Raw genomic sequence first — 115,343 nt, forward strand, 5'->3', positions numbered from 1 at the left:
AATAGCATCAATGCCCACTTTAATCCGGTCTTGGAGCAACTTAAATAAGATACCTGCAATTAGGACGGCTGCCGTAATCATGTATAAAAGATGATTCTCCAGGATTTCCACGACTAATTCTTTACTAAAGACACCGGAAACAATGGTCGCTGCCAGGCCCATGAGGAAAAGAAAAGGTTCAAGGTTATATTCTACCTGTTTGATAAAAAAGGGCAAGGTAAGGACCAGCAGTAAAATAATTATTAGGCCAATTAACAACTAACCTACCTCCTAACTTTGTCGCATTATTCACTTTGTTATTAATTAAACTTTTGAGTTCCATACATCTCCATAATAACTAAAAATCCTGCTAGCAGTTTCACCTCCCCCTTTACCTCTGGCCAAGGTTAAACAAATATCCCAGCGGCACATGTTACAAGGCTTTAACGTGCGATGGTGGCTACAAGTAACAAGTTTCCACAAAATTATCATTGCATGCAAAATGCATACCAGATTTATGGCAATGCCAATAATCCTATGGGAAATATAGATAAAGTTCTCGAAGTATCTCGATTATGAAGGAGCAAAAAAACAGCGGATGTAGCATTTATGCCCCATCCGCCGCGCCATCAATCTCTATTCATCTCTCACCTTGTTAGTTGCAAACTTGGGGCGCATTTGCCATAGGTTTGTGGCTTCAATCACCAATGCTTCTTTTTTGTGGTCAATTACATATTAGTTTTGTTCTTCTTTATTTTTCTGGCTTGAGGTTATGTTTGGCCAGCAACCGGTAGAGGGTCTTCCGGTCCATTCGCGCCGTACGGGCTGCCTCCGAAATATTGCCACCGTGTTGTTCCAGGAGCCTCAGCAAGTATTGACGTTCAAAATTGGCTATCCACTTTTTCTTGGCGGCAGCAAAGGAACTCCCACCCATGGTTGCCTGTTCATCATCACCAGTACCCCTTACTAACGAACGAAATTGTTCCGGCAAATCCTCAGGCATGATAAAATCGTTTTCCGTAAGAGCTACTGCTCTTTCCAGTACGTTTTGCAATTCTCTGACATTACCCGGCCAGTGGTAGTTCTGCAATAACTGCAAGGTCTGGGAGGAGATACCCTTAACTTGCTTATCATACATAATGTTAAACTTGCCAAGAAAATGAACAGTAAGTAAGGGGATGTCTTCCAAGCGCTCCCGTAAAGGCGGTAGGGTCAGGGAAATAACGTTCAGACGGTAAAAGAGGTCTTCACGGAAAGTCTTTTCTTGCATAGCCTTATTCAGATCAACATTGGTAGCGGCTATTAGCCGGAAATCTACCTGGATGAGGTGAGTCCCACCAATCCGGCGGACTTCACCCTCTTGCAGTACTCGGAGCAGCTTGGCCTGCAAATTAATGTCCAGATTGCCGATCTCATCCAAAAAGAGGGTACCAGTGTGTGCCAGCTCAAAAATGCCTGGTTTTGTGCGGGTAGCCCCTGTAAAGCTACCCTTTTCGTAACCGAAAAGCTCACTTTCCAGCAAGGTTGGCGGTAAAGAGGAACAATCTACAGGAATGAACGGCTTTCCGGCCCGTCGACTGCTAGCATGGATGGCCTTGGCCAGTAGTTCTTTACCTGTACCGCTTTCTCCGCCAATAAGAACGCTGGCATCCGTGCGGGCTGCTTTTATAGCCAGCCGAATGACATGCTGCATAGCGTTGCTCTTACCGATCAGTTGGTTAAAGCTGTGATGTTCTTGTAATTGACGCCGCAACTCCCTGTTTTCTTCCATCAGGTTTCTTTGCTGGAGAGCCCGTTCTATTACCAGGTGTAACTGACTTGCTGTGAAAGGCTTGGGAATATAATCATAAGCCCCGTTTTTGATAGCTTCCACCGCGGACTCGATGGTGGCGTAAGCGGTAAAAAATATGACCATGATATCAGGGTCATAATCCTTGGCAGCCCGGAGAATAGCCATCCCGTCCAATCGCGGCATTTTCAGGTCTGTCAAAATAACGTCAGGTTTCTCATGCCTCAGGACGGCCAGGGCCTGTTCGCCATTGAGGAAAGTAACTACTTCATATCCAAGGGGCATCAATAAACGCCGGCAATTTTCTAGCATGTCTTCCTCATCATCAATAACCATGATCTTCCTTTTTCCTGCCATTTATCTTTATCTCCCTTCAGGAAGCATCTTTTATTTCCCGTTAGTGAGGACTTGATACGGTGGGCTTCGAAGGTTCTTGCCCACTTCTGGTCCCGGCAGCCGGCAGGGTTACTATAAACGTAGCCCCCTGGCCGGGTTGGCTATTAACCTCAATACGGCCACCGTGATTTTCAATGATACCCCGGGTCACGAAGAGTCCCAAGCCTGTACCTTTACCCACCTCTTTAGTAGTAAAGAAAGGGTCAAAAATCCGCTCCAGGTTTTCTGGAGCAATTCCAACTCCTGTGTCGCTAACTTCTATTTCCACCCACCCGGAGACAGAGGAACGTGTTGAAACTTTGATTGTGCCTTCTTGGATAATAGCATCCCTAGCATTTTGGAGAAGATTAATCAGGACCTGTTGCAGTTGATTCGGATTGCCGTATATAAAGGGCAGTTTGCAGTCCAGATGCTTTTGCAGTTGGATGCGACCTTTCTCCAATTGCTTGCCTAGCAAGGAGAGCGCCCCTTCCACTACCTCATTCAGGTCCACGGGCAGGAAGGTTTCCGTTGAACGCCGGGCAAAGGAAAGCAGACTCTGGGTGGTAGTAGTTATACGCCGGGCATGCTTACCAATTACCTGCAGGTCTTTAATCAGGGAAGAAAGTTCAGGTTGTAGCCCGTTTTGTAATTCTGACAGCATACATTCCAGGCGGGCAAGAATTATGCTGGCCGGATTATTGATTTCGTGGGCCAGTCCCGCGGCCAGCTGGCCAATGGCCGCCATTTTTTCTGACTGGATTAATAGTCGCTCGAACCTTTTTAGTTCCTCGTACCTTTCTACCAGGGTCTTATTTAACTGGTTTATCTCCCGGTTGGCCTCTTCCAGTTGTTGTTTTTCCTTTTGTAGCCTGGCAATTAGCCTGCTTCTTTGGATGGCCAGGCCGGTAAGGTTGGCTATGGCCAGGATTACCTCCTGCTCCTCCAGGGTAAAAACTCCAGGTTCTGCACTGGCTATGGATAGAACGGCTATAATTTTCTGGTCAACTTTAACGGGGAGGCAGAGATATTTTTGGATGGCCTTCTCGGTCATCAGGTAAGCACAGTCGTGAGCGCCATCAGAGAGGTTAACTATCACCGGGAAACCATCACGCAGAGCCGGACACTGCCTGGAATTCAGTGCTTCCTGGCAAAGGTTTTTGCGGGGCTGTGATAGGAAACACCATTGAGCTTGGAAGGAAAAAGTTACTCCCTCCAGCAAGAAAAATCGACAACAGTAAGTAGGGAAGAGCTGCTTCATTTCCTTTACCACCACGGTTACTATCTGGTCCACTTCCATAGGCAGGTAACCAAAAAGGTTATTTAGTTTAAGCACAGTGGCAAAAGCCTTATTCACTTTGCCTCGCCCCTATTGTCTTTTGGCTGCCATGAATGCCGTTACATACTCGGGCCGGGCGTCCAGGGGTAATTCGCAACCGGAGCTGAGGATGAGTTGTTGACCGGGCAATTGAGTTAAGGCCTGAACTTCTTCCCGAATCTTTTCTTCTGGTCCTGATACAAAAAGATAAGGTTTAACGTTACCTATGAAGCATATGCCAGGTAATAGTTGCATGGCCTCGAGAGGCGAAACGACGTAGTCAAGCCCCACCAAATTTACAGGTATCTCTTGCAGGTAGGGAAGGATTTTTCCTACCGGACCGGTAATTTGCAGCCAGCGAATACAAGCGCCCGCAGCGGCATATGCTGAGAATATACTGTCCAGGAGGGGGACAAGATAGCTGTGAAAAGCAGCCGCGGGCAAAACGACGGGTGAGCCGGCGGGTTCTATAAGTACCAAACCATGGGCTCCTGCGGCTAAAAGAGCCTGGCCCTGCAGGGTACTTACCCGGGCCGTAAAGGCCAGGATTTCCTGGAATTTCGCCGGAGCGTCAATTATCAGGTATAAGAGCTGTTCCAGACCCAGTAATTGACCGGCTATTGTCATAGGGCCTGTCACTTTACCCACCACTGGTACCTGGTTTTTCACCTGCTGGCGCAACAAGGCACAGGCCTTAAGAATGACCGGTATTCGCCCTGCCTTTGTAGGTTCAGGCAAGTGCAAGGAAGCCAGGTCGTTAAAACCCAGCCGGCCAATAACATAGGGATAATCATCTTCAGGATATTCCAGGGTGGCTCCCAGGGCTTCTGCCTCCACTGAATTATCGGCCCCTACCAGGAGTAAATCATATTGGAAACGCCAATAGCTGGTAAGGAGGCTCTCTACCATAGCCTCAGCTTCTGTCACATAACGGCGGACTGGAACTCTGGCTATTCTTGCTGCCCAGGCTAGCACCTGTGGCGCTGCGGGTATTGTTTCTGGCTTTAGCTCAATAGCTTGCATTATCCTCGTGTAGGAATTCACAGTTTAACCCCCTTCGCGGTACAAAGCCTCAGGGCGGTAAAGACGTCACCGGCTATCAAATCCACGTTGAGATCTTCGGGGCAGCACTGCTGTACAGCTCCTCCCCCAGCAATTACTTTTACATCCTTAAGACCGAGTTTTTGGGCAAGGGGCTTGATTTCCCTTACGGTATGAAACGTAGTGCAAATGAGGGTGGAAACGCCAATCCAGCTTGCCTGTTCCTGCTGGGCTACAGTAACGAAGGTTTGGGGCGGTACGTCTGTTCCCAGGTCTATTACCCGAAAGCCTGCCGCGGTAAAAATTATTTTTACGATGTTTTTGCCCAAGTCGTGGATGTCGCCCTGGATGGTGCCTAAGACTATGGTGTCTTGCTGCACCTGCTTCATATTTAAATACCCGCGGGCTTGTAAAGCATTCATGACGCTCATTACGGCCCGGCCAGCCAGTAAGATTTCCAGCAGGTTAAATTCATCGTTGGTACATTTCATGTCCAGGGAACGCAAGGCATAGGTCAACCCCAGTTCTATCACAATCTCTATCGGGAGACCGTCTTGCAACAGTTGGAAAGCAATCTCTACCGCTTCTGTACTTCGGCCTTCCATAATGACTGTGGCCAATTTTTTAGCATCCACCATGACTCCATCTCCCAAAAAGAAAATTAGCCAAAAATATAGCTTCGCTGTACCTTGGTTTGGTATCAAGCACCTGGAGCCAGGTCATCCAAAACCTTTTCCTGGACCTCTAAATCTGATAACTAAATTTTCTAACGCCTGCTTTCCAGGTTTCTTAGCGCAAGATGGGGATAACCAAGCCTTGCAGGTAGATAAAATATTATCGACATAAGACTGATGCCCGCAGGTCTACCAGTCATGTTTTTAATTCGCCAGACAGGAAGTATGTTCCTGCTCGCCAACTAAATTAGCCGCAAATGAGTTAAGCCGGGTCCATCGTCCCGGCTTAACTCATTTCTGGTATCTATGCCCTTGCTTCTTCCGGAAAACATCAGCGCTTTCTAGTTTCTTGTTTTTTAATAAAGGGACCGTTTCTGCGGGAGAAAATTATAAGAACTCACCATCAAGGTGATAATCAACAGGGCCAGGCCGAAGGGCAGGAGGTCAACGGCAATCTCAAATATGGTAGGCATATAAGGCCAGGAACCGGCAAACACCGGCGCTCCTGCCTTAAATTCACCAACTGCTACGGGGTAATGCCAGCCTTCTACTTCCATTCCCGGGAGGGAAAGGCTTAGGGGAAACTGGTTGAAGGCCGGGAACATCAACATCAGCCGGTGGGCAAAGACGCCGGCAAAAAGCAAAGCGCAGCCCAGGAGCAGGGAACCGGCCGACCGCCCGCCTTTTTCGCTGAAGAAGTAAACCATGACAAAGGCTGGCAGGGCGATTTCCACCAGGTAGACCGGAGCATAGCGATTAAATACCAGGGATAGAATGCCCATGGCTTCGGGGCTGCCCCACCACCAGTGGATAAGAAGATCCATGGCTACGAAAAAGAAATGGACGGCCAGGGCGCCGGCTGTAATCCGGGCCAGGGTATTAAAGACGCCTGCATACTGGTTAAACCCCTCTTTCCCGGCCACCAGGAGGGCAATCACCAGGACCAGGGCCGTCCCGGAAGCCACCGCCACGGCGATGAAATCCGGGGGTAAAATGGCCGTATACCACCAGCTGTGCGAGGCCTGGGTGGCAAAAATCAAGGCCGTGATGGTATGAATTAGAATCGCCACCGGCAGCCCCACCACGGCTACCCGCCGGGACCACCTGGCAGCAATGCTTTCTACTTCCTCCTGGGTAAGCTTCCTTGTCCAGCCGTTAAGAAAACCGCGTCCTCCCTTTTTCCAGTCAGGCAAAAGCTGAAAATAGACGCTTAAAAAGGTTAATATGGTATAGGCGCTAACAACTATTACGTCCCAGATTAAAGGCGACCGGAAATTGGGGTGCAGCAGCAAGTTGTAAATCCTGTCTACCCGCCCCAGGTCCGGCAAGATGATTACCGCCGCGGCCATAATGCTGGCAAAGGCGGAAAGGGAAGCAATGCGGGTAAAGGGCTTCAACTGCTCAAGATTGAAAAGGTAAACCGAAGAAGAAACGATTAGCCCCCCGGCGGCAATCCCCACAAAGAAGGCGAAGGTGGTAATATACAGTCCCCAGCTAAAGGGATTGCGCATACCTGTCACAATCAGGCCGCTTTTAAGCTGGTAGCCCCAGGTAAATAAACTTACCAGCAAAAGAACCAGACCCAGGACAAAAGCCACATTTAGTTTCCTCACAAGGTCTCCCTCCTAGAAAATGTTACTTGCCTGGCTTTGTTTTCGCTCGCGCCAAACCACTTAAGGAGCGACCAGCACTCAACTCGTTTGGAACAGGTGACTATTCGCGAACAAAACCTTTGTGAGTTGAGGGCTGGGTCAGCCGTAAAGCTTAAGGCCAGGTTCCAGGGGCCGCTGCGCCGCCCGGTAGAAGCTTGCTCGCTTCAATCAAAAGCCTGAATGGCACTATCCCGAGTAAAGGTCTTCCCTTACTTCCGTGGTCCTGCGGGCGGCAGGTAAAAGACTTTGGGCTTTGTACCCAGTTCTTCTTTCAGCCTTAGGGCCTGTCGTTGCCGTACCAGGCGGCTTACTTCCGACCTGGGGTCATCGAGATCGCCAAAGAAGCGGGCCCCGGCAGGGCAGGCCTGGACACATACTGGTAATTCCCCTTTATCGGTATACTGCACGCAGAAGGTACATTTTTCCACTATTCCTTTGGGACGATCCGGCGTGTAAACCAGGCGGCCGCTCCGGTCACGATGCTCAAAGGGATAGCCGTAATTATACCCTGGCATATAACCTGCCTTCGCTTTGGCCTTTTGCTGGTCCTCCCAGTTGAACTGGCGCACACCATAGGGACAGGCGGCCATGCAGTAACGGCAGCCGATGCAGCGCTCGTAGTCAACTAATATCCGGCCCCGGTCATCGGTATACGTCGCTCCCACCGGGCAGACCTTTGCACAGGGCGCATTTTCACACATCTGGCAGGATACAGGTAAAAAGTACATCTGCGCTTCCCCGTCTTTAGCGAGGGGGATCTGGTGCTCCTTACTTCCCGGTGTGAATACCCGGTTCCACCAGGTGCCCGGCGGTTGCGAATTATGCTCTTTACAGACCACCGCGCAGGTACGGCAGCCGATACAGCGGTCCAGGTCAATGACCATTCCCAGTTTCACTATACTTCACCTGCCTTTCGTACATCGCAGAGGGCTTCGTTCCAGGCTGTATTGGGGGCCCATATCCCCGCTACAAAGTAGACCTCATGGGTGGGCTTGATAAAGGGATAGGTTAATGAGTTATAAGAATCTCCTTTGAGATAGCGGCTCCACCAGCCCTGCTCAAAGATGATGATTTTCCTCCCCTGACCGGGGTCCAGAACGGCGTAACCTCTAACCTTGCCGCGGTCGTTGTAAGCTTCGACCAGGTCTCCCTCTTTAATCCCTTTTTCAGCCGCGTCCTCAGGGTTTAAGAAAACCTTCGGCTTATTATCCTGCAGCTCGTTCATCCAGATATTATTGGAGTGATTGGAGTGAATACGGTAAAGGGAGTTACGGGTAATGAAAGCAAACTGGTACTTGCCTTTGGCTCCCGGGTTTAAGGCATACTCGCTTTCTACAAAGGGCGGCTTGTGCACAGGCAAAGTTTCGCCGAGTTGCATAAAGGTATCCTCTTCCTTGTAAAATTCAATCCTGCCGCTTTTAACAAATTGTGCCGTAGCTTCAATTGCCGCCGGCCGGCTGACGGGGGGGAAGGGCTTTTTAAACTGTACCTGTTCGTAAAAGGGAATCTGGCGATTTCCCGGTACCTCTGATTTCAGCCGCACCGGCCCTTTTTTCAGCTGCTCCAGGGTAATCCCGGCCACCGGCGGTCCGCCTGTGGCAAGAAGAAGTTCAATAGCTTTTTCCGCTGCCGTATTTTCATCCAGGCCAGGAAAGAAATATTTTTCAAAATCAGGATTAAGGCGTTTGGCAATTTCGCGGGCAATCCACAGCTCCGATTTGGATTCGTAAAGGGGTTTAATGGCCGGTTGCTGCAGCTGCATATAAGGATGCAAGGGTGTAGTCGTCAGTTCGGTTTTTTCATACCAGCTGGCTACAGGGAAAACCACATCGCTATAAAGACAGCTGGTGGTCATCTGGTGGTCCATTCCAACAATAAATTCCAGGTCCCCCTTAATCGCCATTTGCCGCAACCGATCGGCCATATTATGCTGGTCAAAGGGGTTGCCCCACCCAAAGATGAAGGCTTTGACTCCGTTGGCGGGCCATTTCGCCTTCATGCTTTTTGTGGGGCCATTGAGGATATAAAGCCAGGGAAGCCAGCGCGGCGGTTTAGGGAACCACCACTCTTTGACGTTAAACCGGATCTTGTACTGGCCAGCATACGTCGAAATACCTGCGCCCGGCTTGCCAATATTACCGGTCAGCACCGGCAGCAGGGCCAGGGCGCGGCCCTTCAGGTCGCCGTGATACCACTGGTAGTTGCTGGCGCCGTAGATGACATGCAATGGTTTCGTGGTCGCCATCTCCCGGGCCAGGCGGACTACCGTATCCCCGGCAACGCCCGTTTCTTGCTCCACATAGACCGGTGTATAGCCGGTTAAATGTTCTTTTAATAATTGGAACACTGGTTTAACCTTGACCCGCTGGCCATCCTTTAATTCAACTTCCATTTCGCCTTCCAGGATTACATTAAGGGGAAGCTCGAGTTTTTCCGGGTGCACCGCCAGGAACTGCCCGTTGTAAGCGACAAATACATCCCGGTAAGGTGGTATATCTGCCGGTTTGTCCAGACCTTTAACCTCTTCAGCTTTCAGGCGCTTTCTGGTATCCAGGCGAACCAAAAGAGGCATATCAGTAAAGGTTTTAACAAATTCTTCGTCGTACAGCTTTTCCTCAATTATCACCCGGGCCATTCCCAAGGCTAAAGCTGCATCACTGCTGGCTTTAAGCTGGACCCACTCATCCGCTTTAGCAGCAGTTGGGCAGTAGTTGGGATCAAATACTACAAGTTTAGCGCCATTGTTACGTGCTTTGATTAAGAAGTCGGAATCAATCAAACGCGTTACCATAATATTGGAACCGAAAACAGCGATATAGCGGGAATTGGCCCATTCAAGGGGTTCCAGTTCCTCTGACTGGACGCCGAAGGTCTGGGGCCAGAACATTGGCAGGTCGCCATTCTTATCATAAGGATGGTTCAAATTCCATCCCGCCAGGGTAGAGAGGGCGATCCACGCTCCTTTCTGGACGTGGCCGGTCCCGCCTACCTGAAAGCTGAAACAAACAGATTCCGGGCCGTATTTGGTGGCAATCTCCTGTAAGCGGCTGGCCGTGTAATCCAGCGCTTCTTCCCAGGAAACCTCTCTGAATTCTCCTTTACCCCGTTCTCCCGTCCTGATGAGGGGTTTCTTGATCCGGTCAGGGCCATAAATAACGTTAATATAACTCAAACCCCTTAAACAACCCCGGGGACCGTACTCGGGCTCGGGATAGTCATTGGTAGGAAATAAGGCCTTTATTTGCCCGTCTACTACCATAGCCCTTATCCCGCAGGAAGAAGTACAGTTGGGCGAGCAGGTGCTGCGAACGTATTTAACTTCTTTTAATGGGGTTGGACTCCCCCCTGCCACAGCTTGGGAAATAAAATATTTACTTGTCCCCGCCGTACCCGCCATGACGGCCGTTGCCGCCGACGCCTTTAAAAACTGGCGCCGGCTGAGCTTAAATTCTCGCTTCTCATTTTTATCCTTCATAACTTTGCCTGTCACCTCCACGGTACATTCCGGGACCCGCTCCCGGCATCACATAACGGTTATGGATGTCGCACTTTTCTAAAATAATATTCCTGCCGTTAAAGGTATAACTATACCCTTTAAATAATCGCCTCTTGTAGTATTTCCGGTCATTTTATTCCCCTCCCCTGCCTTGTGAAAGTAACATATTTATACATGTCATTTATCCATGTTTCTCTAGCAAGTTTCGTGCCGGCAAAACAAAAAGCCCCGGGGCGTGTTTTCCCGGGACTTTTTACCGTCCTGAGCCAAGGATGTCTCGAAAATATTAGAATCCATGTCTAGATTCATAGAAACTTTTTAGCCGCTACAGTTTTCACTCCGGCCTTCCTGCCCCATGCTTCCTTCCCGCCTCCTGCTTCCTGCCTCCTGCCTCTCAATCCGGCAGGCGCCGGCCTTGGCCAGGGGCTGGCCGGAAAGGGGGTCCGCCGCCCGGCCGGTAAGGCGGTTGGCCGCCTGGCGCCTTTCCCTCTCGCCGGGGTCCAGATCACCAAAGTGGAAGGGGACAAAGACCTCTCCCGGTGCCACCACCTCTGTAAGCCTGGCCGGCACCTCAATCCAGCCCCGGCGGGAGACAACCCGGACCACCTCCCCGTCCGCCACCTGCAGGCGGGCCGCATCGGCAGGATTGATCTCCACATAGGCCCCGGGAACCAGGGCCTGGAGTTCGGGGATACGCTTTGTCCTGGTCCGGGTATGGTAATGTTCAATAATCCGGCCGGTATTGAGCCAGAAGGGAAATTCCCCGTCAGGTATTTCCGGCGGCGGTGCATAAGGAACAGCCAGGAGGCGCGCCCTGCCCTCCGGGTGATTGAACTCGCCGTAACCCTGGGCTTCTTCCGGGCGGGTGGGAAAAACACCGGCGGTATAGAGCCGCGGCGTTCCACCGCTCCCGGCCGGGCAGGGCCACTGGACTCCTGCCAGGCGTTCCAGCAGGGCGTAATCCACCCCTGTCATGTCGTTGGGCCGGCCGCGGGTGAGCTCCCGCAATTCCCGGAAGGCATCCTCCGGGCCCTGCCAGGCAAAGAGCCCCCCTGCTCCCAGGTAGCGGGCCACCTGGGTGACGATGGCCAGGTCGTCCCGGGCCTCCCCCGGCGGGGCCACGGCCCGGCGGACCAGGTTCAGGCGCCGTTCCGAGTTGGTAACGACCCCCGTCTTTTCCCCCCACCCGGCCCCGGGCAGGAAGATATCGGCGAAAGCCGCCGTCTCCATGGGATAAAAGACGTCCTGGACAATTAAGAAGACCTTTTCCAGCTGGCGGCGGCTGAAACCCAGATCCGGCAGAGAAACGGCCGGGTTGGTGCCGATGACCCACAGCACCTTGAGCCTACCGTCTTCCACCAGCTCCAGCATACGGTTGATATCATTGACCCGGCGGGGCAGCCGGTCTTCCGGGATACCCCAGTAGTTGGCCACCTGGCGGCGGTGCTCAGGATTCTCCGGGTTGCGGAAACCGGGCAAAGAACCGCCGCCGCCAATCTCCCGCATGCTCAAGGCCGAGGCCTGGCCGGTCAGGGAAAAGGGTGCCGACCCGGGCCGGCCGATTTTGCCGGTGATAAGGTGCAGGGAGTTGATTAAAGTTACCGCCGCCACCGCCTGGCTGCTCTGGTTGACCCCCTGGCAGAAGACAGTCACGGCGCTCGGGGAAAGCCCGAAAAGGCGGGCGGCGGCCACAATATCCGCCGCCGGCACGCCGGTAAGGCCGGCCACCCGCTCCGGCGGGAAGGCAGCGGCGGCCCGGGCCAGCTCCTCGAAGCCTGCCGTCGCCCGCCGGATGAAGTCCCGGTCCAGCATGTCTTCCTTAATCAGAATATTAATCAAGCCGTACAGCAGGGGGATGTTGCTGCCGCAGCGCAGGCGCAGGTGGAGGTCGGCCATCCGGGCCGGCAGGGTAAGGCGCGGGTCGGCCACCACGATTTTAGCCCCGTTAAGTTTACGGTTGCGTAAAATCCGCTGCCAGAGCTGGGGGTGCATCTCCGCCGGGTTGGCGCCAAAGATAAAGATGAGGCGGCTCACATCCAGGTCTTCGTAGCAACCCGGCGGGGCGTCGACGCCGAAGGAGAGGATGTGGCCGCTTACGGTGGAAGCCATGCACAGCCGGGTATTGGCGTCGATATTGGGCGTGCCCAGTACACCCTTGGCCAGCTTGTGGATGGCATAGTATTCCTCCAGGGTCAGCTGGCCGCCGTGGTAAATGCCGACGGCTTCCGGGCCGCCGGTCGCCAGGGCTTCCCGGAGACACTGCGCCACCTCCGCCAGGGCCCCTTCCCAGGTCACGGGGTGCATCTCCTTACCCCGGCGCCGGAGAGGTACCGTCGCCCGCTCCGGGTGGTGCAGGGTTTTCCACTCATAGAGGCCCTTGAGGCACAGGTGGCCTTTATTTACCGGTGCGGCGGTATCAGGTTTGACGGCCACTGCCCGGCCGTTTTTTACCCCCAGGTAAAGGCCGCAGCCGGTACCGCAATAACCGCAGGTGGTAGCCACCCAGCGGTCCACGGCTGCTTCCCCCCGGCCCTGGAACAGGCTAACTATCCCCTGTTGCAACTCTGCCAGTGCCATCAGCGTTCCCCCAAAAATGAGTTACTGGATATTGTAACGTTTCAACTTCTGGTACAGGCCGGAAGGGTGAATGCCCAGGAGCCTTGCCGCTTCCTGCTTATTACCCCCGGCGGCCGCCAGGGCCCTCTGGATGGCTGCCCTTTCAGCTTCAGCAACGGCCTCCTTCAATTCCAGGCCCACATCTCTACCGCGCACCTGTTGCAGGGCCGCCGGCAGGTGTTCCCGGCGGATGATCTCTTCCCCCGGTTCCAGGAAATTAAAGGCATGCTCCAGGACGTTCTCCAGCTCGCGGACATTACCCGGCCAGCTATAGTGATAAAATAGCTCCTGGACGCCAGGGGCAAGGCCTCTCACAGCCATTCCATAACTACTATTCAGGCGCCGGATAATGGCCGCCGTCAAAACCTCGATATCTTCCGGCCGCTCGCGCAGGGGCGGTATATGCAGGGTCACCACTGCCAGGCGGTAATAAAGGTCGCGGCGAAACCTGCCGGCCGCCTCCAGGGCCAGGAGGTCCTGGTTGGTGGCAGCAATAATCCTCACATCTACCTTGATAGTCTTACGTCCCCCGACCCGCTCAAAGGTACGTTCCTGCAAAGCCCTGAGGAGCTTCGGCTGCATACTCAAAGGCAGGTCACCGATTTCATCCAGGAATATGGTGCCGCCATCGGCCAGCTCAAACTTGCCGGGCTTGCCGCCCCGGGCCGCCCCGGTAAAGGCCCCTTCTTCGTAGCCAAAGAGCTCGGCCTCCAGCAGGTTTTCCGGGATAGCCGCGCAGTTGATTTTAATCAGGGGCTCATTGCGGCGGGAACTAGCCCTGTGGATGGCCTGGGCCAGCAGTTCCTTGCCGGTACCGCTCTCGCCGGTAATTAAAACATTAGCCTCACCCCGGGCCACCCGGGCCGCCAGTTTTTTCAGCTGCACCACGGCCGGGCTCGTCCCCAGTATCCCCTGCCAGGCGTCCTGTTCCCCCTGGAGGGACGCCAGTTCCTGCTGGTAAAAGAGGACCTTGCCCTCCAAAACCTGCAGGCGCCGGGAAATATCCTTGAGGCCTGCAGCGGCCAGGTCTTCAACTGCCATGGCCTTGCTTACGGCACCCAGAAGGTTGCCGGTGGCATCTTTGACAGGCATTTCCGACAATAACAGTTTCTTGCCGGCATACTGGACCTCAAAGCCGACTACCGGCCGCCCGGTAGCCAGGACCTCCGGCAGGCGGCTGAAGGTTAAAACATCTCCTATCTCCAGGCCGGTAAGGACATCAGCCCTCTGGCCCAGGAGTTCGGCATACATCTGGTTGATACTGACGATTACACCCTGGCGGTTAACTATTACCAGGTAGAGGGGGAAATCATCGAGGAGGGCGGCGTAAAGTTCATTAAGGGCCTGAAGGTGGGCTGCGCCCGGCTGTTCTTCCGTAAAAAGAACGAGGACTCCCCCCTGGCCGTCGGGGAAATAATCGACGCGGTAGTTTTTACCCCCGGTGGCAAAACAGGTTCCCTGGAGGGGGCGGCGGTGGGTAAGGACCTCGGCCAGGCGCGTCTCCGGGAAGACCTCCGTCAGCCGCCGGCCCTTTAAATCCCGGCCGGCCAGCCCCAGGATGGCGGCAGCCAGGGAGTTGGCCACCAGGATGTGACCGCCGGCGTCGACATAGATCATGCCCTGCTGCAGCGCATTAAAGGTTGCTCCCCAGAAATCCCTGGCAGTTCCGTCCATTATTCTCCCCTCCCTGTACGGCCAGCCTTGTTCTTTCATTATGTTAACACTTTGCTTTCCCGTCTGCAACCCGGCCAATTTTCCAACAGTGCTGACGTATCAAAAATCGCTATAAACCTTGTCTGCCAAAGATAAAAAAATTTTAGCCTGCCCCCTCAATGCCTTAGCAATGCCATATCTGCAATTCAGACGTCAGCACTGATATTCCTCTAAAAACAGCACACTCTCTCAACGAGCCGTCCAATCATTCCAAAAAGGAATATAAAGCATAGCAGGACTTTATAAAATCATGACGAATCTCGTAGGCATATCAACCCCAAAGGAGTGAGATGATACCTTGAGCTGCAAAACAATTTTAAATGGTGAGGGCAAAAAAAGCTATGTCCGGCAATCTTTAAAAGGTGGTTGGTTAAGGATTTTTGCCGAACCCTGGCCTATCGGAGTAGGCGTCTTTGCTCTAACCATTACCAACTTATATATGTTCATGTATGCCCGGGCCCTGGGCGTCTTTCCCCAAATGGCCATGTGGGGGAGCTGGCTTTATAACCTGGTAGGAATAAAAACTGAAAGCCCATTTATCCCTTATCCTGTAAAACCTATTTATCTCGATATGCATAGCTTGATTGACATTGGTATCATAGCTGGTGCCTTCGGGTCTTCTCTGCTGGCCCGTGAATTTAAAATTCGCAAAGAAGACTGGCAGGGTTATCTCTGGGGCGCTGCCGGGGGTATACTAATGGGTTTTGGTACGGTCTTGATGCCTCCATGTAATGTAGGAGGATTCTGGGTGGCTACCATGGCCTTTTCTTTAAGCGGTCCCCTGTCTGCTGCAGGGCTTCTGCTGGGTGCTTATGTAGGAGGCAAAATTCTCCAATATCAGATGCATAAAGCCCTGCAAAAGCTAGATTTCTCCACCGCACCAAAGGGAGAAACGCAAGCGGTGAAAGTTTTATCCCGTCAACCCCAATGGGGAGTCCTGGTATTTTCCCTTACACTTCTCATCGCTGTCATTTATTACATAGCAGGCATGCCCAAAAATGCAGGTCTCTTTTTATTTGGGATTCTTTTTGGGCTGATTATCCAGCGCTCGCGTCTTTGTTTTGTAGCTGCCTTCCGTGAAATTTTAGTCAGCCGTGACGGTAAGGTTATGAAGTGGCTTTTGCTGGGAATGGCTGTGGGAGCCATGGGTTTCGCCCTTCTCAAAGCTCAGGGCTATCAACCTGAACATATGGTTTTTCCCGCAGGATGGCATAATATCGCTGGTGGCTTCATTTTTGGTATCGGCATGGTCCTGGCCGGAGGATGCGGTTTGGGCATCCTGGCGCGGAGCGGTGAAGGTTACACGCGTTCCTGGGTGGCGATTTTAACCGCCATGTTAACTTCTGGGGCCTGGGTACACATTTATGGCCAGAAGGTTGGACAGGGATGGCTATACGGGAAACCGGTATACCTGCCCCAATTATGGGGCTGGGGAGGGGCTGTAGCCTTTATCTACGGTTTCTTGCTACTGTTCTACTTTTTTATCCTCTGGGTGGAGGCTGGCAAGCATGAAAGAGCTTAAAGCAGTTAAGGTAAACGATAACCATTATCAGGTTGATATGCGCGGCTGGATGTGCCCGTATCCCAAGTACGCCGTTGCAACCCTCCTGGAAAAACTACCACCGGCTAGCTGTTTAGACCTTTTAGTCGACTGTCCTTCCGCAACAAAGGACGTACCTGACCTGGCTAAAAATCAAGGGTATGATGTGCAGAAAGTTGAACTTTTGACGGAAGGGGAATGGCTAATTTGTATAAGCAACTTAAATCATAGTTAAGCAACATATGCATTCCACATGATGGGTGTGGGGAAACATATTTTTCAAACCCAGCGCAGGGCAAAATAAAGGAGGAGAATCATAATGGTATTCCAGGTAGCATGGGCAACAATGGAAGTGAGGATATTTCCCGTCCGTTCATAAAGATAGGCTAGGCCCATACCCCCCAGGGCCAGAGGCAGGAAACGTACCGGGTCCAGGTGCAGGAGGGCAAAGATCAGGCCGCTCCCCAGGAGGCCCTTGCCGAAGCCGTAGCGATTTTTAAGGGCGGGGAAAAGAAAACCCCGGAAATAAAGTTCTTCCGTAACGGGAGCCAGAAAAGCACCGAGAAATAGCGGTATAATCAGGTCACGGGGCTGCCGGGCGTTGATGACCAGTTCGGTGAAGGGCTGGGGGGCCTGGTCGGGTAAAAAGAACTGTAACAGGCTGCCGACAATAACTACCAGTAAAAATAAAACCAGGCCGCCTCCCAGGCCTGAAGCTATGGCCCGCACCAAAGAAGCGGCTTTTAAACCTACAGCTTCCAGGCCCAGGCCGTTTTTCTTGCGCACGAAATAATGCAGTCCAGCCAGGACGGCCGCCCCCTGGGCCAGGCCCACCAGCAGGTAACGGTAGGCCAGGGGGAGCCCGGAAGCAAAGAACCGGACCAGTAACGCCGTACCATAACCTGACGCCAGCATCCCCAGTAATACCAGGAAACACTGCCGTAAATTCCAGGGTATTTTCTCCGTTTTTTTCTCCGTTTCTCCTGTCATCTTTTCCACCTCGTTGAGCCTTTAACTGAAGGGGCCTTATGGCCTAAATATATAACAATCCCTGCTCTTTGAAAAGCACTATGGCGCCCCTTTTCCGGCCAGTAACTGCCGCCTCCGGGCGAGGTATTTTTCCACGGCGCTAACAAAGGCGGCATGGGACCAGGTTAAAGGAGAAACTGACAGGGGTTCGCCGGTAAAGGGGTGCAGTTGCTCCGGGAGCATCCCCGCCGGCGTGGCCCGTTCTGCCGCCCAGGTGAGAATACTGCTGGCCGCGGCCAGGTCATTTAAATTTTGCGCCCGTAAAGTGTACCACTCGGCCAGCCACAGGGTACAGATAAACCAGGGGTTCCCCGGGGCCACCTGGAGGTTATCGCTTTTCCGGAAATAGTAATCCCCGGTATAGCGGGCCAATCCTCCTGTTTCCGTCTTGACCTGCAGTCCTTCCGCCACTGCCGCCATGGTTCGTGCAAGGCGCGGGTCAGCCAGGGGCACCGCTTCCAGCAGGGCCAGGGCCGTGAGACTGGCATCCAGGGTAAAATCAGGCACCAGGCGGCCATTATCTTCCCGGTAAATACCCCGGATGAAACGCCCCAGGTCCGGGGAATAGAAGTGTTCGCTAATACCCTCCCCGACCTCCACCGCCGCCCGCCGGTAACGGTCTTCCCGGCCTACGTCACCGGCCAGGCGCGCCATATCGGCAGCGGCAAGAAGACCGGCGTAGACGGCAGCAGAAGTAAAGGCAAAGATGCCCCGCCGCTCTTCCCAGAGGTCATAGCTCGGCAGGGGCAGGCCCAGGTCTGGATCGCGGTAATCCACCAGGAAATCGGCTGCCGGCCGTACCAGGGCCGGGAAGAGGTCGTGGATGAGACCCCAGTTCCGCCCCAGGCGGAAGGACTGGCCCAGGGCCCAGAGGACCAGGGCTGTTTCATCTTCCTGGATGGGCAAAATGCGCTCACCCCGGTGCACCGGCGGTAACCAGCTGGATCCCAGGCTGCCGTCGGGATTGTATTTTTGATAAAAAAAGCCGTCCTGCTCCAGCACCCGGGAGCAATAATAAAAAAAGCTGGCCGTTAATTCGCTATAGCCGGCCTGGTCCAGGGCACTGGCTACCAGGGCCCCATCCCGGGGCCAGCAGTAGCCGTAGTGATCCCGGGCTTCCGCCAGGATGTCGCTATCGGTAGCCGCCAGGATCGCCCCCCGGTTGTCAATCTGGGTACGTATGACCAGGAGGCTGCGGTGGTAGAGGTCAACTACCGCCGGGGGTAAATCGGTAAAGTCGCGTCCATTTTTATAGACCCAGCCCCGCCAGTAGGCCGCCGTGGCTGCCAGCAGGTTTTTTACCCCCTGGGACAGCACCCAGTTATTTAGCTCTCCGGCAGCCGTAAAGTTCTCGGCAGCCACAATCCAGTAGGTAATCTCTCCCCTCTCTCCCGCGGCCAGCTGCAGGCGAAAGCTAAAGGTACTGTCTACCGAACCGTGATGGATGGGATGGCCTTCCAGCCAGCCGTCCTCGGCATCCCGCCAGGTGCCCTCGGCACCGCGAAAGCGCTTGTTGCCGGTGGCATACTGGAAAAAAATGTTGGCCCCGGCGCGGCCATTGATTAAAAGGTAGAGTCCCCGTTTATAATGAAGCAACACCTTCTGGTCCGGCAGGTAAGTCACTGTATCGCCGAGGGGGGATTCATTTAAAGTAAAATCATGGTAAAAAAACAGCCGCACTTCCCTGGAGCGGCTGGCCAGGTTATGGACTGTAACTCTTGCCAGGTAAATGTCTTCCTGAAAATGGACGGCGTTGTTAATATTTATTTCCAATTCCAAACCCCTGTGCCTGGCCCGGCAATAACCTACCAGGGTATCAGCTTCAAAACCCACCTGCCTTTCCCAGTCCGGGCTTCCCAACCAGCTAAAATGGCCATCCACCCAGCAACCCAGGCGATTTTTTTCCCCGCCGATGTGATTGGGCCAGCCAACATAAGGGTAATATAAGTCACGCATATTAAATTCAGCATCAAAATTAATCAACAAACGCCCGTTCCCCAGGGCCAGTTCTCGCGGCATGGTTCTCGCCCCTTCACTTTCCTCATCTTAACGGCAATAAAGTACAGGTAAGTGGATATACTAAGCGATGAGTTTAACGGTCCTTTAGCATTATTCCACCAGAGAGCGGGGATTATTGCATGCTAGCCTTGATTGCCCTGTTAATCATAGCCATCCTGGCCGGGGCGCTCTTCTGGTACCGGCGCTGGCAGGCCGCCCGCCCGGCCACCAAACCCCTGCCAGCCCCGGCACCGGCAGGCCGGGAGTTACCGGCAAAATATGGTAAAGATGAAGTTGTCCTCATGGTCAAGGACCCCTACTGGCTCTATGCCTACTGGGAGTTAAGCGATGCCAAAAAGGAGGAGCTCAAGCGCCGCTTTGGCCCGGGTGCCTGGGAAAAGTCCCGGCCTTTACTCAGGGTTTACGACCTTACCAGCCAACCCTATGATTTTCTCCAGGCACCCTTTTTTGAAATTGCCATTACGGATATGGCCGACAACTGGTATATCCATACCGGTAAACCATCCAGCACCTTTTGCGTTGACCTGGGACGCTGGTTTCCGGAATATGGTTTTGTTACCATAGCCCGGTCCAATATCGTCACTACCCCGGCCGATAAACCCAGCAGCGTTATTGACCCCTTATGGCCGCCCCTGGAAGCCTGCTGGCAGGCGTTGGAACGTTACGGTAAGGCCAGGGGTTTCAGCTCTCCCCAGCTGGTGAAAACACAAAAATAAGGACGGGGCCCCTCAATAAGGACCCGTCCCTATTACATAGAAGTCTTTTATCCTTTTGATGACCAGGTTCGCTAACCTTCGCTAAATAACTGTACCATGAAAGGAAGAAACTTATGCCCCGTGGTTATGTCGCCCTGGTTTTACACGCTCATTTACCCTACGTCCGGGATACGGAAGACGACTTTTCCCTGGCCGAAAAATGGTTCCACGAAGCCGTCACCGAAACCTATATCCCTTTGATTCATGTCTGCCAGCGTCTCAACCGGGACCGGGTACCCTATAAATTAACCATTTCTTTAAGCCCGCCGCTGACATCAATGATGGCCGATAACCTGGTCCAGGAGCATTACCGCCGTTACCTGGAACGCCTGCGGGAGCTGGCCGCCAGGGAGGTCTGGCGCACCAGGAGCGACCCGCGCTTCCACCTGGTGGCCCGCATGTACCAGGACCTTTTTGAACATATCTACCGTACTTACCTGGCTTATGACGGCAACCTGATCAATGCCTTCCGGGAACTCCAGGACAGCGGCCGGGTGGAAATAATCACCTGCGCCGCCACCCACGGCTACCTGCCGCTCATCGGCCTGCAGCGGGAAGTGGTCCGGGCCCAGGTAGAGGTGGCCGTCAACAACCATCGCCGCCTCTTCGGCCGGCCGCCGGCGGGCCTGTGGCTGCCCGAATGTGCCTATAACCCCGGCGATGATGCCATTTTAAGGGATTACGGCCTTAAATACTTCTTTGTCGACGCCCACGGCCTCCTTTACGCCACGCCGCGGCCCCGCTACAGCATTTTTGCCCCCGTCTACACCCCGGCAGGGGTTGCTGCCTTCGGCCGCGACCTGGAGTCTTCGGAGCAGGTGTGGAGTGCCCAGGAAGGCTACCCCGGGGATTTCGATTACCGGGAGTTTTACCGGGATATTGGTTATGACCTGGATTTTGAGTATATCAAGCCCTACATCCATCCTTCCGGCCTCCGGGTGGATACGGGGATGAAATACTACCGCATCACCGGCAAGTCCAACTATAAGGAGCCCTATGTCCCGGAATGGGCGATTTTTAAAGCCCACATCCATGCCGGCAACTTCTTATTTAACCGGGAACACCAGATTAACTACCTGGCCGGTTACATGGACCGGCCGCCCCTCATTGTCTGCCCCTATGACGCTGAGCTTTTCGGCCACTGGTGGTTCGAAGGTCCCCAGTTCCTGGAATCCCTTTTCCGCCAGGTGGCAAATCTGGCCCACCAGCCCTTCACCTTTATCACCCCGAGCGAGTACCTGGAGCGTTTCCCTGTCAACCAGCCAGCCACGCCCTGCATGTCCAGCTGGGGGAATAACGGTTATAACGAGGTCTGGCTGGAGGGTTCCAACGACTGGATTTACCGCCATCTCCACCACGCCGCTGACGAGATGATCCGCCTGGCCAACCAGTACCAGGACGCCGCAGGCCTGCTGCTGCGCGCCTTAAACCAGGCCGCCCGGGAACTCCTGGTGGCCCAGAGCAGCGACTGGGCCTTCATCATGAAAACCGGCACCATGGTAGATTACGCCGTTGGGCGGACGAAAAAACACCTGCTGAATTTCTGGGATCTTACGCGGGCAATTGATAGTAACGACCTGGACCCGGAGAAGGTGCAGGCTATGGAGGAAGGTAATAATATATTCCCGGATCTAAACTACCGGGTCTTCGCCAGCAGGTAGGGTAGGGGACCCAGATCTTATGCAGGCTGGCTTTTACCCAGGATAGCCGGCCTTATTATATTTGATACACACATGCCGCCGGCGCGGCACCAGCAGAAGGATTAGAATTATTATTATAATAAGGTTAAGGGTATTCTAGCCGCAAGAGCCATCTGCAGGCGCTTTTCCACTTCCGCCCAGTTCACCAGTTGCCACCAGGCCTTAACATAGTCGGCGCGCCGGTTCTGGTAGTCCAGGTAATAGGCGTGTTCCCACACATCCAGCACCAGGATGGGGATGCCACCCCACTGGGTCTTCTGGTGCTTCTCTGCTGTCAGGATTTCCAGACGACTCCAGGCCGGCTGCCAGATTAAAATCGCCCAGCCGGAGCCTTCCACATCAATAGCCGCTTTCATTAACTGCTCCTGGAAGGCCGTCATGCTACCAAAATAACTGTTTATTTTCTCCCGCAGTAAACTCCCTGGCCCGCCTCCCGCCCACGGGCTCATCACCGTCCAATAGATGCTGTGCAGAATATGGCCCGAACCGTGAAACGCCAGCTCCCGCTCCCAGTGCTTCACCAGGGCAAAGTCCCCTTTTTGCCGCGCTTCAACCAGCTTTAACTCCGCTTTGTTGAGCCCCTCGACATAAGCCAGGTGATGGCGGTCATGGTGGATGCGCAGTTGCCTTTCGCTGATTACCGGTTCTAAAGCATTATATGGATAAGGCAGGGGCGGTAACTGGTGACCGCCCGGGGGCACCACCGGCCATAACGGCCAAAAATTTTGCACTTCTACCATGCCAAATCCTCCCGGAAATTGTTTCCTTACATCCTATGCGTTTCCGGTCCGAGGTGGTATTAGGCCTACGCTGAGTAAAATCCTGAAAAAATAGGAACAAAATTGTAGGATAACTATTTGGCAAGGCGGAAATGGGGGCTGGCCCGGCGGGCTGCCTTTAAAGCCTCTTTAAACTCTTCTCTGGTAATCCGCCGGCTCAAAGGGCCATAGCGGTAGGCCTCGTAGGCCGGGTAATACTGGTTCATGACGTTAATGTAAGCATAGGGTGAGATTTCCCGGGCGATAAATTCCATGACCTCCTTCGTTCCGGCCAGGCCCCCCGGCAGGACCAGGTGGCGAATAATTAACCCTCGCCTCGCTATACCTTCTGCATCCACCTGCAGGTCGCCCACCTGGCGCTGCATTTCTTTGATAGCTTCCTTAGCCACCTGGGGATAATCCGGCACATGGGAAAGGCGTTTGCCAACCTCAGGATCAGCATACTTAAAGTCCGGCATGTAGATGTCTATAAGGCCGGCAATCTCCTCCAGGGTCGCCTTCTCTTCATAACCGCCACAGTTATAAACCAGAGGTAGCTTGAGGCCCGTTTCGGCGGCAATGGCCAGGGCGGCGATAATCTGGGGGACATAATGGGAAGGCGTCACCAGGTTGATGTTATGGCAGCCCCGGGCCTGTAAGGAGAGCATAATGCGAGCCAGCTTCTCCAGGGAAACCTTTTCGCCATGGTGCCCACGGCTGATATCGAAGTTCTGGCAAAAGACGCATGCTAAGTTGCAGTGGCTAAAGAAAATGGTCCCCGAGCCACCCCTGCCCACCAGGGGCGGCTCCTCGCCAAAGTGGGGGCCATAGCCGCCGATTTCCACCTCCCAGCCCGCCCGGCAAAAGCCCAGCTCCCCTTTTTGCCGGTTGACATGGCAATGGTGGGGACAAATAGTGCAATCCTTAAGGCGCTCCATAAGCCCGGCAGCCAGGTCCTTTAGCCTGCCGCTCCTGGAGCTATCCAGGTAACCCGGGTAGACAGCCATAAAGGTCCCCCTTAAAGTACTATTTCTTTGCTTAGGGTAACCTGAGTCTTATTTTTTAGCCCTGGCAAGAGGATTCCCAGTGGTAGGTTCTCGTCATAATATGGTAAAATAATTAAGGGACAAATATTTCGGTTTCAAAAGGGAGTTAAAGCCCTATGGTTTATAGGGATCTTAACATAGCCCGTCTCAGCCAAAAAGTTGCTGATATCAAGGATGCTTTGGCTGTGTTGCGCGATTATGCAGCCCGCAACGATGAGGACTTTTTAAACAATGCGGAAGCTATCAGGTCAGCCAAGTATGCTTTTATTATTCTTATCGAAGCGGCCACCAACATAGCCAATCATCTCTGTGCCAGGTTATTAAATCTAGCCCCAACCAGTTATGCCGAAAGTTTCTTATTGCTGGGGGAAAATAAGCTGATTGATGATGCTCTGGCTAAACGGCTGGGGAAAATGACCGGTTTTCGCAACCTTTTAGTGCACGGCTATGGAAAAATTGATAACAAAAAAATGCTCAAAACTATGCGTGAAGATTTGGGTGACCTCGATGCTTTCCTGGCCAGTTTACAAAACATAATTCAAAGGGAGAATAAACCGGATGAACTTAAATAGATATTCCTTTACCCGGGAAGAGAAAGAAGCCATTATCAAAATCATTAAGGCCTATTTAGCTAATATACCGTCCATAAAATTTGCCTATCTCCACGGATCGTTTTTAGGGGATTTACCTTCCCGCGACATTGATATAGCAATTTATTATGATCCTGCTCTTACCCCCAACGATCAACTTGATTTATCTTTAACTATTTCCTCAGAATTGAGTTTCAAGTTAAGGTTACCGGTTGATGCCCATAGTTTAAACGCAACTTCACTTTCTTTCGCTTATGAAGCTACTAAAGGTATGGTTATTATTTCCAATGATGAACAAGCGCGACTTGACTTTTTAGAAAACACCTGGATAAATTATTTTGATTTTGAACCTCTGATGCGGGAGGCCCTTTTTGACCTGCTGCGGTTAGGAAGTTAAAAGGAAAATGCCCGTCGGCTGGCTGCGGTTTCCCTAAAAATCGCTCCAGCAGCCAGCCGCCGGTATACATCCGCCAGACCCGGTTTTCTGCTAACCTTAAAGGCTCTTCTTAAGCATCACTGGCCCTTACCTCTCTAGAATAAGGGGTCGACTGACCTCTTGCCGTCCAAGCTCTAACGTTGCTACCGGCCACCATCCCGGCACTGAGGTTAAAAATTCCAGGCCACCTCCATCCTGCACCAGCACCGTGTCTTCACATTTGGTGCCCTGGACGGTAGGATTCCAGGCCAGCATCTGGTTGGGCTGGATAGTTTCTCCGCCACCTTCGCCGGCCCGGTATTCCCGGGGCGCGTAGCCAATGGCTCCCCCCTGGTGATGGCGCTGCCACTCGTCCGGGAAACCGGCTGCAGCATAAGCCTCCCGACCCTGGTCAAAGATGAACTGGCTGCCGGCACCAACTTTACTAGCCTGCAAGAAGGCTGCTTCTACCTTTAAAGCCACATCATATAACCGGCGCAAGTGTTCCGGTAGCCGGCCAAAATAGACCGACCTGGTCAGGGCCAAATGCAGGCCGTCTTTTTCGCCCACCAGGCCGATGATGGCATATTTATCCAGCCTTTTGTCCGTTGGTACAGGATGGCGGTGCTTAAAGGCACGTTCATCAGTACCTACCAGCAATACAGCCGGCCGTACGCCATACTTGATGAGACGGTAAGATAGCTCGGCCTGGACCTCCCATTCCGTCATTCCCGGGCTTATATTAACGCAGGTGGCGGCCAGCTCCCTGGAACAAATCGCACCTATTTCCCTGGCCCGGGCAATCTCCTCTCCCGTCAGGCTGTAGCGGAGCCGGTTGAGGTCGGCGCCCAGCACCGGCCAGCCGCCCATGGGTATATCGGTGCCAATCTTGCGGCTGCCAACGAGGTCCGCAATGGCCTTTTCCCTGCTCTCATACCATTCATAGGTCCAGGGCTCAAAGCCCAGATCGGGCACCTGCTCCTCCAGGAAACGCTCGATTTCATTTTTGGGGGCTACTATATACTTCCTGTCGCCCAGGATCACCAGGGCAGCGGCTCCCGTTTCCGAACCGGTCACGACGCGGTTATTACCTCCGCCTGTAAACCAGGCGAAATTGATGGCCCGGGAAAGGCAGACGCCATCCAGGCCCATCTTGGTGATTAAATCACTGATACGTTTTTCTTTTTGTGTTACTTCTTTCTGCCTGACGGCACTCATATAATTACACTCCCTCATCCTAATAAACTCAAAATAACGGCAAGTTTAAGGCTTGCCGTTACATGCGTTTCTATTCAAGAATCTCCAGTCCAACCAGTTTGCCCAGCTCTTTTAGTTCTAAACTATAATTGCCATATATTATAACGTAATGATGTTCTAGCCCTTTTTGTAAGAATTTGGCGATTAATTGCCTGACAGGTTGCTGCATTTTTACCAGCAAAGTATTGCCCTGAAAAAGGAGGCCGGCTTCTAATCCCTCTCCTTCAACAACCAAAAGGCGCAATCGCCCGTCAGGACCCGGGCTGAGACGCGTAATGGTGACCTCGCCTTCTTTTAAGGGAAAATTAACTGATAGCGCCATCTTTCGATTAGGATGCACGCCGGCTACCGGCACCACGTTACTCGCTGCTAGTGTGCGTGGGGCCGCCCCGCAGTGCCAGAAGGTTAAAGTGTCTTCCTCTTCATCACCAATAACCAGATCAGCAAAAAAAACCGGCTGGCCTGATAAAAATTGTCCTATGAGTATGGTAGCCGCACCGTTAACATCGGCCTCACAGGCAGCGCTGATACCGTCGTCATTCAACTGGCTTACTGCATAACACGCCGCACCGGCAAACTCTGTCATAAAAGCCGGCCAGCATTCGACAGCAACCGCATCATACCTGTTCTCTTTAATAATTTCCTTCAGGGCCAGGTAGGCTTGTAAAGACTTGTTTATTTCTCCTGCCGACCTCCCTGCCAGTCCGTCCAGGCCCTGTATCTTTTCTTTGGCGTGGTCCGGATTCATGCTGGCAGCAGCAGCAAAAACCTTATTTAAAGGGATATATTCTACTTTTATGCCAAGTTTAGCATAAAGATCGACTTCGTTAAAATTTGAGGCATAGAATCCGGCTGGACGGTTGCCTGCGACGCCAATTTTTTTGCCTTTCAGCCAAGCCATAGATGCAGCGGCACGCAAAAAGGCTACTACTTCTCTTACAGTTGCTGGGGAATCAATATCTCCATATACCGCTTTAAATTGCTTATTACCGGCCACCAGGGCGTTTGCTGCCAGGTTTAAACCGCATAATGAATTTAACCTCAATCTTTCACCGGTGGGTTGTTCTTTAACCGCCCAAATAACCATAGGCAGGTCAGTATTTTCCCTTAAGGTAAGAATTATGGAAGCATCACAAAAAGTACCCTGAAAGACTACTATGGCCTGGAGGTTGTGGCCATGAATTTTGGTGAACGCAATTTCTACTTCCTCGGGAGTTGTAATGGGCTCTTCTACCGCGAAGATATTTATGCCCTGCTGCTCTAAAATTCTTAAGGCAGCGCGATAATGTTTTTGGGCCAGGGTAATATCAAATTGGGGCCTCCCCAGCATAATTACTCCCACGTTTATACCTGTGGCTACCATAAATCTATCCTTCCTCCGGTACAATTAAATATCTTATCCCTCATACGTGACTTTGCTGGCGTCCAAGATCCTGAACTGCAAAATGGTGATTACCGCAATGATTATCATATAAAGCACGGCTGAAGCGGCGGCATAGCCAAATTTAAAGTTATTAAAGGCCTCATGATAAATGAATAATGATAAAATCTCCGTAGCATAGGAAGGCCCGCCATTTGTCATGGCTAAAATCAAGTCAAAGGCCTTGAAGGATTGCAGGGTAGTATAAGCGACGACAATCGTAGCCGAAGGAGCCAACAGAGGCCAGGTGACCTTGGTAAAAGTCTGCCATTTACTGGCTCCTTCGATCCTGGCAACCTCGTATAAGGATTGGGGAATAGAGTTGAGGCCGGCAATAAATATAGTCATTACCTGTCCCGTATGGGCCCATACCTGGACAAAAGCCAGGCTATATATAGCGATATTTTTATCACCCAGCCATGACTTAATGAAGGAACCAAGGCCAATCCTGGTTAAAAATAAATTCAAGGAACCAAGACTCGGATCATAAACAAAAATCCAGATAAAGGCTACAGAAACTGAGGCGATAATAGTTGGCAAGAAAAACAATGCGCGATAAAAAATATTGAGCCTTGTGTTTTTAGCTAGGATAGTAGCAAAAATCAAGGAGAATAGTGTTTGAAAAACAACCACGAAGAGCATATATTTTATGTTGTTGCTAAAAGCCTGCCTAAAGATTTGATCATCTACTATCAGGGTCTTGAAGTTGTTCAGACCAACCCAGGAAAAATTAGGTGCAATCCCGTTCCAGTTGGTGAAGCTTAGACCTAAAACCGATAGCAAAGGGATAACAAAAAATATTACATACAGAGCTAGTCCCGGGACAACAAACAGGAATAAACCCCGATATTTCCTCATAAAACAATATATCCTCCCATAAAAAAATGGGGAAATATAGAGAGAAGAGGGCCATCTCTTCTCTCTATATTTCTATAATATTTCTATATGGCATTGGTTTTTATTGTTTCTTGACAACCATATCTACGGCCTTCTGGGCTTTAGCAGCAGCATCTTCAGGCGACATACCACTTAAAACATCCGCTATTGCATTGGTGACCGCAGTTTCTACTTCTCGCACCGTAATCATATAACGTGGTTGGAATAAAGTCTTTTTTGAGAGCCACTTGGATTGCTCGGTTAACTCGGGAGAATCATATTTGACGTTATTAACAGTTAAAAGCTGCCCGGTAGCGTTGGCATATTGACTGGCAATATCCGGCCGGAAGAGATACTCCAGGAATTTCTTGGCGGCCTCGATATTTTTAGACTTGCTGTTGATGCCTAACATGAAAGTAGCGGTATGAATACCTTCATATTTCATTTGATCGGCCGGTACAGTTATAGGGGCCAGCAGACCCTGGTGTATATTAGGATTTTGTTGTTTGATGGTAGCCATCATATAGGATCCCTGGGCTAACATAGCGCCCTTACCCTGGGCAAACAGGGCTGCAGCCCCGGCTTTTTTGGTTCCTAATACATCCTTCTGGAAATAACCTTTGTCATTGAGTTCTTTGAATTGTTTCAAGGTAGTAACAAACCAGGGATCAGTTAGCTTGGCTTCGCCCTTCTGGACTTTACTTAATGTATCTCCAGACGGCATATTATTCATTAGCATGGGATTAATAAATTGGCCAAAACCAATCTCACTGTCCAGGATAATTGGTGTAATGCCGTTATCTTTTAATTTCTGACATAGAGCCAAAAATCCTTGCCAGTCCTTCGGGGGTTCCAAATTATACTTTTGAAAAATGTCTTTGTTGTAAACAGGAATATTATAAACTAACTGGTAAGGAATTGCATATTGTTTGCCATTAATCTGCCCGGGTTTCAAAAGCTCGGGATTGAAATTACCCAAAAAGCTCGAGCCGCTTAAATCAACATAGGCATTGGCGGAGGATAAAGCAGCAAAATCGCTGCCCGGCATAGTAGCGAAAATATCCGGCCCTTCTCCGCCTTGTAACTCTGCCTGTATCTTGGTCCGGTACTGCTCTGAAGTTTCAACACTCTGGTTCACAACTATATTGGGATTTTCCTTTTGAAATTGCTGGATAATTTTGTTGAAGGCTTCCAGGTCCTCCCCACGCCAGTGGGCGAAACGAATAGTCACCTTCTCTTGCCCGGCCGCCTTTTGCCCTTCACTCGAATTTTTGGCTCCTCCACACCCGGCCAGGATAAGACTGGCAATAATAAACATTGACAGCGCGACGGCAATTCTTTTTTTCATTCTTCAGCCCTCCTAAAGATTAATAATCTCTGTCACTATCTCTAACAAGCTACTGAAAATAATTGTTTCTCAATTATCACCCCCTAAAATTATATATATATATATTTATAATTGTAAACTAAAGTGTTTCAATTGTCAATGAGCCAGGGACTTTTCTATGAGTTGAACCGGATGTAATACCTGGTAGCCCGTGCCGTGTTCAATTTGTAGTTTGCACATCCCGCAGTCGGTTATTACATATCGATAACGGCTTTCTTTAATCGACCTGAACAACTCGCTACCCATATCCAGGGACAGGTTATATTTTTCTTTTTTATAGCCGAAGGTACCGGCCATACCGCAGCACCACTCGTAGTTAATCAAAAGATTATCTGTCCCCTCCATCATCCTGGCAAATGGCAGGCCTATACTTTGGGCTTTAAGATGGCAGGGTACATGATAATAAACACCTCCTTCTATTGGAGACTTGGCTTTGATACCTTCCGCTTCCAATAACTCGCCTACATCCCAAACACCTGCAGCTAATCTCTGGCTGCCTTCGATGGCAAAGATTTCTTTATATTCTTCTTTCAACGCCAGGGCACAACTGGGGCAACTGGTGACGACTTTGTAACCTTTATCCAGATAAGCCAGTAATCTTGCCACGTTTATTTCTGCCAGGCGCCGCGCTTGCTTTAAAAAACCATTGCTCAATAAAGGCGTCCCACAGCACTTTAAGGGTGCTATCTCCACCTGATAATCTGCATGTTGGAGAAGCTTAATAGTCGCCCCGGCTACCCCCGTATCAAAGTAAGACGCATAGCAACCTATAAAATAAACGGCTTTTTTAGCTGATGGTTTATCACCGGCTACAACTTTAATCCGGCGCCGATCATACATGGGCAGGGGACGCTGCCCGGTAATACCCACATTTTCGAACAATCCTCGCAACAGTCCGGCTTGTAAAAAAGTATTCGTTAACGGCGCCAGGGTTTTACCTAAACCGCCGAAGATATAAATATTTGCCAGGAACCAATCTCTAGCTCTATCCTTTAGGGGTAAAACCAAACTTGATTTATGTTTTAAATTAAAGTAAGCCGGTTTTACCCCATGGGGGCAGGCCAGGTTACACTGCTGGCAGTTTGTACAGTATGATAATTCCTGGATAGCTTTATAATCCCCGGCATTTCCCCCGACCAACCACTGGCGTTCCAGTTCCGGGCCCAAATATTTAGGGCCGGGGAAGTTGATTTCTTTTTTTATCACCGGGCACTGCGTATAGCATATGTTGCACTTCAAGCAAAAATCTAGCATTTTCTCTAGTTGTTTCACCCTTACGACCCCCGCGCAGCCAATGCTCCTGCTAAATATCCTGTTACTAAAGCGACCCCATTCCCGCTTTTTTCAGCGAAGGGATCGTACCCGTAAAGGTTGCGCCCGGCAATGAATACATTGCGATATAGTACCCGGTCTTGTTGATCCTTCGGTTGAAGCCTTGGGGTAACCCTTAAACCGGCATAAGCATACGGCTGATTTGCAAAGAAATCTTCGTCGTGAACCCTTATATCGCCGTGGACAGGGAGGTTAAAAACCCGCTCTTCGGCATCTGTGACCCCCACCTTAATTCCGCCACCGAGGACCCCACCGGTGGCTAAAATATAATTTCGTGCCCGGAAATATATCTCTCGACCATTAACGGCAACTGCAGTTACCCCCCGGCACTCCCCCGACGCTGTATCCACCTTTTTAATTTCGCAATTCCAATAGAACTCGACGTGCTTTCGCTGGAGATAGGCCAGGAGACCTTCTGCCAGGCGGAAACCCATAACCGAGGGCGGCAGGGTGGGGATCTCCATCACCGGACAATCCAGGGTTTCCTCAAAGGATGACAGCACCTCCGGCCACCGGTAAACACCCAATACCGACGGGATAACTAAAAGGGTACCCGGCTTGATTACCTTCTTCAGTTGTGCGATGGCCCTCTCCCTGATTTCCTTATTCTCGAGCATCAGGGCTACATCAAAACTGTTAATTTCTTTCGTGGTGATATTTATTCCTAATTCCAGCCATTTTGCTTCTATTTCGGTTGGCAGGTTGAATTGGCGGCATTGCTCCTGCAAATTTTCCGCAACTAAAAAGGGAAAAAAGTCTCCCTGCTCTTGAAAACCGGCTACCAGCACCTTCGGGTAATTTTCTAAATGGGGTTTTGCCGTACGGGGTACCATTGCCGTAGGTGCAATGGCCCCCACTGCCGTGGGTAATAACCTGTTTTGCTCCCAGGAACCGTAATAAGGGTAGCCAATTGCCGCCATCAAGTTGCTAAAATAAGCAAAGGCTTCACGAATAGTCTTTTCGCCGGCGATAGCATAGGGGTGCTCGGGTTCCCCGGTGATTAATTCTTGCAATGCCCGTGTAGTTTTCTTTAAAGGTTCTCGGGCAAGGCGGGGGTAATAACCAAGGAAGTCAATAAAACCCGCAGCAGCATAGAGATTCCCCTTGCCTTCCGCGATAACTGCGACTTTCTTATTGCGATCTGCTGCCGTTACGGCGGCCATTAGACCCGAAAAACCGGCACCAATTACCAGGACATCACACTGCATTGTTTTCACTTTCCAGCTTGGCTAGATTTAAAGTACCCAGGTATATGCCACGGGTAATTTCCATTTCTTGGGCCTGATCGCCCCATAAAACAAAGCGATTACCTTTCCACCTTTCCTGGATATGCTCTTTTAACAGCCTGGCGGCTTTTGCCGCTGTAACGGTCGCATTACCATGATAATAGCCGGCTGCTTTGAAAGTACAGAAGGTTCCCTGGCAAGGTCCCATGCCCAGGCGCGTCAGGCGGCGCACATCATTAAAGGTGAAGTATGCCTTTTCTTTCACGGCCTCAGTTAACATTTCTGCAGTCACCATTTCACATTGGCAGAGGAAGCTATACGATTTCTGCCTTGCTTTAATTGCGTCGGCATCATAGGGTATAACGTCAGTCATACAATTTCGTTCTATGCCGAGCTTTTTACAGGCCATATCTGCGGCCACCTGAGCCATCAAGCGAAAGGTGGTTAGCTTCCCCCCAGCTGCCGAGATCAAGCCATGCACGCCGTCTACCTGTTCATGATCGATAACGGAAAAATCTCTGGTCGCCTGGCGCCCGGTCTCACCGGCATCACCCTGGTAAATCGGGCGCACCCCGGCAAAGGCCCGGATTAAACGCCTCTCCCTTAAACCGGGGAAAATCCTTGCGCCTTCATCCAATAGTTTGCTCACTTCCCGGAGTGTCACCTGATGGTCGTCGGGAGAGGGAACTATTACCGATGTTGTCCCGAAAATAGTTACGTTCCCGTGGGGTACGAATATATCGCCGTCGCCTGGAGGCCGCAGCCTGTTGATCACCCTGCCGCAGAGGCGGTGGCTGAACACCAGCAGGGCGCCTTTATCGTGGATTATATTCAATTTAATCCCAGCCATGGCGGCAATACACCCCGCCCAGGAACCGGCAGCATTAACCACTACCTGGCAGGCGACAAACTCCTCCTGGCCGGTTACCTGGTTCTTAAGATAAACGCCGCGAACAGAGCCGTTTTTTAATTCCAGCCCGGTTACCAGGGTGTAAGTTTTAACCTTCGCCTCAAGCCTTGCAGCGGAACGAGCATTGGCTTCTACCAACTTGAACCCGTCGATGGCTGCATCGGGTACGAGAAAAACCCTCTTTATTTCCGGGTTCAGCAACGGTTCCTTTTTTAGCGCCTCTTTTACAGGTACTTCCTTAATGCTTATACCTGCAGCCTGGCATCGAGCAGTCCATGTCGCTATATAGTCATCGTCATCTTCAGGAGTTGCAACGAAGTAGCCGCCTGTATCCGCAATAAATTCCCCGGCCACCCTTTTTAAAATCGCATTTTCCCGGGCGCACTCGGCGGCAGCATGGGGGTCATTCACAGCATACCTGGCGCCACTATGCAGCAGCCCGTGGAATCTACCGCTTGTACCGCTGGCCAGGCCATCTTTCTCGACCAGCAGGCAGCTCACGCCCCTTAGGGCCAGGTCCCTTAAGATACCCGTTCCGGTAGCGCCGCCGCCGATAATTACTACTTGAAAATCATCCTGCATTTTTACCGACCTCTAGGCCCAATCTTTCGCCCTTGCTACCGCCTTTTCCCAGTTCCTGTATAAAACTGCCGCTTTATCAAGGGACATCCTGGGTGTAAAGGTTCTATCCACTTGCCATTTATTCTTTATCTCCTCCAGGCCCGAATACACACCTGCACCTAGTCCCGCGAGAAAAGCGGCGCCCAGGGCGGTCGTCTCGTTTACCTTCGGCCTGTCTACAGGTATCTGGATTAAATCCGCCTGGAACTGCATTAAAAAGTTGTTTTGGGCCGCACCCCCGTCAATGCGCATCCCCTGCAGTACAATACCGGTATCTGAAACCATAGCATCAAGGACAGCCTTTGTTTGATAGGCTATGGCTTCCAGGGCGGCCCTTACCAGGTGATATTTATTAGCGCCCCTGGTAAGGCCGCATATTGTGCCCCTGGCATACATATCCCAGTAAGGCGCGCCCAGGCCGACAAAGGCAGGTACGAAGAAAACGCCGTTGGTGTCCTCCACCCGCAAGGCATATTCTTCCGATTCTGCGGCGCTGGCAATCAGTCCCAGTTCATCCCTCAACCATTGCACGACCGCCCCGGCTATGAAAACACTGCCTTCCAAAGCGTAATAAACCTCATTTCCTATCCCCCAGGCGATAGTTGATAACAGGCCCCGCTTGGAAACAGGAACCTCCGTGCCGGCATTCATTAAGATGAAGCACCCGGTTCCATAAGTGTTCTTCACCATTCCCGGGGTAAAACAACACTGCCCGAATAATGCCGCCTGCTGGTCACCGGCCATCCCCGTGACAGGCACAGGGACACCAAAAATGGCCCTGTCGGTTGTTCCGAAATAACCGCAGGAAGGTCGTACCTCCGGCAGGATGGTAGCGGGGATACCCAGCTCCCTGAGCAGGTCCTCTTCCCACTTTAATTCATGGATATTGAAAAGCATGGTCCGGGACGCATTGGAGTAATCGGTAGCATGGACCTGGCCGCCGGTTAACCGCCACAATAACCAGGAATCAATTGTTCCGCATAAAACCCTGCCCCTATCGGCCCCTTCTCTAATCCCCGGCACATTATCCAATAGCCATTTAATTTTCGTGGCCGAGAAATAGGCATCGATGACAAGACCCGTTTTTCCTTTAATTTCACCGGCCAGAGGGCTTCGCCGGAGTTCTTCGCATAAGGGAGCCGTGCGGCGGCATTGCCAGACGATAGCATTATATAAAGGCCGCCCGGTCTCTTTATCCCAGATTACTACCGTCTCCCTCTGGTTGGTAATACCAACGACGGCAATATCCCCGGGTTCAAGCCCCGCTGCCAGTATGGCCTGACGGGCAACTTCTAACTGGCTGCTCCATATTTCTTCCGGGTCATGTTCTACCCAGCCAGGACGGGGATATATCTGCCGTATTTCTTTACTAACCTTCTCGACGGGCCTTCCATCAGGGTCGAAAACAATCGCCCGCGAGCTGGTCGTGCCTTGATCCAGGGCCAGTAAAAACTTACGCATCCCGGTCCACCTCATCCGGCTGTTTAGAGTAGCGTGTTTAATCTCTCATATATAAAATCATCCATCTTGACGATCTGCCCGGTTTGAGCTGAATGGTTTGCCGCCAGGGTAACGGCCAGGGTTTTTATGGCGTCGCCGATAAGGCATTTAATCATGCCGGGATCATTGGCTTTAACTGCATCAACAAAAACATGATCGATATCCCCGGCCGGTGTATCAATGATTTCAACCTTATTGGGCGTAAATACTTGCAACGCCTTGGGAGTAAACCTGGTCATGATATCCTTTGCCGCAATATCTAAAACGATATTCTCCATAAAAGTCTGGGTGCCCATTTCTTTATAAAGGGCCAGGGTTCCTGTCACCGAAGCTACGGCCCCGCCTTTAAAGGTAAGGTTTACGGCATAACCGTCCCAGTTGTTAAAATCTTCGTCTTTACGGCAGTTCAGGGTGTAAGAAGCCTTTACGGTATCAACTTCCCCGGCTGCCAGGCGGCATAAATCAATCAGGTGCACAATCTGGTCAACAACCGGTCCCCCGCCAATATCTTTATCGGCGATATGGGGTACGGGAGGGATCGTCCAATACCAGTAAGCATTGAGCATAGCGACGGGTTTCCCGGCCAGCAGTTGGAGCATCTGCCGGACGGTTTCCCGGTAACGGTACATATGGCCGACGGTACAGATAATACCCGACTCCTCCACTTGCTTTTTCATCTCAAAAGCTACTTTAAGGTCCAGGGCAAGGGGCTTTTCCAGGAAGAGATGCTTCTTCCTCCGCGTTACCTCTTTGACCATCTCCGGGTGGGTGATTGTCGGGGTATTAATATAGACTGCATCCAGTTCTTCATTGTCCAGCATTTCTATATAATCACAGTAGGTTTTAGCTCCTACTTCCCGGGCCATTCTTAAAGCCCTGTCTTCGATTACATCACAAACAGCGGTAATGGCTACATCATCCCGGGTCACCAATTTGCTTTTATGCAGATTGCCCATTCTGCCGGCGCCGATCATGCCTATCTTTAACATTGACAAATAACCTCCCATCGCGTGCAGACTACACAAATTGTCTCAGGTGTTCTGCGGCCAGCAAAACGCCACGTATTACTTTGGCATCGGTTCCCGTCCATACCGGGTCTTCATGTTCAATGGTAATGGCCCCTTCATAGCCGATGTCATGCAAGGCGGAAATAAATTTCCCCCAATCTACATCTCCCTGACCTGGGATGCGATGCCGCCACCAGTTGTGGGGATAGGTATACATCCCTTGCCTTCTCTGAACATGGGGCAGCATTTCCGTATCTTTGGCCTGGGCCATAAAGATTTTATCTTTAAACTGCAAAACCGCATCTACATAATCAATACCCTGCCAGATTAAATGGGAGGGATCGATGTTAAGGCCCAGGTGTGATGACGGCAGCCGCTTGAAGATCTCTTCCCAAATTACAGGGGTTACGGCGATGTTGTATACCGGCGGCCAGAACTCAATCATGCCGCAGTTTTCAAAGCATAATTTGACACCGTTCTTTTCCGCCTCTTCGATAATGGGGGGGAATATCCTGCTTATTAGATCCAGGTTATCGCCAATATCCTTTAAAGGGTCCCTGCCGGTAAAGGTAGAAACCACCGGTACCCCCAGCTGTTTGGCCGCTTTTATTAATGTAAAGATATATTTTTTCGCCCGCTCCCTCTCTTCTTCGAGCGGCGATAAAAACGGCAAGGCACCATACATGATGTCGACGATTTGAATGTTATACTTTTCCGCCAACCCGCGTATTTCCTTCGTTTCTCCGGCAGCAACCCTCTCCCAGTCAATGAATTTGTAACGCGGGCCGCCATGGAGTTCCACCGCATTTAGTCCATTCTCACTCGCCCATTTAAAAGTCTTTTCTAGATCCCATTCCATAAAACAGCTATGGTATAAACCTACTCGCATCTCCAAGGGTTCCTCCTTTAAATTTTTACCTGAATCCGTGATAATAACAACTGGGTAGAACTCGCACTAACAGTAAATGGTATTAACAGTTATATTTAACATCTGCTGATACATTGAATTGGGTCTAAAGTTGATTATGTGGACGAAGGCTATTTACTCTTACCTTGGGTCCCCTGGATAAGGGAATAACAAAGTAGACCTCTCGTCCTAAGAGGCTTGGAGCCTGCTTATACAGCTAACTGGAGCTAGAAGTTCTGTATTAAGCCAACGCTTTATATAGGTACCGGAAAGCTGGATACCACGGGCTGTGCTGCCCAAATCGTAATTTGACCTGCCGGGCGTGGTGAACCAGCCGGGACGCTATGGTAATCAGGTTTTGTATAACGGTACGCAGCCGCCGGCGTTGAGCTTTCTTATTGCGCAGCGGTACCTCCTTTAGCGGGAGGCTAAACTGCCCCAGAAGCCTTAGAATGTTGTAGGCGAAAACACCCAGGTGTAGCACCAGGTCATTGGTGGCAAACTTGCCGCTGGGCAGCCGTTCCAGGTCTAAATCGTTTTTGATTTCACTGTGGAATTGCTCACTGGTGCCGTGGTCGTGGTAGAGGGTAATGATATCCTCCACCGGGTCGGGTAAAGTGGTCCAGTAGGTTTCGACCTCAATTTCCGGGACCAGGAGAAGCTGGCCGTTTCGTAATATCGTCCGCTCGGTGACCTTATACACCAGACGGACAGGGGTGTCAGCACCCTCGATTTTCACCATCTGGTGCCCCCGATAGACGGTTTTTCCCTCCCGTTCTAGGGTGGCGGTACCATTTTCCTTGGCAATGGCCAGCCAGGCCTCCGGCGTTTCCTTGCGCAGGTTACGCTTAATGATAAAATCGGCTTTGATTTCCGGGTCCAAACAGACCTGGAGATTATCCTGGCTGTCATTACCGCCATCCATCCGTACTAAAAGTGGCAGCGAAGTGATAGCGCGAGCAAAGGTTAGAGCTTGTCGCAGGAACTCCGGCGTCCCTTTTTGGCAATGCTGTTTCCCGGCCCGCAGTTCGGTATGGACGCAGTAGCCTTCCCTACCGAGGTAGGCGAAGATAGGCGCATAACCGTCGTAGCCCTTATAGGTCCTGGAAACACCCTCTTTCTTGGAATTTGAATTATCAAAGGGAGTAACATCAATATCCAAAGGGACATATTGGCGCTTTAGTTCCCTGGAACCCAGGGTAACAGGAGTTACCGGTGCCTTAAGTTTCTTAAGGAACCTGGCCGTTTCCTCGAGGATAATCTCCTGGTAGGGTACACTATGAGCTATCATATCCAGGCGCTGGCGCAGGGTAGGGCTTGAAGGCACATCCTGAATACCCAGCGCCGCAGCGAAGAAGGGGTCATCCCGAAAAAGCTCAATATGGTCAAAATCACTGCGACCCTGGCAAAGCAGGCCCACGTAAGAGGTGATAACATCCCCGTGAGAAATATCCGGAGAAGAAACACCAGGTATCCGGGTCTTATTTAGCCTGAGTTTCAGAGCAGTATGATCAATGATTTCCCCCACCAGAGCCAGTCCGGCAACGGGGGTAAGGTGTTCATCAGACTGTTCAATGATGAATTTCATGGCCGCACCTCGCAGGTGAACATGGATTCGTTTGCCATCCAGCCTATTATACCTTATTTTTCGCGAGGTTTTGAGCCATATCCAGATATTTTGTTATTGGGTTGTCACGGATTCAGGTTTTTATTAAAAGCCATAAGGGAGTGCCCCGTTCCTCTTTGTAATATTATATATTTGCGTCTTTACACTTTAATTATATTTTGTTAGTATTATTGCGTCAAGTAGTTTTTTAAAGGGAGGTTAAAAAAATGTTAACACCAGCTACTGAACTGTTAGGCCAGGCGCAAAGGGGGAACTATGCCATTGCCGCCTTTAATTTTCACAACCTGGAAATCTTGCAGGCCATAATCGAAACCGCAGAAGCTGAAAAAGCCCCGATAATCCTGCAGATCACGCCTGCCTACCTGGAGAAAATCGGGGCTACGGCCGCTGCCGCCATGGCCCGGGAAGCAGCAGCCGCCGCTAAAGTACCGGTAGCCCTGCACCTGGATCACAGCGACAATTTTAAATGGGTCGTCTGGGCCCTGGCCCACGGCTTTACCTCGGTTATGATTGACGCCTCTAAACTACCCCTGGCGGAAAATATCGCCCTCTCGCGGCAGGTGGCTGAGGCCGCCCATGCAGCCGGCGCTGCCGCCGAGGCCGAGCTGGGACATATCGGCGGGGTGGAAGATTCCGTGGACCGGGGCAGCGCGGTTGCCGGCCTGGCCGACCCGGGGGAAGCGGCGCGGCTGGTGCAGGAAAGCGGCATCGACGCCCTGGCCCCGGCCCTGGGCACCGCCCACGGCCTGTATACATCCCAACCTAAAATCGACTTCGAACGCCTGGATAAAATCCGCGCCCTGGTCCCGGTACCTCTGGTCCTCCACGGCGGTTCAGGCATACCTGATAATATGATCCGGGAGGCCATTGCCAGGGGGATCAGCAAGGTCAACATCGGCACGGAGCTCAAGGTCGCCTGGGCGGGAGCCATGAAGGAGGCCCTGGCGGCCGGCACAACAGAACCATGGCAGGCGGCTGTGAAAGCCAGGGAAGCCGTGCGCGAAGTGGTGAAGCACAAGATTCGCCTGTGCGGGTGCAGCGGCAGGGCTTAAAACCTTGTCACGGATATTTCATAACCTTGTACTCTATATCGCATTGTTTTTTAATTCCTTACATCTTGCATTTTATTTTTCTAGGTATTATACTGGTACTAACCAGCATACCTCAAAGGAGGAGGCTAAGCGTTCAGAATACTTCCTTCGTGGTCCCTATTAAATCATACTTTATCATCCATTTGTTCACAAAACGGAGTGGAAGCGGAGAGAAAGCGGAGAGAAACCGGAGCGCTCATTAAGTAACATTTAACTATTATCAAGGCATCCATATAGTTGCAGTGATATCACCGGCTTCTGCCGGTAGCGGGCGGCCGGGTCCGGTCGGTTGAACCGCCCTAGATGCAGCCGGAAAGCGAGCAGAAACAATGCCGGCAGGAAGTTATTTTGAACGCAGAAAAAGGGAGCTGAGGAGGCTTCCCCGTGCTTTACCCCGGCAGTGCCAAGCCATTATATGAACAACTAAAGGACATCCTCAAACAAAAAATTGCCAGCGGCGAATTTAAGCCCGGGGAAGCCTTGCCCGGCGAAAGGCAGTTAATGGAAACCTATAGTGTCAGCCGGGTTACCGTCCGGCAGGCCATCGCCGAACTGGTCAACGAGGGTTTATTATACCGCCAGCATGGCAAAGGCACCTTTGTCGCCCCCAAACGCATTGAACGCCCCCTGGCCCGGCTCCTGGGTGTGGCCGAAGAACTGACATTAGAAGGCCTGGACGTAGAAATTAAGGTTATTAAAACTGGCATCCAGGAATCCACACCTGAGATCCGCCAGGAACTCCAGCTAGCTGAAAACGAGCCCGTCTTTTGCGTCAGCCGTTTAATCACCGCCGCCGGGCAGCCGTTATTGCTGGATCATAGTTATTTCCCGCAGGCCATCGGGCAACTGCTCCAAAACCTCGACCTTTCGAAGGATCTTATTTATATCCAGCTCGAGCTCTACGGGTACAAAATCAGTAACGGCAAGCAAAGGATTAGCGCCGGGCGAGCCTCGCGCGAAGAAGCCAGGTATCTCCAATATAAGTCAGGTAGCCCCGTATTAATCGTCAAGCGTACCACCTACGTCGAAGGAGGGCTGCCCATTGATTTTTCCCATGCCATTTACCGGGGGGACCGTTACGAATATCACGTCAGCTTACAGAGGCACCCATTAGGTTTAGAAAATAAAAAAGGTAAATAAATCCTTAAAACCAGGTTTCCCGGGAGGTCCTTATTTTGGTCAGTCTTTCCATGGCACTACTGATTTTTACCGGTTCAATTCTTGCCGGTATAGTGGGAGCCCTGCTGGGTCTGGGTGGCGGGATTATCATCATCCCTGTACTGACCCTGCTCCTCAATATTGACATCCGTTATGCCATTGGCGCCAGCATCGTCTCCGTTATCGCTACTTCCAGCGGTGCGGCAGCGGCCTATATTCGTGACCGTATTACCAATATCCGCATCGGCATGTTCCTGGAAATGGCCACTACCACCGGGGCCATTACCGGAGCCTATTTAGGCGGTTTAATTAGCCCCCACTATCTTTATATCATTTTTGCCGTTGTCCTGGGCTATTCTACCCTGGCCATGTTTAAACGGCGCAACCTGGAACTGCCGGAAGGAGTCGTCGCCCATCCCCTGGCGAAAAAATTGAAATTAGAGGGGAGTTATTACGACCAGGTCCTGAACCGGCAGGTGGCCTATACTTCCACCGGGGTTTATGAGGGTTTCGGCATTATGTACGGGGCTGGCGTTATTTCCGGCCTGCTGGGCATTGGCAATGGCATCTTTAAGGTGATGGCCATGGATATGTTCATGAAATTGCCCATGAAGGTGTCTACCGCCACCAGCAATTTCATGATCGGCGTCACCGCCGCCGCCAGTGCCAGTATATACTTCGCCCGGGGCGATATCCACCCCGCCATTGCCGCACCCGTAGCCCTGGGCGTCGTTATCGGGGCCACCCTGGGCACCCGCCTCATGGTGCGCCTGCGCAACACCACCTTGAGAAAGATCTTTGTGCCGGTATTGCTCTATGTTTCCCTGCAGATGCTTTTGAAAGGGCTAAGAGGGTAAGAATAATTTCCTCAGGCCACCCACAAGTAAGCCTGAATAGAATTGAAAAAGGCAGACACATACCTATTTCCTGATGAGAATAAGGTGATGAGTTATGGAAAATAACGAGAGCAAAAGTGTACCGAAAGAATCCCATGCCCTCGTCGTCGAGGATATCATCAGCCAGTCTTTGCGTTGGGGAGTAGTTATTAGCGCCATAATAATTGCCGCCGGCCTGGTATTTTACTTGCTTACCGGTGACAGCGGCTACCCGGCTGGTTTCTTCCCTACCAGCATCCCCCAGGTGTTCAAAGATGTGGTGCATTTTAAATCCTTTGCCATCATTGACCTGGGACTTTTGCTGCTCATCGCCACTCCCATTTTCCGCGTCGCCGCTTCGATTATTGCCTTTATCTTTGATCGCGACCGCCCTTATGTAGTGATTACCACTTATGTGCTGGCCATGTTAATTTTAAGCCTGCTGCTGAGGAAGGCGGAATAACAGCGAAAACTATTGACATACGCCGCTACATTAAATTAAGATTAAATCGTAACATACGCCGGTTGGCCCGCCGGAACCAAAAACGGTAGGATGGCAGGAAGGGCAATGATGCTCCCGCCGGGAGTATTTTTAGTTTATGACCCTGGCGCGGAAAAACTGCCTTGTCAGCCGGGAAAACGTAAAGGAGGCAAGGAGGAAGTGAAAAAAGGGTCCTGGTTGTTGTCATTGCTGGTGGTGCTGATGCTAGCTTTATTGCTGGCCGGGTGTGGATCAGGAGGGGGCAAACAGCCGTCCGGTAGCGGGGCTCAATCTCAGCCACAGTCCAGCGAGACCAAAAGCGACGCCAAAGCAGTCAAGCTGGGTATCATCCAGATTGTCGAGCACCCAGCCCTGGATGCGGCCCGCAAGGGTTTCCTGGCGGCCCTGAAGGCCGGCGGCTATGAAGAAGGCAAAAACCTGCAGGTGGACTTCCAGAACGCCCAGGGCGACCAGTCCACTCTCCAAAACATCGCCCGCAAATTCGCCCAGGATAAAAAGAACTTGATCCTGGCCATTGCCACCCCTTCGGCCATGGCCATGGCCAATGAAACCCAGGATATTCCTATTCTGATTACTGCCGTCACCGATCCTGTCGCGGCCAAACTGGTTAAAAGCATGGAAAAACCCGGTACCAATGTTACCGGGACAACGGACATGAATCCCATTAAAGAACAACTGGAGCTCTTAAAGCAACTGGTACCCAGTGCCAAAAAGTTCGGGGTCATCTATAACTCCAGTGAAGTCAATTCCCAGGTGCAGGTGAAAATTGTCAAACAGGAAGCCGCCGGCCTGGGTCTGACCGTGGTGGAAGCGCCGGTAACGGCCAGCAACGAGGTGGTCCAGGCCACCCAGTCCCTGGTGGGACGGGTGGAGGCCATTTATGTGCCCACCGATAACACGGTAGTATCTTCTATCTCGGGGGTACTCCAGGTGGCCGAGCAACACAAAATACCGGTAATTGCCGGGGAAAGCAACACCGTCGAGTCCGGGGCCCTGGGAACCATCGGCATTGATTATTACAAACTGGGACAGCAAACCGGCCAGATGGCCCTGCGGGTGCTGAAGGGCGAAAAGCCCCAGGATATGCCCATTGAGAAGCAAAAGGACCTGGACATCGTTCTTAACGCCAAAGCAGCCAAAGCCTTCGGTGTAACCATCCCGGAAGATTTAAAAAAGAAAGCCAGCAAGATTATCGAATAAGGGCTTACGCCGTCCGTGTATGCAGCTAAAAGTTAACGTCGCAATGAAGCAGGTGAAGTTGTCATGTCGCTGAGTATATGGTTGGGAGCCCTGGAGCAGGGATTACTGTGGGGGGCCATGGTCCTGGGGGTATATATGACCTTCAGAGTCCTTGATTACCCCGATTTAACCATCGACGGCGCCTTCACCCTGGGGGCGGCAGTGGCGGCAAAGTTTATCGTCGCGGGTTATGACCCCTGGCTGGCCCTGCTCCTGGCTATCCTCTGCGGTGCCCTGGCCGGTCTTATTACCGGCCTGTTGCACACGCAGTTAAGGGTGGCGCCCCTGCTTTCCGGTATCCTGACCATGATCGCCCTCTATTCCATCAACCTGCGCATTATGGGACAGGCCAACCTGTCCCTTCTCCGTGTGAAGACCATTTTTACCTGGGTCAAAGGGTTGCCGGCCCTGGACCCCTTCGGCCCAGCCCTGCTGGGATTGCTGGTGGCGGCCCTGGTCCTTATCCTGCTTTACCTTTTCCTGGAAACAGAACTGGGTATGAGCATCAGGGCTACCGGGGATAATGAGCAGATGATCCGCAGCCTGGGGGTAAATACCAGTACCATGAAACTGGTGGGCCTGGCTATCGCCAATGCCCTGGTAGCCCTTTCGGGGGGGCTGGTAGCCCAGTACCAGGGCTTTGCCGATATCGGCATGGGTATCGGCATGATTATTGCCGGTCTGGCCGCGGTTATTATCGGCGAGGCCCTGGTGGGAAGTCAAACCCTGGTCCGGGCCTTGCTGGCAGCCATCACCGGTTCGATAATTTACCGGGCCGTTATCAGCCTGGTACTGCAGTTGGGCCTGCCGCCCACGGACCTCAAGTTGCTAACCTCGTTAATTGTAGTGGTCGCCATGGCCTTTCCCCTGGTGCGCCGGCGTCTGGGATTGCGAGCCTTACGTTTGAGGAGTGAGCAGGGTGCTGCGGCTGGTCAACGTAACCAAGACCTTTAATCCCGGCAGCGTTAATGAAAAAGCAGCCTTAAGGGAAATTACCCTCCATGTCAAGCAGGGCGAGGTAGTTACCATTATCGGCAGCAACGGTGCCGGGAAGTCGACTCTTTTAAACGTAATTGCCGGGGTTTACGAAATCGAGGCCGGGAAAGTGCTTTTAGATGGCCAGGATATTACCCGTTGGCCCGAGCATATCCGGGCGGCCTGGATTGGCCGGGTTTTCCAGGACCCCTTAAGGGGTACGGCTGCCTCCATGACCATTGAAGAAAATTTGGCCCTGGCCCTGCGGCGGGGCCGTCCCCGCCGGTTACACCGCGGCATTACCCCGGCCGAACGGCAATTGTTCAAAGAACACCTGGCCCTCCTGGGGCTGGGCCTGGAAGAACGCCTGACCACGCGCGTGGGTTTGTTATCCGGCGGCCAGCGCCAGGCCCTGACGGTGCTCATGGCCACCATTGCCACACCCAAGTTGCTCTTACTGGACGAACATACGGCGGCCCTGGACCCGCGGACGGCCAGGACGGTGCTGGAGCTAACGGAAAAAATCATCGCCCGCCACCAGCTCACCACCCTGATGGTGACCCACAACCTGGAGCAGGCCCTGCGCACCGGCAACCGCACCATTATGATGCACGAGGGGCGTATTATCCTGGACCTATCCGGCCCGCAGCGGGCCGGAACCACGGTAGCCGACCTCTTGAAAATGTTTGAACAGGCCAGCGGCAGCGCCTTTGCCGACGATAGGGTACTGCTAACAGGTAGCTGATGCTGACAATCCCGGGTTAAGCGGGGCTAGTTTTTGGGAGTAAAGGAATTTCCATTGCCCGCCTGGAAAAATAATGGTATGATTTAGCCAAAGGGGGAGCCACCATGCCAGAGGAAGCCAGAAAAGAAATAGCGGCCGGAACAGATGAGCAAGGGTTATTTCCTCGTGGTTTCGACCCGTTTGGCTATATCATCCAGCAGCTGACTAACATGGACGCTCGTTATGAAGCGCGCTTTGACCGGATTGAAACGAGGATCGATAAACTTGACACCCGGATTGATAAACTTGACAGTAAAATCGATACCCAGATAAATGCTTTGCGCCAGGAAATGCATGAGAATATCACTGGCCTGCGCCAGGAAATGCACGAGAATATTACTGGCTTGCGCCAGGAAATGCGCGAGAATATCACTGGCTTGCGCCAGGAAATGCAGGAAAATGATGCCCGGTTACAGCAGGAAATTGCGATATTACGGCAGGAAATCAAGTCAGGGCAACAGGAAATACGTAGCATCCATAGATGGTCTATCGCCAGTATAGTAACTACTATTGTTGGTCTGGGGGGTGTTATCGCTTCCCTACTGGCCATCCTGGCCCGGCTACCTTAATCAATCCAGGAGTGGATACTATGGGTATAAAAAGAGAGCTCCTCGTTAAATACTTTAAACAGCTAACACCAGAGCAAAAAATGAAGATGGTGCCACAACTGGGGCGGTATGCGGATAGGCTAAAGCTGGGAATAAAGAGGGCCAGGAAAAATGGACGACCCGATAATTAAGGTTAGCGCTATACTGGAAAAAATAGATATGCCCTATTGCCTCATCGGAGGCTATGCTGTTGCTGCCTATGGCGCACCCAGATATACCGCTGATGTTGATTTTTTGGTATCCCGCTTAAAAGATTATAGTGAGCAGCTACAAGCTAATTTACAAGAAGAAAATCTATTTTTCGAGATCTCCAGGGCCGACCTGTTAGATCCTCTCGGCGATATTGTTACCATAAAGTTAACTGTTCCCGTCCAGCTTATTGACGCCAAATATACCTACCATTATAAAGCCATCGAGCGAGCACAGATTATTCAATATGAAAACCACAGCCTGAAAATAATCAGCCCCGAAGATCTTATTATCCTCAAACTTAAAGCGGGTGGCCCGAAGGACCTGTGGGATGTGGAAAACATACTATCTTACCAGGAAAATCTGGATATGACTTATTTGCTCCGGCAAACAAAAAGCCTGCGCGTGGACAGGCGTTTGCAAGGGATATTGGCCAGGCTTAAGCAGGAATAATGAACCCGGCAAAGGATACTGCCAATGTTGCAATCTTACTCCATAATCACACCGCTACCAGGGTGCGGCCGGTTACGGTCCAGTTCCACGCGATACTTGTAGCGGTCGGGACGGTAGGCGTTGACGGAAAGTTCTACGGGCCTGCCCCTATCATCAAAAGCCGTCCGTTCCATTATTAATAAAGGCGTCCCCACCTTCACCTGAAGGTATTCTGCTTCCCTTTTCCCGGCCCTGCCGGCAGAAATGGTCTGTACCGCCCTTTCTAGGACCAGGCCCAGCTTTTCTTCCACCAGCTCGTACAAACCGCGGCGCTCCAGGTCTTCCTCAGCCAGGCGGCTGCCGTATTCGTAGGGCCAGTAGCTGCGCAGGTAAGTAATGGGCTGCCCGTTCATTTGCTGGACTTTTTCAATGAGGTAAAGGGGCTCATCGCCGAAGACCCTTAAGCCTGGTACCCTTTGCATTTCTTTAATGGGGTCCGTTACCGGCCCGGTGAAAATAATGGTGGCACCGGGCTCATAACCCCGGGCCTTCATTTCCTCAAAAAAGCCGGTGAGTTTGCCCAGGGTTTCTTCTACCGTTTCCCGCTTGACGAAGGTCCCCTTGCCCGGGCGGCGCTCCAGCAAGCCTTCATCCACCAGGGCCGCCACGGCCCGGCGCACGGTAATGCTGCTAACGCCATACTTCTCCATGAGCTGCTTGTCGGTAGGGAAAAGGTCTCCTACCTTATACTCGCCTTCCTTGATAGCCCGGCGCAAATCGCTGGTTATCTGGTAGTGTAAAGGAATCGGTTTGGTGCGATCAATACTCACGAAGTCCACCTGCAATTATTATAAAGTTATACTTATAGACATTATAACCATATTTTTATGGCCTGGCAACAGAAAAAACGGCTTTCCGGCTGCAAATGCTACTGCCGCATTTTTGGCAGGAGGCATTACAGTAATGCCTGGCAATGTAGGCATCTTTCAAAAGAAGCAGCCCCTTAGGGCTGCTTCTTAATTCGACGGTGGTGGTAATCGTGGATGCCAAGATACTGCTTTAAACTGGTCTGGAGCAGATGGGAAAAATTAACTTTCTCCCTTTCGTCTATATCATTGAGCCATTTGGGGATTGTCAGGGTCTTTTTTATAGCCTTATTTTCTATCTCGTCCCTGACGATATCTGTCCAGGCTTCTACTAACGCAACAAAGGTACCGGGCGGTATTTCCATTTTGCCCGGATCTGAAGGTACAGGAATACTCTCGCCGTCTTCTTCCATGCCGTAAAGGAAACCGGCCAGAGCTTCTTTGGCCATAGCCTAAAAATTAGGGGAAGGTGTCGAACCTTCCCCACTATATAATTAAGGGGAGGAATTGGCTTAACTAAATGCCGTCCACGCACTTAATCAACTAACCTCCCGCCAGAGGTGGGCCAGGCCCAGGGCGGCTAATTTTTCTGCCGTCGGCCGGCCCTGGCGGTCCCAGCCCATGAGGTCATAGTATTCATCCAGCATGGGATCAAGCTCCACCAGATGGCCCTGGCTGGGCCCGGTGGGCATCTTTTCCTTGAGCATCCGCGGCGGCAGGTAGTCGTCCTTGCGATCGAAACCTTCCCGCTGGTTAAAAAGGCGCTCCAGGTTGGTTATCTTTTCGCCGATTAACATGGCGCCGGCTTCATCCAGGGCCAGGCCGCTCACGGCCCGGTATAGCTCTATTTGTTCCTTTAATCCCAGGGCGAAACGCATGGAAGAACACAGGGAGAGGGAGTCGACAACGGCCAGCAGGAACTGGGTTTCCCGCACCAGGGCGGCCTTGCCTTTGTATTCAAAGCGCTTGCTGCCGTCGCCAGCTGTTTCAGCACCCATGGTGGGTGCAATCATGTGGTGGGCACCCTTGGGAGAGATAGCATAACCCAGGCCCATACCCTTGCAGCCCCGGGGATCGTAGGTGGCGAATTCCTGTCCCTTGACCTGCATGGCCAGCTCGGGGACGCCCAGCTTTTCTGCTGCCCGTTTGGACCCTTCGGCCAGGAGGTCGCCGATGCCTTCCCGGCGGACGATTTTCTCCATCAAGGCCACCAGGGCCGCGCCATTACCGAAGCGCAGGTCCAGGCCGCCGGTATCCCTGGAGGTGATAATCCCCTTCTCGTAGCACTCCATAGCCAGGGATGCTACCGCCCCTGCCGACATGGTATCCAGGCCGTAGGTATCGCAGATCTCTACCGCCTTCACCAGGGCGGCCAGGTCGGCGACGCCGCAGTTGGCTCCCAGAAGTCCGGCCGACTCAAACTCCGGCCCTTCAATCATGGTGCCGGCATAGGGTCCTTCTTTGATATAACTCACCTTGCCACAGGCAATGGGACAGGCATAGCAGGAGATATGGCCGACAAAAATATTTTCTTTCATGCTGGCGGCATTGATCTTATTCGCCTCTTCAAAGTAGCCGCTGCTGAAGTTACGGGTGCCCCAGTAACCGAGACCGTTGGTGCCGTCCACCATCTCCGGCGTACCGTAATGGCGCCGGGCCCTGGCCTTGAGATTCCCGGCCAGGATGCTGTAGGTCTTTTCCGCCAGGGCTTCCAGGGCCGCCGGGTCGGCCACCTCGATGCTGCCGCTGCCCCGGACGGCGATGGCCTTCAAGTTCTTGGACCCCATCACGGCCCCGGCGCCGCCGCGGCCGAACTCCCGGTGGTAATCGCTCTGGATGCAGGCAAAGCGGCTTAATTTTTCCCCGGCGGGTCCGATGCAGGCCACCCTGATGGCCTCGTCCTTTAGTTCAGCCCGGATGGCGTCTTCAGTGGCATGGGTCAGTTTCCCCCACAGGTGGGAAGCATCCTTCAAAGTCACCCTATCGTCATCAATCCACAGATAAACAGGGTGGTCGCCCCGGCCTTCAATGATGATGCCGTCATAGCCGGCAAATTTCACCTCCGGCGCCAGGTGGCCTCCGCACAGGGAGAAGAAATAGGTTCCTGTCAGGGGGGAGCGGAAGGTAACGGTAATCTTATTGGCTCCCGGAGCCAGGGTCCCTTCCACCGGCCCGGTAAGAAATATTAATTTATTATCCGGCCCCAGAGGATCTGTATGGGGCTTTAGTTCTTTAAGTAACAGGTAAGCACCTACGCCCCGGGCGCCGATATAACCGGCAAAAACATCCTCAGGCGTTGGCTCTTTAGTAATGCTACCACTGGTCAGGTCAACGCGTAAGATTTGACCAGCCAGCCCCTTTAAAGCAGCCATCACTTGCTCCCCCCTTCCATGGCAGCAGCCACTGTTTCCACATAAGCGGCCCGCTGGCCCCGGTCCGCCACGGCCAGGGGGACATACTCAATGGCCCCCTCCCGGCAGTGGGCCACGCATTGGGGTTCGCCGCCACAGAGGTCGCAAATGAGGACCACCCTTTTATCCTTGTCGATGGCCACGGCACCATAGGGGCAGGCGCGGACGCAACGGCGGCAGCCGATGCATTTCTCTTCGTCGACAATTACAGCCCCGGTTGCCGGGTCTTTACTCAGGGCCCCCTCCCGGCAGGCGGCAATGCAAGGGCTTTTGGCACACTGCATGCAGGTTACCGGGACATTAAGGTATTTACTGTGCACCCGGCTTACTCGCACTCGGGCTTTGGTGGGGTTCACCCGGCCTTCATGCTTCCAGGAACACCACTGCTCGCAGATGCGGCAGCCGACACAGCGTTCTGGATAAGTCACCAGGACGTTCATAAGCGCTCCCCCTTGCTAGGGTTTGGTTTCTCCAGGCGAAATTATATAAATTTATATTTTAACCTATTATAATCTTAAACCTCATTTATCGCAAGGGGGATATGATAACCATGCTCCGTCAATTAATATCCCCTTAACAAATCTTATCCATCTGCTATAATTATCCATAAGCGCTATATCTGGAGGCATACCTAACATGGGTCAAAGTTTCTGTTTCGGCTGTAGCCCCGATAACCCCATTGGTTTGCACCTGGAGTGTTTCCCCCAGGATGACGGGACCTGGGCGACCTATTTCACCCCTGCCCGCTACCATGAAAGCTATAACGGCATCATGCACGGCGGCCTGGCTGCCACCGTACTGGATGAGCTGATTGGTAACCATTTACTTAAAGGCTTGGGGCGGTGGGCCGTTACCGCCCGACTGGAAGTACGGTTTCGTAAACCCATCCCTATTGGGGCAAGGGTAAAATTCGTCAGCCGCATCGTCAGAGAAAAAGGGTCTCTCTTCCAGGTGGCAGCCTGGGCTGAGCTGCCCGACGGCCGGATCGCCGTGGAAGCCAGGGCCGAGATGATGGCGCGTGAAACCGGTTTGGCATCTACCACCTCATTTTCACAGGAGTTCAAGCAACTTCCTGGTCTGGAGTAGGGGGTGAATATGAAACCCCTGATCGCCAGGCCACCCTTTGATATTTTGCGGGATCCCATTATTTTTAGCATGGTTCGGATCGATGCCGGCGGCTACGGTATTAGCTGGAGCGATGAACTGGATTTGAGCGAGTATGAACTGTGGCAGCATGGAGAATTGCTCGGAAATAACGCCGGCGTATAATGCCATTTGGGCGGATAAAAACGGCTGGGAGCCCTACTATCATGGCAAAAAGGCTTGTTGCCAATAGGAGAGGCGGATTAACTCCAAGATTGTTTCGCAATTTTCTTTCTTTGTATGCGATGTATTGAACAAATTATAACTAGCGCATATAATGCTCTTAGAAAGTTAATAATCTACTGTCCTCACGTACAATCTTTTGAACGGCAGGGACCGCCATGGTCACCAAACAACGCCTGCTCCTGGTCGATGATCATACTTTAATCCGCAAGGGCCTGCGCCTGCTCATGGCCGGCTGGGAAGGCTTTGAAGTGGTAGGCGAGGCCGGCGACGGCCAGGAAGCCATCGAGCTGGCCCTGGAACTAAAACCGGATATTGTCCTCATGGACATCTATATGCCCCGCCTGGATGGCCTGGAGGCAACCCGCCGCTTGAAAGCCCTGTTGCCGGAAATAAAGGTAGTCATCCTGACGGTGGCTGACGACGACGAAGCCTTCCGGGCGGCCCTGGAGGTCGGCGCCGAAGGTTACCTCTTAAAAACCGTCGAACCCCAGCACCTCTATTACCTGCTCCAGGAGGTGGCCCGCGGCGAGGTACCCCTGGCTTCCGCCCTGACGAAGAAGATCCTGCCCCAGCTTAAAGCCCAGGAAAAAGGCGACCTTTTAAGCCCGCGGGAAAAAGAGGTGCTAACTCTAGTTGCCCGTGGTCTTAGCAACCGGGAAATCGCCGGCCGGCTCTTCATCAGCGAGAATACCGTTAAAAACCATCTGCGCAGCATTCTGGAAAAACTGCAGACTAAAAACCGCCAGCAGGCCGTCCATTACGCCCTGCAGCACGGTCTGGTAAAGTTAAGGGAATAAGGCCTGGCGGCCAGGGCATCCCGTATAAGGAGCACCTTTGCCTACCCCTCCACGGCAAATTTAAAGGAATAGTCCGAAAGAACTATTATAATTAGTCCTTCCGGGTCTGTCCGGGGATAAGAAAGAAGGTTTATGTTAAAAGAAAACTTCCTGGCAAGGCGAGGGCGAGCTCTTTCTTGGCGGTAGAGGGTATTTAAAAGCAGGAGAAAGGAGGTTATCGTGAGGTAAGTTCTAGATGATACTTTCACACTTCTATCCAGGCCATAAAGTGACAAGAGAAAGTAATGATAAGGTTGACGCTATTTTTTTAAAAGTTATCCTTGTGATGGCACCTGCAAGTACATAGTCTTCAGGAGGTGGAGATTAATGTCCGTAGCCTATGCCCGCCAGGCAGAGTGGGGTATACCCCAGCTCTATCTTTTACCTGCGGCAAAATTAAACCCCTTCCTCGAGGAGTTAAAGGAGTATTATACCGTCATCGGCCCGGTAGCCAGAGGCAAGGAATTCGTCTTCGCGCCGGTAGCGAAGCCCGAAGAACTGGCCCTTAGTTATCAAACCACCCTGTTGCCGCCCAAGAAAGTGCTGCACCTCCCCTTTGAAGTCCTCTTTTCCTTCCACGAAGACCAGCAAATCGTCGAAACCGCGCCGGAGCAGCGGCCCCAGGTCATCTTCGGTATTCATCCCTGTGATGTCCGCGCCATCTTAATCCTGGATAAAGCCTACACTGCCGAATATCCCGATCCTTACTATATTGCCAAACGCCGGCATACCCTCCTGGTGGCTCTCAACTGCGCGGAACCGGGGGAAAACTGCTTCTGCCAGTCCCTGGGCACCGGGCCGGATCTAAAGGAAGGCTATGACCTCCTGCTGACCGACCTGGGCCACGGCTATCTCATCGAGGTCGGCAGCCCCTGGGGCCGGGAATTAGTCCAGACCATGGACCTGGCTCCTGCCCCCCGGGTAGCTATGGTCGAGAAACAAAAGGTACTGGAAAATGCCCGGCGCAAGTTTCATAAGAAACTCAATACCCAGGGCTTGCCTGAACTCCTGGAAGAAAACTTCCGCCACCCCATCTGGGAAGAACTCATGCACGATTGCCTGGCCTGCGGTTCCTGCACCATGGTCTGCCCCACCTGCTTCTGTTACAACGTGGTAGATAAGATTGACCTCAATCTCAAGAGCGGTAAGCGCCAGCGGGAATGGGATTCCTGCATGCTGCTGGAATACGCCCAGGTGGCCCTCGGCCATAACTTTCGCAAAGACCGGGATGCCCGGGTGAAACAGCGGATTTACCATAAACTGGTCTACTATGAGCCCCAGTTTAGTACCCTGGGCTGTGTCGGTTGTGGCCGCTGCATCAAGACCTGTGTCAAGAAAATCGACATCACCGATGTCATCAGCCGGCTGAGGGGGGAATAGGGGTGTTCAATCCATTTAAGCCCGAACGCGCCGTCATCAAGGAGATTATAAAGGAAACGGCAGATACCACCACCTACACCTTCAGCTTCCTGGACAACGGGGTGCGCCAGGAATTCCGCTTCCGGCCGGGTCAGTTTAACATGCTCACCATTTTCGGCATCGGCGAGGCGCCCATTTCCATCAGTTCCAACCCGGCCGATCTAGAGACCTTCCAGCATACCGTCCGCCATGTGGGCAACGTCACCAATGCCTTGAGTAAGATGCAACCCGGCGCTATGGTGGGTATCCGCGGGCCCTATGGCACGGGCTGGCCCCTGGATGTTTTACCCATCAAGAACTTGCTTATTGTTGCCGGCGGTATCGGCCTGGCCCCTTTACGGCCGGTTATCCAGGAAGTCATTAATCGCCGCCAGGAATTCGGCCAGGTGGAAGTCCTCTACGGTGCCCGCACCCCGGCAGAACTTCTTTATCCCGCCGAGTATGACACCTGGCGCCAGGCAGGGATATCCTTACGCCTGACGGTAGACGCCGTACCAAGCGGCAACACCTGGGAGGGACAGGTAGGAGTGGTCACCGACCTTTTCCGGTACATGTCTTCCCGGCCGGAAGAAACCACCGTTTTTACCTGTGGCCCGGAGATCATGATGAGCTACGTTGTGAAAGGGTTGCTGGCCCGCGGTTTCCGGCCGGAGCAGATCTACGTTTCCCTGGAGCGGCGTATGAACTGTGGCGTCAAAAAGTGCGGCAAGTGCCAGATTGGCCCCAAGTTTGTCTGCCGCGACGGCCCGGTTTTTGCCTATGCCGAGCTTTTAACCTTACCGGAAGAAGTTTTAGGAGGTGCGGCCAGGTGAGCAAACCCCGTGTTGCTGTCTATAAAATGAGTTCCTGTGCCGGCTGCCAGCTGGAGATCCTCAACCTGGAACCCATCCTGCTGGATCTCCTGGGGACAGTGGAATTGAGTTATTTCGTCATGGCCCGCCGGGAAAACGAGCCCGGTCCCTACGACATTGGCCTGGTGGAAGGCGCCATCACCTGCGGCGAGGAGATTGAGCGGTTGAAAAAAGCCCGCCAGGAGTGTCACCTGCTGGTGGCCCTGGGTTCCTGCGCCTGTTACGGCGGCCTGCCTTCCATTAAAAACTGGCAGCCCCAGCGGGTGGTGGAAAGCCGCGTCTATGACAACCTGGCGGCCATCCATTCCACCACTGCCTACGGCATCGACTACTACGTACCGGTCGATGCCTACCTCAAGGGCTGCCCGGTGAGCCGCGAGGAATTACTGGATTTTATTAAAAGCACCCTGCTGGGTGTGCGGCCCTATTTAAGGCCCCACAGCGTCTGCGTGGAGTGCAAGCTGCACGAAAACGTCTGCCTTTTCGTCACTGATGGGGCGATCTGCCTGGGGCCGGTCACCACAGCCGGCTGTGGCGCCCTCTGCCCTTCCCGGGGCAAGCCCTGCGACGGCTGCCGCGGCCCGGCTAACGACGCCAACACCGTCTCCCTGGCCCAGACCATGGTTTCCTACGGCCTGCACCACAGCGACATTGCGCGTTACTTTCGCAAGTTCGCCGGCATGACGCCGGAATTCAGCAAGGGGGCGGAGGCTGTATGACGGAACAGGCCATCCAGGTCGACTACATCGCCCGCGTTGAGGGCGAAGGGGCTTTAAAAATTAAAGTCAAGGACGGCAATATCAGCGAACTGCAGTTACGGATCTTCGAACCGCCGCGCTTCTTCCAGGGTTTCCTGGTAGGGCGGCGTTACGACGAAGTGCCGGGCATCGTCTCGCGCATCTGCGGCATTTGCCCCGCTTCTCACCAGCTAACGGCCATCCAGGCCCTGGAAGACGCCCTGGGCATAGAGGTCAGCCAGCAGACAAAGGATTTGCGCCTGCTGCTGGCCTTGAGCCAGTGGATCCAGAGCCATACCCTGCACATCTATTTCCTGGCCCTGCCCGATTTTTTGGGCTATGAAAGCGCCATTGCCCTGGCCAGAGACCACCTCCCGGCGGTGCAAAGGGCTTTAGAACTCAAGCGCCTGGGTAATGATCTCACCATGCTGGTTGGCGGCCGGGAGGTGCATCCCGTAACGCCTGCCGTCGGCGGCTTTACCTCCGTTCCCAGCCGGCAGGAACTGCAGGCCATCGGCGAGCGCCTGGCAGTCGCCCGGGCCGACGCCCTGGCCACCATCGACCTGGTCGCTTCCCTGTCCATCCCCGCCCTGGAACGGGATTGCGAGCACGTCGCTTTAAGCGACGCTGACGGTTATGCCGTCAACGGCGGCCGCCTGGTTTCCACCAAAGGCCTGAACATCCCGGCCTGGCAGTACCGCAGCCATATTAAGGAGCGCCACCTGGAGCATTCCAACGCCCTCCACTCTTACATTGAAGGCCGCGGTAGTTTCCTGGTGGGACCCCTGGCCCGGGTCAACCTCAACCTGGAAAAACTAACCCCCGCCGCTCGTAAGATAGCCAGAGAAACCGGGGTTTTCCCCACCGGCAATCCCTTTTACAGCGCCCTGGCCCGGTCCATTGAACTCCTGCACAGCATCGATGCCTGCCTGGCACTAATCGACCGGCTGGACCCCCGGCCGGATAACGTGCCCTATACCGTCCAGGCCGGGCAGGGCTTTGCCATCACCGAAGCACCGCGGGGCATCCTTTATCACAGCTACCGCCTCAATAACCAGGGCCTGATTGAAGAGGCGGATATCGTTACCCCGACGGCCCACAACGTAGCCAGTATGGAGGAGGACCTGCGGGTCTTTGCCCCCGGCGTCCTGGACCTGCCTATTGAAGAAGCCACCCTGAAGTGTGAAATGGTTATCCGCAATTACGACCCCTGTATCTCCTGCTCGGTTCATGCCTTGCGCCTGGAGATCGAGAGGGAATAACCATGACCAGAGTGGTTATCGGCTGCGGGAACCCCCTGGCCGGCGATGACGGCGTGGGCCTAAAAGTAATTGAAGAACTGGAACGCCGGGGACTGCCGCCGGGCGTCAAAACCATCCCCGCCGGTCTTCCCGGCCTGGCCCTGCTGGGACTCTTACGCGGGGCCGAGCAGGCCGTCATTGTCGATGCCGTCCATGCCGGCCAGGAACCTGGTACCGTAATCTGCTGCCAGGAAAAGGACCTGGCCCGGCTTTCCTGGCGGAGCCTCTCCTTACACAATTTAGGTATTGGTGAAGCCCTGGCCCTGGGACGGCTGGTAGACCCGGCCACCTTCCCGCCGCGGCTAATCCTGGTAGGCATCCAGGCCGGTTCACTGACACCGGGACAAACTAATTTAAGTCCCCCGGTCGCTGCCGCCCTGCCCCTGGCTGTGGCAACCATCTACCAGCTACTAGGCGGTGGTAATGGTGCATGAACTCGCCCTGGCCCAGGAAGCAGTGCGCCTGGTAGCCCGGGATGCAACCCGGCGGGGTTGCCAGCAGGTTACGCGCGTAAAGCTCCGTTGCGGGGAATTGACAGCAGTCCTCCCCGAGGCCGTGCGCCTGGCCTTTACCTGCGCCAGCCGGGGCACGTTACTGGAAGGGGCAGTACTGGACATCGCCACTACCCCGGCCAGGGCCCTGTGCTCTAGCTGTGGCGTCGAATTCCGGCCGGAAGAATGGCTTCTCCTCTGCCCCCGCTGCCATACCCCGGGCGCCCGGCTCTTATCCGGCCGGGAAATGGAAGTGGTATCCTACGAAGGGAAGTGAAAATATGGCTGACTTCAAGGTTATCCTGGCCCAGGACCTGCGGCAGGCCAACCGTGACCAGGCCGCGGCCAACCGGGCCCGTTTTCAAGCCAGTGGCGTAACGGTAGTTAACCTCATCAGCAGCCCGGGGGCCGGCAAGACCAGCATCCTGGAAGCCACCCTGGCCCGCCTGGCCAAGGAGATGAAGATCGGGGTCATCGAAGGTGATATCGCCACCAGCCGCGACGCCGCCCGTATCGCCGGCTGGAAAGTACCGGTAGTGCAGATCAACACCGCCGGTGCCTGCCACCTGGACGCCGCCCTTATCGCCGCCGCCCTGCCGGAGCTACCCCTGGCAGAGCTGGAGTTGCTCTTTATCGAAAACGTCGGCAACCTGGTCTGCCCGGCCGAGTTTGACCTGGGCGAAGACGTCAAGGTTAGCATCTTGAGCGTTGCTGAAGGCAGCGACAAGCCTTTGAAGTACCCCCTGGTATTCCAGGAAGCCCGGGTCCTGCTCTTAAATAAAATTGACCTCCTGTCCTATACCGACTTCGACCTGGCCGCCTTCCGCCAGGACCTCAAAGCTTTAAACCCCAATCTCATGGTAATAACCCTCTCGGCGCGTACGGGAGAAGGTCTTGAGGAATGGTTTTTATGGCTCAAACAGCTGGTAGCCTCGAAAAAACAACAAACCTCCCCCTGCGGCGCTACCGCCTGACCCTCCAGGGTATCGTCCAGGGCGTCGGCTTCCGCCCTTTTATTTACCGCCTGGCCCGGACCTGGGGCATCCGGGGGGAGGTCTATAATGCCAGCAGCGGGGTGTGTATCGACGCCGAAGGGGAAGCGGAGCGGCTGGAAAGCTTTATCCGGGAGATCCTGACCCGGCCGCCCCGCCTGGCCAGGATCTCCGCCTGGCAACAGGAGGAATTGCCGCCTAAAGGCTGGCTGGATTTTAAGATTAAAACAAGCATAGCCGGGTCAGAACAAAAGGTAGTGGCTTCCCCAGATGTAGCCTTGTGCCCTGATTGCCGGCGGGAAATCCTGGACCCGGCCGACCGCCATTATCGTTATCCCTTTACCAACTGTACCAGCTGCGGCCCCCGTTTTACCATCATTTATACCCTGCCCTACGACCGCGTCCGGACGGCCATGGCCCTTTTCCCGCTCTGCTCCGATTGTGCGGCTGAATATGGCAACCCCGCCGACCGGCGTTTCCACGCCCAGCCCGTAGCCTGCCCGTCCTGCGGGCCGCGGGCGACCCTGCTGGATAATAAAGGACAGCCGGTAGCCGGCGACTGGGTAGAGCTGGCAGCCTCCTTCCTGCGCCGTGGCTGCATCCTGGCCGTCAAAGGCCTGGGCGGGTTCCACCTGGCCGTTGATGCCACCAATAATGAAGCCGTAGCCAATTTACGCCGCCGTAAGGGCCGCCCCGCCAAGCCTTTCGCCGTCATGGCCCGGGACCTGGCCACGGTCCAAAAATACTGTTATGTCAGCCAGGAGGAAGCCGGCCTCCTGCTAGGGCCAGCAGCTCCCATCGTTCTCTTACGCCGGCGGCCGCATACCGATCTCGCCCCGGAGGTAGCGCCGGGCCTGAGGAGCCTGGGAGTCATGCTGCCCTATACCCCCCTGCACCTGCTCCTCCTCCAGGCCGGCCCGCCGCTCATCGTCATGACCAGCGCCAATATCAGCGACCTCCCCCTGATCAAGGAGGAGGCCAAGGCCCTGCAAGAGCTGGCCGGTGTGGCCGATTATTTCTTAAGCCACAACCGGGAGATAGTCAACCGTTGCGACGATTCCGTAGTGGCCTGGCGGCTGGGGGAAACCCACTTTTACCGGCGTTCCCGGGGGTTTGTCCCGGCAGCCTTGCAGCTCGACCTGCCGGATGGACCGGATGTCCTGGCGGCAGGTAGCGACCTGAAGAACACCTTTTGCCTGCTTAAAGGTAGGGAAGCTTTCTTAAGCCAGCATATCGGCGATCTGGCCCCAGTAGAAACCCAGGCAGCCTGGCGGGAAGCCCTGGAGCGCCTGCAGGTTTTATGCGACTGCCGCCCGGAAATTATTGCCTGCGACCTGCATCCTGGCTATTACTCCACCCGCCTGGCCCACGAACTGGGTTCTAACGTGGTCGGCGTCCAGCACCACCACGCTCACCTGGCCAGTTGCCTGGCGGAAAACGGCGTTACCAGTCCGGCTTTAGGGTTAATCTGTGACGGCACCGGCTACGGCCTGGATGGCGCCGTCTGGGGCGGGGAGATTTTGCTGGGGTCCTATAAAAGTTTTCAGCGTCTTTATCATCTGCGCTACGTCCCCCTGCCCGGCGGCGACCAGGGGGCGCGCCATCCCTGGTATATGGCCGTGAGCTACCTGTACCACTACCTGGGTTCCGGCGCGGGGACAACCGCGGCCCGGGAACTCTTTGACCGCCAGGGGCCGGCCCTGGAAATAGTCCTGCAAATGCTTAACCGTAATTTCCAGCTCGTTCCCACTTCCAGCCTGGGCCGGCTGTTCGATGCCGTCGCCGCCTTATGCGGCATCTGCCTGGAAAATACCTACGACGGCCAAGCCGCCTGCGCCCTGGAGGAAGCCGCCCTGGCTGCCGGTGGAGCCTGGGCCGGCTGGCCACCCTATCCCTTTGACCTGACTGGCGCAGAAATGGACCCGGGAGCAATGATCAAAGCCATCTGGCAGGACCTGCAAAAAGGCGTAGAAGTACCTGTTATTGCCGCCCGCTTTCACCGCACCCTGGCAGAAATGCTCCTCCAGGCCGTCCTGCGGGCCGCCAGCTTTACCGGCCTGCGGGGGGTAGCCTTGAGCGGCGGCGTCTGGCATAACAGCCTCTTGCTGGAAGAGATAAGCCGGGAGCTGGCCAAAAGGGGATTTACCGTCTATCGCCACCGGCTCGTGCCGCCCAATGACGGCGGTTTAAGTCTTGGCCAGGCGGCCGTTGCCCGGGAAATAGGGAGTGGATGAAGACAGATGTGTCTGGGAGTACCGGCCCGCATCATTGCCATTGAGGCCGACGGCGTGCAGGCTACGGTGGAAACCAGGGGCGTCCAGGCCAGGGTCAGCCTGGCCCTGGTGGAGGGCTGCCGGCCCGGGAGCTACGTCCTGGTCCATGCCGGCCATGCCATCAGCGTAATTAATACGGAAGAAGCTGAGGCCCGCTTGAATCTGTGGAAGGAGTTAATCGCCTTCAAGGAGGCATCTTTTATGAGTGCTAATACCTCCACCATTGAATTATAAATATGTTGGGTGTAGATGGGGAGCAGCCTGAGGATGGAAACATGGAGCACCAATCACCAGAAGGAGCTAACTGCCAGGCTCCTGGTCAGGGTAAAATCACTGGCGGCTGCCATAGCGGGCAAGCTTGGCCGCCGGCCGGTAATCATGGAGGTATGCGGCACCCATACGGTGGCCCTGGCCCGCACGGGACTGCGCAGCCTCCTGGCGGGATGCATCGATCTGCGCAGCGGGCCCGGTTGCCCCGTCTGCGTAACCGCCCCCGAAGAGATAGATTACATGCTTTGCCTCGCCCGGCAGCCGGGGGTTATCATTGCCACCTTTGGCGACATGGTGCGGGTACCGGGTAGCAGCGGTTCGCTGGAAAAGGCCAGGATAGAAGGCTGCCAGATCCAGGTTTGCTACAGCCCCCGGGAAGCCGTGACCCTCGCGCGTTCCAATCCCGATCGAGAAGTTGTTTTCTTAGGAATAGGCTTTGAAACTACGGCCCCTGCTGTAGGGCTGGCCGTGAAAGAAGCCGCGGCCCTGAGTCTCAAAAATTTCAGCATTTACAGCGCCCATAAGCTGGTACCACCGGCCCTGGCAACCCTGGCCGCCGACCCGGACTTAAAGCTGGATGGGCTGCTCCTGCCGGGGCACGTCAGCGCCATCCTGGGCCGGCGGGCCTTTACTTTCCTGGCCAGAGAATATAACTTGCCGGCTGCTATTGCCGGTTTTGATGCCCTTGACATCCTGGGGGCGCTATTGGAACTCCTGCTCCAGATCCAGAAAGGAGAAGCGCAAGTTAATAACGCCTACCCGCGGGTAGTCAGCGAAACGGGTAACCACAAAGCGCAGGAAATTTTAAGAGAAGTATTCTCCCTGGCTCCCGCCAACTGGCGCGGGCTGGGATTGATACCCCTCAGCGGGCTGAAATTGAATACTGCCTACGAGGCCTTTGATGCCAGCCACCGCTGGCGCCTGGAGTTAAAACCCGCCCCGCCGCCGGCCGGTTGCCTTTGCGGCAGCGTTTTAAAAGGCCTCTGCCTGCCGCCGCAGTGCGCCCTTTTCGGCCGGCGCTGCACCCCTCTCCGTCCCGTAGGTCCCTGTATGGTATCCTCGGAGGGTTCCTGCGCCGCCTACTACCGGTATGCCCGGGAAGCAGGATAAGTACCTACCTGTTTATTTGACAAAAGGGTAACCCCGGCTAAGAACCCTGGCTCTCGATTAAATATCGCTTAAGTAATGGCCTGGGCCCACACCACACCATCGCCGTTTCCACTCCGTTTTATGAACTATAGTATCATAAAGTCGGGGTTAATTTTCCTGGTATCCTGGTAGCACCAGGCGGAAAAGTTACAAGCAGGCCTGATAAAAAATTACGTTAACAGGGATGAAGTGTATTATGACCGATTGTGGTAGTATTACTGGCACAGTTTCCTTAGCCCACGGCGATGGCGGCGAGTTGACCCACCGGTTGATCAGTGACCTGTTTTTAAGATATTTCCGGGACGAAGCCTTGCAACCTTTGAATGACGCCGCCCTGCTGCCCGCCCAGTGCGGCCTCCTGGCCCTGACCACCGATTCTTTTGTCGTCAAACCCCTCTTTTTCCCCGGCGGCAATATCGGCACCCTGGCTGTCAACGGTACGGTGAACGATCTGGCCGTCAGCGGCGCCCGTCCCCTTTACCTCACTGTGGGGCTGATTCTCGAGGAGGGGCTGCCCCTGCCGGTCCTGGAAGAGGTCATCGCCGCCCTGGCCGCAGCCGCCAGTGAAGCCGGGGTAGCCATCGTGGCCGGCGATACCAAGGTGGTGGAACGGGGCCACGGCGACCAGATCTATATCAATACCACCGGCCTGGGGCTGGTTGCTGGCAATATTGACCTGGGCTGCCACCGCGTCCGGCCCGGCGATGTAATCATCTGCAGCGGGGCGGTAGGCGACCACGGCCTGGCCGTCCTGGCAGCCCGGGAGAATTTCGGCCTGGAAGGGTTAAAAAGCGACTGCGCCGCCCTGCATACCTTAATCCTGCCCCTGCTGGAGAATTTCCCCGGTGCCGTTAAATGGCTGCGCGACCCCACCCGGGGCGGGCTGGCGACGACGATAAAAGAGCTGGCCCTGAGCGCCCAAGTTGACATTATCCTCAGTGAAGAAGCCATCCCCGTCCATGACAGCGTCCGCGGGGGAGCGGAAATCCTGGGGTTGGATTACCTCTACCTGGCCAATGAAGGTAAATTCTGCGCCGTGGTCGATAGAGTTGCTGCTGAAGATGTCCTGGCCTTCCTCCGCCGGCACCCCCTGAGCTGCGAGGCCGCCCTGGTCGGCGAAATTAAGGAAGGCAGCGGCCGTGCCTTCCTGCGTACTGCCCTGGGGGCCACCCGGGAACTCTATCTTTTGAGCGGCCAGCAGTTACCGCGGATTTGTTAGCTCCTGATTACCAAGGGGAAATAAGCTAAAGCCCTTGTACTGCTGCAACAGTACAAGGGCGAGTTTAAGAACCCCGGTAAGTGGGGCCCCATGGGATCCGATTATCTATCCCGGCAAATGGGCAAACCTGGCCTGGGGCGCCAAGTAGTCGCGCAAAGGGCGGCGATGGGCGATTTCTTTTACCGTCAACCGCCCGTTTTCGTATTCGGCCAGGGGCCATTGCCCGGTCTGGACGGCCAGGCGGGCGAGCTTAACCGTCAGTTCGGAGGGATAGCCCCAGCCCGGCGGGCAGGGGGAGAGGACCTGGATGTAGGCCGGGCCTTCCACCTGCATGGCCTTCTGCACCTTGGTCAGGTAATCCTGGGGGTAGCCGATGCTGGCCGTAGCTGCATAGGGGATATTATGGGCAGCCACAATACCCAGCATATCCTTTTTGGGCCGTTCTTCCCCCCGGCCCACACTGCCGACAGGGGTCGTCGTGGTCCGCGCCCCTAAAGGTGTGGCCCCGCTCCGCTGTACCCCGGTATTCATATAGGCTTCGTTGTCATAGCAGATGAAAATAAAATTATCGCCCCGCTCGATGGCACCGGATAAAGCCTGGAGCCCGATGTCAACGGTACCACCGTCGCCGGCCAGCCCTACGACCCTGACCCCTTTTTTGCCCCGGCATTTCAAGCCGGCCACCACCCCGGAAACGGCCGCCGCCGTGCTGGGAAAGGTTACATTGACGCAGGGAACTTTGAAGGCCAGCTGGGGATAAAAGGTGGTTACCCCCAGCAGGCAGCTCGGCGTGGTAACTATGACTGTCTCCGGCCCCAGGACCTTCAGGGCCATACGAACGGCAAGAATGCCGCCGCAGCCGGCGCAGGCATAAGACCCCTGCACCAGTTCGACATCAGGTAATTCTTTTATTTTAACCATAGTACTTTCCTCCAGGCTATTTCTTGTTCAATTCGAAGGTAAAGCGAACCGGTTGTATACTTCCTGCTTTTATTTCTGCCAGTCGCCGTTAATAACCTGTTTTTCGCCCCTGTCCTGGCGCCGTACCGCCTCCAGGCAATGGCGGAAAATACCTGCCAGGTCCTCCTGGCTGATATCGCGGCCGCCCAGGCCGCCAATAAAGCCGGCCACCTGCGGCTGGACCGGCAGGCCGGCCAGGGCCGCTTTAATTTCCGTGGCCAGCACCCCTTCATAACCAAAGGAACAATCACGATCCAGGACGGCCACCACCCTGGCCCTGGTGAGGGCCGCCCGGAGGTCTTCCACCGGGAAAGGCCGGAAACTCCTTAGACGTAAAAGGCCCACCGCTTCGCCCTGCCGGCGTAAATAGTCCACCACTTCCCGGGCCGTGCCGGCGGTGGCGCCCATGACGACCAGCACCACGGCGGCATCATGGCAATAATAAGGGTCCACCAGGCCGCCGTAGCTGCGCTGGAAGTGGGCCTGGAACTCCCGGTCTACTTCCTTAATAACTTCTTTCGCCCGCAGCATGGCCTGCTGCTGGTAATACTTAAAGGCAGGATACAGGTCCGGCCCCGCACCGACCCCGAAGACATAGGGCCGCTGCGTATCCACGCTATACTCCGGCCGGTAGGGCGGCAGGAAGCGGTCTACGGCCTCCTGGTCCGGCACGTCCACAATTTCTTCCGTGTGGGAGAGGACATAGCCGTCCAGGCAGACCATAACCGGCGTCAGCACCTCCGGGTGGGCGGCAATTTTGTAGGCCTGCAGGCAGGTGTCCAGGGCTTCCTGGGCCGTTTCCACGTAGAGCTGGATCCAGCCCGTATCGCGGCAGGCAATGGCGTCCTGGTGATCGGCCCAGATGGTCCAGGGAGCCGCCAGGCCGCGGTTGGCCACGGCCATAACCATGGGAACGCGGCAGCCACTGACGTAAGGGAGCATTTCAAACATGTAAGCCAGCCCCTGGGAAGAAGTGGCCGTAAAGACCCGCGTTCCCGTTACGGCTGACCCGTAGCAGGCCGCCAGGGCGGCATGCTCGGATTCCACCCGTATGTAGTCCGCCTCCATGGAACCATCAGCTATATATTCGGCTATTTTCTCCACAATGGTCGACTGGGGAGTAATGGGGTAGGCGGCCACCACTTCCGCCCGGGCGAGCCTCACGGCTGCCGCCACCGCCTCGTTACCGTTCAAGTAGGCGCGCATCGTTACTACCTTCTTCCACCAGGGCCAGGGCCTGCCGGGGACACTCCGCCACACAGATGCCGCAGCCCTTGCAAAAATCTAAATTCAGGCTAACTATCCTTTCGCCCCTGGTAAAGCAGCCTTCCGGGCAAAAGAGCCAGCAGTTCAGGCAGTTATGGCAACGTCCCGGGTCCAGGACCGGCCGTACCAGTCTCCAGGAACCGGTAGTGGTGCTCAGGCAGGGGGTCGCCAGGTTGGGGCCTTTGCGCAAATCACCTTCGGCCAGCACTGGCTACCGCCCCTTTCAGCCCGGCCAGCAGGTCACCTTTTACCTCTACTTTAACCCGCACCGGCAACAGCCTCCTTCTCAATCAAACCTTTTGCCAGGGCAAAAGCCTGCCTGGCTACGCCAATGTTTTTCGCAGCCAGCCCTTCCGGCAGGACGTCGGCAATGGCTTTTTCTACCGCCTCCAGGGAAAGGAGGCCGGTTGCCCCGGCCAGAGCCGCCACCATGGCGGTATTGACTATAGGAGCACCTAAGACCTCCCGGGCCAGGCGGGTGGCGTCGAGGTAATAGACCCGGGCTCCGGCCCGCACCTGTCCGGCCGCCATCTCCCGGCCGGCATTGATGAGGACCATCCCCCCGGCTGCCAGGCCGGCAAAAACATCGGTGCTCTCCAGCAGGGTGGCGTCCAGTACCACCACATAATCTGGGTTATAGATCTGGCTGCGGTCGCGGATGGGCCGGTTATCCAGGCGGGTAAAGGCCGTCACCGGCGCGCCCCGCCTTTCCGTGCCAAAGGAAGGAAAGGACTGGGCATAGCGGCCGCCGTAGAGGGCTGCCGCCAGGCCAAAGATGCGCGCCGCGGTAACGGCGCCCTGGCCGCCGCGACCATGCCAGCGAATCTGCAGCATTTTTCCACCTCCTACCGGTTATATTTTACCACCAGGTAATATCAGTAGCAAGTAATATTTGTCAATAGAAAAACCCGGCGTTCAGCCGGGTAAAAATATTTTACTTCTTCCCGTTATTCCTGTCCATATTTTTACCTCCATGAATTAATTCCCTTAAGCGCCGCTCATAAAAACTGGCCAGCTCTTCAGCCATCTCCTGGGAAAAGGCTTCGCTGTATATGCGGTAATGAGGTGTTTCCCCGTCGGGTAATACCAGGGACCAGCCATCTTGCTGGCGTATCTGGACCCCATCCAGTAGTTCCACCCCTTCGGCCGGTTCCTCGCTGATCAAAGTGCGCATGACCCGGCCCTTGGCTTCCCAGGGACAGGGCACGGTCCGGGTGACGGTATGGACGGCCGGCAGGGCGGCCACGGCCCCGGCCAGGCTCTCGTCTCGCCGGGCCAGCCAGTCCAGGATATAGAGGAGGGCTGCCAGGGCATCCAGCTGCAGGTGCTGCTGCGCCGGGGCGGCTTCGCCATTCACCCGGGCCATGGCTTCCTGGTGGATACCGGGATGGCTTTTCACTCGCTCTACCGTTCCTCCCAGGTGCCCGGCCACCAGCTCCGCTACCCGGGATGCCGTCACCGGCAGGACCAGGCGCGCCTCCCGGTTGGCTTCCAGGTAGACCCGGGCCAGCAGGGCCTGTTGCTGGGAGGGTGTTAACCGGCGCCCCTCACCGGTAAAAAGGATTAATTCCTCGCCATTTTGATCCATGGCTGCTCCCAGGCCGGCACCGTAGCGCCCGATTTCTGCGGCGAAAAAGGGTAAATCACCCTGGATATCCCTCCAGCCCTTAGCGGGGTCAAAATCCAGCCGGACCACGTCGGCGCCGGCCCGCTGTAACACCTCAGCGGCCAGGGCGGCTATTTCTCCCTGGCACCCCAGGGCTATCCGTACCGGCCTTCTCTTTAGCCCTGCGTCCCCCAGGGTCGACAATAACCACTCGCGGTAGGTTTCCTGCAGGGCCGGGAAATAGGTAGTGGCCTGTACCTCTTTCACCTGGCGGCCGTCTTCCCGCCAGTAGAGGTTTTCGATTTTACGCACCGCTCCAGGAGCTAAATCGTGGCCGCGCTCATTGACCAGGTGCAACCAGAGCTTATCCCGGTTAGCAGCATCCTGTTTAATATGGCAGCCACCGGCCAGCCTTAAAGAGCGGACGGCAAAACGATGGACCGGGGTTGGTAACCGGCCCAGGTCGGCCACCTTGACCCCGGCAGCCATCAGGCCGGCGGCCATGGCCTTAAAGAGCATTTCCCCGGCCCCACCGGCAAAGGTACTCAAGCCCACCATGGTCCCTGGTGTAAAACTGGCACCATAGGCCACCCCCATGCGGGTAACCTGGAAGGGAGTTAAATCTCCCTTCAGGTAACCCGGCGCCTGGCTGCCAACAAAGAGGGGACGAGCCGTTCCCTGGCCCCAGATGAGGCTTTCATGCACCACCGTCTCCCGGCCTAAAATTTTTTCCGGCCAGACCTTTACCTCCGGCCGCACCTCCGCCCCGATGTCTACCTGGCTGCCGTCGCCGATAACCGCGCCTTCATAAATCCGCACCTGCCGCTGCAGGCCGGCCCGGCTGCAGACCACCGCCCCCCGCAGGCTGGCTCCTTCCCCGACATATACATTATCCCAGAGGATGGACCGTTTGACGCTGGCCCCTTCTTCCAGCCGGGTGTATGGCCCCAGCACGGTAAAAGGCCCGACCACAGCCCCCGGGCCGATACGGCAATAGCTGCCTATCAGAACCGGGCCTGTAATCCTGGCCGCAGGGTCAATCTCCACTCCTGCACCGGCCACCACGCCCTTACCCCGGTCTTCACCCACCACCCGGACTTTAACCCTGCCCTGCAAAATGTCCTCCTGGGCCTGGCGGTACTGGGCTAGATTACCAATGTCACACCAGTAACCAGATAGAGTCACCCCGTAGAGGGGACGCTTTTCCTTTAACAACCGGGGGAAGAGGTCCTTGCTGAAGTCAAAGGGCTGCCCTTCCGGCACCAGTTCCAGGACCTCGGGCTCCAGGATATAGATGCCGGTATTGACCCGGTCGCTGAAAACCTCGCCCCAGCTGGGCTTTTCCAGGAAGGAACGGATGCTGCCGTCGGGATTGGTAATCACTACCCCGTACTCCAGGGGGTTGTCGACAGTCGTTAGCACCAGGGTGGCCAGGGCGCCGCTTTCCTTGTGCCGGGCAATAGCCGGCCGCAGGTCAAAATCCGTAAGGGCGTCGCCGCTTACCACCACAAAGGTTTCATCTAAAAAGGAAGCCGCGTTTTTGACGCTGCCGGCGGTACCCAGGGGCTTATCCTCCACAAAATAATGCAGGTGCAGGCCGAAGTTTCTGCCGTCACCGAAGTATTCCTGGATCAATGCCGGTAGGTACTGCAGGGTCACCCCTACTTCTTTGATACCCAGGTCACGTAACAGGTCCAGGCAGTATTCCATTACCGGCCGGTTGGCCACCGGCACCAGGGGTTTGGGCCGCTTGCAGGTCAGGGGCCGCAAGCGCGACCCCTCCCCGCCGGCCATGATAATCGCCTTCATAGTCAACCTCCTGCCTCCGGATAACAAATTTCCAGATGCAGTATACCCCTGAAGCCGGTTCCCTACTCCCAACATTGTCAGCCTTTTAATACCTTCTGTAAAATCCCTTTACACGCCTCTGGAGTAACTACCCGGGGGTTAGCTTTGGCGAGAAACATCGCGGCTGCTTCCCCTGCAAACTGAGCGATATCCTCTTCCTTTTGCAAGTAGGAAGCCAGGTTTGCCGGTAGTTCAAGATCGCTTAAAAGCTCGTGTACAGCCATTACTGCTTCCCGGGCGGCCACGTCGATACTTTCGCCAACCCCTTTACCCAGTAAGTGTGCAATAAGGGCGTACTTTTCAGGTACTGCAACCAGATTAAAGTTCATACCCCAGGGGAGCAAGACGGCATTGGCCAGTCCATGGGGTACATCATAGTAGCTACTTAAGGGTCCTGCCAGGGCGTGGACAATACCCAACCCTGCCTGGTCCATGGCAGCACCCGCCAGGCTACTGGCTATAGCTACCTGCTCCCTGGCTACCAGGTCATCGCCTACAGCAAAGGCTTTGCGTAGCCATTGTCCCAGCAGTTTTATCGCCTCCGCTGCCCAAGCATCGGTAAACGGGTTGCTCTTCCTGGCCACCAGGGCTTCAATAGCGTGGGTTAAGGCATCCATACCTGTTATTGCTGTAATAAACGGTGGTAAAGTAAGCATTAGCTCGGGGTCAATAAAGGCTGCTACCGGCAATAATTTTTCGCTGACGATGCCCTTTTTGGTGTTACGGTCCACGATAACTGCCGTCCGGGTTACTTCACTCCCGGTACCGGCTGTAGTGGGCAGGGCGTAAAGGGGTATCCCTGGTACCTGTAAGGGTTTCCCAGCCCACTGGTATTCTTCCAGCCTGCCCCCATTGGTCAGCAGGACGCTGACCATTTTGGCCACATCCAGGGGGCTACCCCCGCCCAAGGCAATGATGGCGGTCGCTCCGAAGTCCCGGGCAAACTCCAGAGCCTTTTCTACAGTAGCAGCCCGCGGGTTGGGTACAATATCGCTATAGATTTCCCGGCTGTTACCGCTTTCCTCTAATATTTCTTCTATTTTGAGTAGGGTACTGCTTTCTACTACACCCCGGTCTGTAATCACTAGAACTCTATCCTTAGCTTGTAAAAAATTAGTTAATTCTCGGCGTGCCCCGGCACCAAAGTAAAGTCTCGTAGACAAATAAAATTGATTCGGCATCTTACCCCACCCTTTTACCTTGATTTTTATATTAAGCTGCACCAGAAATCCTCCAGCTCTTCCTTTTTTATATCCCACCTCGGGTTATAGAATTCTAGCCCTGCGAGGAAATACCCTCCAGCAGGCCGGGGATTTGCCGTCGATCTATTTTACCACTGATAAACGTGCGGCCGGAAGAAAAGTTGTGAAGCCTTATTTCACCGAAGCCGCCTAACCCTTCGGTTAGAGCAGCTAACCTTTCGTCTTCTCCCTTGAGCCAGAAACTAGTCACTGCCCCGTGACAGGCCAAATGTTTTGCCTGGTGCTTAAAAGGAGCTATGGGGCAACTACCCCAACCCCATAGAAAATCCTCCGGTGCCACTCCTTTTTGCAGCAACAGGTCAATATTGCTGGAAAGATAAAATGCCGCCTTGAAGATATTATGCACCAAGCTTCCCTGGCGGGCCACGATAATGCAGTAAAGCCTTTCCCGTTCATCCAGAATATTAAATTTAGCCCACCAGCCCTCGTCCTTGGGCAAATTAGCGGCACTTAAAAATGCTATAGGTAACGTTATATCTACCCTCTTGCCTGTATATATTTGGGAGCCTCCCCCCAGGTATGTTTCCCGCAAGGTAGCAGGCAGGTTGTCCCAGAATATGTCTAGCGTTGCCAGGCGCCAGTTTTCTACCCTTAAGTCCCCGAATTCAACTACGCCCCTGCCTTCCAGGAAAAAATCCAGGGCTGCTTTAGCAGCGGCCCAGCCACCCTGGGCTTGTACACCCATATCGATGAGTAGCGGCCGTCCCGGTATCTCGATGAAGCTAATATCAAGGCTTTCCTGTCTGTCCTTTAATGCCGGCAAATTCTGCAAGCAATAGTCAACTGTTTTCACTTTTCAACTCCTTACCCCCAAAAATCATTTAATAAAACCTTGTTATTAATGGAACCGGTAGCATAACTGCGCCCGCTCCGGACGTTAAAAAAGGTTACTTTAGCAGGAGCATCCCAGTCCCGGGGTACCTTGGCCCACGAACCACCGCACCTGGCAAAAAGTTCTTTGAATGGGACCCCGTAAACGTCGCTATTTTTATTGAAAGGCAGGTCAGCCAGGACCTTTTCTATTTCCCCATCTTCACAATCCACCCATAGGATTGTTTCTTGGCCGTAGATCAGGCAGTCATTTACGCGGCCATAAGCCTCCATCTCATCCGACACTATAGCCACAACTGGAGCAATACCGAACGCCTGGATTATGTTATTCATTTTAAACCCGCGGTCATAAAGGGAAGGTAAAGTCTGCTCTACATTGCGAGCTGCCACCTGAACGGCTCCTACTATGGTTCCAGTGCCAGCTGCTAATATATAAAGTTTTGCTGCCGGTACTCCTGCTTCACGAGCAATCAGGTCGGCAAGGTCGGGACCAGGTAATTCCGTCGTCTGGATCATGGCTACCCCGTATTCGCCATGGGGTTCCCGGTAAGATACCGCCTGGGCAAATACATCCGGAGCCTTGATGGCCCGGATAGGACCGGAAATGACAATACTCTGATCTTTATATTTCAACTTCCAGTAGGCTACATGGGAGCTCATCTCAGTTATCACCGGCCTGGTCACATAAACGCCAATGGTCGGCACCAGGTAACCTGCTATTTCCATTTTACCGTACTTGACTTCCCCCCGGCCGCCCAGGCCGATCTGGACGAAATAACGGGCTGCATTCCAACTACCGGGATAATTAATCCCCATATCGATTACGGTGGCACCATTGTCCAAAACCTGCACGCCAATACGTAGTTCTTCCGACCGTGGTAATACATTTTCCTTTATAATTCTGACTGCTTCCTGGTTATAGCTAAACACCCTCGTTCCCCTCCGACGGCGACAGCGGTAACATCGGCTCTCTTACGTATAGAGACACCTGCATAATTAAACTATATATTTAATTTATCCCTGAGGCGGCGGGCAATATCTTGGACTTTATTGACTACTTCTTCTTCATTGATAGTAAGCAGGTGGCGGCAATGCATCACAATCTTCCCGTTAATTATTACCGTCTCGATATTTTCCTGATCGCAAGAGTAGACCAGAGTCGCCAGGGGATCGTGGACCGGAGTAGTTGTTGGTAACCCTGGGTTAACTATAAATAAATCAGCCCGGTAACCAGGTGCCAGGGTGCCAATTTGTTTCTCCATTCCAACCGCCCGGGCACCTTCACAGGTGGCCATAGCAATAATGCGGGAGGCATTAATAATACCTGGATTGCGGTAGACACCTTTATGCACCAAAGCCGTGAGCTTTAATAATTCAATCATATTCTGGCTGTTATTACTGGCAGCGCCGTCAGTAGCCAAAGAGACAGCGGTCGCCGGGGAGGCCCGGGTTATGGGGGCAACACCTGACCCTAGATAGAGATTAGCCGCCATACAATGGGACCAAGATACCCGGTATGCATCCATTAATTGTAAATCACTCTCTTCAGCTTGAACCCCATGCACTAAAAGAAAATGGTTAGCCAGCATACCCATCTCGGCCAGGATTTCCAGAGGCCGTTTCCCGTAATCAGCCTGGCAAAGATCAATGTCATAATCTGTTTCCATTAAGTGCATGGTAATGGGAACCTTGTTTTCCGTGGCATAAGCTGCAAGGGAACGTAGACCGCTATAACTCATCCCCCACATCACTGAAGGCGCCAGCCAAATATGAATCATTCCATCGCTTTTTAATTCATACTGCCGGCGTAGATAGTCCACTTCCGTCAGAACGGTATCCACATCTTCAATCAGTTGGGGCGGGACACCCCGGTTAACACCGGTATCATGCACGCCCCGACCAAAGAGCAGGCGGATGCCGGTCGTTTGGGCGGCCGTAATAACTGCTTCCGAAAATTCCGGGTGGCAGGTCAGATACATAAAATCCAGCAAGGTCGTCGTACCGCTGCGGATGGCTTCCAATATACCCAGTTGGGCGGCATAATAGCAATCTTCCTCACTAAGCAAAGGTACAACAGGGGTTATCAGGCGGGCAATCCAGGTTTGTAAAGGGGTATCGGCGGCCAGACCCTTGAGTAAGGTTTGAAATAGATGGGTATGGCTATTAATCAAACCAGGAAAAATATAATGACCCTTGGCATTAATTAGCTTTCTCCCCTTATAGGCAGCTGTTATTTCAGCCGAGGTTCCCATAGCCACAATCTTACTGCCCTCAATAGCCAGGGCACCATTAAAAATTATAGTCCGGGCGGCATCCATAGTTACTATGGTGCCACCAACAACAATAAGGTCTACTTCTTTCAATTAAACTGCCTCCTCGGCTTTTTGCTTTCTGCCCGCCATCAATAGGCCAATGTTGGTGATATCAGCATTAGTGGTATCAACAATGTCCATTAATACTCCCTCATAAATAATCCCGATACGGTCGCTTAGATTTAATATCTCATCAAGTTCAGTAGAAACCAATAACACCGCACAACCCTTGTCTCTTTCTGCAATGAGGTTGCGATGAATATACTCCGTTGCCCCAACATCCAATCCCCGTGTGGGATGAACGGCAATCAGGAGTTTAGGCTGGCGGTAAAGTACCCGCGCCAGGATTACCTTTTGTTGATTGCCGCCAGAAAGGTTAACAGCCGGCACCTCGCTATTAGGGGTCCGGATATCATAAGCCTTGATTAATCTGTTTGCCAGTTCCTGCATTGGTTTGGCTTGTAAAAAATGATGCCGAGTAAAAGGTGGCTGGTAAAAATATTCGAGAATTAGGTTTTCTTTAAGGTTCATATCCAGCACTAAACCTTGTCGCTGGCGATCTTCAGGTATATGGGCCAGGCCCAGGTCGAGAAGTTTTCGCGGCGGCAGGTTTGTTGCTTCCTGGCCGCAAACCTTAATTCGACCCTTGCTAACGGGGAGCAAGCCTGTAATAGCTTTGATTAATTCGGACTGACCATTGCCGTCGACACCGGCCAAACCGAAAATTTCACCGGCACGTACTGTAAAAGATATCCCCCGCACAGCCGGTAAATTTTGTTCCTTTTGCACATGCAAATCTTCTACTTCTAACACTGGCATACCGGGGCGAGAGGATTGTTTATCTAAATGAAGATTTACTTCCCGCCCAACCATCAGGCGAGCCAGTTCTTCAGGAGAGGTAACCTCAGTAAAAACCGTCTTAACAAGACGACCCCGGCGCAATACGGAAACCCTGCGGCTAATAGCCATTACTTCATTCAGCTTGTGGCTAATAAAAATGACGGTAACGCCTTCAGCAGTAAGCCGTTTTAAGATTATAAACAGCTCTTGAGTTTCCTGAGGAGTAAGGACAGCCGTCGGTTCATCGAGAATTAAAATCCTGGCACCCCGGTATAGGGCTTTCAGAATTTCTACCCGTTGCTGTTGGCCGACAGATAATGTGGCTACTCGAGCCTCAGGATTAACCTTTAAGCCATATTGATCACCCGCAACCCTGATTTTTCGGGCAGCTTCTCTCAGGTTGAGATGGATACCACCGGCCATGCCCAGAATGATATTTTCAGCAACTGTTAGAGCCGGAATGAGCATAAAGTGCTGGTGCACCATGCCAATACCCAGTCTGATGGCTTGCCGGGGGGAATCAATTATAACTTCCCGGCCCTCTAAAAAAATATGGCCGGCATCGGCGCCATAGAGGCCATAAAGAATATTCATTAAGGTACTTTTACCGGCGCCGTTTTCTCCCAATAAAGCATGAACTTCTCCCGGATAAACATCCAGGTCAATATGGTCATTAGCCAGGACTCCCGGGAACTCCTTAACTATGCCGCGCAGGCTTAGAATAGGTTTCATAAATTCGCCCCCGATTGCTTTACCTTTACTGTCCGGCGATGATGGCCGCGGGCTTTATCCTTGATATAAGGAAGACCGCTGGCGGCCGGACCTTTAGCAGGCCCCATGAAGAATATAAGGACTATCAAAGTAAGGGCATAAGGTAACATCAAAAAGAATTGATAGGGCAGTTGGAAATTAAAGGCCTGTAAGCGTAATTGCAACGCTTCACCTGCCCCAAATAAGAGGGTTGCCATAGCGGTGCCAGCGGCTGTCCATTTACCGAACACTATAGCGGCAAAGGCGATAAAACCACGCCCAGCAGTAATATTATCGTAAAAGGTGTTAATGCCGCTCAAGGTAATGGCTGCTCCTCCCAGGCCGGACAAGAAGCCGCTGAGGACGACTGCCAGGTAACGTACTTTGACCACATCAATGCCAGCTACATCCAGGGCCTTGGGATGTTCACCGGCAGCCCGGATAGACAGGCCCCAGGAAGTATGATAAAGGATATAGTTAACCAAAAGTACCAGGACAACGGCCAGATAAACCAGGGGTACCTGTTCAAAAAATATATGGCCAATAAAAGGGATTTTACTTAAAGCACCAAAATTTACGGGTACCATCCCCGGGCTTTCCAGTTGTTTGAGGTCCATACCAAAAATCAGGCGAAAAAAGGTGCTAGTTATTCCCAGGGCAAGCATATTAAGGCCAACTGCCGTCACAATCTGGTCTACCTTGACGGTAATACTCAAATAAGCATGCAACAGGGCCAGTAGCCCACCACATAGAGCTGCGACCACGAGGCCGATAAGGACACTATGGGAATAAAAGGCACCAAGGTAGCCAAAAAAAGCGCCCATGAGCATCATACCTTCTAATCCCAGGTTTAAAACTCCGGCCCGTTCGCTAAAAAGCCCGCCCATAGCTGCCAGCAAGAGGGGGGTGGTTAACCGGATGGCAGCATTGTAGAAGTCTGCATCGGTAAATATATCAAGTAAAACCATTAAAAGTCCACCTCACGCGGCTGACTGAACCTGATGAAATTAAGCTTTAGTCTAGTAAAACCCAGGACACAGAGGATAATAATGGCCTGGATAACATAGACGATGGTAACCGGAATACCCGTGAGAATCTGCATAGTATTAGCGCCATTCCGTAAAGCACCGAAAAAAATGGCTGCCATTACTGTACCTAGAGGATTAAGTTTACCAAGAAGCGCTACAGCGATGGCATCATAGCCGGTATTGGGTGAAAAGTCTTGCAGTAAAATATACTGGTAGCCCAGAATTTGGACTGCCCCGGCTAAACCGGCCAGGGAGCCGCTGACTATCATAGCGCCAATTAAAGTGCGGTCGGCGTTCATGCCGGCCGTCCGTGCGGCTTCAGGATTAGAGCCCACCGCCCGTAACTGGTAACCCCAATCAGTTTTGTAGATTATAACAAATAGTATCCCTGCCGCTAGTAAGCCCAGGAAAAGCCCTGCATTAAGTTCGGTTCCCGGCAAAAGTTTGGGCAACCGGGCAGTAGCAGCTACCGGCGGTGATTGGGGGGCATAGGTAGCCGGGTCTTTTAAAAAGCTGTTAACGGCATAATTAACAAAGTGGACACCAATGTAGTTTAAAAGGATTGTGGTAATAACTTCATTGAACCCCCGGCGCACTTTTAAATATCCCGGGATTAAAGCCCACAGGGCGCCGGCGGCACAACTTGCCGCCAGCGCCAGGGGGAGGTGAATAATGAATGGTAAATCATGGTAACGGGCACCAAAATAAGTTGCAGCCATAGCTCCAAGATAAAGTTGTCCTTCAGCACCAATGTTGAAGATCCCGGAGCGAAAAGCCAGGGCAATGCCCAGACCAGCCAGCATTAAAGGTATGGCCAGGACCAAACTGGCCCCGAAGTTACCCAGGCCACTAAAAGCGCCTTCAAACATGGCTGCATATGCTTGTAAAGGGTTACTTCCCTGCCAGAACAAAATAAAGGAACTTATAAACAGAGCCACGGTTATGGCTAGCAGGGCTATGAAAAGGTAATTGAGGGTATCCAGGATTTTAACCCCAAAACGGCTACCCGTGGTAAGTCACTCCTTAATACAAGGTTTTAATGGAAAATTTGCCATCCAGATAATCTTTAACAGCACTTTGAACTTTATCAACTACATCTTGCGGTACGTTTTTAAAGGGTGCCAGTGACTGGGCGCCATCCTTCATTCCATAAACATAATGCTGTGGTTCCAGTTTTCCCTTTTTAGCCGTTTCAGCTATTTTGAGATAAAGGGCCTCCACCGACTGCAGTCCGCTGGTAACGATTGTATCCGGCGCCATGAAATTCTGATCCGTCACCCAGCCAATAGCCTTGGCATTAGCATCCTTACAGGCCTGGAAAACACCAATACTAAAGGAATTACCCATAACCAGCAAAACATCATTACCCTGGGATAGTAAGGCCTTGGCTGCTTCCTTGGCTTTCGGGATATCTTCCCAGCTGCCAACATAGGATACCGCTACACTAGCTTTGGGGTTTACCTTGGCAACACCTTCTTTAAAGGTATCAATATCAGCGGTAACAGTTGGAGCGGCCATAGGAGCAACGACGCCAACTTTGTTGCTCTTGGTGATTAAACCTGCTGTCATGCCTGTGAAGTAACCTAGTTCGCCAAATTTAAAACTGGTTGAAGCTAAATTGGGACCGGTAACGCTGCCATTGATCACCACGAACTGGGTATTAGGGAATTCTGGCGCCACCGATTTCATGGCTTCATCAAAATCAAAGCTGTGTCCAAAAATAAGGTTATAACCCTGGCGGGCGTAAGTACGGATTACTTGGGTATAATTGGCTGGAGCGACTTTTTCTGTATAGGCAATTTTAGCCCCCAGCTTGGCCTGAATCTCATTTAAACCCTGTAAAGCTGAAGCATTCCACCCGCCATCATTAACCGCCCCGGGAGCAATCAGGGCCACCTTAAATTCACCTTTAGTGTCACTATTAGTGTTACTGTTGCTGGTTGTAGACGTATTGCCTTGTTTACCAGTTTCATTAGCTGGCTTACTACCACACCCGGCTACCAGGGCCAGCACCAGCAAAGCGATGACTACAAACACCAAACATTTCCGCAAGCCTTTACTCATTTTGTCTTCCTCCTTAACAATTAATTTTTTTGCGGCTCCCGGACTATGGAGCAACCGCTATATTCCACAATACCGCCGATGGCCACAGAGGGTTTTTTTACTGTCACCCGGACTTGCTTTATAGGGTAGGCAGCTATTATTTCATCGGCGATACGCTGGGCAATCCTTTGCACTGTCCTATATTGTTCTTTAGTTGCCACCCGCTCAGCAATGGCGTAAACATCCATATAGCTTAAAGAGCCCGTCAGGTCGTCGGTAGTACAGGTATGGCTCATATCAATAGAAACTTCAACATCGACAACAAAACGCTGGCCTAACGTGTTTTCCTCAGGAAAATAACCGTGTTTGGCCCAAAACTGCATCCCTTTAACCAATAATAGATCTTCCTTTTCCAAAGCAACTTTACCTCCCGGTAACATTCGGCGCAAGGGTTGGCGGCTCTAATCCTTGCTTAATCATCAGCGCGGCTTCAGCTACCCGACGGGCGATAGTTTGGGCATTGGTAAGCCCAAGCAAGTCTTCCTGGGCCCCTTCTGCCCTCCGGTCCTGACTCCAGATGGCAGCACCATGGTAAATACCGAGGCCACCGCTGGCTACCAGGATGCCGTGGGTATAATAAAAGCCCAGTAAAACATTCAAGGTCGTTTCCTGACCGCCGTTACGGGTACCGCCGACGGTAATGGCCCCACCTACCTTTCGGGAAAAATAGAAAGGATCTTTTTTTAACAGGGTATAAGTTGGGCGAAAACGGTTTAAGAAAGTAACCATTTGACCGGTCGCCCCCATGTTGTAAACCGGTGAAGCCAGGAGATAGGCGTCAGCATCATAAAATACCTGGTAAAGAGGACGCATATCGTCATTATGTGCGGGACAGTAATTCAAGCCGTTTTTTACACAGCGATCGCAATGCAAACAAAAATTTATTTTTTTGTTGCGTAAAGTAATGAGTTCGGTAGTAACTCCTTCAATTGAGGCGGCAGCCTTTAAAGCTTCTGTAAGCACATACTCGGTGGCCGCTTTACGCGGACTGCCGCAAATACCTAAAAGTTTAATCAAAACAGTGCCTCCTTAATATTTATAACTTAAGATAATAAGTATCAATTAGACATCATAACCACTCCCCTAAAACATTCTACTATTAAAATTTGATTGTTTCTCCATACTAAGTCCACTAAGTCCGATTGACCAACAGCCAACAGCCTGTATATCTGACACTAGTTCTACCTCTCGCTCTAAAAAGTTTGAGTTAGTGTTTCAATGTAAACCTTTACATTTTGGATGATATGCTAATTCGCCATTATTTTTTAAATTCCTTCTGCCAAGCTTTTTAAATTAAAAATAAAATTTTATGTTGACGAGGCCAGGACAGAGATATTACTATAGAATGAAGGTTAAATGAAATTGATATACAGGCAAAGGAATGACCCTTGGATGGATATAAAAACTATCGCAGCCAAGGCCGGGGTTTCTATAGCTACAGTTTCACGGGCTTTAAATAAGCCCGAAATGGTGCGGCCGCAAACCCGGGCCCGGATTATGCAAATTGTCGACGAAATGCAATATAGCCCTAACCCTCTAGCCAAAAGCCTTTTAACAGGTCGTACCTATACTGTAGCCCTTGTGTTTCCCACCTTACGCAATCCCTATTTTAGCCAATTGGCCGAAGGATGTGAGGCAGAATTATCGAATGCCGGTTATACTACCAGTATCTTTTCCTTTGAGGAAGAAATCTCTAAGCAACGAACAATATTTAATAATATCATCCGGCGTCACGTAGATGGCATTATCTTAGCCGGTTCCGGTTCCCTGCAAGCAGGATACCAGCAGATTTTGGAGGGTTTAAATATCCCCATTGTTGTCGTCGAAGATATGCCTGACCTGGATACCATTCCTGTCCGGGCGGGTATTAGTTGCATCAACATAGATGACCGTCAGGGAACCCAGATGGCCATAAAATATTTCCTGCAAAAAGGCCACCGGGAAATAGGTATTATTGCCGGCGAAGGGCAAATGCTTTTAACAAGGCGGCGCTTAGAGGCAGCCCGATCAGTTTTAAAAGAAGCCGGGTTAACGTTAAACCATATTGTCAATGGCAGTTATATATCGGTAGAAAGTGGCTACCGGGGAATGCTTCGCTTACTGGATAGCGATGCCCGGATGACAGCTGTTTTTGCTTTTAATGACCTGCTGGCTATTGGAGCGCTTAATGCCGTCCTTGATAGGGGTTTGCAGGTTCCCGGAGATGTAGCTATTATCGGCTTTGACGATATCCCCCTGGCAGCTTACACGCGCCCACGTTTAAGTACCGTTCACTCTCCCAGCAATGAGATTGGTGCCTATGCAGCCAGAATGCTCCTGGAACATATCGCCGAAGAAAAAGCAGCTAGTACCAGGCGGCGGGTATTTATACCAGCCAAGCTGGTTATCCGGGAGACTTGCTAGAGTACCGGTATGGCCTTCTTTCCCCTTTACAACACCCGGAAATATTTAATACATCTTCACTAAAAGATTTTAACGTGCAAATGCCCTTGCAGGGGGTTTAAAGTTCCTCTATATTTTTTAGGGTCGAAAATGTGGTTTTAATTGGAATCAGGCCAGTAAAGCAAGATGCGATGGATGTTTTTATCCTTAGCCCTCTCTATGGCAGTTTCAATTTGGGTAAAAGGCATACGTAAGATGTTAAAACTGGATAATCTAACCACCCCTCGAGATATTAATTCTGTGGCCGTGACAAAGCTTTGATGATCATGCATTAGACTCCCGGTTAGGGTAATTTCCCTATAATGAAAATCGTTGATATCCAGGGTTAACGCTGCTTCAGGATGTATCGGAGCATATACTACCAAATGGCCATCTTTGGCCAGGGCTTTTAGACCATCAACAATTGCCTGCTGGCCACCGGCAGTATAAAAAACTACGTTGGCACCATAACCACCGGTATGTCCCCGGACAAAATCTACGAAATTTTCCTGGCGAGGGTCAAAGGCATAATCGGCCCCCAGGTCGATAGCTTTTTGCCGGCGGGTTGCACTGGGTTGACTGATGATTACCCTGGCTCCATAATACTTCGCTACCAGGGTAAAAAGCAGGCCCATTAACCCTGCGCCAATTACCACAGCGGTGTCACCCGCCCTTAAATCGGCTCGCCTGATGGCCCTGATAACGCAGGCTAAAGGTTCAGCCAGGATACCTGTATCCAGATTAGTAATATTAGCCAGGGGGTGAACCATATAACGTTTAACATACATATATTCAGCAAATCCTCCCGGTCCCCAAGGCTGATCGTTTACAGGTTTGCTCTTAACTTGAAGACACTGGTTATTTAAGCCGCGTTGGCAATAATAACATTCCCCGCAGCGGGTCAAACTGGCTACAGCTACTGGTTGTCCTACCGCTATGGCTGGCATTACCTTGGAACCTACAGCTGCTACCTTCCCAGCTATTTCGTGGCCGCCAATAAAAGGAAACTCAGCCGGCTCTAGACCTTCATAAACACTTCGTTCCCACGTACAAAGACCGCAAGCCTCAACCTTTACCAGCACCTCATCATCTGCTATGGGCCGCATAGGTATTTCGCGCATGGCTAATTTCCCGGGTGCATTAAAGATGATACTTCGCACTATGTCCACCTCCTCTCTCCCGGCATTAACAATACCTTTAAACCCTGACGTTTGGCCATTAATCTGAAGCCCTCTTCCCACTTCACCAGGGGCAGACAGGTGGTAATTAATTCCTGGTATCTTACCTTCCCCGCCACCATCAAGGCCAAGGCTTTTTCCCAGTCGGGCCAGTTATGGCAGAAAGTCCCTTTTATCGTCAACTCTTTATAAGTAATTTTTTCATAATCCAGTTCTACTGGCTTTCCAAAGAGGCCGACTTGAATATATGTCCCCTGACGGCGAATAACCTCAAGTCCCAGGACCGCTCCACCCCCGGCACCCGAGCATTCCAGCACAACATCCGCTCCGTAGCCCCCCGTTAAATCAAGGAGGACCTCTTTTATATACTCTTCCCCCGTATGAAAAGTGTGGTCGGCTCCAAGGGTAGAAGCCACCTGGAGACGTTCTCCATCTCCCGGTGCGCCAACGACTATAATCCTTGCCCCTTCGGCCTTGGCTACCTGGGCTACTAACTGCCCCATGGGTCCGGGCCCAATAATCAGAACAACATCGCCCCATTTGATATTTGCCTTAGCCACAGCATGAACAGCAGCTGCTAAGGGTTCACTTAAGGCGGCCGCTTCCAGGGGAAGTTTATCTGGAATACGATGAAGCATATCAGCAGCTACAATAACATATTCAGCAAAACCACCATTAGTATCAAAGCCCAGGGAGCGCCTGACGGCACACTCCTGGTACTCACCCTGGCGGCAATAGCGACAATGGCCGCAGGTGGAAAAAGTATGTTCGGTTGTTACTCGCTCACCCACCTTCCATTCATTGACTCCCGGTCCGATAGCATCAATAATACCGCTTATTTCATGGCCAGGTACTAGTGGATAATTATTTAATTCAATAGCGCCCGAATAAATATGTATGTCAGAGCCGCAAATCCCAGTATATGCTACCTTAAGCCTTACTTGTCCCGGCCCAGGCTCTGGTTCCGGCAGTTGCCTGAGCTCCATGTTCCCAGGACCAGGGGCATACTTCACCAGCGCTAGCATTAATGAATCACCTGCCCTTCGTAATAAAAGAGCGACTCGAAATGTAAAGGGTTACATTCTTTATTTGGTTATTCGCTATTTTTATTAAATATCCTCCTGGACTCGAAAAAATTTTTAAAGGAAACTTGCTAGTATAACTCCATATAGATTATGATATATGAGAGAATAAATGCAAGCGTTTGTATTATACCGGGGTGAAGAGCTTGAACATAGATATTAAATCTATTGCAGCTAAAGCCGGGGTGTCAGTAGCTACCGTTTCCCGGGCCCTCAACCGGCCCGAAATGGTCCGGCCCGCTACCAGGGAAAAAATCCTGGCTTTAGTTGAAGACCTGGGTTATAAACCCAATCCCCTTGCCAGGGGATTGGCGACAGGTAAAACTAACCAAATTGCCCTGGTAGTACCAACCTTAAATAATTCTTTTTTTGGTCAGCTGGCTGAAGGGAGTCAAAATTTTTTAATCAGCCAGGGATACAGTCTGGTTATCTTTAGCTCACAAGGCTATGCCGAAAAGGAATTAACAATTATCAAGAACTTAGACCAACGTCAGGTTGACGGGTTAATCCTGTCGGGGTCAGGTTTTTTCCCCAGCGACTACCAGCCGATCCTTGAACAAATTAAAGTTCCGGCCGTCTTGGTGGAGCATCTCCCTGATGATCCCCATTTAAGTTCTGTTTACATCGATGATAGAGCAGGTACTACGATGGCTATTCAATTTTTAATCAGCCGCGGGCACCGGCAAATAGGTGTTATTGCCGGGAATCCCCGGATGGTGACTACTTGCCGGCGCCTGCAAACCGTAAAATACGTTTTAAAAGAAGCTGGTATTCCTCTTACCAAGAAACAGGTTGCCTACGGAGATTATGCCTTGCTGGAATCAGGAGCCAATGCCCTGCTCACGTTAATTACTAAGAACTCCAACCCTCCCACTGCCATCTTTGCTTTTAATGATATCCTGGCCATCGGCGCCCTTAAGGCAGCTCAACAGCTGGGAATAAAAATACCTGCCGACCTGGCCATTATTGGTTTTGATGATATACCCTCAGCCGCCTTTTGTACCCCTTCATTAAGCACCATTCATTCCCCCAGCCTGGAACTGGGCCGGCAGGCCGCCAGGCTTCTCCTGGAACAATTAAACCAGGAAAACGCCCCGGTGAAAAAAGTCCTTTTACCGGTTGAACTGGTATTAAGGGAATCCTGCTAGTGTTCCTTCACTAGAACCCATATACGATATTTATAATATCCACCGGCAGGATTTCATCCAGTTGCGTAGAAATATATAATGTAAACGCTTACATTATTTTTAGGGGGTTGGATTATGGGTAAGTATAAGCGCTTACAACACATCTTGCGTCCTGATGGGCGTACTGTTATTGTCGCTATGGATCATGGGGGGACTTCTGGTCCCATACCAGGTATTATCGATCCTGGGGCTACCCTGGCTAAGGTCATTGCTGGCGGTGCTGACGCCATTTTGACCACCGTGGGGGTGGCAAAAAACTTCGAAACCGCCCTTGGTCCTACTGGTCTTATAATACGGTTAGATTTTCCGGCCACCGATCTGGTAACTGGAGTTTACGATTGCGAACTTTTTGTTGAAGTGGAGGAAGCTGTCCGCCTTGGTGCTGATGCAGTCATCCTGTCAGCAGGTCCCGGTAAAGATGTTGAACGTAAAACCTTGCATAATCTGGCCCGGGTGGCCCGGGAATGCGAACGCTACGGTATGCCGCTAATTGCTGAAATGTACCCCGGAGGTTTCAATGGGCCACCCGAGTTGATGACCATTGATAATTTAAAGCTAGCAGCGCGAATTGCTGCTGAGTGGGGTGCCGATATGGTCAAAATACCCTATCGCCCCGGTTTTGAAGCTGTAACCGCAGGCTGCTATATCCCCATCGTAGTTTTAGGCGGAGTTAAGACAAATAATCTGGAGGTTTTCTTCACTAACATTGCCGAAGCTCTCCAGGCTGGCGCTAAAGGCGTGGCCATTGGCCGCAATATCTGGGGCCATCCTGAACCCAGCAGGATTGTCAAGGTTTTAAATGCCCTGGTACATGAGAATACCGATGTAGTTACAGCAATGACTTTTTTGCATAAATAATCTAACTCCCGGGAGGAAAGTATTAGCATGGCATTAACTTATAAAGCTGCCGTGATGACGGCTGCAAAAACTATTGAATTTTGGGATGTACCCTTACCGGAACCAGGTCAAGATGAAGTTTTAATTCGCGTCCAGGCCGTCGGTATCTGTACCTGGGAGCAACGAATTTACCAAAATGGCAAACCTGACTCCTATCCCTTCTGGGGAGGGCACGAAATTGCTGGCCTCGTCGACAAACTAGGTCCAAGCTTACGTAACAATCTTCAAGTAGGCGATCATGTCGCCATTGCCAGGCTTACCCGTTGCGGTGAATGTTATTTTTGCCGGCGGGGTTTGGATAATTTGTGCCTTTACGCCGAGACTCCCCTGCCCGGCCAACCTAAAGGTCCGCGCGGTTTTAGCGAATATTTGCTGGTGCGGAGCTATGAATGCTATAAAATACCAACGGACCTCGACTTTACCCAAGCCTCCCTTGCTGAGCCGGTTGCCTGCTGTGTCCGCAGTTTACGACAGTTGGATGTTGCCTTTGGCGATACAGTTGTAATCCAGGGTGCCGGTATTATGGGAATAATCCACACAAAATTATGCAAACTGCGGGGGGCCACTGTCATTATATCTGAACCAGATGTTTCCAGGCGCGAAGCCGCTTTAAAGGCTGGTGCTGATTATGCCCTTAACCCCCTGGAAGAAAACCCGGCACAATTTATCCGCCAGCATATCAATTCCCACGGAGCCGAAATAGTCATTTTTACAGCCGGAGGACAGGCTGCCTTCCAACAAGCAGTGCAAACGGTAGCTCCCGGTGGACGGATTATGCTTTACGGTTCCATGCACCCTTCCGGTGTTGTAACCATTGATGCCAATGACCTTCATTACCGCGAATACCGTCTCCTTGGCAGTTCACGCCATGATAAGGAAAGTTTCCGGGAAGCAGTGGCCCTATTGGCCTCTGGAACTATCAAGGTTGATGAGCTGGTGAGCAAAGTTTTACCTTTTTCTGAGGTCCAGGCCGGTTTTCAATTAGCTCTTGCCGGAGGGCTGTACCGGGTTGTACTCCGTATGGACAACTAGGGAGGTATGTACCCATGGGCGCCAGTTATTTCCTGGGTATTGACACCGGTACTAGCGGTTCCAAGGGCGTGCTGGTTGATTTAAAGGGCCGCATCATATCCAGCTACACCACCAGGCATACTTTGCTCCAACCTCAACCTGGCTGGGCGGAACACGACCCGGAGACCCACTGGTGGGGAGATTTCCTTACTATCGTGCATCACTGCCTGCAAGAAGTTCAAGTTAATCCCCAAGATATTGCTGGTATCTCTTTTAGCGGGCTAGTACCTAACCTTTGTCCCCTCGGGGCTGATGGCCGGCCGGTTCGTCCGGCCATTCTATACCGTGATAATCGGGCGGTAAAAGAAAGCCAGGAAATAAACCGTCTCTTTAATTTATCCCTGGGAACAGCTGAGGTGACCCCGAAATTACTCTGGTTTAAGCGCCATGAACCTGAACATTACCGGCAGACCAGGGTTGTTTTAAATGCCCATTCCTATCTCGTGTACAAATTAACAGGTAAATTTAGTACTGATTGTGATACAGCCAATATTTTTGGTGGTATTTTCGACCACCGCCGCTGCCAATGGCGTACTGATCTGGTGGCTGCTATGGGTCTAGATCCTGCCATGCTACCTCCTGTTTATCGCCCTACTGATATCGTTGGCCGGGTAACTCCAGAGGCTGCCAGGATCACAGGCCTAAGCCCGGGAATACCTGTGGTAGCTGGTAATGGTGATTCGTTTATGTCTCTACTTGGAGCCGGCGTTATTCATCCTGGCGAGGCCATGATATACTTTGGTACTGCGGGTACCATGCTGATTTGCCTGACTAACCTTGATCAAATAGCCTCCGGCCCGGCTATCAGCAGTGGTCAAGTAAAGTTTCTCGCCAACATCCTCACTGGTGGTGAGCTTACAAGGTGGTTCCGGGAGCAGGTGATGCTTACGTCAACACCACCGGATTATGCTGACTTGGAAAAAATGGCACAAAAAATATCTCCTGGCTCGGAAGGACTAATTATTTTGCCCCATTTTATGGGTGAGCGAACGCCAGTTGTTAATCCCCAGGCGCGGGGTATAATCTTGGGTTTGACTACCGCCCATACTGGCGCCCACCTTTACCGGGCCTTAATGGAGGCTTTTGGTTATGCCCTGCGGGATAGTTATGAACAAACAAAAATCCCTTTAAAGCGGGTGGTAGCCACCGGTGGTGGTGCCCGCAGCCAACTTTGGCGCCAGATAGTTACTGATATTCTTGGACTACCTTTGGAGTATACTGCCAAGGGTGACGCTGCCTTGGGTAATGCTTACTTTGCTGGTTATGCCCTGGGTTATTTCCCGAACTTTGAGGGCATTAAAAATGAATGGCTACAGGTTGAAGAAGTTACAACTGTTAATCCAACTGCTCACCAGTTTTACGAATACTACTTTGGCCTTTATCAGATCCTCAATAAAAAGCTTGCACCCGTTTACCCGCAATTAGCTCAATTGCCAGGGATTATTTAAACACGGGGGAATCAAAATGAAAATTGCTGCTTTTGTCGGTAGCCCACATAAAAATGGCAATACAGCGAGAGTAGTAAAACAAATTCTCACCGGCGCCCAAAGCAAGGGGGCTACAACGGAAATTTTTTATCTCTATGATTACAATATTAAACCTTGCCTGGGCTGCCGGTATTGTGAAGAAAAGAATGTTTGCAAAATAGTAGACGATGATGTGCCTTTACTACACCGGGCCATACGAGAAAGTAATGCCATTGTGTTAGGAACCCCTACCTATTATGGCGATATTACTGGACAGTTTAAACAATTTGTTGACCGCTGTTACCCTTTCTGCAAAATAGTAACCGACGGGAAAAACAAAATGGAATTTTATAGTATAATTCCTGAACGAAAGTTAGGAATCCTTGTAGCTGTAAGTGGTAGCATGGGACCAGAAGTTTTCGATAGCCATATTAAAGTAGCCGGCCATTGTTTTAATGATATAAATGCTGTCTTTTGGCGTAAAATTTTGGTCCCTTTTACCACGTGGACTCCTGTCACTACAAGCCATGCCGTGATGGCTGAAGCTTTTTCTTCTGGTGTGGAACTTGTAGACGCATTTAACAAGCACGTTTCTCTTTAAGCATTTTGCCCCTTCCCCCCACAAAAAATTCCCGGCGGGCCTTTAATCCTGAAGACCCGCTGGGAATTCCCTCATGCCATGGCTACTGCCCTTCCGCCAGGCTGGCGGGCGGTGGCCCTTCTTTCAGATGTTCGCGGTAAACTTCCCAACGATCGCGCAGCAAGTCGCGCAGGTAAGGTTCTAAATGGCGTACCTGCAGCAGGCGTGCCAGCCACTGGGTGGCGGTTTGATAATTGCCTAAACGTCCCTCTAATTCCCCGATTAAGTAAATAATCAGGTTGGGGCTCCCTCCTCCGGCAGTCCCACTTTCCTTCTGGTAGGCTTCCTGGTAGAGGTCGCAGGCATAACGGAGGTACTTTTTCTCCGGTTCTTCTTCCTGGCTGTAGCGGTAAAACCAGGCAATATGTAAGCATAAGCCGGCCAGCACCGAACTTTTCTCTTGATTCAAGTTGCCGCATAATAAACCCAACTTATGTACATTTAAGGCATCATTTAAATTACGGGGACCGGTATAATCCTTACGGGTAATTTTTTGGATATACTCTTTTATTATCAGTTCCCGGCGTTCTTTTTTGACAGGGCCAAAGCTGGAGGTAAAAGCATAACCGCAGTGGGGGCAAACAGCCACTTCGTAAAAATAGGGGTTTTCGCCTTCAAAATAGGCACACAAATCGCTATCGCGTTTCACCTGGCGCACCTGACTCAGGCGCAGCTTTTTATTGGTAAATTCCTGGCCGCAGAAAAGGCACTGGTAGCGTTTGTTATACAAGGGTTCAATGGAAGCTGCCACTTCAATCCCTTCCCGCAGTTTTCTCGGCTACAGTTTACCTTATTCTACGTCCTGCTCCAACTTCCTACCACGAAAATAAGATTTTTTCCTGCTTCTCAGCGTTACCCTTCACTGCCGAATGAAACAAATTTACCAATAGTGAACGCCATCAGCCACATTATGGGCCTCCTGCTGGCGATCATAGCCGTCCAGATGGGCGCCTCCGGCCTGCTGGAACTCTTCCCAGGGATGGGACGGTAAAAAAGGCGGGGCAGGGCAGGTTTCCCTCCGGCGCTGGCTGCGCCGCATCCTGCCCTGCCCCGATTGTCAGCCGGATTACCCGTTCGGAAAAGAATAGCCATTTACGGTTTTACTTCCAGAGCCCGGATCAGGGCGGCAGCGGCTTCGGCGCGGGTCACAATATGGTTCGGTTCGAAGGTAAAGCCATTGCCCTTCAGGATACCTAAACCCCACGTCAAGGCCACATAGCCGAGGGAACCGGGGGATAGGGAGCCGGCATCACTGTAGGGCACTTTGTAGATCCCCTCCGCCAGGGCGGCGCGCTCCAGGTTGAGGAAGCGAATCATGAACTTCGCCAGGGTTTCCCGGCTGACGGTAGCCCCGGCCTGCAGGTCTTCCTGCAGCCACTTCTCCTCCCTGGCCCGCTTCAGGATCTCCTCATCCTTCAGGTCTTTATAACCCCAGACGCCGTTCCTGGCCATGAGCATGGCCCGCAGCAGGGAAACTACGGTAACATTCTCGTCGGGGTGAAAGGCTTCGCCGTATTCACCGAAGATCCCGGCCTGGCCCAGGAGGTTGATTTCTTTTTCGGCAAAATTGCCGGCAATATCGTTAAAGCGATAGGGCCGCGGCTGTTGCGCCACGGGTTTACCCTCCCAGTCCAGGAACTGGCCGGTCCTGGCATCCAGCATGTCCGAGGTGGTATAGCCGGGGTCACCCAGGGGCTGGTACACAAGGCGTAATTCACCCTGACCCGGACCGCCCGGGCTGTAGATTTGGGTATAGCTCATGGTCAGGGGGCGTTTTTTCAGGAAGGCTTCGACGGCTTGCTGCCCATCGAGGATATTTGTGGCTACCGGAAAAGCAAAATTGCCCCAGTTAAGGTTGTAGCTGGTGATGCGCCCTGCCACCGCGTCCACTGTTACGTTGATGCCGTTGCCGGGGAAAGGGATGCCGTTGACCAGGCGGCGGTAGTAGAAGTACTGGACAGCCGGGTTCTGGCCATCCTCCATGATTACCGGCTCCCAGCCGGGCCGGTAGTTTTCATCCAGCTGTACTTCCTTGAAACGCTGCGGTTGCACCTTCTGCAGGAAGTCCTCGGCCAGGCGCTGCGCTGCTTTGCGGTCCAGTTTACCGCCCCTGTCACTCCCGGAGGGGGCAGAGGACAGGTCAAAGCCCAGCAGTTCACCATTGCTGGCATTGACCCTGGCGCTCATATAACCGGGTTTTCCCGGCTCGGGTTTATCGCTGCTCCAGTTCAGATTCCAGCTGCGGATTTCCGGGTCCTGCCAGTCGGCGTAGAGGTTGGCCCCGCGCAGGGTCAAGCCGGCCGGGATATCCACCCACTTCTTTATAGCGGCGATGGCTTCTTCCCGGCTGATAAGTTTGGCCGTTTTTTCGATTTCCTTCATTTCTTCAGGGCTTAAGGGTTTGGGCTGGACGTCACCCTGGGAAAATGCGGCTTTACGGGCCATCTCCCCGGCGTATCCCATCCCGCCGGCACCGCCTTTATCAAACCACCCGCCGTTGCCCAGATCAAGGGGTGCACCGCTCAGGGCATCGATCAACCCCCGGGAGGGATGGCTGAGCCGGTAAACCAGCAACACCGGGCGTTTCTCCCCGGCGGCCAGGGGCCTGTAAGGGGGCTGCAGGTAATACTGCAGTTCCAGCATGCCGGTGCCGGCAAATACCTGCCGCGCCCTTTCCGGAGAAATGGCTCCTGTGGCCGCAGGAAAATCGGCTTTCGTCCAGTTGAGGTTATAGTTCGTTACCTGGCCGTCATCGCCACGGACGGTTATCGTCACGTCATTACCTGGGAAGGGAATACCATTGACTACCCGCTGCCAGCGGAAGGTATAAGTAACCGGCCCGTAATTATTTATAGGCAACAGCCTGTTATTGTCAGGTAGCAGTTGCAATTCCGGCAAATACCTGGCGGCCAGCTGGTTTAACAGTTTCTCTGCCACCTTGCGGGCTTCAGCGGCAGAAATAGCCGGCAGCCGCAGGCCCGGTTCGGGCCTTTTCTCGGGCTTCCAGGTGTTCATGTTAATGATTTCGCCGGTGCTGGCGTCAACATCGGCGTTAAAACTGCCGCCCGGTTCCGCGGGCTCGTTCCAGTGCAGGGACCAGGTCTGGCGGCCGTCGTAGCTGTTAAAACTGGAAGTAAAGCGCGAATACTCTTTAGAAATTTCAAAGTTGTCTTTGACCGTCCGGATGGCCTGCTCCAGGGTAACAACCGGCTTATCCTCCGCCACGGCTAAACCGGCAAAGAGGGATACCAGTAACAGGACCACCAGGCCCCAGGCCAGAAAACGTTGCCAGATTTTCGCCACCATGCTCTTCCTCCTTCGTAAATAAGATATGCGAAGTGAGAAGTATGAGGTTAAAGTCCCTCAGGCATATCGCCCACTCTCCTTCCCCGGCTTCCGGATAATCATTCCCCACAATCATATAGACGGGCTGACCGGGGAAAAAGTTCCCAAAGGAGGGCTCCCCTGCCTGTCCTTTTTTACCCTTCCTGTACCTGGAACAGTTATATTTCTTTACCCTGAACACTGAATGATAATATCTTTCACCCCCTTTGCAAACTATCACGTCCTATCTGTGTTTATAGAAATTCTTTAGGGGAGGGGCTTTTCCTCGGGAAAACAACGTACTTTTCAGTAATTTTTTCGTTTTATTCGCTGGCTAAAGTTTGCCTTATATATTGCCCGCCAAAGAAAATAATGGTATTATTTAGCCAGGGGGAGGAGATTACGCATGCCCGAAGAAGCAAGAAAAGAAATAGCTGCCGGTAGCGATGAGCATGGTTTCTACAGGGGTTTTGATCCTTTTGGCTATATAATCCAGCAGCTTAATAACATAGATGCTCGTTTTGAAGCTCGTTTGGACAGGATTGAAGCAAGGATCGACAAGCTGGATAACAAGATCGATACCCAGGTAAATGCCTTGCGCCAGGAGATGCAGCAAAACGACTCTTCCCTGCGCCAGGAAATGCAGAAGCACTACGCGACCCTGCACCAGGAAATGCAGGAGGGTTTCAAAGTCTTGCAGCAGGCTGATATCGCCTTACGTCAGGAAATGCAGGAGGGTTTCAAAGTCTTGCAGCAGGCTGATATCGCCTTACGTCAGGAGATGCAGGAGGGTTTCAGAGTCTTGCAGCAGGCCGATTTCGCCTTACGTCAGGAGATGCAGGAGGGTTTCAAAATTTTGCAGCAAGAGGATAAAACCCTGGGCCGGGAAATCCAGGGCCTGCAGCGGTGGGCTATAGGCATCATTATCGGTTTAGGCGGAGTGATCGTTTCCCTGCTGGCCACCCTGGCCAGGCTGAATTAGGGGGAGCTTAACCAATACTAAAACTCCTAAAATTAGCCCGGGGTAGCTATATAGCTACCCCAATTTTATGCTTAAGTATTTTTATCCCTAAAAATTTAGCCGCCTTTTGTCCTATTAAAAAGCGCTTCTACCCTTCCCCTCTACCGCGGTGCTGGTTTACCAGGGCGGCCCGGCGCTGGGGCAGGTCATAGCGGCCTGCCAGGGGTAAGGGCTGCTCCCGGGGCGGGTCTCCAGCCGTAGAAGGCGTAAAGCGCCAGAGGCGGGCTACCACTGAAGGCCGCTCCGGCCAGGAGGTGCGCCGGTACTGGCTGTAAACCTCCTGGTAGACATCAGCCGTCCGCCGGGCAATACTGTCCCAGTCGTAAACTTCCGTTACCAGGCGGCGGCCGTTGGCCCGTAACCTTTCCGCCAGGGCTTCATCCCGTAATACGGCCAGGATATTATCGGCCAGGGAACCGGCATTACCCGGCAAGGCGCGCATACCGTCAACGCCATGGGTGATGATCTCCGCCAGGCCGCCCGTCTCGCTGGCCACCACCGGCGTCCCGGCCGCCATGGCCTCCAGGGCCACAATACCAAAGGGCTCGTACAGGCTGGGGAAAACGGCCACCCGGGCGGCGCGGTAGAGCTGGTTGCGGGTATGATCGTCAATATAGCCGGCAAAATAGACCTTGTGGCTAATGCCCAGCTCCCGGGCCCGGTTCTGGAGCTGGCCTTCCATGGGTCCCTGGCCGGCCACCACCAGCTTGGCCTCCGGGCAGGCGGTTAAGATGCGGGGCATGGCCTCCAGGAGGACCTGGACCCCCTTTTCGATTACCAGGCGGCCGACGAAGAAGATAATCTTTTCGTGGGGCGCGGCGTAACGCTGCCGCACCATTGGATCAACGGCCACGGCCCGGAATTTCTGGCTGTAAACCCCGTTGGGGATAATGGTAATTTTATCGGCCGGCAGCTGGAATAACCCCTGGACCTCCTGGCGCATATGCTGGCTACAAACGATTACCCGCCAGGCCTCATAGGTCAGCCACCATTCCACACTGTTAATGTAGCGCTGCATGTCATTATATAAGCCCCGATTGCGGCCGGCTTCGGTAGCATGCATGGTGGCAACCAGGGGCAAGCGATAGGCATGTTTTAAAGCCCGGCCGGTAAAGGCTACCAGCCAGTCATGGGCATGGATAATCTGGAAGGGGCCATATTTACGCATGAGGATCATGGCTTCTTCCAGGAACCGGGCATTGAGTTGCAGCACCCAGGTGAGAAAATCGGGGGCATGAACGGGGTAGGCTTCCACCCGGTGGACAATTACCCCGTTTTCCCGGCTTTCTGCAGCCTGGCCGGGCCGGCCCATGGTCAGCACATGGACATCATGGCGTAGACGCGCCAGGGAAAGGGCCAGGTCCTCCACATGCCGGGCCAGGCCGCCGACACTCTGGGGGGGATATTCCCAGGAGAGCATTAAGATCCGCATCAGCAGCCACCTTAATTAATTTTTTACCTTTTTATTTTGGCAACCTCAGCTAATCTTATACCGCTGGACTAGCCGGCGGGAAAAGATAATTATCACCCACCCACCAAAGGTTTGATAATTTTGAGCCTGTCACCAGGCTGCAAGGTATATATTTGATACTCTTGCTGCAAAAGTTTATGTTCATTGACCCACACAGCTACTTGCCCCGGTAATCCTATTTCCTTTAATATATCCATAACCGTGGAACCCGGTTTTACATTATATACTTTATTGTTAACAATTATTTCCATGCTTGCCTCCCCTCTGGTAACAGCCAGCCCAGGGACAACTCTTGTAATTTTGCTGCCGTCAGGTTACCGCTGACTGGGTCCCACCCAGCCAGACGATAGTACTGATCCAGAGCTTCTTTGAACTTTTCCTTATTGATACTTATTCCCATGGAGGGGCCATCCGGCATTGGTGCAAAGAAACGTTGCGGCAGTCCATCTTGTTCCTTGCCAAAACCTTCCCGGGCATTAAAGTACCTCATCATGTTCAAACGTCTTTCGCCGGTTTGCATTAATTCAGTTAAGGAAGTTTCCCAGCCAAGCCCGCTACGGCAAAGCGTAAGTAAGTCTTCTGGGCCATATAGCTGCCAGGAAGGTCCCCAGGCAAACTGGTAGAGGCAAAGTATATCTGTAATTGAATAAAAACATTGAGTTAGAAAAGCAAAACGTACTTTTTCAGCATCTAAGTCCCAGGAATTATCATAACTCTGCCAGGCCCCGATTTGAGCTAAACGTTGGGCTTCAACGCTATCCGGAGGTAAAGTTAATACCGGATCATGTTCACTCGATTGATGATCAGCCCCGAAGGGATTAACTGCATAAATTATGCCGACTGCCGGTTTAAATTGAGGCATATGGGCTGGAATTTCTGACCCTTTTACTGCCATTACCAAATCAGCCGCCCCTTTACCAATTCTTTGCGCGGCCCTGAAACTACCTTCAGCCAGCAAATAGCCAAGGCCTTCCCTGGTAGCAATCATGGTAACTAGTCCAGTTACTGCTTCGGCATTACCAAAACTCAAGTCAAGGCCTCCGGTATCCGCTTTGGTGAGCATCCCCTTTTCATAACATTCCATGGCAAAAGCAATGGTTGCCCCGCAAGATATAGTATCAAGCCCGTACATATTACAGAGTTGATTGGCTATGGCAACTGGCTCCAGGCTGGTAACACCGCAATAGGAACCCATGGCAGCACAAGTTTCGTATTCCGGACCGCCGTAACGGCTATCAACTTTACCCGGTATGGATACGACACGCTTGCATCTTATGGCACACGCGTAACAAGTATCCCTTTTTTTAAGAATAGTTGCGGCCATAGTCGCCCCACTTAAGTTTTCAGCTCCTTCTGGAAACCAACCGGAAGTAAAATTCCTGGTAGGTAGAAAGCCCGCTTCATGATTACCGATTAAATCCCCGTCAGTACCATACTGCCCCAAAGAACTCACGGTACTGTTGGCAGCTAACCTTTTGGTAATCCCCCGGGTTAGAGAGCGAAAGCCTTGGGGGTCTACTGGCACTCTTGGTTTAGCCTTACGTACCACAACGGCCTTCAGATTTTTAGAACCCATAACCGCCCCCAAACCAGTACGACCATTGGCGCGGCTGCATCGATTAAGTATACAGGCAAAACGCACCAGGTTTTCCCTAGCGGGGCCAATCTGCGCAATCTCAATATTTTTACTGCCTAATTCATTTTAACATAGCCATTTGAACTGTTCCTTCCCCCTGATGTTCCTTTAAGCAGCTAGCAGCATAAGCGCTAACACCTGGCAAGAAATCTTTCATGGACCCTTCAATCTCAAAATAACTATCGCCAATTATAGATAATGCTTTTACTCTCTTTAACCGCATTTGCTCAGCCAGGTCCCTTTGTAAAAATTCTTTGTTGCTATCATCATTATCTCCTCCAGCTAGAACAGTAAGGACCTCGGGTTTAATCTCCCTTATTTTTGCTTCCACTTCTAACGCCGTATTTAACTTTAATCCGGGAATTTCTTTGATATCAACTAGCCGGCCGGACACGGCTACCCAGACTGGAAAAGCAGCCTCACCTGTAAGTACTAAACCATCATAACCCGCCAGTTTTATCATGCGGCTACGTGACCATATACCAGGTCACAATGTAAGCCGTTTTCAGAAGCTACGAGCACTACTGCTGGGGCACTACCCGGGATGGGAGTACCCGCCAGGGGGCCTGCCATAATTAACAGGGGCTTATCTAACAAACAACCACTTTGAATATCTTCTACTAAATATCCTGAATCCGTGATAATAACAACTGGGTAGAACTCGCACTAACAGTAAATGGTATTAACAGTTATATTTAACATCTGCTGATACATTGAATTGGGTCTAAAGTTGATTATGTGGACGAAGGCTATTTACTCTTACCTTGGGTCCCCTGGATAAGGGAATAACAAAGTAGACCTCTCGTCCTAAGAGGCTTGGAGCCTGCTTATACAGCTAACTGGAGCTAGAAGTTCTGTATTAAGCCAACGCTTTATATAGGTACCGGAAAGCTGGATACCACGGGCTGTGCTGCCCAAATCGTAATTTGACCTGCCGGGCGTGGTGAACCAGCCGGGACGCTATGGTAATCAGGTTTTGTATAACGGTACGCAGCCGCCGGCGTTGAGCTTTCTTATTGCGCAGCGGTACCTCCTTTAGCGGGAGGCTAAACTGCCCCAGAAGCCTTAGAATGTTGTAGGCGAAAACACCCAGGTGTAGCACCAGGTCATTGGTGGCAAACTTGCCGCTGGGCAGCCGTTCCAGGTCTAAATCGTTTTTGATTTCACTGTGGAATTGCTCACTGGTGCCGTGGTCGTGGTAGAGGGTAATGATATCCTCCACCGGGTCGGGTAAAGTGGTCCAGTAGGTTTCGACCTCAATTTCCGGGACCAGGAGAAGCTGGCCGTTTCGTAATATCGTCCGCTCGGTGACCTTATACACCAGACGGACAGGGGTGTCAGCACCCTCGATTTTCACCATCTGGTGCCCCCGATAGACGGTTTTTCCCTCCCGTTCTAGGGTGGCGGTACCATTTTCCTTGGCAATGGCCAGCCAGGCCTCCGGCGTTTCCTTGCGCAGGTTACGCTTAATGATAAAATCGGCTTTGATTTCCGGGTCCAAACAGACCTGGAGATTATCCTGGCTGTCATTACCGCCATCCATCCGTACTAAAAGTGGCAGCGAAGTGATAGCGCGAGCAAAGGTTAGAGCTTGTCGCAGGAACTCCGGCGTCCCTTTTTGGCAATGCTGTTTCCCGGCCCGCAGTTCGGTATGGACGCAGTAGCCTTCCCTACCGAGGTAGGCGAAGATAGGCGCATAACCGTCGTAGCCCTTATAGGTCCTGGAAACACCCTCTTTCTTGGAATTTGAATTATCAAAGGGAGTAACATCAATATCCAAAGGGACATATTGGCGCTTTAGTTCCCTGGAACCCAGGGTAACAGGAGTTACCGGTGCCTTAAGTTTCTTAAGGAACCTGGCCGTTTCCTCGAGGATAATCTCCTGGTAGGGTACACTATGAGCTATCATATCCAGGCGCTGGCGCAGGGTAGGGCTTGAAGGCACATCCTGAATACCCAGCGCCGCAGCGAAGAAGGGGTCATCCCGAAAAAGCTCAATATGGTCAAAATCACTGCGACCCTGGCAAAGCAGGCCCACGTAAGAGGTGATAACATCCCCGTGAGAAATATCCGGAGAAGAAACACCAGGTATCCGGGTCTTATTTAGCCTGAGTTTCAGAGCAGTATGATCAATGATTTCCCCCACCAGAGCCAGTCCGGCAACGGGGGTAAGGTGTTCATCAGACTGTTCAATGATGAATTTCATGGCCGCACCTCGCAGGTGAACATGGATTCGTTTGCCATCCAGCCTATTATACCTTATTTTTCGCGAGGTTTTGAGCCATATCCAGATATTTTGTTATTGGGTTGTCACGGATTCAGGTTATAGATAAACTGGAAGGCAAAAATAAATGTTCTGGCCATAGTAGCCAGGGGCCCCGGAGATTGACCCGGGGCCCCTGGCTTTATTGTGCGCCCGGCATGGGCGTTAACTTAGTGGTGAAAGTCCACTGCAGGCGAGGCAGCACAGTCTGTTAGCCAAAGGCAAGGGTGTCCATCGCGAGGTGGAATCTGAAGGAAGCCGGAGGCAAAGCCACGGCCCGATGAACAAGAACCCCATACGAGGCTAGACCGTCCGGATGAGCTGGCAATACACAGCGAAATCCCAGGCTGCCAAGGGGCGGTAGAGTAGATGGGGCGGGCGCGGGGTGAAGGTTAACGCTCTTACCCGGGGAGACCTGCCGGGTAGGCCAGGGAAAGCTGGTAACCCGTGTCGAAAGGCACGACTGAACCGGCAGGAGTCAGCAGAAGGCATAGTACCCTGGGGGTCATGAACCGCAGGGGAAGGCCCGAACATCAAGTCAGAGGTGAAACGATGCGTTCGCGAGAAGGACGAAGACAGCAGAAAACCCCGGAAGGGGCCTGCCCACGGGAGGAAGTGGTGAAGCCGCAGGGGACCGCGGGAGGGCCGAGTTCTTCTCCGGCACAAAGCGGAACGTCACCTCGCAGAGGCCAAGGTAGCGGCCTGATGGAACAGGTGGTGGCCAGGAGTAACATGCTGGCCGCTCTAAAGCGTGTAGAGCGGAACGGAGGCGCGCCCGGCGTAGATGGCATCCCGACCGAACGGCTTCGGGACCAAATTCGTACCGAATGGCCGCGCATCCGGGAAGAACTGCTCGCAGGAACCTACAGACCGAAGCCCGTGCGCCGGGTCGAAATCCCGAAACCCGGAGGAGGCAAACGGCTGCTAGGGATACCCACCGTAATGGACCGCCTGATCCAGCAGGCGCTCCTGCAAGTATTGACGCCCATTTTTGACCCGCAGTTCTCAGAAAACAGTTTCGGGTTCCGACCCGGAAGGAGAGCCCATGACGCGGTAAAGAAGGCGCGACAATACGTAGAAGAAGGATACGAATGGGCGGTGGACCTGGACATCGAGAAATATTTTGACCGGGTAAACCACGACATACTCATGGCCCGGGTGGCCCGGAAAGTAACGGATAAGAGGGTACTTACCCTTATCCGCCGCTATCTTACCGCAGGCGTCATGGTGAAGGGAGTGGTCATGGAGACGGCAGAAGGGACGCCCCAGGGCGGACCCTTAAGCCCGCTTTTGGCCAACATCCTCCTGGACGACCTGGACAAAGAGCTGGAAAAGAGGGGCCACAAGTTCGTCCGTTACGCCGATGACTGCAACATCTACGTCAAAAGCAAACGGGCGGGAGAAAGGGTCATGGCCAGTATCCGCAACTTCCTGCAGGAGCGGTTAAAGCTCAAGATTAACGAGCAGAAGAGCGCGGTAGACCGGCCGTGGAAACTAAAATTCCTGGGGTTTAGCATGTACAAAGCCAAAGCCGGAGAAATCCTTATCCGTCTAGCGCCGCAAACCATTGAACGGGTTAAGATGAAAATTCGGGAGATAACTTCCCGGAATAAGCCCGTAAGCATGGAAGAGCGCATAGAGCGGCTAAACGCCTACCTGGGTGGATGGATAGGATACTTCGCCCTGGCCGACACGCCCAGCACTTTCAGGAACTTGGAAGGCTGGATGCGGAGAAGGCTACGCATGTGCCTCTGGAAGCAGTGGAAGCGAGTACGGACCAGGTACCGCGAGCTACGCGCATTGGGATTGCCGGATTGGGTGGTGCATAATTTCGCCAACGCCCGCAAAGGGCCGTGGCGAATGGCCCATGGGCCAATGAATAGAGCCCTGGGTAATGCCTACTGGCAGTCCCAGGGCCTGATGAGCTTAACCGAACGTTATCAAAGTCTTCGTCAAGCTTGGTGAACCGCCGGATGCGGACCCGCATGTCCGGTGGTGTGAGAGGACGGGGGCTAGCCGCCCCCTCCTACTCGATTTTTTCCGCTAGCGCACCGCTATCCGGTATTCCCGCAGCCAGGTGTCGGCCTGGGCAAGATAAGCGAAGAGCTGGGGGGCGCTCATGAGCTGGCCGAACCAGGGCAGGTCGAAGGGCTCTTCCTTCTCCGCCAGGGCACGGATGGCCGGCACGTCGATGAAGGGCAGCAGGGGCGAACCGGGATCGTTCAAAATCTCCAACAGCCAGGTGCGGACGGCCTCCAGGTAGGCCGGGTTGTAGGTCTTGGGGTAGGGGCTCTTGCGCCGCTGCAGGACTTCCTCCGGTAGCACCCCGCGTAAAGCCCGGCGCAAGATGCCCTTTTCCATCTGGCCCCAGAATTTCATCTCCCAGGGGATATTCCAGACATAATCTACCAGTCGGTGATCGCAGTAGGGCACCCGGACCTCCAGCCCCACGGCCATGCTCATGCGGTCCTTGCGGTCCAGGAGTACCGGCATAAAGCGGGTCAGGGTAAGGTAGGAAAATTCTCGCAGGCGGGCGCTCCGGGGGTCCTCCCCTGGCAGGCGGGGTACTTCCTCCAGGGCTTCCCGGTAGCGCCTGGCCACATATTCCTCCGGACGGACCAGGGCTTTAAGATCGGGAGAAAGGAGGCGGATCCTCTCGTGGCCGGCCCGGGTCCAGGGGAAGGTAGCCAGGGCCATGGCCTTTTCACTTCTAAACCACGGGTAACCGCCGAAGACCTCGTCGGCAGCCTCGCCGGACAGGGCAACGGTGGCTTCTTTTTTAATTTCCCGGCTAAAGAGGTACAGGGAAGAGTCCACATCAGCCATTCCCGGCAGGTCCCGGGCGCGCATGGCCGTAGTCAGAGAGGTTACCAGTTCGGGGGTGTCGATAAAGACGTAGTGGTGCCTGGTACCCAGGTAGCGGGAAACGAGTTCTACCCAGGGGGCATCGCTGTTGGGCTGGAAATGGCTGGGCCGGAAATAACGGTCATTGTCGACGTAGTCTACCGACCAGGTATGGATGGGCCCAAGACCCCGCTCCTGAAAGGCCCGGGCGGCAAAGGCGGTAACGGCGCTGGAATCCAGCCCCCCGGAGAGCAGGGTGCAGACGGGCACATCGGCTACCAGCTGCCGCTCTACCGTATCCTGCAAAAGCTGGCGGACTTTAGCGGTAGTGGTTTCCAGGTCATCCGGGTGGGGCCGGCTTACCAGGGCCCAGTACTGGTGCTGGCGGATGCCCTGGCGGTCATAAATCAGGTAGTAGCCGGGTTTCAATTCGGCTATGTTGCGGAATACCCCGTGTCCCGGCGTGCGGGCCGGTCCCAGGACAAAAACTTCGGCCAGCCCTTCGGCGTCCACCTCCGCTTCCACTGCCGGGTGCGCCAGCAGGGCTTTCAATTCCGAACCAAAGAGGAAGGCACTGCCCCTTTGCGTATAAAAGAGGGGTTTGACGCCCAGGCGGTCCCGGGCCAGGAAAAGGCTTTGCCTGGCCTCATCCCAGATGGCAAAGGCAAAAATACCATTAAAACGCTCGACGCAGGCTGGCCCCCATTCCATATAGGCCGCCAGCAGTGCTTCCGTATCCGAGTGTCCCTGGAAGGTATAACCATGGCTTTTGAGCTCCCGGTGCAGGTCGGGTGTGTTGTACAGCTCACCGTTATAGGATATGACAAAGGTCTGGTTGCCGCGGTGGCGTACCATGGGCTGGCCGCCGCCGGCAGGATCAACGACAATCAGGCGGCGATGGCCCAGGGCGGCCCGGGGGGAAAGCCACACCCCGGAGGCATCCGGCCCGCGGCAGGCCAGGGTGGCTGTCATGGCCTCCAGGACAGGCTGTTGCCGGCTTAGATCCACCTCCCAGTCCACCCAGCCGGTGATGCCACACATAAATAAATCCCTCCCCAGCAGGCTGTTAAAAACGCCCTTAAATTGAAACCCTTCCTCTGGACGCCGTTGCCCACCGGGGTTACGCCCTTGCAACCCCAAACGGGTTCCATGATGATCTTATGCAGGGAGGGGGAAAAAGTGCGGGAAAAATACCTGCCCGGGCTGGTCCCGGGCAGGCGGAACTGATATATCCCGGCGTTTCGCAACGTAAGCGCCGGTAACAGTTCCTTTTACCCCGCTTTAACCTGGGTAGCCATCCTCTTCTGGAGGGCTTCCCGGTACATATCTTCGTATTGACCGGCCGAGGCGTTCCAGGAAAAGTCGGCTGCCATGCCCCGCCGGACCAGATTACGCCACTCCTCCGGCTCGTTCCGGTAAACGTGGAGGGCGCGATTAATGGTATCCAGGAGGGCCTGGGGCTGGTAATCGCGGAAGGAAAAGCCGTTACCGCTCCCCGGGTACTGGTGAAAATCCTTGATGGTATCCTCCAGGCCGCCCGTAGCCCGGACCACCGGTACGGTGCCGTAGCGCAGGCTGATCATCTGGCCCAGGCCGCAGGGTTCAAAGCGGGAGGGCATGAGGAAGATATCGCAGCCGGCATAAATCCGCTGGGCGAGTACCGGGTCAAAGCCGATTTTGACGGCCATTTTATCCCGGTATTTGACCTTGTAACGGGAGAAAAGCTGCTGGTAATAATCCTCGCCGCTGCCCAGGAGGACGAACTGCACATCCTGCTGCAGCAGGGGGTCGAGAATGGCCGCCAGGAGATCCAGTCCCTTCTGGTTCACCAGGCGGGAAATGAGGCCCAGGAGGGGTCCATCCTTGACCGGCAATTCCATCTCCCTTTGCAGGGCCGCTTTGTTCTCCTTTTTCTTCTCCAGGTGCCCGGCGTCGTAATTGACGGCCAGGCGCGGGTCGGTGGCCGGGTTGAACTCCTGGTAGTCAATGCCGTTCAAAATTCCCCGTAGATCCGCGGCGCGTTTCCTCAGCAGGCCGTCCAGGCGTTCCCCGTATTCGGGAGTCTGGATTTCCAGGGCGTATTTCTTGCTGACGGTGTTGATTAAATCAGCGTACAGGATCCCGGCCTTCATGAAACTGACCTGGCCGTAAAACTCCAGGCGCTCGGGGGTAAAAAATTCCTCGCCCAGGGCCATAATCTTCAAGGTGTGGCGGGGGAAGGTCCCCTGGTACTGGAGGTTATGGATGGTATAAATGGTTGCCGTTTGCCGGTAAAAGGGGTTATCCTCGTGCTTGACTTTGAGGAAAAGGGGGATGGGGCCCGTCTGCCAGTCATTGCAGTGGATAATATCCGGCTGGTATCCCAGCCAGGGCAGCATGGACAGGACGGCCTTGCAGAAAAAATTAAAACGGGCTGCGTCATCGGGATAGCAGTACATGCCGTCCCGGCAGAAGAACTTGTAGTTATCGATGAGGTAAACAGGTACGGGGTGATCTCCTGCCAGCTGCGCCTGGCGGATAATGGCCGTTTCCAGGCTGCCATCCATTTCCACCGGCAGGTCGGTGAGGTAGTCGACATTCTTGACCTGGCGGTAACGGGGCATAGCCACCCGGACCTCGTGGCCCCGGGCGGCCAGGGCTTTGGGGAGGCTGCCGGCCACGTCGGCCAGGCCCCCCGTTTTGGCCAGGGGGGCTACTTCGGATGAAACCAGCAAAATCTTTAAGGGCTCGGTCATTAGCCTTCCTCCTATATTTCGGAAGTCAGAGGCAGGAAGTACGAAGTCGGAATTCCCGTAGGAACTGGCTAGGCCAGTTCCTGATTAAGTCTCCAGACTTCCATCATTTTCGTAGTTTACTTTATAGGGGGCGTTATACCCTACGGTTAGCTTCAGCCTGGCTCTCCTGATCCAGTTTAATTTCGTTCAGTGACTGGGCGGCGATTTCCGGTGGCGTGGGGTTAATGTACATATCCGTCCCCCATTCAAAACCGGCAACAATGGTCAGCCTGGGCAGGAGTTCAAAATGCCAGTGGTAGATACTGTCCTCCTGGCGCAGGGGCGCTGTATGCAGGACCAGGTTAAATGGCGGGTCGTTAGCCGCCTTTTCCAACCGATCCAGTACGTCCTGGAGGATGGCGGCCAGTTGCTCCAGCTGCTCATCTTCGCAGGCGCCGAAACTGGCCTGGTGGCGCCGGGGCATGATCCACATTTCCATCGGGAAACGGGAGGCGAAGGGGCAGAAGGCCAGGAATTCTTTATTAAAGGCCACGACACGGGCCCCTGTTTCCAGCTCTGCTTCGATAAGGTCGCAGAAAAGACAGCTTTCTTTTTCCTGCCAGTAAGCTTTAAGCCTGGCCATTTCCCGGTTAACGGCTGCCGGCACCAGGGGTGTGGCAATGAGCTGGCTGTGGGGGTGTTCCAGGGAAGCCCCGGCGGTAGGGCCGTGGTTTTTAAAGAGCTGGATGTATTGGAGCCTTTTGTCCCGCTTCAGCTGCAGGTAACGCTGCCGCCAGGCCTTGAGAACCTGGACGGCATGCTCGGGAGCTAGAGCGGAGAAAAAGGTATCATGATCAGGCCCCTCGATGATAACCTCATGCACACCGGTACCGGTCATGGTCTGGTAAATCCCTTTACTTTCCCTGCCCACCTCCCCGCTGGCCGTCAGGGCGGCATATTTGTTGGGTACCACCCGCACCTGCCAGCCAGGGGTATCAGGTTCCGTGCTGGCGGCGCGGAAGGCCAGAACTTCCGGCGGTGTTTCCTTTTCGTGGCCGGGGCAAAAGGGGCAGTTGGCGTTGCCATTCTTTTCTTTATGAGGAGGCTTGAAGTCCGAAGGCCTTTTGGCCCGTTCGGTGGCAATGATTACCCAGCGCTGGCTCACCGGGTCCTGGCGTAATTCGGGCATACTGGAACCTCCAAATTAAGCAACTTGCTACTAGGTTTTATCTATCCGGGGCAAATTATGCGGTATAAGATTGGCCGTAATCTATACCGGCGATCAGCCTGGCAAATTGTCGCATCCATTCTGGATTCCCACGCCAGGAGGCGGCAGAAACTAAATTCCCATCCACATACACATTAGATAAAGTTTCGTTAACTTCACCCCATATAGCTCCGGCGAGAAGAAGATCGGGTTTAATACCAGGATAACCTGTACATATTTTTCCTCTAAGTACACCGGCGGCTATTAAAATTTGCGGCCCGTGGCAGGTAACGGCTACGGGCTTATTAGTTATAAAGAAATGCTGTACAATTTTTAGCACTCGCTCATTGAGGCGTAAATATTCAGGTGAACGGCCACCGGGGATAACTAGTCCAATATAGTCCTGGGGATCGACTTTATCAAAGGTGGCAGTAAGAAGGAAATTGTGACCTGGCTTCTCGCTATAAGTTTGCTCTTTTTCAAAGTCATGAACAGCGGTTCGTACAGTTTCTCCAGCCCATTTATTAGGAGAAACACTGTGGACGGTATATCCCAACATAGTTAAGGCTTGAAAAGGAAAGATGGCTTCATAATCTTCCACATAATCGCCGACCAGCATGAGTATTTTCTTTCCAGGCATTTTTATCCCTCCCCTTCATTCTATTCCACCGAGTTATGAGGTGATAGCCCGGGGAGGCAAGATAATGATTATTCAGGAAGGGGATTTAAAAAATTAATATTCGTTATCAGTTATTATCACCTGATTTAAAAGGGCCGGTGGAATTTATGTTGATTACGGCGCCGCCCAAGGCCTCCACGGGCGAGGAAAATTTCGTCCATGATGGTTATGAATATGGTTTTATTTTGAAAGGCTCAATGCAAATCTGTATTAATGATACTGAAATTTATCTTTTACACCAAGGCGATGCTATCTTTTTTAGCAGTGGTATTTGATGAAAAAGACAAGGTCAAATTAACAAAAGGATTAGATTTTATTCTTTTACCGCCCGGTGGTATTGGTAACCTGTTTAGACGATAATGATAAACCCAATATCATTACTCTAGCCTGGGCCACGCCGGTATCCCACCAACCTTTGATTGTGGCTATTGCTGTATCGCCTAAGAGATATTCCCATGACTTAATTAACCGGAGGCGGGAATTTGTGGTTAATTTCCCGGATATCAGCCTGGCGGAAGGAGCCAACTGGTGTGGCCGCAAATCAGGGAAAAAATATGATAAATTCGCTGAAACCAAATGGACCGCCGTCCCGGGCAAGACAATCAAAACTCCCCATATAGCTGAGTGCTATGCCTATCTGGAATGCAAGGTAACTCAACAGGTTATTGCTGGGGATCATACGACTTTCTTCGGCGAAGTTGTGGATGCTTACGCGGTTGAGGAAGCTGTCAAGAAAGTAAAGCAAGGGGGACCGCCGGCCTATTACTTTGACCCTGCCAGAATTAAGACATTGCAGCACCTGGGAGGCGATATGTATGTAACTAATGAAGATAACTATGTTGAATTTGAAGTTAGTGGTGTTATTGATGTATATAAATTAAAAGCCCTAAGAGAGCCTGTTTTTTACTCCGGCCAGAGTAAAGGGCTCTCTTAGGCCACCCGTAAAATTATTATAACAAGTAATTTAAAAAATGAAAACCGAAGCCCAGTCTTTTTCCAGCCGTCCTGAATTTGTTGCCTTTCATTAGAAAAGATTTGGGACTATCCCATGAAGTAATTGGTTTTGCCTCTTCCCTGTTTTTCCTGGCGTATACGGGTATGCAAATCCCAGCCGGTATAGCAGCAGATAAATGGGGACCCAAGATCGTTATGGGTGTATCTATTGTCGTGTTTACCTTCTTTAGTTTCCTGACGGGGACCATTAATTCTCTAGCTCAATTTATTGCTGTGCGCCTTGGTCTCGGCCTGGGGGAAGGGCTACACTTTTCTCCCAGTATTCGTGCTATCGGCGACTGGTTCCCGCCCCAGGAAAAAGGCCGGGCGACTGCCTTTTTCACTACTTCCTGGACGGTAGCTCCAGCCATTATCCCTGTTGTAACTGCTTTTATAGCGGCGGCCTGGGGTTGGCGGATGGTGTTTTATTTGTTGGCTATCCCCGGCATAGTGGGGATAATCTTCTCAGGCAGGGCAAGGGCAAAGCTGCACCTAGCGCAACCCCATTCTTGTATTTTGCCTTAATGGCTGTTATTGGCACTATACTTTCCCTTTCTTTAAATGAAAAGCCCATTGCTGCCGGGATGAGTAAAAATTCTTCTTTGGAGGGTTAAATAAATGCTGATTTATCCCCAAGTTCGACAGTTGCTAGGTGAATAATAAGCGCAACAGCTTGTCGCGCAAGGGTTTCAGGGTTCGGCTTTTGGGGCGCGTGTTACTAGGGACCCTTTCTGGCCTTTGTTTCGACCGCGATTATTTGCGGCGGTTCCTTTATCCCAAGGGTCTTGAAGATATGCTGCTGTGGCGGGGTTGTTTCCGTCCTTTGGAGTATCCTGCCCTCAGGACCAACAAATTCGCCCAGGTGCATGCGTTCCAGGGTCTGGCGGATGTTCCGCCAGCTATCCTGCACTTTCGTTTCAGCTACCCGGATTAGGAGCAGTCCCAGCCAGCACAGGAGGACATGGGCATGGATGCGGTCGCTCAGGCGATGATAAATAGGCCGCAGCTCTAAGGACTGTTTCATGGTACGGAAGGCGTCTTCTACTTCGAGAAGCTGCTTGTAGCCGAGGGCCACGTCTTCCGGGCTTAAAGTATCGTCCGAGGTCCGTAACAGGTATTTGCCGTCCAGCTTTTCTTCGGCTTTCACCTTGGCCATATCGATATACGGTTGCCCTTTCTTGTCGGTCTTGAGATAGCGGCCATAGGTGGGATGGGCGATAAGCTGGCAGCAGGCTTTGGTATGGGGTTCGCCTTTAAGGTCGCCGATGGCTTTTAGTTCTTCCTTGAGGCGGGTCAATATTTTCTCCCGCTCAAGTCTGTCTTTTTCTGCTTCTTTGGGGTTGCGGACCAGGATATAGCGTACCCTTTTTTCACCGTCGCCGACGATAACTTCTTTGACTTCAAGGTTATCTTTGACGGTTTTGTAGCGGCCCGGTCTGGTCAGGGCTTCTTCTACGGTTTCTTTGCCGCTGCGCATCTTTTCGCCGGCAATATAGTGGCCACCGGCACGCTGGAGGTAGCGAAGGTTATCTTCCGAAGCAAAGCCGCGGTCGACAACGGTGATGACCCGGCCCAGTTGCCAGCCCACCAGGTCCTTTTTGACTTGCTCGATTACCGCCATATCGGCGGTGTTCCCGGGCCAGACCCAGCAGCGTACTGGGAGGCCTTCCCTGGTGACCGCCAGGCCGATTACAGCCTGCGGTAAATCCGGCCGGTGGTCCTTGGAGTTGCCTTTACGCCGAAGGTGCTGCTTATGGTCCTCCGGATTATCCTCCTCTTCCACTTCAAAGTAGGTGGAGGTGGTATCGAAGTACAGGAGATCTACTTCCAGGTTAAAGAGGTGGGCCACGGCGAAGAAGATATCCTTTTGTATCTCTTCCGCAGCCTCCAGTAAGAAGTCCATGGCCCGGTAAAGGTGTTGCACCGGTACCTCCGGGAGGCCGGGAATGAAAACGTCGTGGCTGACCCAATCCTCGGTCTTAAGTTTACTGGCCGGGTGCAAAGCCCGGTTGGCTACCATGGCGAAGATGGCCCGTTCGACCGGATTCTGGAACTTACGTTTGGCCAGCAACCTGACTAAAACGTCGCTAATACCCAGCCGGTTCCACAGTTCGTTTAATACCCAGGCGCCGCCCATAGGCCGGCTGGAGACAAATTTCAGGGGAGTGCTGCCGTTTAACTCTCCTTGGGTGCGCAAAACCTCTTCCGGTCCCAAAAAACGCGTAATACTCTTTACCAGGCGGACCAGGGCTTCCCGGTCTACATCCTCTTCGCGGCCGAAGTTGAATAGTACTTTGGCTTTCGGATAGCCGGCTTGGGGGTCCCAGACGTTGTGGGCAAGCTGGATATAACGGACAACAGAGCCGTCCTTGTTTTTGCGGGAAATAGTTCTTATGTACATGTCTATATTATAGCGCATGTACTACATAGCCATCAAGCTCTAATTCCGGAATCGTGTGCCTATGTGATTTTTGATTTTTGAGCTCTCCCAAGAGCGGGAAACGTTGATTTATAAGGTTTCTTCATCTGAAAAGCAGCCATTTTTGCCTAGCAACTGTCGAACTCGGGTTATCCTGGAGAAATCAAAACTGACTGGGGAAAAGTAATAACATTTATTAAAAAAGAATTACCTGCTATGACCATGATCGAATGCGGTATCTTTGAATGTCAACCTGGTTCCAGCCTGGCAAGGCATGTTCATGAAAATGGAGATGAGTATTGTTACCTGTTTGCAGGTCAAGGGATTTTTGAGATCGGCGGCCAGGAATATGAAGTAGAAGCAGGCCAGACAATTAAAATTCCCAGAGGGGTAGAACATCGTTCATTTAATAATGGGGAACATACTTTTAGAAGTTTTTACGTAGTTTGCCCGTAAATAAATTTGAGATTATCTTAAGGCGTGGGCAATGCCCACGCCTTAAAATAACGAGAAGGAGATAGTCATGGCGGGATTTCAGGAAAAGATGTTGCGCATTGATTTGCAGCGGAATAACGTTAGCGAAGAAAGATTACCACTTAAATGGTATTCCCAGTATCTTGGCGGTTTGGGTTTGGGTTTAAGATATTTCCTGAATCCGTGACAACCCAATAACAAAATATCTGGATATGGCTCAAAACCTCGCGAAAAATAAGGTATAATAGGCTGGATGGCAAACGAATCCATGTTCACCTGCGAGGTGCGGCCATGAAATTCATCATTGAACAGTCTGATGAACACCTTACCCCCGTTGCCGGACTGGCTCTGGTGGGGGAAATCATTGATCATACTGCTCTGAAACTCAGGCTAAATAAGACCCGGATACCTGGTGTTTCTTCTCCGGATATTTCTCACGGGGATGTTATCACCTCTTACGTGGGCCTGCTTTGCCAGGGTCGCAGTGATTTTGACCATATTGAGCTTTTTCGGGATGACCCCTTCTTCGCTGCGGCGCTGGGTATTCAGGATGTGCCTTCAAGCCCTACCCTGCGCCAGCGCCTGGATATGATAGCTCATAGTGTACCCTACCAGGAGATTATCCTCGAGGAAACGGCCAGGTTCCTTAAGAAACTTAAGGCACCGGTAACTCCTGTTACCCTGGGTTCCAGGGAACTAAAGCGCCAATATGTCCCTTTGGATATTGATGTTACTCCCTTTGATAATTCAAATTCCAAGAAAGAGGGTGTTTCCAGGACCTATAAGGGCTACGACGGTTATGCGCCTATCTTCGCCTACCTCGGTAGGGAAGGCTACTGCGTCCATACCGAACTGCGGGCCGGGAAACAGCATTGCCAAAAAGGGACGCCGGAGTTCCTGCGACAAGCTCTAACCTTTGCTCGCGCTATCACTTCGCTGCCACTTTTAGTACGGATGGATGGCGGTAATGACAGCCAGGATAATCTCCAGGTCTGTTTGGACCCGGAAATCAAAGCCGATTTTATCATTAAGCGTAACCTGCGCAAGGAAACGCCGGAGGCCTGGCTGGCCATTGCCAAGGAAAATGGTACCGCCACCCTAGAACGGGAGGGAAAAACCGTCTATCGGGGGCACCAGATGGTGAAAATCGAGGGTGCTGACACCCCTGTCCGTCTGGTGTATAAGGTCACCGAGCGGACGATATTACGAAACGGCCAGCTTCTCCTGGTCCCGGAAATTGAGGTCGAAACCTACTGGACCACTTTACCCGACCCGGTGGAGGATATCATTACCCTCTACCACGACCACGGCACCAGTGAGCAATTCCACAGTGAAATCAAAAACGATTTAGACCTGGAACGGCTGCCCAGCGGCAAGTTTGCCACCAATGACCTGGTGCTACACCTGGGTGTTTTCGCCTACAACATTCTAAGGCTTCTGGGGCAGTTTAGCCTCCCGCTAAAGGAGGTACCGCTGCGCAATAAGAAAGCTCAACGCCGGCGGCTGCGTACCGTTATACAAAACCTGATTACCATAGCGTCCCGGCTGGTTCACCACGCCCGGCAGGTCAAATTACGATTTGGGCAGCACAGCCCGTGGTATCCAGCTTTCCGGTACCTATATAAAGCGTTGGCTTAATACAGAACTTCTAGCTCCAGTTAGCTGTATAAGCAGGCTCCAAGCCTCTTAGGACGAGAGGTCTACTTTGTTATTCCCTTATCCAGGGGACCCAAGGTAAGAGTAAATAGCCTTCGTCCACATAATCAACTTTAGACCCAATTCAATGTATCAGCAGATGTTAAATATAACTGTTAATACCATTTACTGTTAGTGCGAGTTCTACCCAGTTGTTATTATCACGGATTCAGGTATAAGGTATTTGGCTACCACCGTCTCGTCGTAAACGTTGTCCCGGGAGGCACCTGCAAGAACAGATGATCCCATGGCCCCCGCAACAGTTGCTGCAGGTAATCTTTATGTCCACGGGTGTTCTCAAGGTTTAACCCTAGTTTTTCCGCTGCCTCACGCGCCGCTTCCCTCGCCGCATCTTCCCTCCGCCGCCCAGTATTTATATACACCATTCGGCGGTAATGGCGGAAAAGGTGGCGCATCAATCTGCTACCTCGCTCTTCGCCATAGCGGGAAAGGCAACGTTCATACTCCCGTAGCAGGTTTTCTTCTCCGGCCAGCCAGCCGGCAGATAAAAAATAGGTGTCTGGCCCCCACTGCTGCCGGGCCTCCGGTGAGCCCAGTAATAAAGGTATGCAATCTTCGACCTTAGGGATAATTAGGGGCGCTGGTCCAGCCCGCAGGCCTTCCAGGGCTCCGCCGCAGAAACCGTAGCCCAGTAACACCAGTTCACTACCGCAGGTGCCATCGATGGCCTCCTGTAAAGCCTGCCGCAACCGGTCCGGTGAGCGGTGCAACCCCTGATCCAGGAAGTGAAATTCATAACATTGCGGAGCTAAAGCTATAAGTTCTTCTTCCATAACTTTACAGGCAATAACTCGATATCGACCCATTATCGATTACTGCTCCCTTAATCGGTCACACACCGCCCGGCCTAACATCCGGCTATAACAACACTGGTCGTGGCGCCCTCACCTGACAACTGGGCAAGGTTAATTCTATACTATCACTTATTTCATGAATCGTGAAGGTGGCAGTAGCCCCCCAGGAGGGGTTTCCCACAAAGGCTTCCTTGCAATAGTGTTTACCTGGGGCACGAAGCCAAATTTTGGACCTCCGGTTATGGTAATAAAAGCAGCTTCATAAACACATCCTGGAAGGACGGCCGGGTCATGAGTTCAATATAGCCCACCCGGCGGGCTATTGTTTCACCCCGCTGCCTTTCGGCCAGGGAAAGGAGGGCCAGCCGCGCCCCGGTGCCGGCAGCGTTGCCCACCTGGCGGAAGGCGCCCAGGGGAAGTTGGGGGAACATGCCGATGGTAATGGCGCTTTCCAGCTTCAGGTGGGTACCAAAGGCCCCGGCGACCACCACTTCTTCCAGGTCGTCTACGGTGAGGCCCGCTGCCTCCAGGAGCAGCAGGGTACCGCTGGCGATGGCTGCCTTGGCCAGCTGGATCTCGCTGATGTCCTTCTGGGTTACCACCAGGTCGCTGTCAATGCCGGTTTCCTCAGCCGGTACCAGCAGGAATTCCGCCGGGCCACCCCCGGCAGGTCGCCTTACCCGGGGATGATTTAAATCCAGCCGGCCGCTGGCGTTGAGGACGCCGGTGCGGTAAAGCTCGGCCACGGCATCCAGGATGCCGGAGCCGCAGATGCCCAGGGGCGGTGCGCCGCCAATGCTCTCCCAGTAGACCTCCCGCCCGTCGTCACTTAAGCGCACGGCGGCGATGGCCCCGGTAATGGCGCGCATCCCCTGGGCAATGTGGGCGCCTTCAAAGGCCGGCCCTGAAGCGCAGGAGCAGGAAAGCATTTTACCGCCGTAGCTTAAAACAATTTCCGTATTGGTACCGATATCCAGGCCCAGGGTGACTTTGCGGGCCTCGTCAAGGCGGCTGCCCAGGATCATGGCCACATGGTCGCCGCCGACAAAGCCGGCTATTACCGGCTGGAGATAGACATAGGCTCCCGGGCTGAAGTTTAAACCCAGGTTCCGGGCTTTCACTTCTACCGGGGTGGTCAGGGCCGGGACGTAGGGGGCCCGGGCCAGCTGGGCCACCGGCAGGTGCAATAACAGGTGGTGCATGGCGGTGTTGCCCACGATGACGGCTTCTTCTATGTCTGCCGGGGTTACGCCGGCCTGCTCGGCCAGGGTGGCGGCCAGCCGGTTCAGCCCTTCGATTGCTACTTCCTGGATGCGCCGGTAGGCGGCTTCTCCCTCCAGGGCATAGCCCAGGCGCGCCATGACATCTTCGCCGTAGGCGATCTGGGGGTTCATGATGCCGTCGGCAGCCAGGGTGGCCCCGGTTTCCAGGTTGATCAGGAAACCGGCTACCTTGGTGGTCCCCAGGTCGACAGCCAGGCCCAGGGGCGGCGGCGCCGGCCGGCCGGCATAAATGTTGATCACCTCTGTACCGCGGACCGTCACCACGCCGCTGCCGCCGGCCGCCAGGGGCTCCGTCGCTAAAGCCAGGTTAAAATCTACCTCCGGGCGGTCCAGGCCATAAGCGGCCTCCAGCTCGCCGGCCACCTGCTGCCAGAGAGGCCGGGGGGTTTCAATGGTCGTCCTGGTTAACGGCAGGTTATACCTTTTAACCGGCGCTTCCGGGACTACTGCGACATCCAGCCCTTCTACCTGAAGTTGCTGCACGCCAAGCATGGATTCCGGCGGAATTTCCACTTTCAGCGGTCCCTGGATGACTGCCTGGCAGGCCAGGCGATAGCCCTGTTCCAGTTGCTCCGGCTTCAAGAAACGCTTTTCCGCCGGCGTCGGCTCCCCGGCGTCGCCGGCGGCTACCCGTACCCGGCAGCGGCCGCACAGACCCCTGCCGCCGCAGGGTGCCGTCAGGCCCCCGGACCCCAGGGCCAGCCCTATTTGCTGGGCCGCGGCTAAAATAGTCTGGCCGGCCGCAACCTGGGCGCGCCGGCCCACCGGCTGGAAATCAACCAGCACTTCCTTCAAACTTAGCACCCCCTATTTTGCGGAACACGCTGGGCGTGTACCCTTCCTGCTTTTTAAATACCTGGCTGAAATAACGGGCGTCGTGATAACCGACCCGTTCGGCTATTGCCGCTACCGGCAGGTTGGTATTTAACAGCAATTCTTTAGCTGCTCTCAGGCGTACCCTGGTCAGGTAGTCTATGAAGTTCTGGCCCTTAACCTGCTTAAAGAGGCGGCTGAAATAACAGGGATTTAAATATACCTGCTGAGCGACTTCTTGCAGGGTGAGATCCTGGCTGAAGTTGGCTTCGATAAACTTGCTGGCCCGTTCAATAAGGGAAGAATTGCGTTGTTCCCTGCTGGCTACTACCTGATCTACCAGGACCATCAGGCGCTCCAGGACAAGCTCACGCACAGCCGCCCGGTTATCCAAAAATTCGCTGCTGCCGGCCAGGGTGAGGTTGGAAACGGCCTCCGGGTCGGCTCCGCCTTCCAGGGCGGCATTGGCTGCCAGGGCAACCATTGGAACCTGAATCCGTGACAACCCAATAACAAAATATCTGGATATGGCTCAAAACCTCGCGAAAAATAAGGTATAATAGGCTGGATGGCAAACGAATCCATGTTCACCTGCGAGGTGCGGCCATGAAATTCATCATTGAACAGTCTGATGAACACCTTACCCCCGTTGCCGGACTGGCTCTGGTGGGGGAAATCATTGATCATACTGCTCTGAAACTCAGGCTAAATAAGACCCGGATACCTGGTGTTTCTTCTCCGGATATTTCTCACGGGGATGTTATCACCTCTTACGTGGGCCTGCTTTGCCAGGGTCGCAGTGATTTTGACCATATTGAGCTTTTTCGGGATGACCCCTTCTTCGCTGCGGCGCTGGGTATTCAGGATGTGCCTTCAAGCCCTACCCTGCGCCAGCGCCTGGATATGATAGCTCATAGTGTACCCTACCAGGAGATTATCCTCGAGGAAACGGCCAGGTTCCTTAAGAAACTTAAGGCACCGGTAACTCCTGTTACCCTGGGTTCCAGGGAACTAAAGCGCCAATATGTCCCTTTGGATATTGATGTTACTCCCTTTGATAATTCAAATTCCAAGAAAGAGGGTGTTTCCAGGACCTATAAGGGCTACGACGGTTATGCGCCTATCTTCGCCTACCTCGGTAGGGAAGGCTACTGCGTCCATACCGAACTGCGGGCCGGGAAACAGCATTGCCAAAAAGGGACGCCGGAGTTCCTGCGACAAGCTCTAACCTTTGCTCGCGCTATCACTTCGCTGCCACTTTTAGTACGGATGGATGGCGGTAATGACAGCCAGGATAATCTCCAGGTCTGTTTGGACCCGGAAATCAAAGCCGATTTTATCATTAAGCGTAACCTGCGCAAGGAAACGCCGGAGGCCTGGCTGGCCATTGCCAAGGAAAATGGTACCGCCACCCTAGAACGGGAGGGAAAAACCGTCTATCGGGGGCACCAGATGGTGAAAATCGAGGGTGCTGACACCCCTGTCCGTCTGGTGTATAAGGTCACCGAGCGGACGATATTACGAAACGGCCAGCTTCTCCTGGTCCCGGAAATTGAGGTCGAAACCTACTGGACCACTTTACCCGACCCGGTGGAGGATATCATTACCCTCTACCACGACCACGGCACCAGTGAGCAATTCCACAGTGAAATCAAAAACGATTTAGACCTGGAACGGCTGCCCAGCGGCAAGTTTGCCACCAATGACCTGGTGCTACACCTGGGTGTTTTCGCCTACAACATTCTAAGGCTTCTGGGGCAGTTTAGCCTCCCGCTAAAGGAGGTACCGCTGCGCAATAAGAAAGCTCAACGCCGGCGGCTGCGTACCGTTATACAAAACCTGATTACCATAGCGTCCCGGCTGGTTCACCACGCCCGGCAGGTCAAATTACGATTTGGGCAGCACAGCCCGTGGTATCCAGCTTTCCGGTACCTATATAAAGCGTTGGCTTAATACAGAACTTCTAGCTCCAGTTAGCTGTATAAGCAGGCTCCAAGCCTCTTAGGACGAGAGGTCTACTTTGTTATTCCCTTATCCAGGGGACCCAAGGTAAGAGTAAATAGCCTTCGTCCACATAATCAACTTTAGACCCAATTCAATGTATCAGCAGATGTTAAATATAACTGTTAATACCATTTACTGTTAGTGCGAGTTTTACCCAGTTGTTATTATCACGGATTCAGGTGGAAGTTTAATTGGAAGTTTATGTGTTTGTAAAGCAGAATCAGGCATATCATCACCTTTAGGTTTAGCCTATCCATATATCTCCCTGTTTCGTTCTCTTAAGAGGTTGCTATAAATTTTGCATAACTATTTTAATATTCCTATAATAACTTCCTTGAATTAAATCTCCACGCACGGTCATAATTCTT

The 115,343-nt window shown here is 52.9% G+C and carries 107 protein-coding genes and 1 pseudogene (1 of these 108 running past the window's edge); 45 read left to right on the forward strand and 63 right to left on the reverse strand.

Annotated features, from left to right (window positions below):
- The 5 genes from MGLY_RS01765 to MGLY_RS01785 all read right to left on the reverse strand — a co-directional run.
- On the reverse strand, positions 1–258 hold the 5' portion of the coding sequence (locus tag MGLY_RS01765; protein ID WP_156271461.1) for a DUF1646 family protein. The gene continues 774 nt to the left of window position 1, outside the view; the window shows 258 of its 1,032 coding nt (coding positions 1–258); its start codon is at positions 256–258; its stop codon lies off the left edge, out of view.
- Between the two features lie 472 nt (positions 259–730).
- On the reverse strand, positions 731–2,125 hold the full coding sequence (locus MGLY_RS01770; RefSeq protein ID WP_156271462.1) for a sigma-54-dependent transcriptional regulator: 1,395 nt from the start codon (positions 2,123–2,125) through the stop codon (positions 731–733).
- Positions 2,126–2,165: 40 nt separating this feature from the next.
- A complete protein-coding gene (locus MGLY_RS01775) occupies positions 2,166–3,500 on the reverse strand; it encodes a GAF domain-containing sensor histidine kinase (protein WP_156271463.1) in 1,335 nt (444 codons plus the stop codon).
- A gap of 12 nt (positions 3,501–3,512) precedes the next feature.
- Positions 3,513–4,484, reverse strand: a complete 972-nt coding sequence (locus MGLY_RS01780) for a uroporphyrinogen decarboxylase family protein (protein WP_211662001.1) — start codon at positions 4,482–4,484, stop codon at positions 3,513–3,515.
- A 17-nt stretch (positions 4,485–4,501) separates the two neighbouring features.
- The gene (locus MGLY_RS01785; protein ID WP_211662009.1) at positions 4,502–5,107 is read right to left on the reverse strand and encodes a cobalamin B12-binding domain-containing protein; all 606 of its coding nucleotides are present in this window, start codon (positions 5,105–5,107) and stop codon (positions 4,502–4,504) included.
- A 1-nt stretch (position 5,108) separates the two neighbouring features.
- Here MGLY_RS01785 and MGLY_RS17945 point away from each other — a divergent pair, with 1 nt between their 5' ends.
- Entirely contained in the window at positions 5,109–5,348 is a 240-nt protein-coding gene (locus MGLY_RS17945) for a hypothetical protein (RefSeq protein ID WP_211662011.1), read from the forward strand.
- 184 nt (positions 5,349–5,532) lie between these two features.
- Here the strand turns inward: MGLY_RS17945 and nrfD are convergent, their stop codons facing one another.
- The 5 genes from nrfD to MGLY_RS01810 form a co-directional block, all read right to left on the reverse strand.
- Positions 5,533–6,789 (reverse strand): NrfD/PsrC family molybdoenzyme membrane anchor subunit, encoded by a 1,257-nt coding sequence (gene nrfD / locus MGLY_RS01790; protein ID WP_246187392.1) that lies wholly within the window; start codon positions 6,787–6,789, stop codon positions 5,533–5,535.
- A gap of 248 nt (positions 6,790–7,037) precedes the next feature.
- Positions 7,038–7,724, reverse strand: a complete 687-nt coding sequence (locus MGLY_RS01795) for a 4Fe-4S dicluster domain-containing protein (RefSeq protein WP_156271466.1) — start codon at positions 7,722–7,724, stop codon at positions 7,038–7,040.
- A complete protein-coding gene (locus MGLY_RS01800; RefSeq protein WP_156271467.1) occupies positions 7,724–10,303 on the reverse strand; it encodes a molybdopterin-dependent oxidoreductase in 2,580 nt (859 codons plus the stop codon). The genes MGLY_RS01795 and MGLY_RS01800 overlap by 1 nt, the downstream gene beginning before the upstream one ends.
- 339 nt (positions 10,304–10,642) lie before the next feature.
- Positions 10,643–12,901 carry a molybdopterin oxidoreductase family protein gene (locus tag MGLY_RS01805; protein WP_246187393.1) on the reverse strand — a complete coding sequence of 753 codons (2,259 nt, stop codon included), beginning with the start codon at positions 12,899–12,901 and terminating at the stop codon, positions 10,643–10,645.
- A gap of 21 nt (positions 12,902–12,922) precedes the next feature.
- Complete coding sequence (locus MGLY_RS01810) at positions 12,923–14,614, reverse strand: sigma 54-interacting transcriptional regulator (RefSeq protein ID WP_156271468.1); 1,692 nt, start codon at positions 14,612–14,614, stop codon at positions 12,923–12,925.
- Between the two features lie 337 nt (positions 14,615–14,951).
- Here MGLY_RS01810 and MGLY_RS01815 point away from each other — a divergent pair, with 337 nt between their 5' ends.
- Both MGLY_RS01815 and MGLY_RS01820 read left to right on the forward strand, forming a co-directional pair.
- Positions 14,952–16,175 (forward strand): YeeE/YedE thiosulfate transporter family protein, encoded by a 1,224-nt coding sequence (locus MGLY_RS01815; RefSeq protein WP_156271469.1) that lies wholly within the window; start codon positions 14,952–14,954, stop codon positions 16,173–16,175.
- Positions 16,162–16,428 (forward strand): sulfurtransferase TusA family protein, encoded by a 267-nt coding sequence (locus tag MGLY_RS01820; RefSeq protein WP_156271470.1) that lies wholly within the window; start codon positions 16,162–16,164, stop codon positions 16,426–16,428. Before MGLY_RS01815 ends, MGLY_RS01820 begins: the two co-directional genes overlap by 14 nt.
- Before the next feature lie 44 nt (positions 16,429–16,472).
- On the opposite strand, the gene MGLY_RS01825 is transcribed toward MGLY_RS01820, so the two are convergent.
- Positions 16,473–17,183 carry a CPBP family intramembrane glutamic endopeptidase gene (locus tag MGLY_RS01825; protein ID WP_156271471.1) on the reverse strand — a complete coding sequence of 237 codons (711 nt, stop codon included), beginning with the start codon at positions 17,181–17,183 and terminating at the stop codon, positions 16,473–16,475.
- A 78-nt stretch (positions 17,184–17,261) separates the two neighbouring features.
- On the reverse strand, positions 17,262–19,241 hold the full coding sequence (locus MGLY_RS01830; RefSeq protein ID WP_156271472.1) for a glycoside hydrolase family 15 protein: 1,980 nt from the start codon (positions 19,239–19,241) through the stop codon (positions 17,262–17,264).
- Positions 19,242–19,360: 119 nt separating this feature from the next.
- On the opposite strand from MGLY_RS01830, the gene MGLY_RS01835 reads away from it, so the two are divergent.
- Positions 19,361–19,957, forward strand: coding sequence for a DUF4912 domain-containing protein (locus tag MGLY_RS01835; protein ID WP_170290879.1), 597 nt, complete (start codon positions 19,361–19,363; stop codon positions 19,955–19,957).
- Positions 19,958–20,070: 113 nt separating this feature from the next.
- Positions 20,071–21,657: a glycoside hydrolase family 57 protein gene (locus MGLY_RS01840; protein WP_156271473.1), complete on the forward strand. Its 1,587-nt coding sequence runs from the start codon at positions 20,071–20,073 to the stop codon at positions 21,655–21,657.
- Positions 21,658–21,770: 113 nt separating this feature from the next.
- On the opposite strand, the gene MGLY_RS01845 is transcribed toward MGLY_RS01840, so the two are convergent.
- Both MGLY_RS01845 and MGLY_RS01850 read right to left on the reverse strand, forming a co-directional pair.
- Entirely contained in the window at positions 21,771–22,436 is a 666-nt protein-coding gene (locus MGLY_RS01845) for a superoxide dismutase (RefSeq protein ID WP_156271474.1), read from the reverse strand.
- Positions 22,437–22,549: 113 nt separating this feature from the next.
- Complete coding sequence (locus MGLY_RS01850) at positions 22,550–23,461, reverse strand: radical SAM protein (RefSeq protein WP_156271475.1); 912 nt, start codon at positions 23,459–23,461, stop codon at positions 22,550–22,552.
- Between the two features lie 155 nt (positions 23,462–23,616).
- On the opposite strand from MGLY_RS01850, the gene hepT reads away from it, so the two are divergent.
- Both hepT and MGLY_RS01860 read left to right on the forward strand, forming a co-directional pair.
- The gene (hepT, locus tag MGLY_RS01855; protein ID WP_156271476.1) at positions 23,617–24,072 is read left to right on the forward strand and encodes a type VII toxin-antitoxin system HepT family RNase toxin; all 456 of its coding nucleotides are present in this window, start codon (positions 23,617–23,619) and stop codon (positions 24,070–24,072) included.
- Complete coding sequence (locus tag MGLY_RS01860) at positions 24,059–24,487, forward strand: nucleotidyltransferase domain-containing protein (RefSeq protein WP_156271477.1); 429 nt, start codon at positions 24,059–24,061, stop codon at positions 24,485–24,487. The genes hepT and MGLY_RS01860 overlap by 14 nt, the downstream gene beginning before the upstream one ends.
- Before the next feature lie 126 nt (positions 24,488–24,613).
- Here MGLY_RS01860 and MGLY_RS01865 read toward each other — a convergent pair whose 3' ends face one another.
- The 11 genes from MGLY_RS01865 to MGLY_RS01915 form a co-directional block, all read right to left on the reverse strand.
- Entirely contained in the window at positions 24,614–25,723 is a 1,110-nt protein-coding gene (locus MGLY_RS01865; RefSeq protein ID WP_156276112.1) for a M24 family metallopeptidase, read from the reverse strand.
- A gap of 70 nt (positions 25,724–25,793) precedes the next feature.
- Positions 25,794–27,125, reverse strand: coding sequence for an L-fucose/L-arabinose isomerase family protein (locus tag MGLY_RS01870; protein WP_156271478.1), 1,332 nt, complete (start codon positions 27,123–27,125; stop codon positions 25,794–25,796).
- A 33-nt stretch (positions 27,126–27,158) separates the two neighbouring features.
- Positions 27,159–28,040 (reverse strand): carbohydrate ABC transporter permease, encoded by an 882-nt coding sequence (locus MGLY_RS01875; RefSeq protein WP_211662013.1) that lies wholly within the window; start codon positions 28,038–28,040, stop codon positions 27,159–27,161.
- A 100-nt stretch (positions 28,041–28,140) separates the two neighbouring features.
- Entirely contained in the window at positions 28,141–29,406 is a 1,266-nt protein-coding gene (locus tag MGLY_RS01880; RefSeq protein WP_156271479.1) for an ABC transporter substrate-binding protein, read from the reverse strand.
- Between the two features lie 135 nt (positions 29,407–29,541).
- Positions 29,542–30,699, reverse strand: a complete 1,158-nt coding sequence (locus tag MGLY_RS01885; RefSeq protein ID WP_277997916.1) for an anaerobic glycerol-3-phosphate dehydrogenase subunit C — start codon at positions 30,697–30,699, stop codon at positions 29,542–29,544.
- 20 nt (positions 30,700–30,719) lie between these two features.
- On the reverse strand, positions 30,720–31,985 hold the full coding sequence (glpB, locus tag MGLY_RS01890) for an anaerobic glycerol-3-phosphate dehydrogenase subunit GlpB (protein WP_246187460.1): 1,266 nt from the start codon (positions 31,983–31,985) through the stop codon (positions 30,720–30,722).
- Positions 31,975–33,495, reverse strand: a complete 1,521-nt coding sequence (locus tag MGLY_RS01895; RefSeq protein WP_156271482.1) for an FAD-dependent oxidoreductase — start codon at positions 33,493–33,495, stop codon at positions 31,975–31,977. Before MGLY_RS01895 ends, glpB begins: the two co-directional genes overlap by 11 nt.
- Positions 33,496–33,507: 12 nt before the next feature.
- Positions 33,508–34,995: a glycerol kinase GlpK gene (gene glpK, locus MGLY_RS01900; RefSeq protein WP_156271483.1), complete on the reverse strand. Its 1,488-nt coding sequence runs from the start codon at positions 34,993–34,995 to the stop codon at positions 33,508–33,510.
- 23 nt (positions 34,996–35,018) lie between these two features.
- Positions 35,019–36,023 (reverse strand): Gfo/Idh/MocA family protein, encoded by a 1,005-nt coding sequence (locus tag MGLY_RS01905; RefSeq protein ID WP_170290881.1) that lies wholly within the window; start codon positions 36,021–36,023, stop codon positions 35,019–35,021.
- Positions 36,024–36,051: 28 nt separating this feature from the next.
- Entirely contained in the window at positions 36,052–36,930 is an 879-nt protein-coding gene (locus MGLY_RS01910; RefSeq protein ID WP_156271485.1) for a sugar phosphate isomerase/epimerase family protein, read from the reverse strand.
- 259 nt (positions 36,931–37,189) lie between these two features.
- Positions 37,190–38,536, reverse strand: coding sequence for an IS1380 family transposase (locus MGLY_RS01915; RefSeq protein ID WP_156271486.1), 1,347 nt, complete (start codon positions 38,534–38,536; stop codon positions 37,190–37,192).
- 245 nt (positions 38,537–38,781) lie between these two features.
- Here MGLY_RS01915 and MGLY_RS01920 point away from each other — a divergent pair, with 245 nt between their 5' ends.
- The 9 genes from MGLY_RS01920 (at position 38,782) to MGLY_RS01960 (ending at position 46,449) form a co-directional block, all read left to right on the forward strand.
- On the forward strand, positions 38,782–39,627 hold the full coding sequence (locus MGLY_RS01920) for a class II fructose-bisphosphate aldolase (RefSeq protein ID WP_156271487.1): 846 nt from the start codon (positions 38,782–38,784) through the stop codon (positions 39,625–39,627).
- 423 nt (positions 39,628–40,050) lie between these two features.
- Positions 40,051–40,806 carry a GntR family transcriptional regulator gene (locus MGLY_RS01925; protein WP_156271488.1) on the forward strand — a complete coding sequence of 252 codons (756 nt, stop codon included), beginning with the start codon at positions 40,051–40,053 and terminating at the stop codon, positions 40,804–40,806.
- Between the two features lie 50 nt (positions 40,807–40,856).
- Complete coding sequence (locus MGLY_RS01930; protein WP_156271489.1) at positions 40,857–41,681, forward strand: sulfite exporter TauE/SafE family protein; 825 nt, start codon at positions 40,857–40,859, stop codon at positions 41,679–41,681.
- A 94-nt stretch (positions 41,682–41,775) separates the two neighbouring features.
- Positions 41,776–42,162: a DUF1634 domain-containing protein gene (locus MGLY_RS01935; protein WP_156271490.1), complete on the forward strand. Its 387-nt coding sequence runs from the start codon at positions 41,776–41,778 to the stop codon at positions 42,160–42,162.
- A gap of 198 nt (positions 42,163–42,360) precedes the next feature.
- Positions 42,361–43,401, forward strand: coding sequence for an ABC transporter substrate-binding protein (locus MGLY_RS01940; protein WP_156271491.1), 1,041 nt, complete (start codon positions 42,361–42,363; stop codon positions 43,399–43,401).
- Positions 43,402–43,464: 63 nt separating this feature from the next.
- Positions 43,465–44,394: an ABC transporter permease gene (locus tag MGLY_RS01945; protein WP_156271492.1), complete on the forward strand. Its 930-nt coding sequence runs from the start codon at positions 43,465–43,467 to the stop codon at positions 44,392–44,394.
- Complete coding sequence (locus MGLY_RS01950; RefSeq protein ID WP_156271493.1) at positions 44,360–45,160, forward strand: ABC transporter ATP-binding protein; 801 nt, start codon at positions 44,360–44,362, stop codon at positions 45,158–45,160. The genes MGLY_RS01945 and MGLY_RS01950 overlap by 35 nt, the downstream gene beginning before the upstream one ends.
- Before the next feature lie 104 nt (positions 45,161–45,264).
- Positions 45,265–45,768, forward strand: a complete 504-nt coding sequence (locus MGLY_RS01955) for a DUF1640 domain-containing protein (RefSeq protein WP_156271494.1) — start codon at positions 45,265–45,267, stop codon at positions 45,766–45,768.
- A gap of 150 nt (positions 45,769–45,918) precedes the next feature.
- Positions 45,919–46,449: a nucleotidyl transferase AbiEii/AbiGii toxin family protein gene (locus MGLY_RS01960; protein WP_156271495.1), complete on the forward strand. Its 531-nt coding sequence runs from the start codon at positions 45,919–45,921 to the stop codon at positions 46,447–46,449.
- Positions 46,450–46,484: 35 nt separating this feature from the next.
- Here the strand turns inward: MGLY_RS01960 and MGLY_RS01965 are convergent, their stop codons facing one another.
- The 4 genes from MGLY_RS01965 to MGLY_RS01980 form a co-directional block, all read right to left on the reverse strand.
- Complete coding sequence (locus tag MGLY_RS01965) at positions 46,485–47,267, reverse strand: GntR family transcriptional regulator (protein WP_211662016.1); 783 nt, start codon at positions 47,265–47,267, stop codon at positions 46,485–46,487.
- A gap of 164 nt (positions 47,268–47,431) precedes the next feature.
- Positions 47,432–47,743 carry a type II toxin-antitoxin system HicB family antitoxin gene (locus tag MGLY_RS01970; protein ID WP_156271496.1) on the reverse strand — a complete coding sequence of 104 codons (312 nt, stop codon included), beginning with the start codon at positions 47,741–47,743 and terminating at the stop codon, positions 47,432–47,434.
- A gap of 90 nt (positions 47,744–47,833) precedes the next feature.
- Positions 47,834–49,666 (reverse strand): aldehyde ferredoxin oxidoreductase family protein, encoded by a 1,833-nt coding sequence (locus MGLY_RS01975; RefSeq protein WP_156271497.1) that lies wholly within the window; start codon positions 49,664–49,666, stop codon positions 47,834–47,836.
- Complete coding sequence (locus MGLY_RS01980; RefSeq protein ID WP_156271498.1) at positions 49,666–50,145, reverse strand: 4Fe-4S dicluster domain-containing protein; 480 nt, start codon at positions 50,143–50,145, stop codon at positions 49,666–49,668. Before MGLY_RS01980 ends, MGLY_RS01975 begins: the two co-directional genes overlap by 1 nt.
- Positions 50,146–50,341: 196 nt before the next feature.
- Here MGLY_RS01980 and MGLY_RS01985 point away from each other — a divergent pair, with 196 nt between their 5' ends.
- From MGLY_RS01985 to hypE, 14 genes are all read left to right on the forward strand, one after another.
- Positions 50,342–50,791, forward strand: a complete 450-nt coding sequence (locus MGLY_RS01985) for a PaaI family thioesterase (protein ID WP_156271499.1) — start codon at positions 50,342–50,344, stop codon at positions 50,789–50,791.
- 9 nt (positions 50,792–50,800) lie between these two features.
- A complete protein-coding gene (locus MGLY_RS01990; RefSeq protein ID WP_156271500.1) occupies positions 50,801–50,974 on the forward strand; it encodes a DUF2442 domain-containing protein in 174 nt (57 codons plus the stop codon).
- Between the two features lie 215 nt (positions 50,975–51,189).
- On the forward strand, positions 51,190–51,831 hold the full coding sequence (locus MGLY_RS01995; protein WP_156271501.1) for a response regulator: 642 nt from the start codon (positions 51,190–51,192) through the stop codon (positions 51,829–51,831).
- A 366-nt stretch (positions 51,832–52,197) separates the two neighbouring features.
- Positions 52,198–53,250, forward strand: a complete 1,053-nt coding sequence (locus tag MGLY_RS02000; RefSeq protein ID WP_156271502.1) for a 4Fe-4S dicluster domain-containing protein — start codon at positions 52,198–52,200, stop codon at positions 53,248–53,250.
- Between the two features lie 2 nt (positions 53,251–53,252).
- Positions 53,253–54,101 (forward strand): FAD/NAD(P)-binding protein, encoded by an 849-nt coding sequence (locus tag MGLY_RS02005; RefSeq protein ID WP_156271503.1) that lies wholly within the window; start codon positions 53,253–53,255, stop codon positions 54,099–54,101.
- Positions 54,098–54,859, forward strand: coding sequence for an NADH-quinone oxidoreductase subunit B family protein (locus tag MGLY_RS02010; protein WP_156271504.1), 762 nt, complete (start codon positions 54,098–54,100; stop codon positions 54,857–54,859). The genes MGLY_RS02005 and MGLY_RS02010 overlap by 4 nt, the downstream gene beginning before the upstream one ends.
- Positions 54,856–56,139 carry a Ni/Fe hydrogenase subunit alpha gene (locus tag MGLY_RS02015; RefSeq protein ID WP_156271505.1) on the forward strand — a complete coding sequence of 428 codons (1,284 nt, stop codon included), beginning with the start codon at positions 54,856–54,858 and terminating at the stop codon, positions 56,137–56,139. Before MGLY_RS02010 ends, MGLY_RS02015 begins: the two co-directional genes overlap by 4 nt.
- Positions 56,140–56,141: 2 nt before the next feature.
- A complete protein-coding gene (locus tag MGLY_RS02020; RefSeq protein WP_156271506.1) occupies positions 56,142–56,612 on the forward strand; it encodes a hydrogenase maturation protease in 471 nt (156 codons plus the stop codon).
- Entirely contained in the window at positions 56,602–56,946 is a 345-nt protein-coding gene (gene hypA / locus MGLY_RS02025) for a hydrogenase maturation nickel metallochaperone HypA (RefSeq protein WP_246187461.1), read from the forward strand. The genes MGLY_RS02020 and hypA overlap by 11 nt, the downstream gene beginning before the upstream one ends.
- 4 nt (positions 56,947–56,950) lie before the next feature.
- On the forward strand, positions 56,951–57,643 hold the full coding sequence (gene hypB / locus MGLY_RS02030; protein WP_170290882.1) for a hydrogenase nickel incorporation protein HypB: 693 nt from the start codon (positions 56,951–56,953) through the stop codon (positions 57,641–57,643).
- Positions 57,580–59,895 carry a carbamoyltransferase HypF gene (hypF, locus tag MGLY_RS02035; protein ID WP_156271508.1) on the forward strand — a complete coding sequence of 772 codons (2,316 nt, stop codon included), beginning with the start codon at positions 57,580–57,582 and terminating at the stop codon, positions 59,893–59,895. Before hypB ends, hypF begins: the two co-directional genes overlap by 64 nt.
- Positions 59,896–59,901: 6 nt before the next feature.
- A complete protein-coding gene (locus MGLY_RS02040; protein WP_156271509.1) occupies positions 59,902–60,168 on the forward strand; it encodes a HypC/HybG/HupF family hydrogenase formation chaperone in 267 nt (88 codons plus the stop codon).
- A 33-nt stretch (positions 60,169–60,201) separates the two neighbouring features.
- Positions 60,202–61,314 (forward strand): hydrogenase formation protein HypD, encoded by a 1,113-nt coding sequence (gene hypD, locus MGLY_RS02045; protein WP_156271510.1) that lies wholly within the window; start codon positions 60,202–60,204, stop codon positions 61,312–61,314.
- Between the two features lie 235 nt (positions 61,315–61,549).
- Positions 61,550–62,572, forward strand: coding sequence for a hydrogenase expression/formation protein HypE (hypE, locus tag MGLY_RS02050; protein WP_211662018.1), 1,023 nt, complete (start codon positions 61,550–61,552; stop codon positions 62,570–62,572).
- 105 nt (positions 62,573–62,677) lie between these two features.
- Here the strand turns inward: hypE and MGLY_RS02055 are convergent, their stop codons facing one another.
- From MGLY_RS02055 to MGLY_RS02125, 15 genes are all read right to left on the reverse strand, one after another.
- Complete coding sequence (locus tag MGLY_RS02055; RefSeq protein WP_156271512.1) at positions 62,678–63,493, reverse strand: thiamine pyrophosphate-dependent enzyme; 816 nt, start codon at positions 63,491–63,493, stop codon at positions 62,678–62,680.
- 69 nt (positions 63,494–63,562) lie between these two features.
- Positions 63,563–64,738: a pyruvate ferredoxin oxidoreductase gene (gene porA / locus MGLY_RS02060; RefSeq protein ID WP_156271513.1), complete on the reverse strand. Its 1,176-nt coding sequence runs from the start codon at positions 64,736–64,738 to the stop codon at positions 63,563–63,565.
- A complete protein-coding gene (locus tag MGLY_RS02065; protein ID WP_156271514.1) occupies positions 64,716–65,006 on the reverse strand; it encodes a 4Fe-4S binding protein in 291 nt (96 codons plus the stop codon). Before MGLY_RS02065 ends, porA begins: the two co-directional genes overlap by 23 nt.
- 50 nt (positions 65,007–65,056) lie before the next feature.
- Entirely contained in the window at positions 65,057–65,632 is a 576-nt protein-coding gene (locus MGLY_RS02070; RefSeq protein WP_156271515.1) for a pyruvate ferredoxin oxidoreductase subunit gamma, read from the reverse strand.
- A gap of 100 nt (positions 65,633–65,732) precedes the next feature.
- The gene (locus MGLY_RS02075; RefSeq protein WP_156271516.1) at positions 65,733–68,213 is read right to left on the reverse strand and encodes a sugar phosphate nucleotidyltransferase; all 2,481 of its coding nucleotides are present in this window, start codon (positions 68,211–68,213) and stop codon (positions 65,733–65,735) included.
- A gap of 77 nt (positions 68,214–68,290) precedes the next feature.
- Positions 68,291–69,433, reverse strand: a complete 1,143-nt coding sequence (locus MGLY_RS02080) for an iron-containing alcohol dehydrogenase family protein (protein WP_156271517.1) — start codon at positions 69,431–69,433, stop codon at positions 68,291–68,293.
- Between the two features lie 94 nt (positions 69,434–69,527).
- The gene (locus tag MGLY_RS02085) at positions 69,528–70,307 is read right to left on the reverse strand and encodes a hypothetical protein (RefSeq protein WP_156271518.1); all 780 of its coding nucleotides are present in this window, start codon (positions 70,305–70,307) and stop codon (positions 69,528–69,530) included.
- 11 nt (positions 70,308–70,318) lie between these two features.
- Positions 70,319–71,275 (reverse strand): methenyltetrahydromethanopterin cyclohydrolase, encoded by a 957-nt coding sequence (gene mch / locus MGLY_RS02090; protein ID WP_156271519.1) that lies wholly within the window; start codon positions 71,273–71,275, stop codon positions 70,319–70,321.
- Positions 71,276–71,346: 71 nt separating this feature from the next.
- Positions 71,347–72,708, reverse strand: coding sequence for an amidohydrolase family protein (locus MGLY_RS02095; protein ID WP_156271520.1), 1,362 nt, complete (start codon positions 72,706–72,708; stop codon positions 71,347–71,349).
- Positions 72,709–74,229 (reverse strand): ABC transporter ATP-binding protein, encoded by a 1,521-nt coding sequence (locus MGLY_RS02100; RefSeq protein ID WP_156271521.1) that lies wholly within the window; start codon positions 74,227–74,229, stop codon positions 72,709–72,711.
- On the reverse strand, positions 74,226–75,215 hold the full coding sequence (locus MGLY_RS02105; protein WP_156271522.1) for an ABC transporter permease: 990 nt from the start codon (positions 75,213–75,215) through the stop codon (positions 74,226–74,228). The genes MGLY_RS02100 and MGLY_RS02105 overlap by 4 nt, the downstream gene beginning before the upstream one ends.
- Positions 75,215–76,144 (reverse strand): ABC transporter permease, encoded by a 930-nt coding sequence (locus tag MGLY_RS02110; RefSeq protein ID WP_156271523.1) that lies wholly within the window; start codon positions 76,142–76,144, stop codon positions 75,215–75,217. The genes MGLY_RS02105 and MGLY_RS02110 overlap by 1 nt, the downstream gene beginning before the upstream one ends.
- Positions 76,145–76,298: 154 nt before the next feature.
- On the reverse strand, positions 76,299–77,288 hold the full coding sequence (locus MGLY_RS02115; protein WP_170290884.1) for a BMP family protein: 990 nt from the start codon (positions 77,286–77,288) through the stop codon (positions 76,299–76,301).
- A 71-nt stretch (positions 77,289–77,359) separates the two neighbouring features.
- The gene (gene folB / locus MGLY_RS02120) at positions 77,360–77,734 is read right to left on the reverse strand and encodes a dihydroneopterin aldolase (protein WP_156271525.1); all 375 of its coding nucleotides are present in this window, start codon (positions 77,732–77,734) and stop codon (positions 77,360–77,362) included.
- Between the two features lie 7 nt (positions 77,735–77,741).
- Entirely contained in the window at positions 77,742–78,395 is a 654-nt protein-coding gene (locus MGLY_RS02125) for a flavodoxin family protein (protein WP_156271526.1), read from the reverse strand.
- Positions 78,396–78,770: 375 nt separating this feature from the next.
- Between MGLY_RS02125 and MGLY_RS02130 the strand changes: the two genes are divergently transcribed.
- Positions 78,771–79,781: a LacI family DNA-binding transcriptional regulator gene (locus tag MGLY_RS02130; RefSeq protein ID WP_170290885.1), complete on the forward strand. Its 1,011-nt coding sequence runs from the start codon at positions 78,771–78,773 to the stop codon at positions 79,779–79,781.
- Between the two features lie 137 nt (positions 79,782–79,918).
- Here MGLY_RS02130 and MGLY_RS02135 read toward each other — a convergent pair whose 3' ends face one another.
- Positions 79,919–80,959, reverse strand: a complete 1,041-nt coding sequence (locus tag MGLY_RS02135) for a zinc-dependent alcohol dehydrogenase (RefSeq protein ID WP_156271528.1) — start codon at positions 80,957–80,959, stop codon at positions 79,919–79,921.
- Positions 80,959–82,002: a zinc-dependent alcohol dehydrogenase gene (locus tag MGLY_RS02140; protein WP_156271529.1), complete on the reverse strand. Its 1,044-nt coding sequence runs from the start codon at positions 82,000–82,002 to the stop codon at positions 80,959–80,961. The genes MGLY_RS02135 and MGLY_RS02140 overlap by 1 nt, the downstream gene beginning before the upstream one ends.
- Before the next feature lie 203 nt (positions 82,003–82,205).
- On the opposite strand from MGLY_RS02140, the gene MGLY_RS02145 reads away from it, so the two are divergent.
- The 5 genes from MGLY_RS02145 to MGLY_RS02165 all read left to right on the forward strand — a co-directional run bounded on the left by MGLY_RS02145 (position 82,206) and on the right by MGLY_RS02165 (position 87,281).
- Positions 82,206–83,207, forward strand: coding sequence for a LacI family DNA-binding transcriptional regulator (locus tag MGLY_RS02145; RefSeq protein WP_170290887.1), 1,002 nt, complete (start codon positions 82,206–82,208; stop codon positions 83,205–83,207).
- A gap of 114 nt (positions 83,208–83,321) precedes the next feature.
- The gene (locus tag MGLY_RS02150) at positions 83,322–84,104 is read left to right on the forward strand and encodes a class I fructose-bisphosphate aldolase (protein ID WP_156271531.1); all 783 of its coding nucleotides are present in this window, start codon (positions 83,322–83,324) and stop codon (positions 84,102–84,104) included.
- A gap of 27 nt (positions 84,105–84,131) precedes the next feature.
- Positions 84,132–85,175, forward strand: a complete 1,044-nt coding sequence (locus tag MGLY_RS02155) for a zinc-dependent alcohol dehydrogenase (protein WP_156271532.1) — start codon at positions 84,132–84,134, stop codon at positions 85,173–85,175.
- A gap of 14 nt (positions 85,176–85,189) precedes the next feature.
- Positions 85,190–86,662 (forward strand): FGGY-family carbohydrate kinase, encoded by a 1,473-nt coding sequence (locus tag MGLY_RS02160; protein WP_156271533.1) that lies wholly within the window; start codon positions 85,190–85,192, stop codon positions 86,660–86,662.
- A 16-nt stretch (positions 86,663–86,678) separates the two neighbouring features.
- Positions 86,679–87,281 (forward strand): flavodoxin family protein, encoded by a 603-nt coding sequence (locus MGLY_RS02165; protein WP_156271534.1) that lies wholly within the window; start codon positions 86,679–86,681, stop codon positions 87,279–87,281.
- A gap of 82 nt (positions 87,282–87,363) precedes the next feature.
- Here the strand turns inward: MGLY_RS02165 and MGLY_RS02170 are convergent, their stop codons facing one another.
- From MGLY_RS02170 to MGLY_RS02175, 3 genes are all read right to left on the reverse strand, one after another.
- Entirely contained in the window at positions 87,364–88,071 is a 708-nt protein-coding gene (locus MGLY_RS02170) for a DUF2225 domain-containing protein (protein WP_156271535.1), read from the reverse strand.
- A 129-nt stretch (positions 88,072–88,200) separates the two neighbouring features.
- On the reverse strand, positions 88,201–88,359 hold the full coding sequence (locus tag MGLY_RS17750; RefSeq protein ID WP_170290888.1) for a hypothetical protein: 159 nt from the start codon (positions 88,357–88,359) through the stop codon (positions 88,201–88,203).
- A 53-nt stretch (positions 88,360–88,412) separates the two neighbouring features.
- On the reverse strand, positions 88,413–90,626 hold the full coding sequence (locus tag MGLY_RS02175; RefSeq protein ID WP_156271536.1) for a YcdB/YcdC domain-containing protein: 2,214 nt from the start codon (positions 90,624–90,626) through the stop codon (positions 88,413–88,415).
- A 424-nt stretch (positions 90,627–91,050) separates the two neighbouring features.
- On the opposite strand from MGLY_RS02175, the gene MGLY_RS02180 reads away from it, so the two are divergent.
- Positions 91,051–91,626 (forward strand): hypothetical protein, encoded by a 576-nt coding sequence (locus MGLY_RS02180; RefSeq protein ID WP_156271537.1) that lies wholly within the window; start codon positions 91,051–91,053, stop codon positions 91,624–91,626.
- Between the two features lie 127 nt (positions 91,627–91,753).
- On the opposite strand, the gene MGLY_RS02185 is transcribed toward MGLY_RS02180, so the two are convergent.
- The 6 genes and pseudogenes from MGLY_RS02185 to MGLY_RS02205 all read right to left on the reverse strand — a co-directional run bounded on the left by MGLY_RS02185 (position 91,754) and on the right by MGLY_RS02205 (position 96,978).
- Positions 91,754–93,097 (reverse strand): glycosyltransferase family 4 protein, encoded by a 1,344-nt coding sequence (locus MGLY_RS02185; RefSeq protein WP_156271538.1) that lies wholly within the window; start codon positions 93,095–93,097, stop codon positions 91,754–91,756.
- Between the two features lie 92 nt (positions 93,098–93,189).
- On the reverse strand, positions 93,190–93,387 hold the full coding sequence (gene thiS, locus MGLY_RS02190; RefSeq protein ID WP_156271539.1) for a sulfur carrier protein ThiS: 198 nt from the start codon (positions 93,385–93,387) through the stop codon (positions 93,190–93,192).
- Positions 93,378–94,712: an aldehyde ferredoxin oxidoreductase C-terminal domain-containing protein gene (locus MGLY_RS02195; RefSeq protein WP_489676589.1), complete on the reverse strand. Its 1,335-nt coding sequence runs from the start codon at positions 94,710–94,712 to the stop codon at positions 93,378–93,380. Before MGLY_RS02195 ends, thiS begins: the two co-directional genes overlap by 10 nt.
- Positions 94,689–94,820, reverse strand: a pseudogene (locus MGLY_RS18965) (aldehyde ferredoxin oxidoreductase N-terminal domain-containing protein); the annotation flags it as partial. The pseudogene MGLY_RS18965 and the gene MGLY_RS02195, both read right to left, overlap by 24 nt.
- A 13-nt stretch (positions 94,821–94,833) precedes the next feature.
- On the reverse strand, positions 94,834–95,235 hold the full coding sequence (locus MGLY_RS02200; RefSeq protein ID WP_156271541.1) for a hypothetical protein: 402 nt from the start codon (positions 95,233–95,235) through the stop codon (positions 94,834–94,836).
- A gap of 396 nt (positions 95,236–95,631) precedes the next feature.
- Complete coding sequence (locus MGLY_RS02205; protein ID WP_156271486.1) at positions 95,632–96,978, reverse strand: IS1380 family transposase; 1,347 nt, start codon at positions 96,976–96,978, stop codon at positions 95,632–95,634.
- 609 nt (positions 96,979–97,587) lie between these two features.
- On the opposite strand from MGLY_RS02205, the gene ltrA reads away from it, so the two are divergent.
- Positions 97,588–99,000 carry a group II intron reverse transcriptase/maturase gene (gene ltrA, locus MGLY_RS02210; RefSeq protein ID WP_156271542.1) on the forward strand — a complete coding sequence of 471 codons (1,413 nt, stop codon included), beginning with the start codon at positions 97,588–97,590 and terminating at the stop codon, positions 98,998–99,000.
- 78 nt (positions 99,001–99,078) lie between these two features.
- Here ltrA and asnB read toward each other — a convergent pair whose 3' ends face one another.
- From asnB to MGLY_RS02230, 4 genes are all read right to left on the reverse strand, one after another.
- Positions 99,079–100,920: an asparagine synthase (glutamine-hydrolyzing) gene (asnB, locus tag MGLY_RS02215; protein WP_156271543.1), complete on the reverse strand. Its 1,842-nt coding sequence runs from the start codon at positions 100,918–100,920 to the stop codon at positions 99,079–99,081.
- 230 nt (positions 100,921–101,150) lie between these two features.
- On the reverse strand, positions 101,151–102,614 hold the full coding sequence (gene glgA, locus MGLY_RS02220; RefSeq protein WP_156271544.1) for a glycogen synthase GlgA: 1,464 nt from the start codon (positions 102,612–102,614) through the stop codon (positions 101,151–101,153).
- Between the two features lie 133 nt (positions 102,615–102,747).
- The gene (galT, locus tag MGLY_RS02225; RefSeq protein ID WP_156271545.1) at positions 102,748–103,782 is read right to left on the reverse strand and encodes a galactose-1-phosphate uridylyltransferase; all 1,035 of its coding nucleotides are present in this window, start codon (positions 103,780–103,782) and stop codon (positions 102,748–102,750) included.
- A gap of 55 nt (positions 103,783–103,837) precedes the next feature.
- On the reverse strand, positions 103,838–104,440 hold the full coding sequence (locus tag MGLY_RS02230) for a DJ-1/PfpI family protein (protein WP_156271546.1): 603 nt from the start codon (positions 104,438–104,440) through the stop codon (positions 103,838–103,840).
- Positions 104,441–104,586: 146 nt separating this feature from the next.
- On the opposite strand from MGLY_RS02230, the gene MGLY_RS18695 reads away from it, so the two are divergent.
- From MGLY_RS18695 to MGLY_RS02245, 3 genes are all read left to right on the forward strand, one after another.
- On the forward strand, positions 104,587–104,754 hold the full coding sequence (locus MGLY_RS18695; RefSeq protein WP_156271547.1) for a cupin domain-containing protein: 168 nt from the start codon (positions 104,587–104,589) through the stop codon (positions 104,752–104,754).
- A 56-nt stretch (positions 104,755–104,810) separates the two neighbouring features.
- Positions 104,811–105,413, forward strand: coding sequence for a flavin reductase family protein (locus MGLY_RS02240; RefSeq protein WP_277997884.1), 603 nt, complete (start codon positions 104,811–104,813; stop codon positions 105,411–105,413).
- A gap of 80 nt (positions 105,414–105,493) precedes the next feature.
- Positions 105,494–105,997, forward strand: coding sequence for an MFS transporter (locus MGLY_RS02245; RefSeq protein ID WP_211662030.1), 504 nt, complete (start codon positions 105,494–105,496; stop codon positions 105,995–105,997).
- Between the two features lie 193 nt (positions 105,998–106,190).
- Here the strand turns inward: MGLY_RS02245 and MGLY_RS02250 are convergent, their stop codons facing one another.
- The gene (locus tag MGLY_RS02250; RefSeq protein WP_422880104.1) at positions 106,191–107,873 is read right to left on the reverse strand and encodes an IS1634 family transposase; all 1,683 of its coding nucleotides are present in this window, start codon (positions 107,871–107,873) and stop codon (positions 106,191–106,193) included.
- Between the two features lie 234 nt (positions 107,874–108,107).
- Between MGLY_RS02250 and MGLY_RS02255 the strand changes: the two genes are divergently transcribed.
- From MGLY_RS02255 to MGLY_RS02265, 3 genes are all read left to right on the forward strand, one after another.
- On the forward strand, positions 108,108–108,347 hold the full coding sequence (locus MGLY_RS02255) for a cupin domain-containing protein (protein WP_246187396.1): 240 nt from the start codon (positions 108,108–108,110) through the stop codon (positions 108,345–108,347).
- A gap of 67 nt (positions 108,348–108,414) precedes the next feature.
- Entirely contained in the window at positions 108,415–108,552 is a 138-nt protein-coding gene (locus MGLY_RS02260) for an aldehyde ferredoxin oxidoreductase N-terminal domain-containing protein (protein WP_156271552.1), read from the forward strand.
- A gap of 104 nt (positions 108,553–108,656) precedes the next feature.
- The gene (locus MGLY_RS02265; RefSeq protein ID WP_156271486.1) at positions 108,657–110,003 is read left to right on the forward strand and encodes an IS1380 family transposase; all 1,347 of its coding nucleotides are present in this window, start codon (positions 108,657–108,659) and stop codon (positions 110,001–110,003) included.
- A 245-nt stretch (positions 110,004–110,248) separates the two neighbouring features.
- On the opposite strand, the gene MGLY_RS02270 is transcribed toward MGLY_RS02265, so the two are convergent.
- The 3 genes from MGLY_RS02270 to MGLY_RS02280 form a co-directional block, all read right to left on the reverse strand.
- Complete coding sequence (locus MGLY_RS02270) at positions 110,249–110,854, reverse strand: DUF1638 domain-containing protein (protein WP_170290892.1); 606 nt, start codon at positions 110,852–110,854, stop codon at positions 110,249–110,251.
- A 260-nt stretch (positions 110,855–111,114) separates the two neighbouring features.
- A complete protein-coding gene (locus MGLY_RS02275; protein ID WP_422880098.1) occupies positions 111,115–112,962 on the reverse strand; it encodes an ASKHA domain-containing protein in 1,848 nt (615 codons plus the stop codon).
- Positions 112,934–113,476: a helix-turn-helix transcriptional regulator gene (locus MGLY_RS02280; RefSeq protein WP_170290893.1), complete on the reverse strand. Its 543-nt coding sequence runs from the start codon at positions 113,474–113,476 to the stop codon at positions 112,934–112,936. The genes MGLY_RS02275 and MGLY_RS02280 overlap by 29 nt, the downstream gene beginning before the upstream one ends.
- 101 nt (positions 113,477–113,577) lie before the next feature.
- Between MGLY_RS02280 and MGLY_RS02285 the strand changes: the two genes are divergently transcribed.
- Positions 113,578–114,924 (forward strand): IS1380 family transposase, encoded by a 1,347-nt coding sequence (locus tag MGLY_RS02285; RefSeq protein WP_156271486.1) that lies wholly within the window; start codon positions 113,578–113,580, stop codon positions 114,922–114,924.
- Positions 114,925–115,343 lie beyond the last annotated feature (419 nt).

Source organism: Moorella glycerini (assembly GCF_009735625.1).
Taxonomy (GTDB): Bacteria; Bacillota; DSM-521; order Neomoorellales; family Neomoorellaceae; genus Neomoorella; species Neomoorella glycerini.

Bases quoted from the DNA above. Each gene is read 5' to 3' on its own strand.
- MGLY_RS01770 (WP_156271462.1), bottom strand. From the start codon at position 2,125: ATGGCAGGAAAAAGGAAGATCATGGTTATTGATGATGAGGAAGACATG.
- MGLY_RS01780 (WP_211662001.1), bottom strand. From the start codon at position 4,484: ATGCAAGCTATTGAGCTAAAGCCAGAAACAATACCCGCAGCGCCACAG.
- MGLY_RS01785 (WP_211662009.1), bottom strand. From the start codon at position 5,107: ATGGAAGGCCGAAGTACAGAAGCGGTAGAGATTGCTTTCCAACTGTTG.
- MGLY_RS17945 (WP_211662011.1), top strand. From the start codon at position 5,109: ATGACTGTGGCCAATTTTTTAGCATCCACCATGACTCCATCTCCCAAA.
- MGLY_RS01800 (WP_156271467.1), bottom strand. From the start codon at position 10,303: ATGAAGGATAAAAATGAGAAGCGAGAATTTAAGCTCAGCCGGCGCCAG.
- MGLY_RS01805 (WP_246187393.1), bottom strand. From the start codon at position 12,901: ATGGCACTGGCAGAGTTGCAACAGGGGATAGTTAGCCTGTTCCAGGGC.
- MGLY_RS01810 (WP_156271468.1), bottom strand. From the start codon at position 14,614: ATGGACGGAACTGCCAGGGATTTCTGGGGAGCAACCTTTAATGCGCTG.
- MGLY_RS01820 (WP_156271470.1), top strand. From the start codon at position 16,162: ATGAAAGAGCTTAAAGCAGTTAAGGTAAACGATAACCATTATCAGGTT.
- MGLY_RS01825 (WP_156271471.1), bottom strand. From the start codon at position 17,183: ATGACAGGAGAAACGGAGAAAAAAACGGAGAAAATACCCTGGAATTTA.
- MGLY_RS01830 (WP_156271472.1), bottom strand. From the start codon at position 19,241: ATGCCGCGAGAACTGGCCCTGGGGAACGGGCGTTTGTTGATTAATTTT.
- MGLY_RS01835 (WP_170290879.1), top strand. From the start codon at position 19,361: ATGCTAGCCTTGATTGCCCTGTTAATCATAGCCATCCTGGCCGGGGCG.
- MGLY_RS01840 (WP_156271473.1), top strand. From the start codon at position 20,071: ATGCCCCGTGGTTATGTCGCCCTGGTTTTACACGCTCATTTACCCTAC.
- MGLY_RS01845 (WP_156271474.1), bottom strand. From the start codon at position 22,436: ATGGTAGAAGTGCAAAATTTTTGGCCGTTATGGCCGGTGGTGCCCCCG.
- MGLY_RS01850 (WP_156271475.1), bottom strand. From the start codon at position 23,461: ATGGCTGTCTACCCGGGTTACCTGGATAGCTCCAGGAGCGGCAGGCTA.
- hepT (WP_156271476.1), top strand. From the start codon at position 23,617: ATGGTTTATAGGGATCTTAACATAGCCCGTCTCAGCCAAAAAGTTGCT.
- MGLY_RS01860 (WP_156271477.1), top strand. From the start codon at position 24,059: ATGAACTTAAATAGATATTCCTTTACCCGGGAAGAGAAAGAAGCCATT.
- MGLY_RS01865 (WP_156276112.1), bottom strand. From the start codon at position 25,723: ATGAGTGCCGTCAGGCAGAAAGAAGTAACACAAAAAGAAAAACGTATC.
- MGLY_RS01870 (WP_156271478.1), bottom strand. From the start codon at position 27,125: ATGGTAGCCACAGGTATAAACGTGGGAGTAATTATGCTGGGGAGGCCC.
- MGLY_RS01875 (WP_211662013.1), bottom strand. From the start codon at position 28,040: ATGAGGAAATATCGGGGTTTATTCCTGTTTGTTGTCCCGGGACTAGCT.
- MGLY_RS01880 (WP_156271479.1), bottom strand. From the start codon at position 29,406: ATGAAAAAAAGAATTGCCGTCGCGCTGTCAATGTTTATTATTGCCAGT.
- MGLY_RS01885 (WP_277997916.1), bottom strand. From the start codon at position 30,699: ATGCTAGATTTTTGCTTGAAGTGCAACATATGCTATACGCAGTGCCCG.
- glpB (WP_246187460.1), bottom strand. From the start codon at position 31,985: ATGCAGTGTGATGTCCTGGTAATTGGTGCCGGTTTTTCGGGTCTAATG.
- MGLY_RS01895 (WP_156271482.1), bottom strand. From the start codon at position 33,495: ATGCAGGATGATTTTCAAGTAGTAATTATCGGCGGCGGCGCTACCGGA.
- glpK (WP_156271483.1), bottom strand. From the start codon at position 34,995: ATGCGTAAGTTTTTACTGGCCCTGGATCAAGGCACGACCAGCTCGCGG.
- MGLY_RS01905 (WP_170290881.1), bottom strand. From the start codon at position 36,023: ATGTTAAAGATAGGCATGATCGGCGCCGGCAGAATGGGCAATCTGCAT.
- MGLY_RS01910 (WP_156271485.1), bottom strand. From the start codon at position 36,930: ATGCGAGTAGGTTTATACCATAGCTGTTTTATGGAATGGGATCTAGAA.
- MGLY_RS01915 (WP_156271486.1), bottom strand. From the start codon at position 38,536: ATGAAATTCATCATTGAACAGTCTGATGAACACCTTACCCCCGTTGCC.
- MGLY_RS01920 (WP_156271487.1), top strand. From the start codon at position 38,782: ATGTTAACACCAGCTACTGAACTGTTAGGCCAGGCGCAAAGGGGGAAC.
- MGLY_RS01930 (WP_156271489.1), top strand. From the start codon at position 40,857: ATGGCACTACTGATTTTTACCGGTTCAATTCTTGCCGGTATAGTGGGA.
- MGLY_RS01935 (WP_156271490.1), top strand. From the start codon at position 41,776: ATGGAAAATAACGAGAGCAAAAGTGTACCGAAAGAATCCCATGCCCTC.
- MGLY_RS01945 (WP_156271492.1), top strand. From the start codon at position 43,465: ATGTCGCTGAGTATATGGTTGGGAGCCCTGGAGCAGGGATTACTGTGG.
- MGLY_RS01955 (WP_156271494.1), top strand. From the start codon at position 45,265: ATGCCAGAGGAAGCCAGAAAAGAAATAGCGGCCGGAACAGATGAGCAA.
- MGLY_RS01960 (WP_156271495.1), top strand. From the start codon at position 45,919: ATGGACGACCCGATAATTAAGGTTAGCGCTATACTGGAAAAAATAGAT.
- MGLY_RS01970 (WP_156271496.1), bottom strand. From the start codon at position 47,743: ATGGCCAAAGAAGCTCTGGCCGGTTTCCTTTACGGCATGGAAGAAGAC.
- MGLY_RS01975 (WP_156271497.1), bottom strand. From the start codon at position 49,666: ATGGCTGCTTTAAAGGGGCTGGCTGGTCAAATCTTACGCGTTGACCTG.
- MGLY_RS01980 (WP_156271498.1), bottom strand. From the start codon at position 50,145: ATGAACGTCCTGGTGACTTATCCAGAACGCTGTGTCGGCTGCCGCATC.
- MGLY_RS01985 (WP_156271499.1), top strand. From the start codon at position 50,342: ATGGGTCAAAGTTTCTGTTTCGGCTGTAGCCCCGATAACCCCATTGGT.
- MGLY_RS01990 (WP_156271500.1), top strand. From the start codon at position 50,801: ATGAAACCCCTGATCGCCAGGCCACCCTTTGATATTTTGCGGGATCCC.
- MGLY_RS01995 (WP_156271501.1), top strand. From the start codon at position 51,190: ATGGTCACCAAACAACGCCTGCTCCTGGTCGATGATCATACTTTAATC.
- MGLY_RS02000 (WP_156271502.1), top strand. From the start codon at position 52,198: ATGTCCGTAGCCTATGCCCGCCAGGCAGAGTGGGGTATACCCCAGCTC.
- MGLY_RS02015 (WP_156271505.1), top strand. From the start codon at position 54,856: ATGACGGAACAGGCCATCCAGGTCGACTACATCGCCCGCGTTGAGGGC.
- MGLY_RS02020 (WP_156271506.1), top strand. From the start codon at position 56,142: ATGACCAGAGTGGTTATCGGCTGCGGGAACCCCCTGGCCGGCGATGAC.
- hypA (WP_246187461.1), top strand. From the start codon at position 56,602: ATGGTGCATGAACTCGCCCTGGCCCAGGAAGCAGTGCGCCTGGTAGCC.
- hypB (WP_170290882.1), top strand. From the start codon at position 56,951: ATGGCTGACTTCAAGGTTATCCTGGCCCAGGACCTGCGGCAGGCCAAC.
- hypF (WP_156271508.1), top strand. From the start codon at position 57,580: ATGGCTCAAACAGCTGGTAGCCTCGAAAAAACAACAAACCTCCCCCTG.
- MGLY_RS02040 (WP_156271509.1), top strand. From the start codon at position 59,902: ATGTGTCTGGGAGTACCGGCCCGCATCATTGCCATTGAGGCCGACGGC.
- hypD (WP_156271510.1), top strand. From the start codon at position 60,202: ATGGAAACATGGAGCACCAATCACCAGAAGGAGCTAACTGCCAGGCTC.
- hypE (WP_211662018.1), top strand. From the start codon at position 61,550: ATGACCGATTGTGGTAGTATTACTGGCACAGTTTCCTTAGCCCACGGC.
- MGLY_RS02055 (WP_156271512.1), bottom strand. From the start codon at position 63,493: ATGGTTAAAATAAAAGAATTACCTGATGTCGAACTGGTGCAGGGGTCT.
- porA (WP_156271513.1), bottom strand. From the start codon at position 64,738: ATGCGCGCCTACTTGAACGGTAACGAGGCGGTGGCGGCAGCCGTGAGG.
- MGLY_RS02070 (WP_156271515.1), bottom strand. From the start codon at position 65,632: ATGCTGCAGATTCGCTGGCATGGTCGCGGCGGCCAGGGCGCCGTTACC.
- MGLY_RS02075 (WP_156271516.1), bottom strand. From the start codon at position 68,213: ATGAAGGCGATTATCATGGCCGGCGGGGAGGGGTCGCGCTTGCGGCCC.
- MGLY_RS02080 (WP_156271517.1), bottom strand. From the start codon at position 69,433: ATGCCGAATCAATTTTATTTGTCTACGAGACTTTACTTTGGTGCCGGG.
- MGLY_RS02100 (WP_156271521.1), bottom strand. From the start codon at position 74,229: ATGAAACCTATTCTAAGCCTGCGCGGCATAGTTAAGGAGTTCCCGGGA.
- MGLY_RS02105 (WP_156271522.1), bottom strand. From the start codon at position 75,215: ATGGTTTTACTTGATATATTTACCGATGCAGACTTCTACAATGCTGCC.
- MGLY_RS02110 (WP_156271523.1), bottom strand. From the start codon at position 76,144: ATGTTTGAAGGCGCTTTTAGTGGCCTGGGTAACTTCGGGGCCAGTTTG.
- MGLY_RS02130 (WP_170290885.1), top strand. From the start codon at position 78,771: ATGGATATAAAAACTATCGCAGCCAAGGCCGGGGTTTCTATAGCTACA.
- MGLY_RS02140 (WP_156271529.1), bottom strand. From the start codon at position 82,002: ATGCTAGCGCTGGTGAAGTATGCCCCTGGTCCTGGGAACATGGAGCTC.
- MGLY_RS02150 (WP_156271531.1), top strand. From the start codon at position 83,322: ATGGGTAAGTATAAGCGCTTACAACACATCTTGCGTCCTGATGGGCGT.
- MGLY_RS02155 (WP_156271532.1), top strand. From the start codon at position 84,132: ATGGCATTAACTTATAAAGCTGCCGTGATGACGGCTGCAAAAACTATT.
- MGLY_RS02160 (WP_156271533.1), top strand. From the start codon at position 85,190: ATGGGCGCCAGTTATTTCCTGGGTATTGACACCGGTACTAGCGGTTCC.
- MGLY_RS02165 (WP_156271534.1), top strand. From the start codon at position 86,679: ATGAAAATTGCTGCTTTTGTCGGTAGCCCACATAAAAATGGCAATACA.
- MGLY_RS17750 (WP_170290888.1), bottom strand. From the start codon at position 88,359: ATGCGGCGCAGCCAGCGCCGGAGGGAAACCTGCCCTGCCCCGCCTTTT.
- MGLY_RS02175 (WP_156271536.1), bottom strand. From the start codon at position 90,626: ATGGTGGCGAAAATCTGGCAACGTTTTCTGGCCTGGGGCCTGGTGGTC.
- MGLY_RS02180 (WP_156271537.1), top strand. From the start codon at position 91,051: ATGCCCGAAGAAGCAAGAAAAGAAATAGCTGCCGGTAGCGATGAGCAT.
- MGLY_RS02185 (WP_156271538.1), bottom strand. From the start codon at position 93,097: ATGCGGATCTTAATGCTCTCCTGGGAATATCCCCCCCAGAGTGTCGGC.
- thiS (WP_156271539.1), bottom strand. From the start codon at position 93,387: ATGGAAATAATTGTTAACAATAAAGTATATAATGTAAAACCGGGTTCC.
- MGLY_RS02195 (WP_489676589.1), bottom strand. From the start codon at position 94,712: ATGGGTTCTAAAAATCTGAAGGCCGTTGTGGTACGTAAGGCTAAACCA.
- MGLY_RS02200 (WP_156271541.1), bottom strand. From the start codon at position 95,235: ATGATAAAACTGGCGGGTTATGATGGTTTAGTACTTACAGGTGAGGCT.
- MGLY_RS02205 (WP_156271486.1), bottom strand. From the start codon at position 96,978: ATGAAATTCATCATTGAACAGTCTGATGAACACCTTACCCCCGTTGCC.
- ltrA (WP_156271542.1), top strand. From the start codon at position 97,588: ATGCGTTCGCGAGAAGGACGAAGACAGCAGAAAACCCCGGAAGGGGCC.
- asnB (WP_156271543.1), bottom strand. From the start codon at position 100,920: ATGTGTGGCATCACCGGCTGGGTGGACTGGGAGGTGGATCTAAGCCGG.
- glgA (WP_156271544.1), bottom strand. From the start codon at position 102,614: ATGACCGAGCCCTTAAAGATTTTGCTGGTTTCATCCGAAGTAGCCCCC.
- galT (WP_156271545.1), bottom strand. From the start codon at position 103,782: ATGCCCGAATTACGCCAGGACCCGGTGAGCCAGCGCTGGGTAATCATT.
- MGLY_RS02230 (WP_156271546.1), bottom strand. From the start codon at position 104,440: ATGCCTGGAAAGAAAATACTCATGCTGGTCGGCGATTATGTGGAAGAT.
- MGLY_RS18695 (WP_156271547.1), top strand. From the start codon at position 104,587: ATGTTGATTACGGCGCCGCCCAAGGCCTCCACGGGCGAGGAAAATTTC.
- MGLY_RS02250 (WP_422880104.1), bottom strand. From the start codon at position 107,873: ATGTACATAAGAACTATTTCCCGCAAAAACAAGGACGGCTCTGTTGTC.
- MGLY_RS02255 (WP_246187396.1), top strand. From the start codon at position 108,108: ATGACCATGATCGAATGCGGTATCTTTGAATGTCAACCTGGTTCCAGC.
- MGLY_RS02260 (WP_156271552.1), top strand. From the start codon at position 108,415: ATGGCGGGATTTCAGGAAAAGATGTTGCGCATTGATTTGCAGCGGAAT.
- MGLY_RS02265 (WP_156271486.1), top strand. From the start codon at position 108,657: ATGAAATTCATCATTGAACAGTCTGATGAACACCTTACCCCCGTTGCC.
- MGLY_RS02270 (WP_170290892.1), bottom strand. From the start codon at position 110,854: ATGGAAGAAGAACTTATAGCTTTAGCTCCGCAATGTTATGAATTTCAC.
- MGLY_RS02285 (WP_156271486.1), top strand. From the start codon at position 113,578: ATGAAATTCATCATTGAACAGTCTGATGAACACCTTACCCCCGTTGCC.